Consider the following 110,340-nt stretch of genomic DNA (forward strand, 5'->3'; position numbering starts at 1 on the left):
CTGCTCGCGTGGGTGGGCACCGTCGGGTACGGATGTCTGGTGAACTGGGTCAGCATCGGCCCCGATGGTGTCCAGTTCGGCGAGACGGCGCGATGTTTCGCTACCCTGCTGATGATCAGTCTGCCGCTGTCGCTCGCCATGTTCGCCATGCTGCGCCACGGGGCGGTGCTGTCGGCGAGCACAGTCTCGCTGACGGGAAGCCTGGCCGTGGGCGCGATGAGCGCCACGGCGATGTCGATTTTTCACAGCTTGGACGCAACCGTGATGATCCTGGTCTGGAACCTGGGCACCGCGGCGCTCATCGTCGCGCTGGGCCGCTTGCTCGGCCCCGGCTGGCTGCTGCCGGACGTTGAACAGGGAGTGCCGAGGGCATTGGGGTCTGGGGAGCAACGGAACCCGGCCTGACCTCACTCCCGCGCCAGCACGTCGATGATCAGGCAGACAGTTCCGCCGTCAACGGCATCGCATTGCTGCACCAGTCCGCCCAGCAATTGCCGCATGGCGGCCAGAACAGCGATCTTCTGCTCGATCACGCCGCTTGGCGTGGGCGCGGTGGCCGCGGTGGGACAGGTCACCAGCGAGTCGAGCATCACGGCGTTCATCAAAGGCTGCGGGTTCAGGATCTGGTTGGGATGGAAGTAATCGAACGGGTGTTCATGATGCTGCTCGGCAGGTTCGAGTTCGGCATGAATTCAACGCCACGGGCCTTCCAAGGTGGCGTTGCGCAGGAAACCGGAGGGCATCTGTGACGCACCGCCAGCCTGCTGATGCGCCTCGAGCAACTGATCCAGTCGAGGATCACGCAGCATCACCTGAGGGGCGCCAGTTCCGACCGCGACCTGCGTCGGAGCGAGCGGGGACGCGGCGGACGGCTGCCGCCCACGCGATGCCGCGAGGACCGAGCCAGAACTCTGCTGGTGCGCTGCTGCTGGTTGAGCGTCGGCACCGCACCGCTGACCCAGTTCCATCCGATGGCCGCCGCTGCCGCCAGCGATGCGAAGCCTGCCACCAGTTTCCACGCAACACCGGCTCGTTCGCCACCTCGTCACGGGGTTCCGCGAGCAAAGCCTCGGGCGAAAGAACCGGCGCGCTGCACGCAGGATGGACGCCCGACCGCAGCACCTCGCCGACCAATTGATAGGTGCGCCAAGTCGCCCGCAACTCTTCGTCGCTGCAGACCGTGCCTACAGCTTGTGCAAGCTCGTCTTCTCGTAGCTGGCCGTCGTAGCTTGGCGATTGCCATCGCCGTATTCGTGTAGCCATGGGTGTCTACCGCCAGCAGCGACAGCCGGATTCGGTCCTCGGGCCATGCGAACTCGTTCGAGATGGACCTGACATCCTGCGGTACATGCGGTGCGCGGTGGGCCTCGTTGTTCTGCGTTGCCAATGGCGCAACTGGTCGGGAGCGGGTCACGGATGCCGAAGCGAAAACTCTTCTCGATCCTCCCGCAGGGCCACAGCGCAAAGCTGCGCTTCGCGATTGGATCGATCGTCATACTTGAAGTCGCAAATCGGCCGAGGCTGTGTGAAAACTCAATGCGGTCGACATCGCTCCGAAGGTCGACCTCTCAGATGGACTCAGGTTGCGTTTTTTCTGATGTGCCAAGGGGTCAAGGACCCCTGAAAACATGACTCAACGGAGTTTTCACACAGGTGCGCCGGGAGACCGGCAAGGAGTAGGTGGTGCAAGTCCACTGCGATGAAGGAGTAGCGAACCACATCGGCCCCGAGCCGTGCGCGTGCTTTCGTGAGGATGCACGTGAAGCGTCGGTAGGGGTACGTGCAGGCCAGCCATTGAGCCGCGATAGAAAACTGTTCCCGGGTGCCGACGCTGTCTGTGTAGCGGAAGGCAACATGTCCGAATGCGTCCTCGCAAGCACTCGGGCAACCCGGCGTGGTCGTAGAACCTGGCATGCACGCACGCTCTTTGCACGGGAACCGGGAGATCTCGGGTTTGACCAGCCGCGCGATGTTGGGTTGGCCCGCATCGGGAAGGCGAGGAGCCGTAGCCGATGATGAACGGACCCGAGAAGTCAGACTCCGCCATAGTAGCGATGAAGCCTGCGAACAAGGTCGGGCGACCGACTGCGGAGTGGGCGGAGCCAAGGGCGGGGACCAAGGGGAACACGGGCCAACCGCACACGCGACGGACTCAGAGCCGCGGTAGCGTGTCACAGGGGCTGGACCGTGTACGCAACGCTGCAAGGCAGCGGAAGAAGGAGAAGTTCACTGCGCTGCTGCATCACGTGGCGGTCGAACTGCTGCGGGACGCGTTCCTGGCGCTCAAGCGCCGTGCCGCACCCGGAGTGGACGGCGTCACGTGGCGGGACTACGAGGCGAACCTGGAGGGCAACCTCCAGGAACTGCATTCGAAGGTCCAGAGTGGCAGCTACCGGGCACTGCCCGTCAGGAGGCGGTTGATACCGAAGCCGGACGGCAGACAGCGCCCGCTGGGGATCGCCGCGCTGGAAGACAAGATCGTCCAGCGTGCGCTCGTCGCGGTGCTCAACGCCGTCTATGAGGAAGACTTCCTCGGGTTCTCGTACGGGTTCCGGCCCGGGCGCAGGCCGCATGACGCGTTGGACGCACTGTCGGTGGCGATCTGCGACACCCCGGTGAACTGGATTCTCGACGCCGACATTCGAGGCTTCTTCGATTCGGTCAGCCAAGACTGGCTGGTCCGATTCCTGGAGCACCGGATTGGCGACGAGCGCGTCATCCGTCTTGTGCGCAAGTGGCTCAAGGCGGGCGTCCTGGAAGACGGGAACTGGAGCGTCAGTGAGAGGGGGACACCCCAAGGGGCAGTGGCATCGCCGCTGCTGGCCAACATCTACCTGCACCACGTCTTCGATCTCTGGGCTCAGCAATGGCGGCGGCGCGAAGCCACCGGCAATGTGATCGTCGTGCGCTATGCCGACGACATCGTTGTCGGCTTCGAGCACGAAGCCGATGCGAGGCGATTCTGGGATGCGATGCGGCAGAGGCTCGAGCAGTTCGCGCTCGAGCTTCACGGGGCAAAGACCCGGCTGCTGGAGTTCGGCCGCCACGCGGCGGCGCGACGAAAGCACAGCGGGTTGGGTAAGCCGGAAACCTTCAGCTTCCTGGGGTTCACGTTCATTTGCGGCAGGTCTCGACGCGGAGCCTTCCAGCTCCAGCGCAAGAGCCGGGGCGACCGCATGCGAGCGAAGCTTCGCGAGGTCAAGGAGGAACTGCGTAGCCGCATGTACTACGCCATCCCCGAACAGGGCCGATGGCTGAGGGCAGTGGTCACGGGGTTCTTCGCATACCACGGCGGTGCCGACGAATGCCCGGGCGCTCGGCGCGTTCCGCCACTATGTCAGTGATCTCTGGCGACGAACGCTTCGGCGTCGAAGCCAAAAGGATCACATGACGTGGCAACGAATGACGAAGCTCGCTGATGCGTGGCTACCGCCGCCCCGAATCCTTCATCCGTGGCCTGACCAGCGCTTTGCCGTCACTCACCCAAGGTAGGAGCCGTATGCCTGAATCGGGCACGTACGGATCTGTGCGGGGGGCGTCCAGCAATGGGCGTCCCTACCGTAATCCTCGGCCATAAGCGGGCGTGCGACGGCACCTCAGAACCCGCGGGACCGGTGAGAGCGGCGAGCAGCGCTGCTGACAATGCAGTGCATTGCCAAGACAATGCAATTGCATTACTATCCGGGGAAGCAAAATTTTCAGGAGGCCGAAATGGCTGCCACCCTCAAAGCTGAAAGCACCCTCACCGACCGCTACCAGACCACAGTGCCCGAGCCAATTCGGCAGGCGTTGCGGTTGGGCAAGCGCGACAAGATTCACTACGAGCTGAAGGATGGTAACGTCGTGATCAGTCGTGCCGAAGCAGCCGCCGAGGCGGATCCTGTCATGGGCCAGTTCTTGAATTTCCTGGCCAAGGACATCGCTGCCCACCCGGAGCGCGTGAAGGCCGTGGACGCCGGGTTCGTGGAGCGCCTGCGTGGCCTTACCGAAGGCGTCGATGTTGACCTGGACGCTGCGCTGTCGTGTGACGACGAATGACTGAGGCCGCTGAACCGAGGCCTCTGATCATCAACGGCTGGAACATCTTCGCGCACCCGCTCTTCCTGGACCAACTCGAGGAACTCGCGCAAAAGGTGGAGGCGCTGAAGAAGCGCGACTCGAAGGGCTGGATGAAGAAGAACGCGGCCAAGCGCCTGGCTGCGGTAACGAAGGTCGCGTTTGAACTGATCCCTCAAGACCCTACGCATCCGCAGTTCCGCCAGGGCGACACCCTGGGAGACGAGTACAAGCATTGGTTCCGTGCCAAGTTCCTGCAGCAGTACCGCCTGTTCTTCCGCTACCACGCCGAGACCAAGACGATCCTGCTGGCCTGGGTGAACGACGAGGACACAAGGCGTGCCTACGAGAGTGATACAGATGCCTACAAGACCTTCCGAAAGATGCTCAAGGATGGCAACCCGCCCGACAGCTGGAATGCGCTGCTGAAGGAGGGACGGGAGCAGATCGAGCGGCTGGCCAAGGTGGCAGCGGCGACGAAGTAGGTCCCGGTGGAGGCGGACGGCGTCTCTGGGTTTGAGGCTGCCATCTCAGCCCGGCAATCGCTGGCCGAGATTGCCTCCCTGGACTGGCGAGGGCCGTGTGAAGAAACTGTCGTCGTCATGCGGGCGGCTGATATGGCTTGATCCTGTCAAGAGCGCAAGCCCATCTCTCCGGGTTCCGGATTGCAGAATTCGTTCGCGAATGCCGGATGGGGAACGCGACGGAGCCGGGTGCGTGAGCGACGGTTGATCATGCTGATATGCGTGGATTGGCTACCGACAGTTCATGTATTCGTCGCGGGGCTGCCTGCTTTCTAGGGTCTGCGGTTGGTCACTTGCGTGGCTGCGCAATAGCCGCGCCGAGGATTCCCCTGTGGCCGTGGCTGCGCCGCGTTCCCGATCCGGCCTCAAAGAGGTTGTTCGATAGGCGCCTCCTTCGCGTTGCTTGCCATGTCATCGCGGGTTCACGTCGAGGCAGGCGGCGTCACCTCGCGCGCAATGGCCCACACGAAGCCCGAGAGTTCGCGCGCGATGGCCACCACGATCTTGTTGTGCGGCATGCGCCGCGCGGCCAGCCGCTTGAAGCGCGCGCACAGCCGCAACTGCGCCGTCCAGGCGATGTCGGTCACGGCCTTGGGCAACTCCGACTGGCGCCTGGCGATGACCGCACTGACCCGCGCCGGGTAGCGGTACTGGTGCGCCACTTCCACCAGCATGCGCCGCGCCGCCGAGTTGCCGGCCTTGGTGATGGCACCCTGTCGGCGGCGCTGGCCGCTGGAACTCTCGCTGGGCACCAGGCCCAGGTAGGCCATCAACAGGCGCGGGTTGGCGAAGCGGTGGAAGTCCTGGATCTCGGCCACCAGCGTGATCGCGGCGATGAGCTGCACACCGCGCAGCGCCTGCAGCGCGGCCACCACCGGCGCCAGCGACCAGCCCGCCAGCGCATCGCGCAGCGACTGCTCCAGGCGTGCGATGCGCGCCCCCGACTCGCTCACCGCGTGCAGGTACTCCTGGAAGGCGATCTGCTGCGCGGCGTGCGGCAGCGCCATGCTGGCCAGCCAGCGCAGATGCGCCGCCGTCCAGGCGCTCTTGCCCGCGTACACCACGCCGCTGCGCAACAGCAGCGCCTTCAGGCGGTGGCGCGCGTTGCGCTGTTCCCGCACCGCGTCCTCGCGGGCGCGCACCAGATCGCGCAGCGCCTCGTCCACGGCGTCTGGCACGCGCACGGCACTGAGTTCACCTGCGCGTGCCAGGCGCGCCAGCATCAAGGCGTCGCGGCGGTCGGTCTTCACCCGATCACCCGAGCGCTTGGGGATGGACGAGGGCGCCACCACCTCGCAGTGGTAGCCCAGTGCGGCGAGGTGGCGCTGCAGCACGAAGCCGCAGGGGCCCGCTTCGTAGACGACATGTAGGCAATGGCCCCGGCTGACCAGGCGGCGCAGGGCCTTGGTGACGGCACCGACGCCGCCGGCGACCGCGCCCAAATGGCGCACTTCGCCGTCACGGCCGGCCTCGGCCAGGGCGATGTCGATACTGTCCTTGTGGACGTCTAGGCCAACGTAAACGGTGGCCGCAGTGGTGGTAGATTGACTCATGGCCCGTCTCCTTGCTCGTTGACACGCTGTCCGCCCCTCGGGGTGCAGCGTTGTGGCTCGGCGCACCCACGGTGCGCAACCCACGGTAGTCCTGGAGACGGGCCACCTCAACGGCTCAAGCCATTCTGTCTAGCCCTGCGCAGCATTCTGTCGACCATCGCACCGAACTTCCGCTTCCACAGACGTGAAGGACCGCAACGGGCCACTGTTGACATTGGCCGGTCAATATTGCCTGCCGCAAAGCAGTCGCTCACTTTGACTTAAGCGGCAGCTGCCGTAGGCATCCGCAGGAACGAGGGGATAGGCGTCACTTGAAGCGCGTGGCCCGGCAACTTTGATGCCACCTACCGCGCGACCTTGGAAGGCAAACGTTCTTACGCGGCGCTCTCGGCGTCTGCCTTCATCAGGCGTTCGAAGTTGCTCTTGAATATGATCCCCGCGTAGTAAACGTGCTCGCGCATGAGCTGCTCCGCACGGCCGCTGTCGCGCTCGAGGACCGCTTCAATGATGCGATGGTGATCGCCATGTGATCGAAGAATCACTGTGTGCTCGACATCCCAGAGCACGATCCGGTCGGACGCATAAGGAATATTGTTGGCCTGTTCCGCGAACCGACCGACCCACGGGTTCGCGGAAGCTTCCAGCAGCGTGTTGTGAAGATCGATGTTCATCTTTTGATAGGGCTCGTGGTCTTCGGGTTGCAGGGAGCCCTTTGCCAGGATGCGATCACCGATTTCGAGGCAGTCGCGCAATCGCTGCGCTTGCAAGTCGCCCAGACCGCGCTGCGCCGCGCTCTTGCAGGCCAGTCCTTCAAGTACGGCACGCACCTCATAGGCCGCCACGATGACATCGAGCTCGAACTCCCGCACCACGTAGCCGCGCTTGGGCTGATGGTCAATCAGGCCTTCGCTGGCGAGCGTCGCCAGCGCTGCGCGCACGGGGGTACGGGACACGCCCATCGCTAGCGCAGTCGGAATTTCCTCGATGCGTTCACCGGCCTTGAAGCGGCCGTGAAGGACCCAGTCGCGCAGGGCTTCGGTGACTTGGTGAGACAGTGTTTCCAACGCCGAGCCTCCAGTACTTAAGGGTTCTTGAATTGCCAAGCAAGTATACATGAAAGACCAATTTACGCCATAAATAGGGTAAACCCGCTATATCGTCACTCATCATGTATACATACTGCATTGCTCTCGAGATATGAGAAGCGCATTTTTTTCACAGGAATCGCATGGCAAACAAGGCATCGGACGGCAGGTTGGCAGTGATCACGGGTGGCGGCCGCGGCATCGGAGAAGCGATCGCCCGCCAATTGGCGGCGCAAGGGTTGCGGGTGGTGGTGGCCGACATCGACGGCGCCAACGCCACACGCGTGGCGGACAGTCTGGGCTCGCCGCATGTTGGCCGCACCGTGGATGTGGCCGACGAGCGCGCGGTTGATTCGTTGTTCGACGAGATCGAAGAGAGCGTCGGACCTGTCGCCGTGCTGGTATGCGTCGCCGGCCTGCTGATCCTTCCGGGCGGCGAGCGGCCGATGATCAAGGATATGACCCTGGATACATGGGAGCGCAGCTTCGCGGTCAACACGCGCGGCGCCTTTCTGTGCAGCCGGGCATACCTGCAACGGCGCGAGGCCGCGAATGTCGAGCATGGCCGCGTGGTCTTCTTCGGCTCGGTCGCCGCACAGCTCGGCGGCTACCGATCAAGCGCCGCATACATCGGCGCCAAGTCGGCGGTTCATGGCTACGCAAAAGCCTTCGCGCGTGAAGCCGCGCACCTGGGCATCACATCCAACGTCATCGCGCCCGGCCTGATCGATACCGAGATGCTCCGCAGCACGGTGACCAGCAGCGGTGCGCTGGCGTCGGTGGCGCAGAACATCCCGCTCGGCCGCGTCGGCACCGTGGACGACGTGGCGGCGGCCGTGTGCTACCTGGTTTCCCCCGCCGCTTCCTATATCACCGGCGACGTCATCGACGTCAACGGCGGCTACCGCATGCAGTAGCAGAAGCGTCCCCCGATTCGCTCAACCAACAGGAGACATTCATGAAACTTCTCAGATCCGTCTTTGCCCTTGCCGCTTGCAGCCTCGCGGTCGGCGCACTCCAGGCGCAGCAGGAACCCGGCTTGACCGACAAGACCATCAAGATCGGCTTGTTCGGCCCGCTGTCCGGCAATTCGATGGCATATGGCTTCGACGTGATGAACGCCGCCAAGATGTACTACGACAAGATCAACAAGGAAGGCGGCGTCAACGGCAGGAAGATCGAGCTGGTGATCGAAGACGACCGTTGCAATGCCAACGACCTGCTGGCCGCGGTCAAGAAGCTTACGGAGCAGGACAGGGTCTTTGCGCTGAACGGCGGCTCGTGTTCGAGCGCGGTGGTCGGCGCACGGGAATATGTCGAGCGCGCGCAGATTCCGTACGTCATGCTCAACGCTTCGGGCGACGGGGCGCTTTATCCGCCATCCAAGTACATCTACGGCGCTTTCTCGATCTCCCAGCGCGCCGTTGGTGGTTCGATGGTCCAGTTTGCCTCGGAGCACCTGAAGGGCAAGAAGGTCGGCTACATCAACCACGATGACGCCTATGGCGGCTGGAACCTCGAAGCCGCCGATTTCCAGGCCAAGAAGATCGGGGTGGACCTGCAGGTGCAATCCATCAATCCGAATCTCACCGACGTCACGGCGCCGATGCTCAAGATCCGCGCGGGCAATCCGGACGTGCTGCTGATCACAACCTATGCGCGGCCGGTCAGCCTGCTGGTGAAGAAGGCTCATGAGCTCGGCTTCAACAAGCCGATCGTCATCGGCGTCAACGGCACGGCCGACCTGAAGCAGCTGGTCGAGAACGTCGGCAACAAGGAAGCGTTCAAGAACGTCTACATCCAGGAAGTGTTGGCCGACGTTCCCGGCGGCCCCAAGCTCAAGTGGGTGTACGACATGTACAAGACCTACTACCCCGAACTCGCTTCCAAGCCGGGCTATCCGCAGACCTACATGCCCTACGGCATCCCGCCTGCGATGACGGTCGTCAACGCGCTCAAGGCGGCCGGCCCGAACCTGACGCGCGAGAAATTCCTGACTGCGCTGTCGCAGACCAAGTTCGACTCCGGCGTGATGGCGGGTCCGATCGAACTCACCGCGACCGACCATGCCGGCCAGAAGTCGGCCATCTACCTGAAGTTCGACGGCGAGAAACAGACGCTCGTGCCTGGCGCATACCGCAGCCAGTGGACCTACCAGCCCAGCAAGTAACCAACCAGCGAGGAGCGGCCGCGGATGCTGTGAACAGCGCCCGCAGCCGGTGAAACCATGGGTCTCAGTGATATCTGGCTGTTCCTGCAGCAGGGCGTGTTGTCAGGCCTGGTGACGGGCAGCGTCTACGCCCTGCTGGCGATCGCGATCGTCGCGGTCTTCAAGACCACCGATGTGCCCAATTTCGCGCAAGGCGAAATCTTCATGATGGCCGGCTACGTGGCGCTCATGCTGCTGCTCGTCGCGCAACTTCCGTATGCGATCGTCATTCCTTTGACGCTGGTCGTCGTGGCGGGCGGGACCGCGCTCTTCCAGCGCGTCGTGATGGAACGTGTGACGGTTTCCAAGGGCGTCGGCGTCCAGCTCGTGATCGCCACGCTCGGCTTCGCCTACGCGCTGAAGGGCATGGTGCGCCAGACCGGGTTGGGCGACACGCCGCGCTCGCTGCCGTCGCTGGTCTCGGCCGATGCAGTGGTGATCGGAGACGCGGCGCTCACGCGGCTCGACGTCGTCATCTTCATCGTGTCGATGATCGTCATGCTGCTGCTGTACTTCATGTTCAGCCGCACGCGCATCGGCAAGGCCATGCGCGCGGTCGGCATGAATCCGCGCGCCGCGCAGATCGTCGGCATCCGGCTGTCCCGCATCCGGATGCTCGTATGGGCGATGTCCGGCCTGATCTCGGCGATCGCCGCCTTGCTGATCACGCCCAAGGTGCTGATCACTCCCGACATCGCGCACATCGCCATCCTGGCCTATGCGGCGGCCATCGTCGGCGGCTTCACCAGCTTGCCCGGCGCCGTGCTGGGAGGCCTGCTGATCGGCGTGATCGAGAACCTGGTGGGCCTTTTCATCTCGACCAATGCCATCGTGGTCGCACCCTTCCTCGCCATCCTGGTCACCCTGGTGCTGCGGCCCCAGGGCCTGCTCGGCGGCAAGCCGCAGGTGAAAAAAGTATGAAAAACATGACTCCCGACCGCTGGGCGATGCTGTTCGCCGTGGTCGTCCTCCTCGCGCTGCCGTTCGCGGTTTCCGGCTACGTGCTGTACGTCGTCAACCTGTTGATGGTGTTCATCGTACTGGCGCTCGGCATGCATGTCGTCATCGGCGAGGCCGGCCAGTTCGCGCTGTCGCACACCGCCTTCTACGGCATCGGCATCTACACCGCCGGACTGATCAACACAGCCTGGCATCCACCCTTCATCGTGTCGATCCTGGCGGGCGGGCTGCTGTCGGCGGTGCTCGGCTACGTCATCGGCCTGCTGGCGCTGCGCATGCGCGACATCTACCTTGCGCTCGCCACCTTCGCCTTCGGCGAGGCGATGCAATGGGTGTTCCTCAACTGGGAAGGCGTCACGGGCGGCTCGAACGGCATGCGCATGCAGCCCGCCGAGCTGTTCGGTTACAAGCTCACCAACGACCTGCAGGCCTACCCCTTCGTGGCGGTGCTGATGGCGTTGATGCTGTGGCTCACCATCGCGCTGTCCAGGTCGCAGTACGGCTCGTCGCTGCGTGCGGTGCGCGAGAGCGACGTGGCGGCCATGGCCATGGGAATCAACGTCAAGGCGATGAAGCAGAGTGCGTTCGCGATCTCGGCGGCGTTCGCCGGCATCGCGGGGGGCATGTATACGCTCTTCACCTCCTTCATCCATCCGGAAAGTCTCGGCTTCCAGACGACCATCGTCGTGCTGACGATGGTGGTCGTGGGCGGCATCGGATCGGTGCGAGGCGCTGTCGCCGGCGCCATTGCCTTTGGGCTGATCTCCGAGTTGCTGCGGCAGGCGCTGTCGATCCAGGAGGTGATCTACGGCGTGATCCTGATGGGCTTCATGATGTTCAAGCCCAAGGGCCTGTTCGCCGACCGGGCCGGGCGCGTGGCGCGCCAGGTTCCCCAGGTTACGCAGGAGGTACGGTCGTGAGTGCCGCCCGGCCGCCCGAAGGCGCTCGCACCGCAGCCGAAGGCGAAGGTACTCCAATGAGCGCCAACCCCTTCGTCGAAGTCGAGGGCATCACGGTGCGCTTCGGCGGGTTGACGGCAGTCAACGCCCTGTCCTTCAAGGTCGAGCGCGGCACCATCCACGCGCTGATCGGGCCCAACGGCGCAGGCAAGTCGACCACCTTCAACTGCATCTCCCGGTACTACCAGCCCACGGCCGGTCGCATTCGAATCGACGGCCTGGACGTGACGCACCACCGCCCCTCGCGCATGGCGGGGCTCGGCGTCGCGCGCACGTTCCAGAACCTCGAACTGTTCGGTGATCTGAGCGTGCAGGAGAACGTGCTGCTCGGCTGCCATGCGCACAGCGCCAGCACGCTAGGCGGTCTGCTGCGCCGGCCCAACGCCGCAACCCGCGAGCTGGTCGACAGCCTGATCGAACGGGTCGGCCTGACGCACGACCGGAACACGCGTGCCAAGGAACTCGACTTCGGCCACCAGAAGCTGCTGGAGATCGCGCGCGCCCTGGCGCTCAAGCCGCGGCTGCTGCTGCTCGACGAACCGGCCGCCGGCCTGCGCAACAGCGACATCGAGAACCTCGATCGCCTGCTGACCGAACTTGCCCAGCGCGACGGCATCACCGTGCTGCTGGTGGAACACGTCATGCAGCTCGTCATGTCGATCTCCGACCGCATCACCGTCATGTCCTTCGGCGAAAAGATCTCGGAAGGCACGCCGCAGCAAATCAGCCAGGACCCAAAGGTCATCGAAGCCTATCTGGGCAAGGGAGCCGCACGTGTCTGAACCTTTTCTCGAACTGCGCGGCATCAGTGCTTCGTACGGCGCGATACAGGCCTTGTCCAAGGTGTCCCTCAAGGTACCGCAAGGCGGGATCGTCGCCTTGCTCGGCAGCAATGGCGCCGGCAAGAGCTCGACGCTGAACACCATTTCGCACCTGGTCGATCCGACCCATGGCGAGGTGATCTTCGACGGCAAGCCGATCCACCGGCTGCCGTCCGACGAGATCGTCCAGCGCGGGCTGGTGCAGGTCCCCGAGGGACGGGAAGTGTTCAAGGAAATGAGCGTCCACGAGAACCTCGAGCTCGGCGCGTTCCTGCGCCGCAACCGGCGTGAGATGGCGGAAGACTTCGACAAGGTCTATATCATGTTTCCCCGCCTCAAGGAACGTCGGGAGCAGCGCGCCTCGACCCTCTCCGGCGGCGAGCAACAGATGCTGGCGATCGGCCGCGCACTCATGTCGCGGCCGCGGATGATCATGTTCGACGAACCCTCGATGGGCCTGTCGCCCGTGCTGGTCGAACAGATCTTCGAATCCATCCAGCGACTCAACCGCGAGCAGGGCCTGACCATCCTGCTGGTGGAGCAGGACGTCCGGCTGGCGCTGACGGTGGCCAGCTATGCCTACATCCTCGAGAACGGCGAGATCAACCTGGAAGGTCCGTCGCAGCAACTGATCAACGATCCCGCCGTGCGGCGCGCGTATCTCGGCGTTTGACGCGCCGAGGCACAAGGAGAAAACAAATGGATTTGCTGAAGAACAAGCTGGCGCTCGTGACCGGTGCGGGCGGCGGTCTCGGCTCGGCCATCGCGCGCGGCTTCGTCCGGGAAGGCGCCCGCGTCATCGTGGCCGACATCCATGCAGACAACGCGGCGGCGGTGGCCAAGGCCATCACCGACGCGGGCGGCGAGGCATGGAGCGTGGTGCTCGACGTCACCGATCGCCCGGCCACGCAAGACTGCGCCGCGCACCTGACCGAGCGCTTCGGTCCGATCGACGTGCTGGTCAACAACGCCGGCATTTCCGGCAAGGCCCGCATCGACGAGCCGGAGGCCGCGGCGGTATGGGACCGGCTCATCTCGGTCAACCTGCAGGGCCTCTTCAACGTCACGCATGCCTTCGTGCCGGCGCTGAAGCAATCGCGCGGCTGCATCGTGAACCTGTCGTCGATCGTCGCTTTCGTGAGTGGCATCTCCTCGGCCGGCTACGTCGCTTCGAAGGGAGCGGTGCGATCGCTGACGCAGGTGCTGGCGCGCGACCTCGCGCCTTTCGGCGTGCGGGCCAATGCAGTGGCGCCGGGATTGATGCTGACCGACATGGTGGCGCCGCAACTGGCGGTGCCCGGCGGCACCGACTGGTACATGAAGCGAGCGCCGATGGCCCGCGGCGGCGAAGTCGACGAGATCGTGGGTCCGGTCGTCTTCCTGTGCTCGTCCATGGCCAGCTACGTCAATGGCGTGGTGCTGCCGGTGGACGGCGGCTTTCTTTCAGCATGAGAACCGGAACGACATGAACAAACCGATTGCATTGGTCACCGGCGGTGCCGGCGGCATGGGACTCGCCACGGTGGAGCGCCTCGCGCGCGACGGCTTCGCCGTGGTGATGGTCGATCGCGACGAAGCGCTCGCACAACGCGAAACGCAGCGCCTGGTCGACCTTGGACTGGACGTGCAATGCCGCGTCCTCGACTTGACGGACGAAGAGGCTGTGCGCAGCCTGGTCCGGTCGCTACCGCCAATCCAGGCGCTGGTCAACAACGCCGGCATCTTCGACGAACGCAAGTTCCTCGAAGTCTCCAACGCCGACTTCCGCCGCGCCTACGAAGTCAACCTTGTCGCAGTGGCGACGCTGACGCAGGAGGCCGCGAGGACGATGCCCGACGGCGGCCGCATCGTCAATATCGCCTCGCGTGCGTACCTCGGCGCCAAGAACCACCCGCACTACGTCGCATCCAAGGCCGCAGTGGTTGGCTACACGCGGGCCAGTGCGATGGAGCTGGCGCCGCGCGGCATCCTGGTGAACGCCATCGCGCCGGGCCTGATCGATACACCCATCCTGCGCGCGCTCACGCCCGAACGGCTGGCCCAGCAACTCGCGCTGCAGCCCACAGGGAAGGCGGGGAAGCCTGAGGACATCGCGCAGGCGGTGTCGTTCCTGGTGTCTGCGCAGACGGGGTTCATCACCGGGCAGGTGCTGTTCGTCGATGGCGGCAAATCCCTGGGCGGGTCGGGCGCATGAATGACAGCTCCTGGGATGCCGAGTACGACGTGGTCGTCATCGGCGCAGGCGCCGGTGGCATGGCAGCGGCCCTCACCGCGAAAATCGAAGGCCGCAGCGTGCTGCTGACCGAAAAGACGGACCGCGTCGGCGGATCGACCGCGGTGTCCGGCGGCGCCGTCTGGGCGCCGTTGAATGCGCAATCCGCGAAGGTCGGGCATCCCGACACCATCGAGAAGGTCTGGACGTACATGCAGAAGACGGTAGGCGATGCGGCACCGGCGGCGATGCAGCAAGCCTTCCTGCGCAACTGCGCGGGCATGGTCGACTACTTCGAAAAGAACACGCTCGTCGAGCTGGTGGCGCGCAGCAACTCGCCGGACTACTACCCCGACCGCGAAGGTGCCGCGTTCGGGGGCCGCTCGCTGGATCCCGCGATGTTCGACGGGCGGTCGCTGGGTCGGAATTTCCAGGAGCTGAGGGATCCGCTGCCCGAGTTCCAGGTGCTCGGCGGCATGATGATCAACATGACCGACGCCAAGCACCTGCTTGCGGTCACGCGGTCGTTCGAGTCGTGGCGCGAGGGCATGAAGCTGGTGCTGCGCTATTTCAGCGACCGCTTGCGCGGCTATCACCGCGGCACGCGCCTGGTGTTGGGAAACGCACTTGCGGGGCGGCTGTTCAAGAGCGTGCTCGACCGGGGGATCGAATACTGGCTGAATGCGCCGCTTGAGAAACTGCATGTGGTGGACGGTCGGGTGACCGGGGTCTCGCTGATGCGCGAGGGCAAGCGGGTCGCGGTGCGGGCTCGGCGCGGCGTGATCGTGGCGACCGGTGGATTTCCTTGGAGCGAAACGCTGCGCAGCGAACTTTATCCGCAACCGAGCGGCCCATGGTCCATGTCACCGCAGGCCAACCAGGGTGAAGGCATCACGTTGGCCAAGGAGGCCGGCGCCACGCTCGGCACCGGACACGTGAGTCCCGCGTTCTGGGCGCCGGTGTCGATCCTCAAGCGGCCCGACGGCAGCGAGGTCCGGTTTCCGCATCTGGTATGGGATCGCGCCAAGCCGGGGCTGATGGCGGTGAATCAAGCGGGGGAACGCTTCGTCAACGAGTCGACGTCGTACCACGAGTTCGTGCGCGCCATGTACCGGTCGCACGAGATGGTGCCCACGGTGCCCGCGTTCCTGGTATGCGATCACGACTTCATGGAGCGGTGGGGCCTTGGCCTGGCGCTGCCTGGTGGCCGGCCGCGGGAGCATCTTGTGCGTGCGGGCTATCTGTACAAGGCGCAGTCGCTGCGCGACCTGGCTGCGGCATTGGGCATCGACGGTGAGCGTCTCGAGGCTTCGGCCGCGCGGTTCACCCGGTTTGCCGAAAGCGGCAAGGACGACGATTTCGGCAAGGGCAGCACGGCCTACAACCGCTATCTCGGCGACCCGGATCATCAGCCGAATGCCTGCCTCGGGCCGTTGCAGCGCGGCCCCTTCTACGCGGTGAAGGTGTATGCAGGCGACATCGGAACGGCCTGCGGCATCGCGTGCAACGAGCACGCACAAGCGCTGGATGCGCAGGGCCAGCCCATTGTCGGCTTGTACATGGCCGGCAACGACATGCATTCGGTAATGGGCGGCGAGTATCCTGCGCCGGGCATTACCCTGGGCCCCGCCTTGACCTTCGGCTGGATCGCCGGACGCCATGCGGCGAGCTCTCCCGAACTCCATTCCACAGCCGGCGCGCTCTCATGAAAATATACTTCTCCCCCTTTTCGCCCTATGTGCGCAAGTGCCTGGTCGCGGGCCACGAACTCGGCCTGAACGATCGGATTCGGCTCTTGCCCTCCAATGCAGGCCCCATCCAGCGGGACAAGGAGCTCATTGCCAAGAATCCGCTCGGCAAGGTCCCCACCTTCATCACCGACGACGGCCAGGTGCTGTACGACAGCCGGGTGATCTGCGAATACCTGGACGATCTGGCCGGCGGCAACTTGTTCCCGCGCACGGGGTCCGCGCGATGGGCTGCGCTCACGTTGCAATCACTGGGCGACGGCATCCTCGACGGCGCGTTGCTGGCTCGCTATGAGGACGTGGCGCGTCCGGAGGCACTACGCTGGAGCGAGTGGCGTGCGGGGCAACTCGACAAGGCGGAAACTTCGCTTGCCCACCTGGATAGCCACCCCGAGATGCTGGAAGGCCGGGTCGACATCGGATCGTTGACCGTGGCTTGCGCGCTTTGGTACCTGGATTTACGGTTTGCGAATTTCGATTGGCGCAGCCGCCATGCCGGTGTGGCTAGCTGGTTCGCCAAGTTCAGCCAGCGGGCGTCCTTGCAGGGCACTTGGGCGCTTTGACCCGCCGTTTTGGTCAAACCGCACCAAAAGAAAATGAGTAAAACGAACGGTGTGGATCGAAAGCCGCTCGCAGCGCAATAAATTTCAGAGGAGCACCTCTCCATTCTTGGTCCAACCTTCCATGGGCAACTTGCAGACGTTGCAGTCACTCGGGATTTCGCTTCCGAGCCCGGCCTATATCCTTGGTGCCGTGTTATTCGGCCTCATCGGGTTCGTGGCGTATCGTTACGGAAAGCGCACCGGTCGCCAGCGAAGCAAATGGCTCGGTGTCGCCCTGATGCTCTATCCCTACGCGATTGCACAGACTTGGTTGCTATACGTCGTGGGCGCTGCGCTGTGCGTAGGTGTGCTCATCGACGGCGACTGAGTCTTCGACTTCCAGATTGGGGCAGGAACACGTCGGGGAACTGAACCAAGCTTCAGCGGTATCGAAAGCCATGACGATTCGTGTGGAGTGCTGCGCCGGCCATCGCGGTGAACCGGAACCGTTCGCCTTCTGGCTCGGCGAGCGCCGGCTTGCCGTGCGTGGCATCGTTGACCGCTGGTTTGCGCCAACGCAGCGCTGGTTCAAGGTCGACGCAGATGACGGGCATCTTTACGTCCTCCGATGCGACGAGAAGACCGGAGGCTGGGAACTTGCCGCCTTCACGCTTGGGCCCGGCCAAGTCCAGCAGCTACCGCCATGGCTCGAGGCGTTTCTCGTCACGGCTTGCAAGATTGAGCGGTAGCTCCGGACGTCTGCTCTTGGGCCGCATTCTGCCTTCGCGCTGGGCGCCCATCTTCAAGCGACCTGTTTCTCGCCCTTGGCGTAACGGGTAGGGCGGCGAGGTGATGATTGCGGAGATTTGATCCGTCAGTTTGCCGGCGAGCGTCTCGGTCCGGGTCCAGATGGCCACGCCCAGATCGGTGCTGAACGCGACCAGTGGCACCCCCTCGGGCGTCGGCGTGAGGTCGCCTTCCTGCTGCGCCTTGGGGGCAGGCGCCAATTGCCGCGCTGGCTAGGAACGCGCTCGAGCAGCCCGAGCTTGCGCAGCGTTTGCTGTGCCTGCCAGCGGACGTTCCGGTGCGCCAGGTTGTGGGGCTGGCGCGCACGGCCAACAGGCTTGCGCTCACCGCCGGCCAGGTCGAGCGCTCAGGAGAGAGCCTGGTTCGAGAAGCCTTCTTCGTTGATCTGGACGTTCCGATAGGCGCTCGTGTAGTGGAACCACGAAGGTGCAGAGACGGCGCCATGACGGGCGGCGAATGAGGCGGCTCAGGGGAGCGAGGCTGCGAGCCCCTTCGTACGATGACTGATGACGAACTCGCGCAGCGAGTGCAGCGCCGGGTTGCGCGAGTCCTCGCGCCATGCCAGATAGATCTCGGCGGTGACGTCCTTGCGCCAGAGCGGCCTCAGCACCACGTTCTCGAAGCCGAGATACTTCGCCGAGGCGGGGACGATGGCGATTCCGATGCCCGAGCGCACCAATGAAACGATCGTATGGGTTTGCCCGATGTGATGCACGTACTCCGGCGAGCGGTCCGTTGCGGGAAACAGATCGACGATCTTGTCGTGGAAGTATTTCCCCTCCCTTTCCGAGTACATGATCATCGGCTCGCCGGCCAGATCTTCGCGGCGCACGCGAGACTTGCTGGCCAACGGATGCCGGGCAGGCAGCGCGAGCACCATGGGCTCTTTCGCGATGCGGTGATAGCGAATGCCTGCCGCCGGCTGCGTCGGCCGCGCGAAGCCGAGGTCGATGGTCTCCGACTCGAGCGCGCGAAGCTGGTCTGACGAGACCATCTCCTTCAGCAGGATGCGGATGGCGGGCAATGCCTTGCTCACAGCCGCCAAGAGTTCCGGGATGAGCGCATAGCCGCAGACGGCCGTGTAGCCGACCACAACGCGGCCGGCCTCGCCGCGGGCAGTGCGTCGCGCCATGTCGGCAGCAAGCTCGGTGCGGCGCAGGATCGCCTCGGCTTCTTCACACAGGACTGCGCCGGCGGCTGTGAGGCGCACTCTCCGGCTCGTCCGTTCCAGCAGCTGGGCGCCCACGGCATGTTCGAGCAGCTGGATCTGGCGCGACAGCGGAGGCTGCGTCATGTGAAGCCGCGCCGCGGCGCGGCCGAAATGCAGTTCCTTGGCGACGGCGACGAAGCAGCGCAGTTGGAAGAAGTCAAGCATCGATCCAGATTGTGCATCGATCGATCCAGGATCTGGCTTGGACTTTTATCGATCCGCTTCTTAGACTCCAGTTCAAATCCTCCAGGAGACATTGCATGCGTCCACTCGTCCTGGGCATCCTTGCCGCAGCGACTGCTGCGTCCTTCGCCGCGCCGGCCACTGCCCAATCATTCCCCGCCAAACCGATTCGCATCGTGGTGCCCGCGACACCGGGCGGCGCGATCGATCTCGCCGCCCGCGTCATCGGCGACAAGCTCGCGCAGGCGTGGGGCCAGCCAGTCGTCGTCGACAACAAGCCGGGCGCCGCGGGCATCTCCGGCACGGACATCGTCGCGAAGGCGCCTGCAGACGGCTACACCTTCGCGCTCGTCGCGAGCAGCCATGCGATCAACGCCACGCTCTACGGCAAGCTGCCGTACGACACGCAGAAGGACTTCACGCCCGTCGCACTCACCCACGTGGTGCCGCTGGTGCTGGTCGTGAACAACAACCTGCCGGCGAAGAGCGTGCGCGACTTCGCGAACTACCTCAAGGCGAACCCGGGCAAGGTGAGCTATGCGTCTTCGGGCAACGGCGGTGCGCCGCACCTGTCCGCGGAGCTGTTCAAGTCGCTGACCGCAACGACGATGACGCACATACCCTACAAGGGCAGCACCGCGGCGCATACGGACCTCATCTCCGGCGAGGTGCAGGCGATGTTCGACACCGTGGTTGCGATCGGACCTCAGATCAAGGCCGGCAAGGTGCGGCCCCTGGGCGTGACCACGGCGAAGCGCTCCGCCGCATTGCCCGAGGTCCCGACGATCGCCGAGTCCGGCGTGAGCGGCTACGAAACGAGCACCTGGGGCGGGCTTATCGCGCCCGCCGGCACGCCGAAGGACATCGTGGCCAAGGTCAACGCGGAGGTGAACCGCATCCTGAAGATGCCGGATGTGCGCGAGCGGCTGCAGGCTTCGGGCGCCGAGCCGGCGAGCGGAAGCGCCGATGACTTCGAACGTTTCATCCAGTCGGAGATGCAGAAGTGGGGACAAGTGGTCAAGGCCTCCGGCGCCACGGCCACGCAGTGAAGGGGCAGCCTTGAAGAAGTCATTGATTGGGGTACTGGTCTCCATCTCGGCGGCTGGTGCCTTCGCGCAAACGTGGCCGGCGCGCGCCGTCACGCTGGTGGTTCCCTTTCCCCCGGGTGGCGGCACCGATACCGGCGCCCGCATCGTCGCGCAGCAGCTCTCGAAGAAGTGGGGCCAGCCGGTCGTGGTGGAGAACAAGGGCGGGGCGGCGGGACAGATCGGCGCCGAGTTCGTGGCCAAGGCGCGCCCCGACGGCTACACCATCCTCATGGGAAACATCGGAACACAAGCGATCAATCCCGTGCTCTATCCGAAGCTGCCGTACAACCCCGACACGGCGTTTGCGCCCATCGCTCTGGTGGCGGAATTGCCCCTCGCGATGATGGTTCATCCCGGCGTGCCGGCGAGGTCGGCGAAGGAATTCGTCGCGCTGGCCAAGGCGCAGCCCGGCAAGCTCAGCTACAGCAGTTCCGGCGCCGGCGGCGCTCCGCACCTCGCGGCCGAGATGTTCAAGGACGCGACGGGCAGCTTCATCCTTCACGTGCCCTACCGCGGTGGCGGACCTGCGATCGCCGACCTGCTGGCCGGGCACGTCCAGCTTTCCTTCATGACCGTTCTGGAAGCCAGCGGGCACATCAACGCGGGAAAGCTGCGTGCGCTGGCCGTCACCAGCGACAAGCGCGTGAGTGCGCTTCCTGCCGTGCCCACCCTCGCGGAATCGGCGGTGCCGGGATTCAACAGCATCTCGTGGATCGGGCTGTTGGCGCCGGCGCCGACCCCGCGCGATGTGGTCGAGAAGATCTCCGCCGATCTGCGCGAGGCGGTGGCGAATGACGAAGTGCGGGAGAAGCTGGTTCAGCTCGGCGCCGTCCCAGCCGCGACGACGCCCGATCAGTTTGCGCGGCTGATCGACAACGACCGCAAGCGCTATGCAGAGATCATTCGCGTGCGCAACGTCAAGATCGATTGAAGAAGATGACCGACCGTCCCGTCCTCCTCCAGACCATCGCGCTGCTGCCTTCGCTGGAGCGCGCACTCGCCGAAAGCTACATCGTGCATCGCCTGCCCGGGCGCGGACCTGAGCGCGATGCCTTTCTCGCCGAGCGCGGCGCGGAGATCACAGGGGTGGTGACATCGGCGGCCAGCGGTGCCGACGCTGGCTTGATCGGCTTGCTGCCCAACCTGCGGGTCATCTCGAGCTTTGGCGTCGGCCTCGATCGCCTGGACCTCACCGCCGCGGCGCAGCGCGGAATACCCGTCGGCTACACCCCGGATGTTCTCAACGACTGCGTCGCGGACATGGCCATGGGACTGCTGCTGTCGGTGGCGCGGCGGCTGCCGGAGGCGGACCGCTACGTACGCGCGAAAGGCTGGCAGGGTGGCGGCCACTCGCCCTTTCCCCTGGGCCGGCAGGTGAGTGGCGCGAAGCTCGGACTCGTGGGCCTCGGCCGCATCGGCCGGACGATCGCCCGGCGCGCGCTGGGATTCGACATGGAAGTTCGGTACCACACACGGCGGGCTGTGGAAGGCGTCGATTGGGCCTATGAACCTCAGTTGCTCGATCTTGCGCGCTGGGCGGACTTCCTCGTGATCATCACAGCGGGCGGTCCGGGTACCCGCCACCTCGTGGATGCCGCGGTGCTCGATGCACTGGGCGCCAAAGGCTATCTGGTGAACGTGGCCAGGGGAACGGTGGTCGACGAAGCGGCCCTTGTCGACGCATTGAAGGGAAAGCAGATCGCCGGCGCCGCCCTCGACGTTTTCGAGGACGAGCCGCGTGTGCCGGTCGACCTCCTCACGCTCGACAACGTGGTGCTCGCACCGCACATCGCGAGTTCGACGGTGCAGACCCGGGAAGCCATGGGCCGAAGGGTGCTGGACAATCTTTCGGCGTTCTTCTCGGGGCGCGCGTTGCCCAGCGCTGCTGCGAGCTGATGCTGCCTCGCCGCGGAACTTGCAAGAACTGAGAGCCTTCGGGGGCGCTTCCATCCCGCCTGTTTGTGCGCCACTGTGTTTTGAAGCATGACGTTGGGTGCTGTGTGTTGGTGCCGATAGCTTCTGGTCAACTTCGTCCGCTCTTGGGCCGGATTCTGCCGGCTATCGGTAGCTGTGCATGACAAAGTTGGGCACGGAGCCTGCTCGGACCTTTCGCTCCCAAATGTCCAACCACGCGCCACCCATCTTCCAGAAGACTCTGCACTGTTGAAAATAGCTAAGAACTGACCCGAACTCCCCGTGCTTCAGCAGCTCTTTTGCGAGCTGCATGCTTGGCCCGAACGAACCGAGTTGAGGCGACCCGCTGGTTTCGCCGGACGCTTTGAGCTCCTGTATACCAAGCAGCAGTTCGTCCTGTCGCACCGCAAGGAGGCCCAGGACGGTGTGCGCAAAATGAATGGCATTGCCGTGGTTCCAGTTCCGCTCAAAGGAAGTCGCAAGGTCAAGCAAGCTCCGGGCGAGCTGTTCTGCCAAGTCGTAGCGCTCAAGATTGAAGGCTGCGACAGCCGCACCCGGCAGCGCGTAAAAGCGGTCTTCTTCACTCGCTACGCCTTCCAACTTCTCGATTGCAACAGGTGCACGCTCAAGAGCAAGGCGCCTAAGTTGCCTCTGCATGCGTCGCGTGAACGGCTCTCGCTCGCTCTCAGCTTCGAAGCTAGTCCGTTTGCTCGTGCGCTTTGGCATCTTGTTGCGTTCCTAGCCTTCGACCGGCGGCATCGCTTCGAAGCCCGGCAGCGACCGAAGCAGCGCAGTCATCGACTTTGCAGCAAGCGCCGGTACATCCGCAATGTCCACCCACCTAAACTGGTCCACTTCGGGGGTCATCACGCCTGACGCGTGGTGAGGAAAGAAGCTCGTGCATTTGCATGCCGCGATGTCGCAGTTGCGCGTGTGCAGGACGACACGGAAAAGGTGTAGGTCCTTTCGGGAGAGGTAAAGCATGCGCCCAAGCTCCTCCATCGAATCCGCAATCAGTTCGATGCCCGTTTCTTCCCGGACTTCGCGGATGGCCGCCTCGCGCGGAGACTCGCCTTCTTCCGCGCCACCCTTTGGGATGTCCCAGTGCTTCTGCCCGGTGGCGTGCGCCAGCAGGAGCTGACCTTGCTCGTTCAGGATGAGCACCCCATAAGAAGTGGTCTTCATAGGCACCGGATTGTCGTTGGGCGCGGCACGGTTTGCGACGTCATTGCTGGCCGACTGTAGCCGGCGATCGACCGGTCCCAATCACCGCTCAACGCGAAACTGGACCGCCGTGACGTAGGTCCGCTTGGCCGAATGTAGCCAATCCCGGCCGGCCCGCCGCGCAGGAATCGAGTTTGAGGCGCGGGCGACTTTCGAGCACCAGGGCTCTCAGACGAAAGCGGCGTAGTCATGCAGGTCTTTGCATCCATACCCTCGACTAACGAGGGCGGCACGCTGCTCAGAGGTGAACTCGGGCGAGAAGACGACTCTCTCCTGCGTCCAGTTGCTCAGGTGTTTGTGCTCGCGTGCAGCCATGAATCCCGCGACATGCTGGTCGAAGACCTCGAGGGCCGCGTTGTCGTGCGCGCCAGCGGTGCGCTTACAGGAGCCGAAGCGAATACGCTTGCTGGCCTCATCCAGCGCGACAAGGTCTATCTCGATGCTACGGGCCACGTCCCGAGGCCTATTCCAGTAACCGAGCCTGAGCTCAGACAGCTCGAAGTCGCCGAGGCCTTTGCGAGACATCTCGGTATGCAGGCCGCGCACCAGCTTTTCGAAGGAGAAGCCCTCGAGAACCTCAAGCCGGCGCCAGTGCTTTGTCCAACGGTTTGAGCCGCGCGGCTTCACGAGCGGGCTTCGCCACTGCAAGCCACGCCTGCAGGAAATTGTCGGCGAGGTAGTAGCGCGCATTTCGGCTCTTGCTGTCCGAGAACACAGGATGGAGCTTGTCCACCATGCGGTAGTCGTTGACGAGCCGGCTGATGTGCGTGCCTAGTGGCGTCTTGTCGTGAGGGTCGTTCAACGCCGTGACCAGGTCTCCATTGCTGCAACCTGCGTGGTCGGCCAGGTAGTGCAATATGGAAACGGCTCGGCCGCGCAGTTCGCGCAGGAACCACGTGTCGGCCTCTTCAGACAACGGGCTGGAGCCGCGCACGAACATTCGGGTCAGCAGCTCCCGAGCGAGGTCCGCCGCGGGTGCCGCGAACAGGTCCTGCTCGAATGCATCGTGATAGAACTTTGGGACCCCTTCGAAGAAGGTCCAGAGCGTGAGCCATCGCTGCGGTTCCTCAACACCTTGGCTACGGAACACCGCCATCAGGTCCTGGAAGTCCCAGTGGTCCAGCCGGATTTGTGCCGTTGTGCGCCCATACAGGGGTGCTGCCTTGTCGTCCAGGAGGGCATTCATCTCGGACTGAAGAGAGCCCAGCACGAACAGCCCGCCGCGGCGCAGACCAGCGTTGCGCAGCCGGTCCACCTGCGCCTGAAGGAACGAATTGAACGCATGAAGCTTGGCGCGCGTGAAGTACTGGAACTCATCCAGCACGACAACCATGCCCGCATCGCAGAGCTGGCCGATGGCACCGGCCATTGACGCAAAATCCGTCACGTTTGCCGCAAGCGCCCGTGCATCGTCGCGCTCGCATTCGCCAAGGCTTCGAGCGAACGTGGTTGCGACATCGCGCTCGTCGGAATCGGGCACTTGCATGTGCACGAGGTTCGCCCCCAGGCTAGCCTCGCCCTTTGCAAGCTGACCCAGCAGCGTTGTCTTGCCTATCCGACGGCGTCCCTCGTATGGGTTTTTTGGCGGCAGAAACTATCGCCAAGACAGGCCCGCAGGCAGTGAAGCCTCTGGACAGGTTCAGCCGCCGTGCGGTGGCAGCGAATCCCGCACGACGAAGTACTTGTCGCCTGAGAAGCGCAGGTACCCCTTGGCGACAAGAGGCTCAAGGAAGCGAAGCACTTCCGAAATGATGCCGGTCATGGACTCGCCAGCGCTAGCGTCGAATCGCGCCCAGGTCCAGCTGTTCACTGCTGCTGCGGAGAAGCCGTAGTCGCGCTTTCGCGCGTCCGCAAGCGTGCCAACAATCGTTGGCCAGCTCGCCAGCTTCAAAGGGGGCTAGGGCGTGCCAGGCGCCAGCCCGGGCGACATTGCCCGAGGTCTCGCCGCAGCGCAGGCTGTCTTCGCGAAGGTGGGAGTCACCTCGATGCAAGCCGCCGAAGCATTGCTCAAGCGCGATGGCTTGGCTACGTTGGGCTTCCCGGACGGAGGCGAACCTCCGCGGACGAATTCGCTGCGGCCGATGCCTTCGACGTGGCGAAGAAGCTGCGATCCTGGCGCGCTGCGCTGACTGGGCTGATGTGCCCGAGGAAGCACATCTGCGCGTGACGCCCGACGCCTTGTGGTGATCTCGCGAGGCGACGGCCGCCCGACGGAAGTTGGACGTCACCGGCTTCGCCGGTCGGGCTGTTCCAGGTTCGCGCTGTGGCGCTCATCCCTTCGGGACGGTCCGTGGCCGCCTTGCGCATCCCTGACGCGGAGGCGGGAAAGAAGGCAGTCGGGGTGTCAGTGATCCGCGAAACCAGATGTCGGAATCGCAATCGTGAGGACAGCAAGGCCGACCCATAAGGCATGCAGCGCTGACGCAAAGTCAGCGGCGGTGCCTGCTGAACTAGGTGCTCACGAACTTCGGATCCAACTCTTGCACCGCAAACCTCCGGACATGATCGACGAAGGCGCTCACCAACATCGATGAGGTGCGCCGCGCCGGCGTCAGCACGGAGAATTCCGTGACCATGACTGGCTCGAACGGCAGGAAGGTCAGGCCCCTGCCGCGGTGCTCCAGCGCGGTGATCGGGTCGACCAGCGACACGCCGAGGCCGGCAGCCACCATGGCGCAAATGCCGGCCGACACCTGCGTCTCTACCTGTAGCTCGCGCTCGATGCCGTAGGACGCGAAGAGCGCGTCGATGTGCAGCCGCGATTCGATCGCATGCGGATGCGAGACGAAGTGCTCGCCGGCCAGGTCTGCGGGGCGGATCACCTTTTTCCTCGCGAGCCGGTGATCGCTCCGCATCACGCAGACCATCCGGGTCGCGATCAGCTGCTCGCCGTGCGTGCTGGAGTGGCTCATCGGCAGGACGACGAAGCCGACGTCGCAGCGCTCGCCCACCACCAAGTCGACCACGGTCCGTGACGAATGGTTGGCGAGCGATATGCGGATGTCGCTGTGCTCGCGCAGGAACGTCGCGATGGCGCGCGGCAGGAACGACAGCGCCAGCGCCGGGGCTGCAGCGATGCGCAGCGCGCCACGCTGCAGCGAACGTATCTCGTCGGCGGTTCGCGCGATGCGTTCCATGCCGAGCAAAGACCGCTCGACCTCCTCGTTCAGCGCCTCGGCTTCCGCCGTGGGTTGCAGGCGCCCTCGCACGCGCAGGAAGAGCGCGAACCCGACGCTTTCCTCCAGGTCCGCAATGAGCCGCGTGACGGCCGGCTGCGACACGTGCAGCGACTCGGCCGCACGTGTCACGGTTTGCCACTGCATCACGGCGCGAAAGGCTTCCAACTGACGAATCTTCATATGAGCAACTCCATACGCCAATGTTATGGGTATCCGAAAAAAAACGATTGTTCAGTTGGAGATCGAATGACTAATCTCCGAGCTGCGAGTGAAACCAACCGCAGATTCCATCCTGGTGCGCCATAAGCAAAACGCATCATGATGGGGAAAACCCCGACTTCTTGGTGCGCAACAAAGGAAATCCCATGATGCTTCGTCCCGTTTCCGCGGCCGTGAATGTGGCCGTCTCCGCAGCGCTGGCACTCGGCGCCCTGACCGCAGCGACCAGCGCGTCGGCCGATCCCACCACGCTGTATGTCGGCTCCTACGGCGGGTCGACCGAGAAGGCCTTCAAGGAGAGGCTGATCCCCGCGTTCGAAGCCAAGAACAACGCCAAGATCGTCTACGTGCCGGGCAACTCGACCGACACGCTGGCCAAGCTGCAGGCGCAAAAGGGCAAGCAGGAACTCAACGTCGTGCTGCTCGACGACGGCCCGATGTACCAGGCGGTGCAATTCGGCTTCTGCGACAAGCTGGGCAACCCGGCGGTGCTGAAGGACCTGTACCCGGTCGCGCGCATGACCGACAGCGCGGTTGGCATCGGCATCGTCGCCACCGGCATCGCCTACAACACCGAAGCCTTCAAGAAGGCGAACCTGCCCGCGCCGGATTCATGGGAAGTGCTGACCGACAAGCGCTTCAAGCAGAAGGTCGCGATCCCGCCGATCAGCAACACGTACGGCCTGCAGACGCTGCTGACCTTCGCCAAGCTGCGCAAGGGCGGCGACAAGAACATCGACCCCGGCTTCACCGCGATGACGCGCGAAGTCGGACCCAACGTGCTGGCGTGGGAGCCGTCGCCGGGCAAGATGACCGAGCTGTTCCAGAACAACGACATCATGTTGGCCGTGTGGGGCAGCGGCCGGGTGCAGGCGCTGAAGGACACGGGCTTCCCGGTGCAGTTCGTCGTTCCGAAGGAAGGCGCGCCGGCCTTGCTGACGGCCGCCTGCCCGGTGGCACAGAACAGCGCCCCGGCGCTCTCGCAGGCCTTCGTCCAGTATCTCCTGACGCCCGAGGTGCAGGCCATCCTCGCTGACACGCAGGGCTGGGGCCCGGCCAACAGCAAGGCCAAGCTCGAGCCGGCCGTCGCCGCCAAGGTGCCTTACGGCAAGGAGCAGATCGACAAGCTGCTGCCCACCGACTGGACCGTCGTCAACGAGAAGCGCGCCGAGTGGACCAACCGCTGGAACCGCACCGTCGAACGCTGAGCTTGCAACCGCGCTGCTGAACCCGGGCCCCCTTCATGACCTTCCTTCAACTCGATCAACTCGGCAAGGCTTTCGGCGACTTCCGCGCGGTGGAGAGCCTGAGCCTCGAGGTTGAGCGTGGCGAGTTCATCTCGCTGCTCGGCCCTTCGGGCTGCGGCAAGACCACCACCCTGCAGATGGTCGCGGGCTTCGTCGAGCCGACGCGCGGGCGCATCCGCCTCGACGGCGCCGACATCACGGGCATGCGGCCGGAGAGGCGCGGCATGGGCGTGGTGTTCCAGAGCTACGCGCTCTTCCCGCACATGACCGTGGCCGAGAACATCGGCTTCGGCCTTGAGATGCGCGGCATCCCGCGCGCGGAAAAGCTCAAACGCGTCGACGAGACGCTCGAGCTCGTGCGGCTGCCGGGCCTCGGCAAGCGTTACCCGAAGGAACTCTCTGGCGGGCAGCGGCAGCGGGTCGCCATCGCGCGTGCGCTGGCGGTGCGACCCGCGGTGCTGCTGCTGGACGAACCCATGTCGAACCTCGACGCGAAGCTTCGCGAGGACATGCACGTCGAGTTGCGCAGCATCCAGCGCCATCTCGGCATCACCACGATCCTGGTCACGCACGACCAGGTCGAGGCCATGACGATGAGCGATCGCATCGCCGTCATGCATGGCGGACGCATCGTGCAGCTCGCTACGCCGTACGAGGCGTACGAGCGGCCCGAATCGGCGTTCGCATCGTCCTTCCTTGGCAAGACGAATGTGCTCAAGGGCGTGGTCGAAGCGCGCAATGCGCGCTGCTGCGAGGTGCGCGTCGGCGATTCGCTGCTGCACGTGCCGCACCAGGAGAAGCCGCTCGCGCGCGAGGTCAACGTCTACGTGCGGCCCGAGAAGGTGCGGCTCGCGCCGGCCTCGGCCGCGCACGGCATCCCGGCCACGATCCGCACGCGCCTGTTCCTCGGCAACCACTGGCTGGTCGAGGTCGACAGCGCGCTCGGGCCCATGCGCGTGAGTCACCCCAACATCGGCTCGGTGCCGCCGGCCGAAGGCGAGGCGGTCGCCGTGCATTGGCTGGACGACGACCTGCGCCTGCTCGACACGGAGGTCGCGCATGGCTGAGGCCGCCACCGCTCTCGTGACTGGCGCGCCGGCCCGGGCCGCGTCGCCGTCGAAGTCGGTCGAGCCGCGCGCCGGCTCCGCGCCCTGGCTCCTGAGCGCACCCGCGCTGCTGCTGTTCCTCGGGCTGCTGGTGATTCCGCTTGCGCTCACCGCGGTGCTGTCGTTGCACTCGTTCGACGGCACGCGCGGTGTGCTGCCGGACTTCACCGCGCGCAACTACCTCGAGGTCTTCTCGGACCCGTACTACTACGAGATCTTCCTGCGCACGGCCGGCCTGGCGCTGGCGGTCACGCTGCTGTCGGTGCTGTTCGGCGTGCCGGAAACGATCATCCTGTCGCGCATGAAGGCGCCGTGGCGGGGCATCTTCCTGGTCGTCATCCTCGGCCCGCTGCTGGTATCGGTCGTGGTTCGCACGCTGGGCTGGGCCATCCTCATGGGCAACAACGGGCTCATCAACGCGGGCCTGCAGGCGCTCGGCCTGACGGACGAACCGGTGCGGCTGCTGTTCACGATGACGGGGGTGGTCATCGCGCTCACGCATGTGCTGATGCCGTTCATGGTGATCTCGGTATGGGCCTCGCTGCAGAAGCTCGATCCGCAGGTCGAGAATGCGGGGCTCTCCTTCGGTGCTGCGCCTTTCACGGTGTTCCGGCGCATCATCCTGCCGCAAATCGTGCCGGGCATCCTGTCGGGCGCGATCATCGTGTTCGCGCTCGCGGCGTCGGCCTTCGCGACGCCGGCCATCCTCGGCGGGCGCCGGCTCAAGGTGGTCGCCACCGCCGCGTACGACGAGTTCCTCAGCACCCTGAACTGGCCGCTGGGCGCGTCGATCGCGATCCTGCTGCTGATCGCCAACGTCATCGTCATCGCCGGCTTCAACCGCTGGCTCGAGCGGCGCTACGCGCAGGTCTTCGAAGGCTGAGAAGGAGCACGACATGCGCAAGAACGGACTGCTCTCTCTCGTCTATCACACGATCTTCATCGCCTTCATCCTGGCGCCGCTGGTGGTGGTGGTGCTCGTCTCGTTCACCGGCAAGGGCTACATCTCGCTGCCGACCGACGGCTTCTCGCTGCGCTGGTTCCGCGCCATCGGCGGTGCCACCGAACTGGTCAACGCGTTCTGGCTGTCGCTCTGGCTCGGCCTCGCGAGCGCGACCGTCGCCGTGGTGCTGGCGGTGCCGGCGGCGCTCGCGCTCGTGCGATACCGTTTTGCCGGGCGCGGCGCGATCGCGGCCTTCTTCATGTCGCCGCTGATGATCCCGCACGTCGTGCTGGGCGTGGCCTTCCTGCGCTTCTTCACCACCATCGGCGTGTCGGGCTCGTTCGTGTGGCTCTCGCTGACACACGTCGTCGTGGTGATGCCGTACGCGCTGCGGCTGGTGCTGGCCTCGGCCACGGGCCTCGATCGCGATGCCGAGAAGGCGGGGCTCTCGCTCGGCGCGAGCCGCATGACCGCGTTTCGTCGCATCGTGCTGCCGCTGATCCTCCCTGGCGTGGTTGGCGGCTGGATGCTCGCCTTCATCCAGAGCTTCGACGAACTCACCATGACGGTCTTCGTCGCCACGCCCGGCACCACGACGCTGCCGGTCGCCATGTACAACCAGATCGCCCAGACCATCGACCCGCTGGTTGCATCGGTGTCGACCGTGCTCATCGCCGGCACGGTGGTGCTGATGGTGCTGCTCGACCGGCTCGTCGGCCTCGACCGCGTGCTGATCGGCAAGGGCTGAGCGCGGTTTGCCCGCATCCGGGCGCTTCCTTTTTTTCTGCACTCCATGAACACAAGTGATTTGATCGTCGTCGGCGGCGGCCTGGTCGGCACCGCGCTGGCCTACGGCGCGGCACGCAACGGCATTCGCGTCACCGTCCTCGACGAGGGCGACGATGCGTTCCGCGCGTCGCGCGGCAACTTCGGACTCGTATGGGTCCAGGGCAAGGGCTTCGGCATGGCGCCGTACGCGCGCTGGACGATGACGTCCGCCGCGCAATGGCCGCAGCTCGCCCGCGCGCTGGCCGACGACGGCGGCGTCGACGTGCAGCTGCGCCAGCCCGGCGGCTTTCACTTCTGCTTTTCCGACGATGAGCTGCAAAGCCGTGAAGAGCGGCTGCGCAGCATCCGCGATGCACTCGATGGCGACTACGCCTTCGAGATGCTCGACCACGCGTCGCTCAGGACGCGGCTGCCGGGCATCGGACCTGAAGTCGCGGGCGCGAGCTACACGCCGATGGACGGTCATGCCAATCCGCTGAAGCTCTTGCGGGCGCTGCACGCGGCCTGCCGGCATCGCGGCGTGCATTTCGCGCACGGCAGCCGCGCGACGCGCATCACGCCGCGGGCGAACGGCTTCGAGCTCGAGGCGGGGGCGACCACATGGCGCGCGCCGCGCGTGGTGCTCGCGGCCGGCCTCGGCAACCGCGAGCTGGCGCCGCAGGTCGGCCTGCACGCGCCGGTGCGGCCCAACCGGGGCCAGGTGCTGGTCGGCGAGCGCGTCGCCAGGTTCCTCGACCATCCGACCACCTACGTGCGCCAGACGGACGAAGGCACGGTCCAGCTCGGCGACTCGCTGGAGGACGTCGGGCTCGACGACGGTACGACCGTCGACGTGCTCAGCACCATCGCGCGCCGCGGGGTGCGCAGTTTCCCGGCGCTGGAGAGCCTGCGCCTCGTGCGCGCATGGGGTGCGTTGCGCGTGATGACGCCCGACGGCTTCCCCATCTACCAGGCATCGACGCAATGCCCGGGCGCCTTTGTCGTGACCTGCCACAGCGGCGTGACCCTGGCTGCCAACCACGTCTTCTCGATCGCGCCATGGATCGCCGGCAGTGCCGGGCACGGCGTCCCGGTCGGCATCGAGTCCTTCGGCGGCGACCGCTTCCTCAACGGCAACGAAACCTTCCACCATGCCCATTAACGTCCGCTTTCGCCCCCTCTTTCCGATCGACGCTTCGCCGCGCGGCGAGCCCACGGTCGGCCTCTACTTCGATGGCCGCGCCATGCGGGCGCCGGTCGGCTGCAGCGTGGCGGCGGCCTTGCTTGCCAACGGCGTCTCGACCTTTCGCACCACGCCCGTGAGCGGCGCGCCGCGCGCGCCCTATTGCATGATGGGCGCGTGCTTCGATTGCCTCGTCGAGATCGACGGGCAGCCGAACCGGCAGAGCTGCCTCGTCGCGGTGACCGAGGGCATGCAGGTGAGAACGCAGGCGGGGCTGCGTTCCTTGGATTGCGGCGGGGCCGCCGTTTCCGAGGAGGCCGCGCATGTCGAGTGAGCGTTGCGATATCGCCATCGTCGGCGCCGGCCCGGCTGGCATGTCGGCTGCCATCGTCGCCGCGCGGCTCGGCGCCCATGTCGTGGTGCTCGACGAGCAACGCGCTGTGGGCGGCCAGATCTACCGCGCCATCACCGACGCGCCGGCACGCCGGGTCGACCTGCTCGGGCCGGACTACGCCGCCGGCCGCTCGCTTGCCGAGGCCTTCGCCGCGAGCGGTGCCCGGCACGTCACGAATGCAGCCGTCTGGCAGGTGACGCCCGAAGGTGCGGTGCATTACCTGCATGACGGTGCGACCGCGACACTCCAGGCCGAACGTGTCGTGCTCTGCTCCGGCGCCATGGAGCGTCCGTTCCCGATCCCGGGCTGGACGCTGCCGGGCGTGCTCACCGCAGGTGCCGCGCAGATCCTCCTGAAGAGCGCCGATGTGGTGCCGGTCGAGCCCGTCGTGCTGGCGGGCTGCGGACCGCTCCTCTACCTGCTCGGCTGCCAGTACGTGCGCGCCGGCGTGCCCATCCGCGCACTGGTCGACACGACATCGATCGAGGACTACCGCCGCGCGCTCCCGCACCTCGGCGGCGCGCTTGCCGGCTGGCGTTATCTGAAGAAGGGTCTGTCGCTCATGCGCGTGCTCAAGCGCGCCGGTGTGCCATTCCATACCGGTGCGGAGAACCTCGCTGCGCAAGGCCGGGACGGGGTCGAGGCGCTGCGCTTCACGATCGGCGGCAAGGCCCATCGCATCGAGACCTCGACGCTGCTCCTGCACCACGGCGTCGTGCCGAACACGCAGTTCACTTGGTCGCTACGGGCCAAACACAAATGGGACGATGCGCAGCTCTGCTGGCAGCCCGAGGCGGACGCCTGGGGCGCGCTGGACGTGCCCGGCATCCATGTTGCCGGCGATGGTCTTGGCATCGGCGGCGCGCTGGCAGCGGCGCTGCAGGGCGAGCTCGCGGCGCTCGGTGCGATGCATGCGCTCGGCCGAATCACGCTCGGCGAGCGCGACGGGCTCGCTGGACCGCTTCGTTCGGCGTTGCGCGACCAGCTGCGCATCCGTCCCTTTCTCGATGCCCTGTACCGGCCCAAGAAGGCCAATCGCATTCCGGCCGACGACGTGATCGTGTGCCGCTGCGAGGAAGTCGCCGCCGGCGACATCCGGCATTTCGTGGAGCTCGGCTGCCATGGACCGAACCAGGCGAAGGCCTTCGGGCGTTGCGGCATGGGCCCGTGCCAGGGGCGCCAATGCGGCCTGACCGTGACCGAGCTGATCGCGGAGGCGCGCGGGGTGACCCCGGCGGAAGTGGGCTACTACCGAATCCGACCGCCCATCAAGCCGATCTCGCTGGGCGAACTCGCCGGCGCGGATCGAAGCGTGGCATGAAGCGATCGGCGGACGCGATCGTCGTCGGCGGCGGCCTGCACGGCCTGTCGAGCGCGCTGCACCTCGCGCGGCGCGGACTCGAGGTCATCGTGCTGGAGGCCGAATTCTGCGGCCGCCATGCGTCCGGCGTGAACGCGGGCGGCGTGCGCACGCTGGGCCGCCACGTCGCCGAGATCCCGCTTGCGCTGGCGTCGCGCACGCTGTGGCACCACCTGGCAGAGCTCGTCGGCGACGACGCGGGTTTCGCGCCCAGCGGCCAGTTGAAGATTGCCGAAACCGACGATGAGCTGCAGATGCTGCGCGACACCGTCGCGCATCTCCAGTCGCTCGGCTTCGATCATGAAGAACTCGTCGACGCGCAGCAGGTCCGCGAACTCGTGCCCGCCATTGCGCCGCACGTCGTCGGAGGCATCTGGGTTCGCGACGACGGCCATGCACTGCCGTACCGCGCCGTCACCGCATTCCGCCTCGCAGCCCAGCGCGCCAGGGCCGAAGTGCACGAAGTGACGCGCGTCGAACGCATCGACCATCGTGCCGGTCGCTGGCACGTGGCGACCACGCGTGGCAGCTTCGACGCCACCCATCTGGTCAACACCGCGGGCGCCTGGGCCGGCGCGCTCGCCGCGCAGGCCGGCGATGCGGTGCCGCTCGAAGCCGGCGGGCTGATGCTCATGATCACCCATCGCGCGCCGCCCTTCGTCACGCCGGTGCTCGGCGCGACCGGCCGGCCGCTGTCCTTCAAGCAATTCGCGAACGGCACGGTGCTGATCGGCGGCGGCCTGCGCTGCACCGCCGATCTCGATGCGCGCCACGGCATCGTCGACATGCCCAAGCTGGCGAGCAGCGCGCGCACGGTGACCGCCCTGTTCCCGCACCTGAAGCCGCTTGGCGTCAACCGCGCCTGGGCCGGCGTCGAGGCCTTCATGCCCGACGGCATCCCCGTGATCGGCCCGAGCCGCGCGGCACCGAACCTCGTCCATGCCTTCGGCTTCTCCGCACACGGCTTCGAGCTCGGGCCGATCGGCGGGCAGATCGTCGCCGAGCTCGTGACGGAAGGCCGCAGCACGCTGCCCATCGAACCCTTCGCCGTCGACCGCTTCGCGCGTCGAGCGGCTGCATCGTTTCAACCACTCCAAGAAGGAAGTTCATCATGAGCGACATCCAGCGCTACGACTCCAACGCACGCCTTTCCCGCATCGTCGTGCACAACTCGGTGGTCTACGTCGCCGGGGTCACCGCGACCGATCGCAGCGGCGACGCACAGGCGCAGACCGCCGACATCCTCGCCAAGATCGACGGCTACCTCGCGAGCGTCGGCACGAACAAGTCGCGCCTGCTGTCGGTCCAAATCTGGCTGCAGGACATCGAGCGCGATTTCACCGGCCTGAACGCGGCCTGGGCGGCATGGATACCTGACGATGCGATGCCCACCCGTGCGACCTGCGAGGCCAGGCTCGCGGCGCCGGACCTGCGGGTCGAGATCATTGTGACCGCCGCGTTGTAGCCGGCTTTGGACGCGTTCGGCGTGAACGTGACGGGTGAGGGCGGAATCGCGCCATGCGCTGATGCTTGGTGCCGGTGGTGTGGCCCTCGGCACGCGCTTCTATGCCTCCGAGCGTTCGACCCTTGTTGTGTGCGCCGTAAGCGGTAAGCCGACGGCGGCGTTGCGGAGGCGAAGGATGTGTGATGGGTACGAGCGTAAGAGGCGATCGCTACGCTGGGACCGTCGCGGGCGTGTCGGTCGGGCGACTGAGAGGGACGCTCTTTCGGTGAGCTCAGCGGTTTCACTCCGTTGTTCTCGGCGCTGTCTCCGCAATGCACTCAACCAAGTTCAGCGCCGCCAGCATCATCATCTTTTCCGCCTCGGTTTCGATGCCGAGATGGCCATGCTCCCCGAACTTGCCGAAGACGTATGCGAGTAACTGCTGCTCGGGATGGTCCGCGATGGCGTCCGAAGTGGCTTGCGCTTGCTGCTGCGGCGTCAGGCCCTCGATGAAGCGCACGCGTGCGGAGATGCGCTTCAGGCAACGTTCCTGGACGACTTCGGAGATGACCGGCCAGACTCTGCCGCTGGTCTTCATCGCCTCATAGAAGACGAGTAGCAGGTTCAGAACCACCTCGATTTGCTCAAGGGTGGCGCCATAGCGCTGAAGGACGAGCACCGAGAAGAACAGGTTGGGCTGTCGGGCGTGGACTTCGTCGGCAAGTTGCTCGCGTTCCTTGAAGGTCATGCGCTCGACGCTGAGCACGGCGTCGACGAGAAGCCGACTTGAGATCGATGTCATGGGGCGATTGTCCAACGCCGCCTCTCGGTTACGCAGTGGCTTCTTGCCTATGCGATGGCTTCGTGCAAGTTCGAGCGAAGCGGCTTGTGATTCTCCGGCCAAGAGGCGGGCCCGCAACCATGAGGTTCCCATTTCCACATCGTCACCAAACTCAAGGCGCTCGATACGCTGAACGGATGCTTGATTGAGCCCGAGACGTGTTCGGGAATCGAAACGGCGCATGAGTTTGTATGCGCCTCTCGCCCTTACGGCGTCGAGCCAGTGGATGTCATCCGCGTAGTGGGCAAGTTCAGCGATGCGCCAGTCCACCTTCGTCAGAATTAAAGCCGAACTCTGAACGCGCGCCTCGTAAGTCGTTGAAACTATTAGGAATGGGCAGGGGGAGGTGGAGGTGGAGGTGGAGGGTAGGTCGATTTAACCAAGAAACCCTGACAGATTTCGTGGTCTGACCGCCAATGCCGCTCCCGCCAGCCGAGTCACTTGGCTTGGGGGAACCTGACCGAGAAAACAGGCGCTCGCGCTATTGCCAGTACGGCTAGCCACAACTGTCGGAACTTCACCGCCCAGCGGGCCGTCAAACTCATTTTGACGTGCGCCTTCTGGTCGCGCGCAAGCGCATTGGGATGCACGAAGGCGCCCGGCTCTGTCGGTTGCAAGGAGAGCGCACGCATGGAAAAGATGCTTCACCTGCTCGAGACTTTTACCGCCCGAGGAAGCGATGGCCAGACCTACCGTGTCCAGGCCTATGAACACCTCGCCCGTCTCGACGCGGTTCCCGACACGCAAGGGCTATGGGAGCCGACGGGGCTCACCGAATACAAGCTGGCGGATGGTCGGCATGTCGGCGTTGACAAGGATGGCGTGATGACGTTGGCCGGCACGGGGATGAGGCTGAATCGCGACCCTTCCCCCGCAGGACCGAGAGTTACGCCCGCGTGAGCGGGAGTTGTGGTGGATTCCTCGGGCGCTACACGGCCGTCTTGTTCGAACGCCTCGAGGCCGGAGCCGATGACAGGGCTTCTGTTCAGTCTGTTTGTGACGGCGTCGAAAGGCGCCTTGCGACCGGGGCTGTGTGCAGACGCGTTGATCGACCAAATTGAGGCAACGCGACTGAGCACGCCGACGCTGGGTAACCCCAACCCGAGGAGAGGACCATGCCTACCGAGAAAAGGCGCCCGATCGCCCAGTTCGAGCCCGGCTCCTACCGGGTGAATCCGCCAAAGAATGCGAAGGAGGTGATTGCCCTCGTGCGGGAGCACGGAATCCAGATCGTCGACCTCAAGTTCACCGATCTGCCTGGACTGTGGCAGCACTTCTCGATCGGGCTGCCGGAACTCAACGACGAGTTGTTCGATGACGGCATCGGGTTCGACGGCTCCTCGATCCGCGGTTTCCAGCAGATCCACGAGTCGGACATGCTTCTGCAGCCGGACCCGACCACCGTATTCATCGATCCGATGTGCGAGACCCCGACACTTTCGATGATCTGCAACGTGATCGACCCGGTCCTCAAGGGGCCCTACTCGCGCGATCCGCGATTCGTGGCCCGCAAGGCCGAGCGCCATCTGAAAGCCACCGGGGTCGCGCAGACCTGCTACTTCGGCCCAGAGCTCGAGTTTTTCATCTTCGACTCGATCCGGTTCGAGCAGAACACGCATTGCGGCTACTACTACGTCGATTCGGTCGAGGGCGCCTGGAACTCGGGCCGGGACGAAGGCGCGTTCGGAGGCGGGAACCTCGGTTACAAGCCGCGCTACAAGGAAGGCTATTTCCCGGTGCCCCCGCACGACACCCTTCAGGACATCCGCTCGGAGATCGTGCTCGGACTGATGAACGCGGGTGTGCAGGTCGAGATCCACCACCATGAGGTGTCGACCGCGGGCCAGAATGAGATCGACATGAAGTTCGCGCCGCTCGTGCGGATGGCCGACAACGTGATGGTCTACAAATACTTCGTCAAGAACATCGCGCGCCGGCACGGCAAGGTTGCCACGTTCATGCCGAAGCCGCTCTTCGCTGACAACGCGAGCGGCATGCACTGCCACCAGAGCCTGTGGAACGACAAGCGCAATCTTTTCTACGACGCCAAGGGTTGGGCTCTGACCTCCGAGCTGTGCCGCTGGTACATCGGCGGGCTGCTCAAGCATGCGCACGCGCTGATGGCGTTCTGTGCGCCGACCACCAACTCCTACCGCCGGCTCGTACCGGGCTACGAGGCGCCGGTGAACCTGGTAATGTCGCAGCGAAATCGCTCGGCCGCGGCGCGTATTCCGATGTATTCGGACTCGCCGAACGCGAGGCGCGTCGAGTTCCGTTGTCCGGACCCGACTGCGAATGCCTACCTCGCGTTCGCAGCAATGCTGATGGCCGGCCTCGACGGGATCGCCAACAAGACCGACCCGGGCCCGCCGCTCGACAAGAACATCTACGAGCTACCCCCTGAAGAGGCAAAGAACATCGCGAAGGTCCCTGGATCGCTCGAGGAGTCACTGCGCGCGCTGGAGAAGGATCACGACTTCTTGATGCGCGGAGACGTGTTCACCACGGACCTGATCGAAACCTGGCTCGAATACAAGTGGAAGCACGAGGTCGATCCCGTGAGGTTGCGCCCGCACCCGTGGGAGTTCTATCTCTACTTCGATGCCTGAGACCCAGCGTGAAAAATTGGCAAGGAGACAAAAAACGTCCTATCTGAGCTGGTGGCAATTGGTGAGTCCGTCCCGTCGACTGCGACGCCTCGAGTGAGCAGGACTCGTCTTGCTTCTTTGTAATTCACGTGCACGACAGCGCTTTGACAAAGCGACGGAAAGTCCGGCTCTACCGACGGCGAGAGGCTCCTGACAACGTCTTGCTGATTTCGTAGATGCATCAGCGTGCCATCGACCGAATCGACAAACTTCACCGGAACATTCTTCAGGCTCCAGAACTCGCAGAAACCCTCCCGGTCCGTCCTCAAGCATCGTGAACATCCAGCCGCCGCTTCGGAACTTCTCGCCCTGCGCTACACGTTGCTCGAAGAACCGCAGAAGCAAGGAGATGTCTTCAGCTGGCACGGCGCTATTCGAGACGCAAATCTGAAACTCAGGATGGTTGTAGCGCTTGCAGTCGGACGTTGCGTGGACCGACGAAGTCCTCGACTGCTCGGAGGGCGGTTTCCGGCCGAATGCCGAGAAGACGGAGCGCAGAGACATGTTCTTCTAAGATTTAGTGGTCAATCGTGGCCGAACGTCGGCTATCGGGCAAGTTGGGCTTGGTCAGCGAATGTCGTGTTTTGGCTGCGGATTCAACCGGTCGATGCGGCCGGGTCACCAACTCTGGCGGCGCAGCACCTGGAGCAGTACGCGCCGCGGCGCAGCGCCGGCAACTGTTCGTGGTGGTCGTGAGCGACGGCCGGTGGCGCGCGCACCGTGACGCTGCGCGGTCGGCGGCTAGACGCACTCCGCGATCGCCCGGCGATGCCGTAGGCCAGCACGCAGACGCGGTCGGACATCGCGCCCGAGCGATGCCTGGAGGCGGCCTCATCGCAGAGCCTGCCTCGCAGCAGCGATGAACGGTTCGACAAAGGGGCTGTCCAGATCGTGGCGCCGGCAGACAGCCACGTCGAAGCCTTCGCTGACGCCCTTCAGCTTCCGGAAGGCGACACCCGGAGGACGGCCAACCGCAGCGCATGCCGGAACCAGGGCATACCCCTCGCCAGCGAGCACGAGAGCCAGTGCGGCGTGCACGGTCTCCACACGTTCGACCACCTGCATCGTCACCTGGTGCCGGCGAAGCAGTGCGGCCACCAGCGACGTGTCCGCGTTCTCCTTGAGCTTGGGCAGGGCGACCAGCTTCTGGCCCTGGAGCCGTTCGATGGGGACCGAAGCGAGACGCGCGAGCGGCGCGCGTGCAGGCATGGCGAGCCGCAGCGGCTGCATGCCGACGATGGTGTTGGCCACTTCCACGCGCTGCATCGGCGGCATGCACAAGCCGACGGACACCTTGTGATCGACGATCTGGGCCTCACAAGTGGCGGCACTCATCTCGACGAATTGCAGTTCGACTTCGGGTAGGGCGCGACGTAAGAGCGGGACGAGCTTGGGCAGGACGGCGTAACCCAACGAAAACATGTAGCCCACCGCCAGCAGGCCGCGTCGTCCGGAGCCGATCGCGCGCGCGGCCTCGTAGCCGTCGTAAGCCAGGGCCAGGGCTTCGCGAGCGCGCGCGAACAGGGCGCTCCCCGCGTCGGTGAGCCGCATCCCCGTCGATTCGCGCAGGAACAGCGCAGTCCCTACCTGGGCCTCCAGGTTGCGGATCTGGACGGACAACGGTGGCTGCGCCATGTGCAGCCGCTGGGCTGCCTTGCCCACGCTGCGAGCTTCCGCCACGGCCACGAAGTAACGCAGGCTCTTGAGGTCCATGCCCATACGCTTCTGATATGAGCGGATTGTGAACGAGTATTGGACCGTGCGGCAGCCGGATGGCACCCTTCGGCGCATGCCGGCTGGATGTGCCGGTGTCTGACAGAGGAAGGTTGGATGGCCGAAGAGTTTTGCTTTTGGACAGCAGTACGCCTGCGCGAAGCGATCGCGCACCGTGAAGTCTCTCCCGTCGAAGTGACCCGGGCCGTGCTGGATCGCGCGACACGGCTGCAGCCGAAGCTCAACTGCTTCATCACGTTGTGCCCCGACGAAGCCATGCGCGATGCGAAGGCTGCGGAGCAGGCAGTCATGCGGGGCGAGCCCACCGGACTGCTCCACGGCATTCCGTACGCCTGCAAGGACCTGGTCAATACGAAGGGCGTGAAGACCACCTTCGGTTCGCTGCTGTTCGCCGACAACGTCCCGACCGAGGACGCGGCAGCCATCTCCCGGCTGCGGCAGCACGGTGCCATCCTCGTCGGAAAGACGACCACGTCGGAGTTTGGCGCCAAATGCCTGACCGATGCACCCTTGTTCGGACGCACGCGCAACGCATGGCACCCCGAGCGCACGAGCGGCGGATCGAGCGGCGGCGCAGCGGTGGCGGTGGCGACTGGACTTGCCCCGATCGGGATCGCAACGGACGGTGGAGGCTCCACCCGGATTCCGGCAGCCTGCAACGGAGTCGTCGGCCTGAAGCAGTCGATCGGGCTGGTCCCGCATTCGCAGGCGGAGGACGCCATCGGCAATCTCACCTACGTCACACCGATCTCGCGTACGGTCGCCGACACCGCCCTCATGCTGCAGGCCATGGCGGGCGAGCATCCCTGCGACCCCTGGTCTGCCGGCGCCCGGGCGGAGGACTATCTCAAGGACATGCGCTCCGTGGCTGACTTGCGGGGCAAGCGCATCCTGTTCGCGGGAATGCCGCCCGGCAGGCCTATGGCGTCCGACGTTGCTTCCTGCTTTGGATCCGCACTGCAGCTCCTGGCGGAGTTGGGCGCGGAGTTGGTCGAGATGGGGCCGTCGACAGACTTCGACGTCGAGCCACTTTGGCGCACCATCAATCACACGGTCTGGAAAGCACGGTTCGGGAAGATGGCCGAGGAGCAGCCGGATCAGCTGACCCCCTCCCTCCTTCAGCAGCTCGCGCTCGCGAAGGACTACACCGCCGTCGACTACCAGAAGGCGAACTTCGCTCGCACTCGCCTCTTCCGGCATGTGCAGGACTTGCTGCGTGACAACGACTTCATCGTGGTTCCCACGCTGGCACGGACCGCCGTTCCGATCGACCAGGACCTGTTCGGCAAGCTCGAGATCGATGGACGGCTCTTCGACGAGGTGCGGTCCAACTGGTTCCCGTGGACCATGCCGTTCAACCTGACCGGCCACCCCGCCATCACGCTGCCCTGCGGCTTCGGCAGCGACGGACTACCGATCGGCCTGCAGTTGGTGGGGCGCCTGCGCCGGGAGTCGGATCTTCTTGCCGCTGCGGCGGTATTCGAGGCTGCCAGGAATATTGTGTCCCGCTGGCCGAACGAGGAGGTGTGGTGATGAACGTGATTCGGATTTTCCTTTCCGCCGCGTGGATCGCGGCGATCGCTGCCGTTGCAGCCGGCCCTGCACAGGCGCAAGCGCCTGCGCAGGCATCGGTCGGAGGCGCCCATCCGCTGCGTCTCGTCGTCGGATTTCCGCCCGGGGGTGCGCTCGACACGCTGGCGCGGGCGCTCGCCGAGCAGCTGCGCCTTGGCGGCGAGGAACAGGTCATCGTGGACAACCGGCCCGGCGCCGCCACGCGGATCTCCATCGACTACGTGAAGCGCGCCCCGCCCGATGGCAGGACCGTGCTGCTGTCTTCCAACGCGCCGCTGGTCATCTTTCCGATGACCTACAGGCAGCTTGCCTACGACGTCGATCGCGATTTCATCCCCGTGAGCCACCTCGCCGAGGTTCCCACGGTGATTTCCGCCGGTGCGGACCGGCCGTACAAGACATTGCAGGACTACCTGAGCTGGGTGCGCGCCAACCCTTCGCAGGGGAGCGTGGGGCTCACCAACCTCGGCGGGACACTGCACTTCGCCGTCCTCGGCATGGCCAAGACCGTGGGTGTTCCGCTGACGCCCGTGGCGTACAAGGGTGGCGCACCGCTCGTGGCGGACCTGATCGGCGGGCACGTTCCCTTGAGCGCGGACGCCCTGGCCAGCCAGCTGGAACTCCATCGCGCCGGCAAGGTGCGCATCCTGGCGGTCTCCGGCACGCGCCGCAACGCATCTCTGCCCGATGTCCCGACCGCGCGCGAGGCCGGCATCGATGCCTTCGACCACGCGAACGCCTCCTACAGCGCCTTCGTTCCTGCAGGCACGCCTGCGGAGGTCGTGCAGCGCCTGGAGCGGGCCTTCGTGGCCGCGATGCAGCAACCGCAGGTCCGCAGCGCGATGGCGCGCGCAGGTCTGGAGGCGACGGGCCTGCCTGGCGCCGCGGTGAAACGCACGCTGAGCGCGGAGCGCGACTTCTGGCGTCCCGTGGTGCAAACCTCGGGATTCCGCAGCGAGGAGTGATGGCGTCACGGGCGCCCTTCAACCGAAGGAGATCAAGATGCGCAGAGCGATCAGCAAGACTTCCGCATGCACGCGCCGCCGTGCAGGCGTACGCACTCTGGCCCTGTTCCTTGCTGCATGCGTGATGCCGCTGGGACCAGCGGCTGCCGCGGGCTATCCGGAGCGTCCGGTGACGATCGTCTCGGCGTTCCCCGCCGGCGGTATCGTGGATGTCATCGCACGCCGGCTCGCGCAGCATCTCTCCGAGCGCTTCAAGCAGAGCTTCATCGTCGACAACCGCGCGGGTGCCGCCGGCAGCATCGGCTATTCGGCCGTGGCGCGTGCGGCGCCCGATGGGTACACGCTGGTCGTGGCCAGCGGCCCGACGACCATGGCGCCGCCCGGCGCGGCAGCGCCCTCCTGGCAGCCGCAAACCGCGTTCAGCGCGATCGGGATGATCGGCACGATCCCCCAGGCGATCATCGTGAGCAACGGATTGCCGGTCCGCTCACTGCCTGATCTGGTCGAGTTCGCCAAGGCGCGGCCGGGCCAGGTCAACTACGGCTCTGCCGGCGGGGGCACGACACCCTTCTTCACGATGGAGTTGCTCATGAGCCAGCAGAAGATCGAACTCACGCACGTGGCCTATCGAGGCCAGCCGGAGGTCATGACGGACCTGGTGCGGGGCGAGATCGGTGTCACCGCGATGACCGTGCCCCTGGTCGTCCAGCAGGTTCGATCGGGCAAGATCAAGGCGATCGCCGTCACTTCGAGCACCCGGGTCCCGTCGCTGCCGGACGTGCCGACGGTCGTCGAACAGGGCATGCCCGACCTGGCCATCTCCAATTGGTTCGCCCTGATGGGGCCAGCCAGGATGCCGCCGGAGGTCGTGGCCACGCTGGCCCGTGCCCTGTCGGAGGCGCTCGCGGCTCCCGATGTCCGGGCCAGCCTCGGAGACCTGGGGCTGGTCATCCAGCCCGCACCGCCGGCCGAGACACAGGCTTTCGTGCAGGCGGATCTCGCCCGCTGGATCGCGATGTCCCGATCGCTCGGCACCGAACCCACCCACAGCAAGGAGACAACGAAATGAACAACGATATCGCGCAACTTTCTTCGCATGCCAAGCCTGAAGGCATGGATGCCGCCGAGTGGCAGTTGCGCTGCGACCTCGCCGCCTGCTACCAGCTGACGGATCTCCATGGCATGTCGGACCTGGCCTCGACCCACATCTCCGTGATGCTGCCGGGGCCCGAACATCACTTTCTCGTCAATCCGCTGGGCACCCTGTTCGACGAGATGACGGCATCGGCCCTGATCAAGGTCGACCTCGACGGCCGCGTGGTGCAGGGGGACCCGTCACTGCTCAACCCCGCCGGGTTCATCATCCACAGCGCCGTCCACATGGCGCAGACGGAGTTGGTGTGCGTCATGCACAGCCACACCCGTGCGAACAACGCGATCGCGATGCAGGCCATGGGTCTGCGGCCCCTGAGCCAGAAGGCCTGCGTCATGCTGGACTTTCTCGGCTACCACGACTACGAGGGCACGGCGCTCGACGAAGACGAGCGCGAGCGCCTCGTGCGTGACCTCGGCCCCGAAGGCCGTGTGCTGGTCCTGCGCAACCACGGCGCCCTGACGGTGGGCCGTAGCGTAGCAGAGGCCTTCTGCTGGATGCTGCGCCTGGAGACGGCATGCCAGTACCAGATCGATGGACAAGCCGGCGGAGTGCCGCTCCACGAGCTGTCCGACGCCACCATCCGGCACACCCGCGCCCAAGGCCGCAAGATGCTGGGGCCCGGCGGCTTCATGGAAGTCGGCAAGCTGGAGTGGCCGGGACTGCTGCGCAAGCTGGAGCGCGAGCGCGGGGCCTCCTACCGGACTTGAGCAAGGGCGCGCGACGCCGGCGCCGGGGCGCTACAGGATGGAGAAGGAAATCGACTTCGCCACCGCGTCGCGGATGTGCCGGATGCGCTCCCGGTTGAGTCGTTCGGCACCTTTGGCGTCGCCGCGCACGATCGCGTCCAGCAACTTCTCATGCTCCTCGATGGCAGCTTCCATGCGCCCCGGCAACAGCGCGGTGCGGCTGCCCGTCAGACGCAGGCGGTTTTCGATCGCCATGACATGCTCCGACAAGGTGGCACTGCCGCAGCATTCCACGAGCGCACGCCGGAACGCCAGCGCCTGATCGAGGTACGCGCCGACGTCGCTCTTCCTGGCGCTCGCGGCCAGCTGCTGCAGTGATTTCTTCAATCGTTGCAGGTGGAAGCTGTCCATGTTTTCCGTTGCAAGCCGGGCCACCAATCCTTCGAGGACTTCACGGATGTCCAGCAGCTCGATCACCTCTTCCGGGCTGAGCTGGGCGACCGTGACGCCCACGAAAGGCGTCCGGCTGACCAGCCGCTCCACTTCCAGCTGCCGGATCGCTTCCCGGACCGGCGTGCGGCTCACTTCGAGTTCGGCCGCGAGATCCTGTTCCGTGAGCTTCGATCCCGGCTTCAGCTCACCGCTCAGGATCGCCGAGCGAATCCGCTCGCAAACCTGTTCGGCCGAGAGCGGCTGGGGACTGCGCATTCGAAGTGTGGTGGACTTCCCTGATGTCATGCAATCTTTATACAGGAGACTCCGGGCGTTTCACCCGTTGGCATATTCGGGCGCGTTCGCGGGCATCTGCAGCACCAGCAGGTGCAGTGCGCTTTCTCCGGCCGTGCAGCCGGCCGCATCTTCACCCGACGACAGGTAGCGGCTTTCCCATGCCCGCAGTCGACCCTGCGGGGTTTCGAGCGCTCCGGCCAGGACGAGCTGGAACTGACCCGAGCCGCCAGGCTCGCCAGTCTCGACCTGCGCAAAAGGCGGGAGCTGCAGCGCGTAGGCTTCGAGATCGTCCTGCGGTGCGATCAGCTGTACCCGGCGTGCCGATGCCAGGCCGCGCAGCGCGTCCATCGACAGGGGTTCATGCACCGGCCCCTGTGCATGCCGTTTCGGTCCCCGTTGCAGCCTGTCTCGTGCCGCCGGCAGGAAATTCGCGCCGGTTTCGTAGACCGCACGGATCGTGAAATAGCTCAAACCCGCGGGTCCCGCCACCAGCGGCCCATAGCCCGTGAAAGCGCCGGCGTAGTGCACGGACCCAGGACCCACCGCGTGAGGGCCCAGCGTGCCGCAGCCGTCCTTGATGACCTGGAACTGGTTCTGCATGTGGAAGTGCGGCATCAGCACGGAGTCGGGCGGCTGTTCCACGAGGAATACAGTAGGCGACAGGCCGGGGCCTGGACCGCTTTGCATCCACTCGCTTCGATGAAAGCAGAAGCCGTTGTCGAGGACTCGGTGGTGCCGGGTCTCGCCCGCGAGTGCGGCGGATCCGAGTGCGATCATTGCATCACTCCAGCCTGGCCCCGGAGCCCTTGACGATCGCGGCCCAGCGGTCGACTTCGGCGCGCACGAAGCTCTTGAATTCCGCCGCAGCGACGGATCGGGGCCGGCCCCCCAGGGCGACGATTCGTTGCGAGAAGTCCGGCGAGCGCACGATCCTGGCGAGTTCCTCGCTGACCTTGTCGACGACCGCCTTCGGCGTGCCGGCGGGTGCCAGCAGGCCGACCCACGGTACGAGATCGAAGTTGGCCAGGCCGCTCTCCGCGACCGTCGGCACCGAGGGCAGCACGGAGATGCGTTCGAGCGAACTGACTGCGATCGCGCGCACCTTTCCCCCCGAGAGGAAGGGTTGGGCGGCGCCGTACGCGTCGAACGACACCTGAACCTGGCCGGAGGCAAGGTCGGTGAGCGACTTGGCTGCGCCTTGGTAGGGAACGTGCGTCATCTCGATGCCGGCCCGCCGCATGAGCTCCGACATGGCGAGGTGCGATACGGAGCCGTTGCCCGGCGATGAGTAATTCACCTTGCCCGGGTTCGCCTTCGCGTGCGCGATCAGGTCCTTCAGCGACTGGATCGGCAAGGTGCTGTTCACCATCAGCACGAGCGGAGCGTCATAGATCAGCCCGATCGGTTCGAAGTCCTTCAGGCTGTCGTACTGCACGTTCTTGTACAGGAATGGATTTCCGGCGATGGCCGCGGATGCCGACAGCGTCATGACGCTTCCATCGGCGGGCATGCGCGAGACGGCCGCGAGAGCGACACTGCCGGAAAGGCCGGGCATGTTTTCCACGATCAGGGTCCGGCCGATCGCCGGTCCCAGGCGCTCGGCGAGGACGCGGGCGACGACATCGACGGACTGGCCTGGCGGATAGCCGACGATCAGCTTGCCGGTGTCCTTTTGCGCGAAGGCGGTCGTGCCGGTGAGCAGCAGCGCGATGATCCCGCTGTTGAAGATGCGGCGGCTGTTTGTCATGCTCGTCTCCTTGTCCGGTTCGCTCAGTTGCGCGCGGGCTGTGCAGCGCCGAGCATCTGGATGATGGAAGAAAAGTCGAGTCGCCCCTTCCCTGCGGCGCAATGCATCGCATAGACAGAGGCGGCCGCCGCGCCGAGAAGGGCAGGGGAGTGGCTCGCGACCGCGGCCTGCTCGGCGAGTCGCAAGTCCTTCAGCATCAGTTCGGATGCGAAGCCACCCTCGTAGCCGCGATTGGCAGGCGCAGCCGGCACGAGGCCGGGCTCGGGTGCATAGCTCGTGAGCGCCCAGCACTGTCCCGACGAGGTCGAAGCGATCTCGAAGAACTTCTTCGGATCGAGGCCCAGGCGCTTGGCCAGGTGCAGTGCCTCGGACACTGCGAGCATGGAAATGCCTGCCAGCATGTTGTTGCAGATCTTCGCGGCCTGTCCTGCGCCAGCCGCACCGGCGTGGATGATGTTCTTGCCCATCACACGCAGGAGCTCGAGGGCGCGCGCGAAGGCGGTCTCCGTGCCGCCCACCATGAAGGTGAGCGTCCCCGCAGCAGCGCCGCCGACGCCACCGGAGACCGGCGCGTCGAGGGTGACGAGGCCTTTCTCGCCCAGGTTGGCGTGGAAGGCAGCGCAGGACTCGACATCGATCGTCGAGCAGTCGATGACGAGTGCGCCAGGTACGAACGGCAGCGCCTTGCCATCGAGCACTTCCAGCACGTGGCGCCCGCTGGGCAGCATCGTGATCACGACTTCGGCGCCGGCGACCGCTTCCTCGACCGATGCGCGCTGCTGCAGCCCTGCGTCGTGCGCCCGCTCCATGGAGCCCGCGTTCACGTCGAAGCAGCGCACCTCGTGCCCTGCTTCCTTCAAGCGGCACGCCATGGGAAAGCCCATGTTGCCCAGCCCGATGAATCCGATTGCAGCCATACTTGTCTCCTTTTTCGAAAACCAGGACCAGGCTCAGGTCATGTTGATGAGCACGGTCTTCTTGTGGGTGAAGTGGTCCAGCATGGCTTCCAGCGAAGCCTCGCGTCCCAGGCCGGATTGCTTGACGCCGCCGTAGGACAGGCCAGGCTGGACGACGATGTTCTGGTTCACCTGCACGAACCCGGCTTGCAAGCGCCGGGTGGCATCCATGGCCGTTTTCAGGTCCCGGGTCCAGATGGTCGCTGCCAGGCCGTAGTCGCTGTCGTTCGCCAGGGTCACGGCCTCTTCGTAGCTGGAGAAGCGGATCACGCAGGTCACCGGCCCGAAGATCTCCTCGCGTGCGAGGCGGGAGGCGTTGTCGAGCCCGGTGAAGATGACCGGCCTCACGAACAGGCCCCCTCGAAGTGCGTCGTCGGTGGGCAGTTGGGCACATTCATGAGCCTTGGCCCCGGCTTCCGAGCGGCCGCTTTCGATGTACCCCAGGACCTTGTCGAGCTGGGAGCGCGAGATGATCGTGCCGATGTCCGTCGCCTCATCCAGCGGGTCGCCCATCTTCATCGCATCGACGCGCGCCTTGAGCATGGCGACGAACTCGTCGTGGATCTTCTCGTGCACGAGGATGCGGCTGGCCGCGGTGCAGCTCTGCCCCTGGCGGGTGAAGCGCATGCCGCTGACCGCTCCAGCGACTGCCTTGGGGAGGTCCGCGTCGTCCATCACGATCATCGGGCTCTTGCCGCCCAGTTCGAGGGTGACGGGAATCAGCTTCTCTCCGGCGGTGCGCGCGACGATGCGGCCGGTCTCGACGGAGCCGGTGAAGGTCACCTTCCCGACCTCCGGATGCGCGACCAGGGGCGCGCCGCAATCGGGGCCGAAGCCGGAGACGATGTTCAGGACACCCGGAGGAAGGTTCTGGTTGAGGATCTGGCACACCCGCAGGACCGCCAGCGGGGCCTCCTCGGCAGATTTCACGACGACCGTGTTGCCCGCCACCAGCGCCGGCGCGATCTTCAGCGCCATCAGCATCATGGGTGCGTTCCACGGGATGATGACTCCCACCACGCCGATCGGCTCGCGCTGGGTGAAGGTCAGCATGTCAGGGCTGAACGGGACGGTCTCGCCCTTGAGCTCCGAGCCGAGGCCGCCGTAGAACTGCAGCGCATCGGCGACGACCGAGGCCTCCACGCGGCTCTCGGTGCGCAAGGCCTTGCCGGTTTCGAGTGCGACCAGACGCCCCAGTTCTTCCACGTGCTCGGCGAGCAGGCGAGAGCACTCGGCCAGGAGGGTGCCGCGCTTGCGCGCGGCCATGGCCGCCCACGCAGGCTGGGCCCGGGCCGCGGCGGCCACGGCCTGCTCGACGTCGCTCGCGTCACTATGGGCGGCGTGGCCGATCTCGCGTCCGGTGGCGGGGTTGATGACCGGGAACGTGCGCCCCGATCGTGCGCCGACCAGTTCTCCGCCGATCAGGTTGTAGCCACTGATGGCGCGAGCGAGCCGGTGCGGATCCGTATCCGCCGTCAAGTTGTGTGGGGCCATGCTGCGTCTCCTTTCAGTTCGTCGTGCCGGCCAGCGGCGGCCAACGCTTCTTGACCTTGATCACCCGGGCGCTGCCGCGGCGCACGAAGCGGCGCGTGTCGTCGGTGCTGGCCTGGTAGTCCCAGACCGGCTGCTTCGCGTCGGGCAGCGAGTTGATGAACTTGCGCCTCGCCTGGCTGGCGAGCACCTGCCGCGTGATCGCCTCGGGATCCCAATGGGAGAGCACGCGCTCCTTGAGTTCGGCGAGGACCTGCGGCTGCTGCTGCGCGATGTCGACGAGTTCGTTCGGATCGGCCTCCATGTCGAACAGCAGGTCGGGATGGCCGTGCGTATAGACGTACTTGTACTTGCCGCGCCGCAGCATGCAGCAGGGACCGGTCACCCCTTCGGCCGTGTATTCGACGAAGGCTTCCGCGTCGCCGCTGCGATCGCCCGTGGCGATCAACGGCAGCAGGCTGTGGCCGTCGATCGGTTCGACCCAGGTCGCAGAGGTCCCCTCGGTGGCGTACTGCACAAGCGTCGGGAGCAGGTCCACGTGCGAGACCGGGTCCGCGATCCGGCGCGGCTTGCGTGCCCGGGGATCGAATACGAGCAGGGGCACCTTGGCCGACCAGTCGAAGAACACGCGCTTGAACCACATGCCGCGTTCGCCCAGCATGTCCCCATGGTCCGAGGTGAACACCACGATCGTGTTGTCCTCGAAGCCCGCGCGCTTCAGCGTTTCCAGCAGGCGCCCGACCTTGTCGTCGATGTAGCTGACCATCGCGTAGTAGGCGTGCCGCGCGCGCCTGACTTGCTCGTCGGTCGCTCCTTCCTTGTCGAGCCCGTGGGAATACTGCACCCACTGGCTCAGCTTGTCGCGCTCGTGCATCGGCATGTCGCCGACATTGGGCAGGTTGATCTCTTCCGGCTTGTACCGATCGAGGTATTCCGGCGGGACGTGGTACGGCGGGTGGGGATGCGTGAACGAGACGCACATGAAGAAGGGCTGCTCGTCATCGCGTGCGAGGTCGTACAGGCGCTGGATCGACTTGGCCTCCACTTCCTCGTCGTAGTCGAGTTGCAGGCTGCGAAAGCACGGTCCGGCTTCGTCCACCGTGCTCAGGTTGTGGCCCGGCGAGTAGAAGCTGAACTCGCCCTCGGCCCAGTCGGCCGCCCAGCCGAAGTCCGCGGGATAGATGTCGGTGGTGAGCCGCTCATCGAAGCCGTGCTTCTGGTCGGGCCCCACGAAGTGCATCTTGCCGCTGAGGATGGTCTTGTAGCCCTGCTGGGCCAGGTAGTAGGGCAGCGTCGGCGTGTCCGCCTGGAATTCGCAGGCGTTGTCGAAGGCGCCGATACGCGTCGCGAACTGGCCCGCGAGGAGCGAGAAGCGCGCCGGCGCGCAGAGCGGGAAATTGCAATAGGCGTTGTCGAAGACGGCAGACCGCTTGGCGAGCGCCTGCAGGTGCGGCGCCTTCACGACATGGTTGCCGTGGAAGGGCAGGGCGGGAGCCGACAGTTGGTCCGCCATGATGAAGAGGATGTTGGGTTTGCGCATGGGGCTCCTTAATTGCACAACGGTTGCATTACGGTTGTATGCAATATAGACTGGCTTCCGCGATGTGACAAGTGGAGAAAACGTGACCGACCCAATTTCCCTGCCCCTGTCCGGCGTGCGCGTCCTGGATCTCACCCGCGCGCTGGCCGGGCCTTTCTGCACGATGATCCTTGGCGACCTCGGCGCCGATGTGATCAAGGTCGAGCCAGCCGGCGGCGACATGATCCGCGAGTGGGGGCCATTCGACCGCGGCACCAGTGCGTACTACCTGAGCGGAAACCGCAACAAGCGCGGCATCGCCGTCAACTTCCGCGACCCTGCGGCGCTGGACCTGTTGCGAGAGCTGGCGGGAAGCTGCGATGTCGTCGTGGAGAACTTCCGGGCTGGCGCCATGGAAGCGATGGGCCTCGCCTACGAAACGCTGGCGGCCGCGAATCCGCGCCTGATCTACGCGAGCGTGACCGGCTTCGGCCGCACGGGACCGGCCAGCGGCCGTCCGGGCTTCGACCAGATCGCCCAGGGCTATTCAGGCCTGATGAGCGTCACCGGCAGCGCCGAGTCCGGTCCGGTGCGGGTGGGGGTGGCCATTGGCGACCAGACCGCCGGCATGTGGTGCGCGATCGGCGTGCTCGCCGCCATCGCGGAACGGCACACGACCGGTCGCGGCCGGCGCGTGGAAACTTCGCTGCTTGCCGGCCTGGTCGGGCTGCTGAGCGTCCAGGCGCAGCGCTACCTGAGCCTCGGCGAGGTGCCGGCGCTCGCCGGGAACACGCACCCAGTCATCGCCCCGTATGGTGTCTTCGAAACAGGCGACGGCCCCTTGAACATCGCGCCGGCGACAGCGGAGATGTGGAAGCGGCTTTGCGACGTGCTCGAACTGCAGCAACTGGTCGACGATCCTCGCTACGCAACCAACGCCGCGCGGATGGAGCGCCGCGTCGAACTCAAGGCCATCATCGAGGCGAAGTTGAAGGAGCGCAGCCGCCGGGAATGGAGCGAGCGGCTCCTCGCGGCGGACATCCCGGCCGGGCCCATCAACAACCTGGCCGACGTCTTCGGTGATGAGCAGGTGGTCCATTCGCGGCTCGTGGAGGAGATGCAGCACACGCAGCTCGGCACGATCCGGCAGGTGGGCAGCCCGGTCACGTTCGACGGCCGCCTGGGCGGATCGATCCGCCGCGCACCGCCCGTCCTGGGGGAACATACGTTCGAGGTGCTTCGCGAACACGGATATGCGCAACGTGACCTGGAAGCGCTCGCTCGCAAAGGCGTCGTCGTGCAGCATGCGCAGGGAGCGAGCGCATGAACATCGGCTCGGCACCCACGCTGGAGATCGTGGACTCGGTGGCGACCATCACGCTGCGCCGTCCCGCGCAGCACAACCGCATCGATCCGGACGACCCCGCGGTCCTCCTGCGCCATCTCGATGAAATCCGGGCCAATCCCTCCGTGCGGCTGCTTGTTCTCACCGGCGAAGGCGAGAAGACGTTCTGTTCGGGATACACGCTCGGGCAGATCGGCGCGCGCCTGGATCGATCCTTCGAGGACATGCTCGATGCGCTGGAGTCACTGGAGATTCCTACGCTGTGTGCGCTCAACGGCAGCGCCTATGGCGGGGGCACCGACCTGGCGCTCGCGTGCGACTTCCGCATCGGTGTTCGCGGTTGCAGGCTGTTCATGCCCGCCGCGAGGTTCGGATTGCACTACTACCCTGGCGGGCTGCGACGCTTCGCCGCGCGGCTTGGCTGCTCAGCCGCCAAGAAGATCTTCCTCACCGGGATGACCATGGAGAGCGAGGAGCTGCTTCGAACCGGGTTCCTGACGGAGTTGGTGGAGCGTAGTGAGCTTCAGTCGCGCGTCGACATCTACCAGGACCACATCGCGCGCTGCGATGCGCAGGCGGTCCGCTCGATGAAGCACCACATCAACGCCATTTGCGCGGGCGAATGGGACGAGGTGTCAGGCCGGACTGCTTACGAAGCGTCCCTGAGGTCGGAGGAAGCCGGCAGACGGCTGGCGGAGCTGGCGGGGAGGTAATTGCCGGGCGCCGACGAGCGCAGCCAGAAGGGAAGAAGTTTCATCAGCGGCGGCAGCTACGCACTTTCGAATCAGACCGTTCGACGGACTTCCAACTGCATGCTCTCCGAAGATTCCGAAGAACCTGCTTTGGGCGGTCCGCCCCGGAGGTCCGGTCCCGGCCGTATTCTTCCGTCGCACTGCGGCCGGAGAACTGGCAAGCCCGCTACGGTCGCTCGCATTGCAACCTATGGTCTCCCATCCACGCCCTGATGCGCGCAAGCCGCTCTTGCGTGGAGAGGTCGCCGTCAAGATTGAGCACCGGACAGCGACGAGCAGACAGCCAAGCCTGCTGCTTCGCGAGGCTTCGTCCTTCTGACGGCCCTTCATCGTACTGTGCTGCCCACTCAAGGAATGCCGGATTCGCCTTTCCGAAGCGCTGAAGCTCGCGGGCTCGCGAAGGCGCTCCAAGCGAAGCGCGGTATCGACGTAGAGAAAGACGACGAAGTCGAAGACATCCTCTATCCCAACACCCCACGCGGTGACCGAGCCCGAGCGCACAGCGATATCGCTGCGGCTGAACTCGGTTAGGAGTAAAGAGCGCCGCTCCTCGACCGGACGCCGGGCTTGAAATGGCGGGTCGGAGGGAGCCCAGAAGAAGTCGTCGGCGTCCAGAAAGGCACCTCCAAGCTCGCCGGCCAGAGCTTTCCCCAGTGTGGACGTACCCGACCCAGACGCGCCGGTGACATGGATGAGCATTCTTCGTGGGTCACTATCCGACGCCTGGACTCTACGGTGGTTCAATCGTGGCGGTGCAGCACAGAACGTCGGCTTCTTCTGGCAGGTGATGGCTGTTGGCCGATTGTTGCCGGACCAGAGGTCAGTGCACAACGCTAAGCGCTGCGCGGCGCCTGAATGATGCGGACCTCGCCCGCCCCACTCGGGGTCAGCACCGAACCATCACCAGCTTTTGCGATTTCTTGTCCCATACGGCCCGCGGCAGGTGAGTTGCCGCTCGCATCTTGCTGTGGAAAAGATAGCAGGCGTCGCACCAACATGGCGTGCTGCACTGCACTGGCCCAGCGCATACAAAAGTGCTTCTACCAATGAGGAAAGGGCATTGTGCACTGCACCAAAACACGAATGTCAAGGCCTTGTTTTCCCCTTGACCGGTGCACGACTCTGTGGATAACCCAGTGAGCATCTCGTCGGAGCCGCATTCTGCTTGGCTTTCATTGCGGTGCTCATCGAACGAGCAACCCCATTCGCAATTCAAGTTTTGTGTAGGATCCGAAGTCCCTCTTGCGGAACGGCAGGCAACAGTTTTCACGGAGGGCCTCCCCGCCAACTGAGCAGCGTGGGCACGCCGTCACTGCCTGCCTTCAGGATACGCGTGAGCTCGTGTGGGTCGAGCTCCGATGAAGCTACCCTGCTCATCACGTTTTCAAAAGGAACCTCAGTTTGAACAAGACCGAACTCATCGCCGCAATCGCCGCGGACACAAGCCTCAGCAAGGCCGATGCTGGCCGCGTACTCGACTCGACACTTGAAAACCTGACGCGGGCCCTGGCGCGCGGGGAACCCGTGCAGCTGATCGGGTTTGGCAATTTCACCGTGGCGAGCCGTGCCGAGCGCACCGGCCGCAATCCATCGACCGGCGAGCAAATGACGATCAAGGCGAGCAAGGCGCCGAAATTCACGGCAGGCAAAGCATTGAAGGACGCTGTCAACGCGTCAGCGTAGTCGCTGCCAGCTCGAACGCCGGGCGCGACGAATGCGAGGCCCAGCAATGTAGACCGAGGAGGCTCGCGCCATCAAGGGCGACAGTCGTCCAAATGCGGACGTTCCCCCCAGCTCGCCGATCGTCGCCTTCGTATTTGCGAATGATCTCCTCGATGGTTCCCTCGGCCTCATCGCCCGGCAGCATGGCGGTCAGGGTGGCGAGAGAGCGAGACGTGCTTCTCCCACCAGAGCCGCGCCGCGTTCGGTGTCTTCGAGATGACCGAGCTTGATCCGAAGACGATCTACGGGAAGCGGCAACACGCCCGGGCGGCCGTCAGTGGCGACCATATGAGGGGTCGGAGCAAGGCAGGGGGAAGGACAGGCAGAATGCGGCCGACAGCCGGAAACGGCCATGAACGGTTCCTTGGGTCGCGCCAATCGTGCGGCGGGTCAAGACCGACTCCGGTCGTTCAACGGCGCGAACCGAGCTGGCGGTTTCGGCCCTAAAGCGGCCTTAGTGCAGTTCGATCCAGGCGCCCGAATTCCGACGCTCAACGTCAGGGATCACCGGTCCACGGGCGCGGGCGATGTCCTCGCTGGCGGATCCGGTGCGCCGATCTGCCGGGCGTCACTTTGTGGGCTGTTCCGTCAGCGTGCAGCGCGAGGATGTCGGCGATCGCGCGATTCAGGGGCGTCGGCATGCCTTTGCGCTGACCAAGCTCCACAACGCCCCCGGAGAGCCAGCAGACCTCCAAGGGATTGCCTCGCTCGAGATCGTGATGCATCGAGGAGGTCATGTCATAGGCCACGTCGTCCGCAAGCTGGAGGCGCACCTCAGCGTAGTTCTCGGGCAAATCCACGCCGTGGGCCCTGCCGACCGCAACGACCTCGCGCCGTCCAGCCCCTCTTGGTTCACCAGCGCGCTCCTGCGCAAGCGCGATTGCCGCCGCACCGCGATCGCGCTATACCGGTCGGCAAAGGAGCGCGGCGATGGAAAAGGTGTACACCGCAATCATCGGGGGCGGGCAGGCCGGCTTAGCGATGAGCCGTCACCTGAGCTGCCTCGGCCGCGAGCACGTCGTGTTCGAGCGAGGGCGTATCGCCGAACGCTGGCGTTCCCAACGCTGGGATTCTTTGATGTTCCAGTTCCCAAACTGGACGATTGCGCTGCCCGGCCTGTCGTACGCGACGGACGAACCCGAGGGCTTCGCGCACAAGGACGAGGTAGTGCTTTTCATCGAGTCGTATTGCTCTTTCGTTGCCGCGCCCGTCCGACTGGGCGTTGAGGTCTCCGCGTTGCGGGCGCATTCCTCAGGCTTCGAACTGGACACGTCGGAGGGGCCGCTCCTGGCGACCAACGTCGTCGTGGCCACCGGACCGTACCAGCTCTCGCGGCTGCCTCATATCCATCGCGACTTGCCGGCGCGCTTGCTGCAACTGCATGCCTCCGAGTACCGCAGCCCCACCGCCTTGCCCGAAGGCGCCGTGTTGGTCGTCGGTTCCGGGGCATCGGGCTGCCAGATCGCCGACGAGCTGATGGAAAGCGGGCGGCGGGTCTTCCTGTCGGTCGGACATCATCGGCGTGTCCCGCGCCGCTATCGCGGCCGCGACGTGTTTTGGTGGCGACGCGAGCTCGGTGAATGGGACCAGACGGTCGACACGACGCCGCCTGAACGCCGCCGCACCACCCCGCTCTTGACGGGCGTGCGCGGCGGCTACGACGTCGACCTGCGACAGTCCGCAGCACGAGGCGTGTGCCTGCTCGGCCGGATCGCGGGAGTTGCGGGCGGGCGAATCGCCTTCGCGCCTGACCTCGAATGCCGCCTCCAGGAAGCGGACGCAGCCTACGGGGAATTCATCGCCGCGTGCGACGCGCTGGCCCGCGAGCGCGACGGGCTGGTGCCACGCGAGCCCGCGGGCGAGCGTGCGGTGCGCGCGCTGACGGGTCGCGAGGACTTGGACATCGAGGCGGACGGGATCGCCGCGGTGATCTGGGCCACGGGCTACGAACTCGATTTCGGCTGGATCGAGTTCCCCATCTTCGACGCCGGCGGCCGGCCGCTGCAGTATCGCGGGGCCACCTCCGTGCCGGGCTTGTACTTCGTGGGCCTGCACTTCATGCACAAGCTCAAGTCCTCGCTGGTATCCGGCGTCGGGGAGGACGCCGCGCACATCGCTGGCCTGATCGCCGGCAGGGCACTTTTCGCATAGTGGGCCGGCTTTCGCCGCCGGTCGGATCGCGTCCGCTTCGAACGCGTCGTGGCCGCCGCAATTGCTATGCGAACGCATCGCGCGACCAGCGGATGTTCTTCTTCGTTCGATCAAAGAATGGAGCGAAAACCGACAGAAGTGCAACACGTCCATTGTCGACAACGGGGCCATGCACCGTATCGCGAGGGATGAACATGAGGTCCCCGGCCGTGACTCTTCTGATCTCGTCGCCTACCCGGAACGCGCACTCGCCTTCCAGGACAAGCACGAGCTCGTCGTGGTCCGGCTGGATATGGATGACGTCCTTGCTTTCTTCGAGAACGTTGACGTTGCATGAGAGATGCTCACCGTCACACAAGAACGTTCGCTTGATGGGATCGGCAGCGGTTGCCGGGTCCGTCGCGATATCACGAATGGCATCCCCAAGTCGAAAGAAGTAGGGCGAGTCCATGGGTTCCTCCGTTGGCCGATGTTTCCGAGCCGGACTCAGCGTACACCTGTGGCGGCGCCGATGAAACCCGATCCCCATCTTCACTGTGACGTGCGAGCGTCTCCGAAGCGGACCCTGTTCAACAATCGCTCCTGGCCGGGATGGTGAGCTTGAGGCGCAGCGGCGAACGGCAGCTTCGCACTACATACCTGCCGTAGGTCGATCGGTGGCGACGGACGGCATCGGGCCCGAAGCGGCTGTTCGCCCTTGCTCCATTGCGGACCTACGGGTCGCGCACAAAATAAACGATCCCCGGGCAGCAAGTGACTCGGAGATCGTTGGCGTTTAGGGCTTCAGCGTCAACACTTTAAGCCAACCCCAAGCCCACCGAGGCGGGTTTGTCATATCTGAGCTTGCTTGTGCAGCGGATCGTCAAATTTTCGGCCGAACTGTGCAGTAGTTCCGATCCGGAGGGCTGCCGCGTAGCTTCCTGTGCGCGGGGGCGTTGAACGGCGCCGCCAAAGCGCCCATGATGAAATCTCTCAGTGGGAACCCTTCTCCAAGGTCGACCGCCGACCTCTTGCCCTGACCGGAAACGGCCGGGGCTTTTTCGTTGCCACCGTCAAAATCGAGGTCATGAGTGGATCGAGAGCGGACGAGGTGCGGACGTGCGATTGCAGTTGGAGCGAGACGACTCTACCTGCGCCAAGGAGACAGGGCTCATCTCAATGAGGGGGAGCCTCTTCCTGTTCGACGGGGGGGGCGTTCCGCAGCTCCGCCATGTCGCACCGTCGTTGCAGGCCGAGGAGTGAGGTCTGCGCTTCTTGCCGGAAGCGAGGCAGCGTTTGCTTGATTCATCCAGTGACGGGACGCGGCTGCGGATTCAACCGTTCGATGCAACACACTAAAAACTGCGTAGGCAGAAGGAGTGTTGCAGATGAAGCAAAGGCCTCGGATCTACTACACGGACAGCCAGAAGCAGCGTGGGCGCGTCCGGGCGACAAGCAGTCTCAAGCGTCGGTCTGCTCGGCCATTTCAACAGCCCAGCATTTCTGCCATGCGGCGTTGAAGGTCAGCAAAGTTCGCGCGCACTGCATCTGCCAACGTAGGCAACAGAGGATTCGGATCCGCCTTTCGCCTCAGCAAAACAAGCACCTCGCTGGCGGCCGGTCCCCGCAGGCTGCAAAACCTCGTGCCCACCACTCCAAGCAACGCGCACGAAGACGGCACCAATGCCACGCCGAGCCCGGCACCGACCAGGTCGAGCACGCCGTGCACCGTGCTCGCTTCGTAGCGGATGCGCGGGCTGAAGCCGGCCTTTGCGCAGAGGTAGATCGACTGGTCGAAGTACGCTGGTCCTCGGTGCCGGGTGAAGGCGACGAAATCGTGGTCCGCGAAGCTGCGCAGTTCGACCGGGTTGCCGGCACGGCGTGCTTGCTGCGGCGTCAGCGCAAGGCAAAAGGGATCGGCCATCTGCGCCGCGACCGTCAGCCGCGGATGGTGCGGCTTGCTGCGTGCGATCCCGGCATCGAGATGACCCGCGGCCACCGCCTCCGCCTGCTCGCTGCTGATCATCTCGCGCAGTTCGATATGCAGCGCCGGATGCTCCTTCTTGAGATGCCGGACGAGCTTCGGCAGCACCGTGCTGCTGGCCGAGGGCACGAAGCCAAGAGCCAAGTGGCCGCTGCTGGCGCTTCCCGTCACAGACTCCTTCATGCGCGCCGCACGGTCGAGCAGATACCGCGCTTCCGGCAGCAAGGACTCGCCTGCTGTCGTCAGGCGTACGCCTTTGGGGTGGCGCACAAAGAGCGCAGTGCCCATTTCTTCTTCGAGCTGCCGGATCTGCACGGACAGCGGTGGCTGTGCGATGAACAACTTTTCCGCGGCCCGGCTCAGGTTGCCTGTTTCGGCCACGGCCACGAAGTAGCGCAGGTGCCTCAGTTCCATGGTCATGAAAACTCCATATCCAGGAGATATCAAATCCATAGCGTATCGGTGTTTGGCGTATCGAACGTCAGCGACCAGAATTCGTCCATTCCAGGCGCAAGAGCGCCGCCCACTGAACGGAGACACACATGAAGAAAGCTCTCGCCCTGCTCGCGGGTTGCGCATTTGGCCTGGCCGCGTCGGCCCAGAGCTGGCCCACCAAGCCGGTCAAGCTGGTCGTGCCGGCGCCAGCCGGCAGCTCGCTCGACTTCATCGCCCGCACGCTGGGCGACAAGCTGCGCGAGCGCTGGAAGCAGCCGGTCGTGGTCGACAACAAGGCTGGTGCAGGCGGCATGCTGGGCATGACCGCCGTTGCCAAGGCTCCGGCCGACGGCTACATCCTGGGCGTCGGCTTCAACGGTCCGATCGCATTCGGGCCGCACATGTACAAGAAGATGGCTTACGACCCTGCCAAGGAGCTGCTGCCGATCGTGCTCACCTCGTCGCAACCCAACGTGCTGGCGGTTGCGGCCAGCAACCCCGCCAGGACCTTGCCCGAATTCGTCGCCTGGGCAAAGAAGCAGGGCGGGAAGATCAACTACGCCTCGGTCGGCGCCGGCAGTTCTTCGCACCTGACCATGGAGCTGTTCAAGAGTGCGGCGGGTTTCGAAGCCACGCATGTGCCGTTCGCCGGCTCGCCACCGGCCGGTATTTCGGTAGCGTCCGAAGAGACACAGGCTCTGTTCACCGTGGCTCCTGCGCTGCTGCCGCTGATCCAGGGCGGGCGCATTCGCCTGCTGGCAGCCACCAGCCTCCAGCGCACCGAGACCATGAAGGACCTGCCGACGGTCGCCGAGGCGGGCTATCCCGGCTTCGAAGCCTTGGCGTGGAACGGCCTGTTCAGCGCCGCCGGCATGCCGCCGGAACTGGTGCGCCGCATCAATGCCGACGTCAACGAGGTGATGAAGGACAAGGACGTGCGCGACGCCTTCGCAAAGCAGGGTTTGATCCTCGGCGGAGGCTCGCCCGACGAGTTCAAGACCTTCATCGCGGCCGAAAGCCTCAAATGGGGCGCCATCATCAAGAAGGTCGGCATCAGCATCGACTGACACCGGAATCAAGCACCATGCAAGCTTTGCGCAAGACACGCCCGGAAGCGGGCCTCGAACTGGTGGACATACCGGCTCCCGTGCTGGAAGCCGATTCCAGCGATGTGCTCGTGAAAGTCAGGGCCACCGGCATCTGCGGCAGCGACCTGCACGTAGACGACTGGACGCCCAGCTATGCCTTCATCACCCAGAGCATTCCTGTCACGATCGGGCACGAGTTCGTCGGGGTTGCGCAGACCGGCTCCTTGGCCGGCCAGCGCGTGGTCGTTCGTCCCTCCGTGACTTGTGGCGTCTGCACCGCTTGCGCCACGGGCAACCACGATGGCTGCGAGAAGCGCCGCGGCATCGGAATGACGCGCGATGGCGCCTTCGCGCCCTGGGTCCGGGTCCCGTTGCGCAACTGCGTGCCCGTGCCCGACAGCCTGAGCGACGAGCTCGCAGCGCTCACGGAGCCGCTCACCATATCGATGCAGGCGCTTCGCATCGCAGGAGACGTAGCCGGCAAGCGCGTGCTGGTGATGGGCCCGGGCACCATCGGCCAGGGGATCGCTGCGCTGGCACGCCGTGCCGGTGCCACGCAGGTAGTGGTCAGCGGCTTCGACGACGCAGCCCGATTCGACGCACTGCGCCGAATGGGCTTCGATGCCTTGGTCGATGTGGCAACTCAGCCGCTGGCCGAAGGCGCCCGGCCGCACACGGGCGGCGAGCTCTTTGATGTCATATTCGAAGCGACGGGGGTGCCCGAAACCATCACGGAAGGCCTGGCGCTGTTGCGGCGCAATGGAATCGTGGTCGTCACCGGCATCCATGCCCGCCCGCTTTTGCTCGACCTGACACCGATGGTGCGCAACCAGCAACAAATGCGTGGCTCGTTTCGTCCGCCCGAATCCGATTGGCCTCTGGCCCTCGAACTGATGGGCGAGATGGATGCTGTCATGCGCCCGATGGTCAGTCATGTCTTGCCGTTGTCGCAAGCCCGCGAGGGGTTTGCGCTGGCGCACGCGAAGGCGGCGAGCAAGGTGCTCCTGAAGCCGCAAGCACGCGATGAATGACGATATAGCCGGCACGGGCGCCGTGTTGGCACTATGGAACGACGTCACGCCCGACGTGGATGCCGAGTACAACACGTGGCATGCAAGCGAGCACGTGCCCGAGCGGTTGACGGTCCCAGGCATGCTGTGGGGCCGGCGCTATCGACGCTTGTGCAACAGCGCTGCGCCACGCTACCTCACGATCTATGGCATGCGCGAAGCGCAGGTCTTGGAAAGCGACGCCTATCGCCTTCTGCTGAGCCGGCCTACACCGATGAGCGCGCGCATGCGCCCGCATCTGTGCAACCTGTCGCGTTGGGTGTGCGATGTTCGCGAGGCGCTTGGATGCTTCGCATCAACCAACCTGGCCGTGTGGACGTTCGATGCGGAAGATGCGGCTCGCCTGCGCGCAGATGAACACGCATCCCGCACCCACGACTTGCTGCTCGCCCAGCGATCGCCCGACGCAGCGCCGCTGCCCTGGCTGACGGGCGGACAGGCGCAAGCGATCGAGGGAAGCTGGCTGTTGGCCATGGGAATGCCCGAGCGGGCGATGGCTTCACCGCAGGCAATCCCGGGCGCAATTTTGTACAGCGCCCTTCCGGTCAAGCCAGCTTTGCCCCGTCTCTGAGCAGTCGTTCGCGCAGTGCCGGCATCGACACGGCACGGACCTTCCCTTGCTGCTTCGACTGCGCCGCCATCGCAGCCGCCACGCCGGCTGCCTGGCCTACGGCCATCGAGATGGTCATCACACGGATCGCCGCGTGCGCGCTGTGCGTCGCCGAGACGCCGCGCCCGACCACCAGCGCGTTGTCGAAGCCGACCGGAATCAGGCTGCGGTACGGGATTTGGTACGCGTGGTCGTCACCGAGGCCTTCGTAGCGCAGTTCGCCGCCGGCGGCCGGATGGATGTCGATCGGATACGCGCCGGCGGCAATCGCATCGGGAAACTGTTCCGGACGCAGCAATTCCTCGCTGGTCAAGACGTGGTCGCCGACGATGCGCCGTGTTTCGCGAACACCGACCTGGGTGCCGAACGCACGCAACTGGCCTCCCTCGCAACCCGGGACGCATTGCCGCAGGTACTGGGCTGCGTTCCAAGCCTGCCGTCGGCCTTCGATCTCGGCGGCACCTAGCGCCATCGCGTCCGTGGCGTCGATGCCGAGGCGGCTGATATTGAACCAGCCGTCGTTGCTGAACGGATCACGGCTGGAATGCAAAGCGGCTCGCGCCAGCCGACCGTCGTCGTAGCCACGGCGCGCCAGGGTGGCGACTTCAGCCTTCGGCAGCGCGTCGAATCGCGCAAAGTCGATCGGTCCGAAGCGAAACATCATCGTGGCCGGCTGCAACGCCTCGCCTTCGTCGAGTTGGAGGAAGGTGGCGCCAGCGCGTTTGAGCGCATCAATATCGCCGGAAGCGTCGATCAGCACTTGCGCACGCAGCTCGACCACGCCACTCTTGGTCAGCGCGTGCACGCAGTCGATGCGCCGACCGGTCACGCCGACGTCGAGCACGCTGGCGTGCAGCAGCGGGCGCACGCCAGCCTCCTGGACCATATCGTCCAGTACCAGCTTGAGCACTTCGGGCGCGTATTCGACACGGTCCATCTTGTGGCCCGTCGACATCACGAACGTCGCGTGCTCGCCGGCGCCGCCGTACCGCCCAAGCCGCGTCACCACTTCGTCGGCCAAGCCCGCGACCACCCGGCGGCCGTTGGCGGTTTGCCAGCTGTTGAATTGCGCGACGGCGCCGGCCGTGGCATTGCCGCCGAGAAAGCCGTAGCGTTCCACCAGCACCACCGAAGCGCCGGCGCGTGCGGCCGCGACCGCCGCCATCGCTCCCGCAACGCCACCACCGCAGACAACCACATCGGCGTTCATCGTGGAGGCGATGCGATAGCCGAAGGCTTCGCTGCTCATCACGAGTCCGCCTTGATGCCGCGCGCCTTGATCACCTGCTGCCAGCGAGCACCCTCGGCTTTCAGGTACTGCGCTGTGGCATCGCGACCGCTGACGACGGGCTCGACGCTCAACGCGGCGAAACGCGTCTTCACGGTATCGGTCGCCAACGCCTGAGTCAGCAGGGTCTCGAGACGGGCAAGGCCCTCCTTGGGAATCGTGCCTTTCGGCGCGACCAGCGCGGCCCAGCCTTGCACCTCGAGGCTGGGCTGGCCCAGCGATCGCAGTGTCGGCACGCCCGAGAGTTCGGCCACCGGCGCAGGCGAAGACACAGCCAAGGCGCGCAGCCGGCCCGCGCGGATGTGCGCGATCACGCTCGGCAGGTTGAGAAAGCCGCACGACACCAGCCCGCCGATCAGGTCGGGCAGGAGTGCGCTTTCACCTTTGTAGGGAACACTGGTGATCGCGGTTTGCGTCTGGACCGCGAACAACTCAGCCGTCAAGTGCGCCAGCGTGCCGTTGCCGCTGTTGCCGGCGGTCACCGTGCCCGGCCGTGCCTTCGCCTCGGCGACCAGATCAGCAAAGCTGGTGATCTTCGACGACGCAGGCACGACCAATACGAGCGGCTGCGCCGACACCATGCCGATCGCGTCGAAATCGCGGGCCACGTCGTAGGTGATCGAGGGATTCAGCACCGGGTTGATCACCATGCTGTTGCTTCCCATGAGGAGCGTGTGGCCGTCCTTGCTCTGCGCAGCGGCCATCACGCCGATAGCGCTGCCGGCACCCGGCCGGTTCTCCACGATGACGCTTTGCCCGAGCTTCGGCGCCAGCACCTCCGCCAGCACGCGCGCCGAACTGTCGGCGCCACCGCCCGGCGCAAATGGAACGATGATGCGCACCGTCTTGCTCGGCCATGCGTCCGCGGCCCAGCCAGTTCCGTTGTGCGCGGCGGTCAGGGCGAGCGCGATGGTGGAAAGCATCGTGCGCCGGTTCATTGTCCGGAGGGTGTCGTTCATTTCGAATGTCTCCAATGTCATGGCTTCGATCGATCATAGAAAGCGCCACATCGAGAAGCCAATACCAAGATATGGACCTCCCATAACATCGGGTTATCCGGAGGCCACATGAACTTGAGACAGATCGAAGTGTTTCGCGCCGTGATGCTGGCCGGCTCCGTCACAGACGCCGCGCGCTTGCTCCACGTCTCGCAGCCCGGCATCAGCCGGATGCTGGCGCACATCGAGCTGCAACTGGGCCTGCGGCTGTTCGAGCGCACGAAGGGCCGGCTGCTGCCGACACCGGAAGCGCAGGCCCTCTACGCGGAAGTGTCCGAGGTGTATGGCGGCATCCGGCGGGTGACTGAACGCGCCGAGGAGCTCAAGTCGGGTGCGCGACTGTCGCTGCGCGTGCTCGCCAGTCCGAGCACCGCGCTGGTCGCCGTGCCACGCGCCGTGGCATCGCTGGCGAAAGAATTTCCGGCGGCCAGGATCTACCTCGAGACGCTGCCGACCCGCGAGATGTTGAGCCGCCTGACCAGCCGCGAAGCGGACGTCGCGATCTCGACCATCCCGACCGACAACGCGCTGCTGACATCGAAACCGGTAGGACAGTGGCGCCTCGTCTGCGTGTTCCCCAGGGGCCATGCGCTGTCGTCGAAACGCTTGCTGCGTCCCAGCGACGTGCTGAACGAGCGTCTGATCTCGTTCAGCCGAGACACGCCGCAGGGCCGCATCATTGCCGACTGGTGCGCCAGCAGCAAGGTGGAGGCAGCGTCATCGGTCGAGGTGCGCTCCGGGCAGATGGCCTGCGCGCTGGCGGCCTGCGGCGCCGGCGTCGCGATCGTGGACGACCTGACGGCGCGCGCCTGCCGCAGCGACGAACTGGACTTCCGGCCCATCGTCGGTAGTCCGTCGCTGGGCATCTTCGCGCTCACGCACGAGGGCTTCGCGCCTTCGATGCTCGGCAAGCGGATGGTCGAACTGGCTGCTGCCTCGTTGAAGCAGGTCGGCCGCGACTGAAGACAGCGTCAGCGCGCGGCGTGCTGGTAGCCCACTCTTTGGGTCGGCGTCAGCGCGCCGAAGCTCGGCCATGCAAGCAGCACGCCTTGCCGTTCCAGTGTGCGCTGGAAGTCGTCGAGGAGGACATCGTCGGCGCGCACAGTACGCGGCGATACCTTGCGCGCCTGAGAGAACGCAGCCAGCGTGCCCGCAGCTTCGCCAATGCTCCACTCGGTCGCGTGCTCGCGATAGGCGCCATTGGTGATGCGCGTGGTGCCGAGGTTCTTGCAGGCCGGCAGCAGATTCTCGACGCGCACCGGCAGCAGCGCCCCGAGGGGAATCTGGAACGGGAACGAATCGATGTCGACCGTGTTGCGACCGCGCGTGCTTGGATGCAGGTCGATGCGATAGGCGCCGATGCCTACGCTGTCGGCAAAGCGCTCGGCGCCCGCCTTTCCCGGCCGTGCCGCAACGCCGATATGCTGTTCCAGCACCGTGAACTCGGCCTGAATGCGCCGCCCTTCTCGGTAGTAGGCCTGCTTGGCCAGTCCGTCGGTTGTGCCGAGCACGTCGCCTCGCAGCCGCAAGCCTGCATATCCCTGGCCGCCGTCATGGCGTGGTGCGTCGGTCTGCATCCAGTAGAAGAAAGCCAGGCTGAGCTGCCGAGCCTCTTCCAGTGCAGCCGCCTGCAAGGCCGGCGCGACGCCGACGATCGGCTTCTCCCAGTAGTCCATCTGCGGCCAGTTGGCCAGCGTGATGTCGCTGGCATAGCTGCCTGGCGTGAAATGCTGGCGGTATGCGATGCGCCGTGCGTGCCACAGGTCATAGAGGGAATCTGTATCGGTCGGCCCCACGAACAGCGGACGCTCGCGCGGCTGGTGCGTCACGAAGTCGCTCAGGGTCCAGCTCAGCTGCGGGCCAGGCCAGCAGTCGAGCTGCAAGGTCTTCAGGCGCTCGTAGCCGACGGGTTTGTCGATGGTGTGGTCTTCATTCGGCAGGTAGTCCGCGGCCAGGCACCAGGTGATGGCCTGCTGGTCGAATGGGTCCGCCTCGGGCAGCGCGTGCAGCTCGTTCGTCTGCGACTGCGCCTCGGCGCCGAACACATGCTCCACGCCGGCCATCTCGAGCAGATCACCGATCTCCGTGGCGTCGATGAAGAGCGGTGCGGTCAACACACGGCCAACGTCGGCTTCCAGGTCGCGTACATGCACTGCGCAGATGCGGTCGCCATCGGTTTCCACCTTCAGCGTGCGGTGCTTGCGCAGCACCGACACACGGCCGGCGGCGATGTGCGGCGCCAGCAGCTCGTCGATCGCCTTCACCGCGACCCATGGTTCATGGCACAACGAACTGACGTTGCCTTGCCCGGGGTTCAGGCGCACGCGCGCGCGCGCTGCGTCCGTGAGGGGCATGTGATACCGGTAATACGCGCGGATCGTTTCGCGAAAAGTGGCGTAACTCTGCGACGCCGTCAGGTATTCGATCCAGGGGTACTCGTCGGGCGGCACGGCCTGGGACGTCAACTGACCGCCGAGCCAGTCGAGCTCCTCGACCAGCACGACGCTCGCGCCGAGCCGCGCGGCCGCCAGCGTCGCGGCCACCCCGCCCAGCCCGCCGCCGATGACGACGACGTCTGCTGTATGTTCAGCGCCGGTCATGCGCGGCTTACTCTGCCTTGATGCCGAGCTTGCGGATCGCGTCACCGTAGCGCTTCGTTTCGCTTTCGATCAGCTTGCCAAATTCCGCCGGACTGCCGGAAGCGGCCTCGACGCCCAGGCTCTCGAGTTTCTGCCTGGTGTCCGGATCGCTCAGTACGGCGTTGACTTCCTTGTTCAGCCGCGCAATCACCGCCGGCGGCGTGCCGGCCGGCGCCAGGATGCCGAACCAGCCAGTGACTTCGAAACCGGGCAAGCCCTGCTCGGCAACCGTTGGCACGTCGGGCAGCACGCTCGATCGCGTCCTGGTTGTCACCGCCAGGGGCCGCAGCTTGCCCGACTTGATGTGCGGCAGCGCGCTCGAAGGGATGTCGAAGCCGACATCGACCTCGCCCGACAGCAGTGCTGTGAGCGCCGGGCCAGAGCCCTTGTACGGCACCATGACCATGTCGATCTTCGTCTCGCTCTTCAGGAACTCGGCCGCGAGGCTGGTGGTGGTGGCGCCGCCGCCGCCCGCCGCATAGTTGAGCTTGCCGGGACTCTTGCGCGCCGCATCGACAACGTCTTTCATTTGCTTGTACGGCGTCGACGCCGGAGCGACGATGACGACCGGCGAGGCGCCCACCTTCGCCACAGGGTCGAAGCTCTTTTGCGTGTCATAGCTCAGCTTGGGATACAGGGCGCTGCTGCCGGCATGGCCGCTGGTCACCATCAGCAATGTGTAGCCGTCGGGTTTCGCTGCGGCAACCGCGGCGGTTGCGATCGTGGCGCCGGCACCCGGCCTGTTGTCGACAATGACGGTCTGGCCCAGCGGGCCGCCCAGCTTTTGCGCCATCAGGCGCGCCAGGATGTCGGCCGAGCCGCCGGGTGCGAAGCCGACGACCAGGGACACAGGCTTCGCGGGATAGTCTTGCGCGTGCGCGGTGCACAGGAGGAGCGTGGCGCCGGCAACGAGAAGGCCTTTCAACAAGGGGCAGATGACTTGGTTCATGTCTTGTCTCTTTCTAGGGAAGGATGGGCACGGTGGCGCCGGACTGCAGCGACGATCGCGCAAGTTCAGCGACGCTCTGCAGCTGGAAAAAATCGAGGTACGCCGGAAGCTGATGGTCGAGCATCGGTCGTCGCGGGGTGGATTGGCAGGCCTCGCTCTACCGAGCGCCTGAGGAGCTCCGTGGTGGCCGGCTCCATGATCACATCGACCACCAATGTGCCCGGGGCGAGCGAAGCCGGGTCGATCGGGAGTGCGTCGCTCACCTTCATTCCTAGAGGTGTCGCGTTGATCACGACATCGCACAACACGCCGGAGGTCGATCGCAGCGGCTCGTCTCGCAGATGGGTCGAGGGGAGCACCGCGTTCATCATCGAATGCTAAGGTTTGCGCTGAATGCGGTCGAATACCAATCTTGCCCAATGTCATAACGCCGTGTTATTCGCTCGTGTTTGCATCTTCGCCTGCTGCCGCTGCTTGGACGGCAACGACGCGCCACGCGCAGGCGCGCGCAAGGATGAGAACCGTTGGGCCGCATCTCAGGAAGGGACTACCCGGCTCGGGCACGCATCAGCGTTTCGTGGCAGCAACTGGCGGACCATCCGCTGGTCACGGTCCAACCGGGCTACGGCGTGCGCCGCAGCATCGACCAGGCAGCGGCGGCGGCCGGCGTGCAGTTGCAGTTCGCCCACGCAGTGTCCCTACTCGGTACGCGCTGGCGATGACAGCCAGCGGGCTGGGCGTCTCGGTGCTCCCTGCGTCGATCCTCGCGCGCGAAGGCTACCCAACCCTGGTGGCGCACCGCCTGACGTGCCCGACGGTCGAGCGGAACACGTCCATCATCGCGAAACAGGGCCGTTCCCTGTCGCCGGCGGCCACGCGTTTCGTGAAACTGCTGACCGGCGAGTTCGGCTCGGGCTAGCGACCTTGGTTCAATCTGCCAAGTCCTTGGTCGGTCAGGAAATTGCGACCTTGGCGGTCCGCTGCGACAAATCCGTTCGACCTTAGGCGACCCGAGACGTTGATTGAATCGGTCGGACACCGACTGTTATTGGCCTCACGGAGGGCTTGGAGTGTTTTCCACTGTTCGTCGTTGGGCTGAACCTTCTTGACCATGGCAACCTCCTTCGACGAGCCGCAGTACGACGCGCTGAGCATCGGTGCGGCTCCCCAAAAATGCTCTTGCGGGAGAGCTTGCGTTGGACTACGAATCGCTTCATCAAGCTGGCGAGAAACCGGCGGGTGGTCCGACTTTGACTGGGTGGTACGTAGTTGGAAGCACGGTCCGCTACCTTGGTCGCGGTCGGCGCGTGGGAAGCCAGCGGACCGGTCGTGCAGAGCCGACGTGCGCGCTGCCTTGGCCGAATTGGCGTGTCAGAAGGTCGCCAAGTCGTGCGTCACGCGCCGGGACCTTCGGCGATCGTCCGTTCGGGAGCCTCGGCCACCAGTTGGCCGAGCAGTGCGTCGACGCGCAGATCGTCGAGTTCGAACACGCTCACTTGATGACCGGCCCGACTCAGCTGCCACGCGAGCAGCTGACCCAGCAGGCCGGCGCCGGCGATGCCGATGGAACTCTTCATTTCATCACCAGGCCGCCATCGACGAACAGCACCTGGCCCGTCATGAAGCGGCTCCATTCGGAAGCGAGAAACAGCACCGGGCCGGCAACGTCCTCGGGCCGCGCGATTCGTCGCAGCGGGGTTGCGGCGATCAGCGACTCACGAAATTCTTCCCGGGTCGCGCTGCTGGCCTGCGTCGGGTAGACCAGGCCAGGGGCGACGCAGTTGACACGGATGCCGAGCGGCCCCAGTTCGGCGGCCAGGTTGCGGCTGAAGCCGACCAGCGCCGACTTGGCGGTCGTGTAGTCGTGGTACGGAATCACCGGCCGCTCGACCAGGTCGCTGACGATGTTGACGATGCTGCCCTGAGTGCGGTGCCTGAAGTGCGGCAGCACGGCCCTGCAGACGTTGTATGCGCCGCCGACGGCGCCATCGAACTGCGCCTGGTAATCCTGCCACGCCATGTCGCCGAACAAGGTGCGGCGCTGCGGGTCGAATGAATACGGCCGGAAGGCGTTGTTGACCACCACGTCGATGCGGCCCGCTGCATCCAGGGCCTGTTCCACCATGGCCTGCACGGCCGCGCCCGAATTGACGTCGGCCTTCACAGCCCAGGCGTCGCCACCGGCCGCCTTGCAATTTGCGACCACATCGGCGGCTGCGGCGTCGTTGCTCAGGTGGTTGACCACCACCGTCGCGCCTTCGCTTGCGAAGGCCTGCGCAATGGCGGCGCCGATGCCACGGCTCGCACCTGTGACCAGCACCACCTTGCCATCGAACTTCATGGTGTCAACCTTCATCGCGCCGGCAGCAGTTCCGTGCTGACCACGTCAGAGACCTTGATGTCGTGCCCGATCAGGCCCAGCTTGCGGTAGGCGTCCGCGGCCTTTTGCAGCGACTCCAGGTCGAAGGCACCAAGACCGTTTTTCCCGGTGGTGGCCGACACGGAGGCGGCATTGCGCAGGCGGATCACTTCCAGGTTGGTGGGGCGGTCGGTACCGTCGATGGCGTGTTTCACCGCCAGGCCAGCCGCCTCGTCGGGGTTGGCGATCATCCACGCCGCGCTCTCGCGATAGGCTTTCAGGAACCGCTTCAGCAATGGCTTCTTCTGCTGATAGACCTGTTCCCGCACCACGAACAGGTCGCTCGACACGTTCAAGTAGTTGCGCACCTCCATCACGTTGACGTCGCCCAGCCCCTTACGCTTGCCCACCAGCAAGCCGGTGTCGGTGGCAGCAGTCGCATCGACCTGGCCTTGCAGCAGCGGCGCGAAGTTCAACAGCCCGGTGACGACGATGGTGACGTCGGATTCGGACAGACCGGCCTGGTGCAGCAGCACCAACAGGTTCTGGCGGGTGCCGCTGGACAGGCTGTAGACACCGATCTTCTTGCCCTTTAGGTCGGCCGGGCTGGTGATGTTGGCGGACTTGAGCGAGACCACGTTGAAGACGTTCTGTGGGTAGATGTCGTAGATCGCCCGCAGCTTCTCGCCCTTGTCGAGGGCCGAAAAGAACGCACCCGGATCGGTGAAGGCCACGTCCGCCTGTCCCGTGAGGATGTTGCGGATCGCGTCGCCCCCGCCGGCGCCCGACACGTAGGCCAGATCGATCCCGTTGGCCTTGAAGATGCCCTTGTCGGGCTCGACCAGCAGGTGCGTGATCTCGGTGATCGGCTTGCTCCAGCCGGCCACAGTGATCTTCTCCAGCGTGTCGGCAGCGTTCGCCCCGCCTGCGGCTACCAAGGTGAAAAGCGCAGCGGTTGCCAGCAGCGCGGAACGGCGTGCGATGGGTTTGTGCATGGACGTTTCCTTCATGAGATTCGGGTGTAGGGCAGCAGCAGTCGTTTCTCGACCGCGAGCGTGACTTGGTACAGCAGCAGGCCGAGCGCGGCGATGACAACCAGCACCGCGAACATCAGCGGCGTGTCCATCATTCCCTGCGAGGCGATGATCAGCGCGCCGAGCCCCTGGCTGGCGCCGATGAACTCCCCGACGACCGCCCCGACCAGCGCGAGCACCACCGCCACCCGCAGGCCCGCCAGGATGCCGGGCAGGCCGGAAGGCAGCTTCAGGCGCAGCAGTGTCTGACGCCGCGTGGCGCCTAGCATCCGAAACAGCTCGAGCCGTTGCGGGTCGACCTGCTGCAGGCTGGTCACGGTGTTTTCCATCAGGGGGAAAAAGCAGATCAGCGCCGTGATCACCACCGTCGACGTCATGCCGAAGCCGAACCACACGATGAAGAGCGGCGCCAGCGCCAGTTTGGGGATGACCTGGCTGATCACGATGTAAGGCTTCAGCACGCGTTGCAGCAGCGCCGACTCGGCCATCGCCACGCCGCTGATGAAACCAATCAAGCAGCCGGTGAACAGCCCGAGCACCAGCTCGAGGCCGGTCGTGCGGATGTGGGGCCACAGGTAGCCGGTGGACAGGCCCATCCAGAGCGACTTCATCACCGCCGAAGGCGCCGGCAGGACCAGGGCCGAAACGCCGGAGCCGCGCGACGCCAGCTCCCATCCCGCGAGCAAAGCGAGCAGAAGCGCCCAGGAGCAGAACTGCGTGCGCGCGGAGGTCAGCTTCATACCGTCGCCATGTCCATCGCGTCGCGCACTTGCGCGCAGTGCAGGTTGAAGGCTGCGCCGTACCGCATTGCCGGCGCGCGCGGTTTGCTCACCTCGACGCGGACGTCCTGCACGATCCGGCCGCTGTCCATCACCGCGACCCGGTCGCCCAGATACACCGCCTCGGAGATGTCGTGCGTCACGAACAGGACGGTGGTGCGGCGCAGGCGACACATGTGCAGCAGGTCGTCCTGCAGCTCGCCGCGAGTGATCGCGTCCAGCGCGGCGAAGGGTTCGTCCAGCAACAGCAACGCCGGCTCCAGGATCAGTGCGCGCGCCAGGGCCGCGCGGCTTTGCTGGCCGCCCGACAACTGCCGGGGGTAGTGCTGCGCATGGGCCGACAGACCGAGCAGCGCCAGCAACTGCTGCGCCTTGTCGATCTCCCGGGCGGTTGGCTTGTGTTGCAGCGACACCGGCAGCAGGACGTTGTCGATCACGCGATGCCACTCGAGCAGGGTGGGCGACTGGAACACGAAGCCGAGCTGCGGTCCGGGCGCAACCACCTCCCTGCCCTGCAACCGGATGCTGCCCGTTTGGGGATGCAGCAGGCCCGCGGCGAGCTTGAGCAAGGTCGTCTTGCCGCAGCCGCTGCGCCCGACCAGGCAATGGAACTCGCCTTCCGCGATGCGCCAGTCGACGCTGCGCACCACCGGCGGCCAGCCGGGGTAGGTGAAGCCCACCTTGTCGATGTCGAGGAAGCTCACGAGCGCTCCTAGTCCGCGTACGGCGCCAGCTTGTCGGCCGCAAGTTCTGCCGACTGCTCGATCTCGACCATCCGCACCAGGTCCAGCAGGTTGAACCGGCCGTCGTGATGCCAGCCCGCCTCCGGCGAGGTCATCGAGCCGATGGCGGTGATGCGGGTCACGCCGGCTGCTCCCAGCAACTCCGACAGCCGGAACAGTTCAGCCGGTGCTGCCGCCACGCCCGCCGTTTGCAGGAAGGGGGGGTGCGCTTCCACTTGCGCGATCACCTGTTCCAGCGAGTCGACCGCGACGACTTGGAGACTCCGGTTCAGCGCCGTGGGGGCCAAGGCCCGTGCTTCATCGGCGTAAGCGACGCCAAAGGCCGCGCCGTCCTCGCCGATCAGCTCGCTGACAAACTCGCCGCCCGCCGACATCGACTGCAGCTCGATGGCTTGCCTCCATCCGGCCACGGCGGCTGAATCCTCCAGCGCCAGGGCCCGGCGCGGGAAACGGTTCTGCAGGTTGGCGAGCTCGCTGGCGAGGTACTGCGCGAATTCGCGCGGCGACACCTTGCCGCCGCGTTCCACGTAGAAGACATGGGGCGAATAGCAGCCCTGCTGGTCGTAGCGCATCACGTCCCAGGCGGCCAGTCGTGCCGTCGCCGGCGCGCGCAGAGTGTCGAGGGCCGCGGCGCTCACCAGGCCGAAGCCCAGCTTGTGGCCGTACGGCAGAAAGCGCGTCGTGACCGGCAGCCGACGGCGGATCTCTGCCAGCGAATCGTTGGCGCCGTAGGCGAGCACCGTGTCCGCCTCGGCGTAGAGGGCCGACGCCTGTTCCTCCTCGCCGCCTTTCCACCACACCACGGCCAGGCAATCGGCCAGCGGCGGGTGGACCTCGGCCAGCAGCCGAGCGAACAGGCCCGCGAACAGCGGCTCCGCGCTTGGCAGCTTGCCGATGTTGCCGGCCTTCACCAGCAATCCGCAGACCAGGCTCCACAGCGGCAGGGCCGGAACGTTGCCGGCCCAGCTGTGAACCAGCAGATCCGGCCCGAACGCCCTGGCCGCGCCGCCCTTGGGTCGCGGCTGGAACTCGTCCAGCAATTTGGGATTGGCGAAGTCTTCGGCGACGAAGCGGTGCAGTTGCGGCTCGCGAAAGGTCTTGAAGAAAGCCGTGAGTCCCAGGCGAACCATATCGGCGTCGTAGCCGCTGACGATCGGCAGCAGCCGGTCGGCCTGTATGCGGTAGGCGTCGGCCGGGTCGAGCAGGCGGGCGATCGCGCGATCCACCACGGCCACGATCTCCGACACGGTCATCGTCTTCAGATGGAGGCGGCTGGCCTGCTTGACCCGCAAGGCGAGCGCGGTCATCTGTTGCGGGCTCAACACGGGCACGGCGACTTCGAGCCGCGTGGCGCCCGATTCGAAGACCAGAGGCTGCCACTGCACTTCCGCCGGCGCCAGGCCAGGCAAGTAACCGGCAGCCGCGTGCAGCGTCGTCATGCCGCTGCCGCCCGGATGAATTCCTCCACCGCCAGCGAGCAGCCCTTGGCCTGCGCGCCCTCGGCGCGACCGAGCAGCAGGAACCCTCCGTCGGCTGCCAGGCCCACGTCCTCGGTCAGGATGGTGGTCACGGAATTGAAGTTGGCAAGGTCGCAATGGACCAAGATACCGCGTTCGCCACGCGCGACTTCGCGGCTCGTGAGCGGGTCGACCAGGCGGGAGCGGATCCAGTGCGGCCCCGACTTCACCGACGGCACGGTAGCATTGCCCGCGTCGTAGAATTGCGTGCTCAGCTCGGTCATGCCATACATGTTGATGCACTGCAATCGTTCGATGCCGAGCCGGGCGGACAGCTCCGCATAGAAGGCGTCGAGTGGCAATTCGCGCGACTGTCCCTTGTAGCCACCCGTGTCCAGGACCCGGCTGCCCGCCGGCAGGCGGAAAGATTTTCCACGCTGCTTGAGTTCGTCGATCAGGTGCACGAAGCTGTAGCTGGCGCCGAGCAGGGCGTAGGGCAAGCCGTGGCGTTCAGCGTCCGCCAGCGCATCGCACAGGCCGGGACTGTCCAGTCCCTGCGGGCTCACGAAGTAACGACTCTCCTCGGTGCCGAATTCACTCAGAGCGAGCGCAAGGTAGTGGGCCAGCGAGGAATTGGGCAGCACGGTTTCGGTGGGGAACAGGATCCCCAAGCGCATCCGGCCGCTGCCGTGCATGAACCGACTCGAGAAGTTGCGGATCATCGACCGGTCGTAGACCGCCAGCGTCGGATGATGATGACGGCCCTTCACCTCGCTGCGGGTCGTGCCGCTGGTCATGAAGACGCGGTCCGTTGCGGCCGGCGGCTCGCACCGTAGGTCCAGCTCCTTGAAGGCGTCGATCGGCACTGCCGGGATGTCGCTCCAGCGCTTCACATTGCGCAGGGTCGCGCCGCGCCGCTGGCAGAAGCGTCGGTACGCCTGATTGTTGCCGTACTGATGGGCGAACAGGCGTAACGCCAGCCGATCGAAGTCGTCGTCGGTGCACCCGTCCTGCTCGATGAAGGCGAGGACGTCAGCGACAATTTCGCCGGTTGCACTCGTGGCCCCGGCGGTGTTGTGTCCTGGATGGTTTGACATTCAATTCAGCGGCTGGAGCCGCATCGCTTCGGGCGCGTGCCCATGGTTCAACGGTCCGCCGGAGCTGGCGATAGACAGCACGCGCGGGTACCGGAAAGCATGGGACACAACACCCGCCGTGTGCGTGGGCCGCTCTGCAGAGGTGTTGTTCATGAGGACTCCTTCGTGACCGTCGAACGGATGCTCCGAAGGGCCACCTTGACCTAGGCAGGATTCGCCGATGGGTCAAGGTGAAAGCTCTTCTTCCGCCGGCATTAACCGGTTCAAGTTCGCGGGTTTGAATCTCAGCACTGTCGCGTGCACCCCGGAGCGCGATTGATTTTACATGTGCCCCACGCGTGCCGCTGCACGTGTCCATTGGGCGGCGCGCCGCCAGCCGCTCGCCCAGCTCCCGCACGAAGGCCGGCGTCGCACGGAACTGGCTCCTAGCTCTTCTTCCCGCCAAGCAGCAGAAGCGCGATCTCGGGGCCGTGCAACAGGGCGAGCTGCGCCGCAAGGCCACTGCCACGCTCGCCGAGGCGGCCTGGCGCTGCAACATCTTGCGCGAACGCGACAGCTGCCTGGTGCAGCAAAGCGCGCCTCCGCACGACGAGGCGACGCTCGGCGTGACGGACGCGAAGATCGTGCGCGCCGAAGGCATCGCACTCGGGCCGGAGGCCAAACAGGCCGCTGTCGCGCTTGCTCTGGTCTACCCGGTCACGGCGCGGGGGGTGATCGGGGCAGGTACTCGGCCGCGTGCTCTTGCAGACCCACCAGCCAGTAGCGTGCGTCCGTTGCATCGCCGTGATAGGCGGCAGGCAGCCATGCACCCCATCTGCCGTACTCGGCTTGAAGTTCATCAAGCGGCGGACATGTCACGTCACCGGCTCGCTCCTCGAGCGCTCGTGCCAGCACCGGCCGCCAAGTGGTGGGCAACTCGATGGTGGGCAGATAGGTCGCCGCCATCCTTGCGGCTGTGCGCGGCAGGTGCTCAGCCTCGGCGCGAAGCACACGCAGTACGGCGAACTCGTGCAGGGTTGGGGGTCTGGGCGAACTCATGGGCGTTATCCGGCAGGGTTGAGACACGAGCCCGGCCAACGATCAATGGAACTTCCGGACTGTACTCAAGGTAGAAGGTCCGCGCGTACGAACGCAGGCGAAATGGCGAACTACCCCGCATGCCTTTCACCAGAGTGGCTGTCGGCATCCAGACCCAGCCCGCTACAGCCGGGGTGACATCGAGCACGAGAAAGAGTCCGACGCAGCGTCACAGGCGCTGAGCGGCGAGATGTGGCCACCGCCCTTCTGGCCCACGGTCTTACGCCTAAAGTTCACGATCACGTGGTCGCTGCCGCGCGTGAGGTTGTCTGCCCAGGTCAGCGCGGATGGTCTGCTCGGAACGCGCATCGTCAACGACGCCAACTCTTGTGACGAGCGGCATGCGTGCGCAGCATTGCGTCAAACTGGCGCAACTGGTAGCCGAAGTCCCGAACCTGCTGCCCAAAGGGGCTGCGGCCAGCGGACCTTTCGGCCTTCCAACAAGACGGTGCGCCACGTCGGTTGTCACCCCCCGAAACTCGAGGACGCTGGCCCGAGGCTCTTGGTCCAGGCGCGCTACCAGGCGATCGGCGCCGCTCCGAAGGCCACGAGCTTCGCGTTGACCGCTGCGAACGGATTCGGCCCGTTGATGAAGCCTGGGGCCACCGGGTGCGGCAGCGCGACCTCGCCGGCCCGCGTTTCCCAGGTGCCCGCCTGGGTGGCAGCCAGCTTTACGCCTTCGTTGGCGAGCAGCTTTTGTGCAAGTTGGCCGAGGCAGAGGAAAACCACCTGTCCGCTCGTTCGCGTCGCCATCGATCGCAGCACCTGGCCGACCACTGGCCGCCAGAAGGGGATGTGGCCGCGCGTCTGCTCCGGCGCGCCGCCGGACTGGTAGCGCGTGATGGTGAGCCCGGCATTGAGGAAGAGCACGCCCTGCGTCTGCTGCAGCTTGTCGAAGAGGGCGCGCGGCGATTCGAGCGCGACGGCGGGCGTCGCGATGTGGCGAACGAAGGTGGTCCAGCTCATCTTCAGCACGGCCGGATCGGTGGTGCGCGCCGCGACCATCATGCGCAGCAGCACTCGCAGGCTGTTCGCGACCGACGCGGCGGGCAGACCCCAGGCGTCGATGTCACCCTGCTCGAAGGAGCGGCCGGTCGCGCGGCTCAGCGCGGGGTAGGGGTCCTGGCCGATCAGGACGCAGCGCACCTTCGCGGGCGTGAGGCCGTCGAAAGCGCGGAACACGTGGGCATCGGCGCGCGCGCCGGGCAGAGGCTTGTCGCGCCGCGACGGGTAGATGGGCTGCAGGTCGTCGTAGGTGAGCGCGCTGCCGACGGCAGTCGGGTTGGGGCCGGCGCCGGCGAGCACCGAGCGCCAGGCGGGCGTGAGGTCGTTGCGCCAGTTGATGGTGAAGTCGTTCAATGCGTCGCGCAGGAGGGCCATGGTGCGGCGGCGTTCACGACCAGAGGTCGCGCAGCCCCTCCTTGATCGTGTCTGGGACGTTCCTCTGCGTGTCCAGCGCGTCGAGGTAGCCGGGATCGTCGACGACGGTCAGCGCATCGATGGCGAGCGGCATGACGGCGGCCGAGAGCTTCTTCGTTTCCGCGAACACCGGCCGCATCGCCGCGGACCGCAGCGTGCGGCCGCCCGGCACGCGCACCGGCAGGTTGGCGCGCAGTTCGACGCCAGTGTCGAGGATCTCGTCGAGCGCCAGCCGCCAGGTGTTGGCGCCGGCGCGCGCCATCGCCATCGGCGAGATCGGCCGCGGGCGCTCGGCCCTGCGCGCGAGCGCGGGCAGACCACGCAGCGCGCGGGTCAGGCGATCGCCTGCGGCGGAGAGCGTGAGGTTCTGCGTCAGAGGATCTTCGGCCGGGTGCGCGAGGAACAGCATGTGGTTGGCGCCGCCGATCTTGAGCGTCTCGCCGGCAAAGCCCAGCTTGCGCATCAGCGCCGCGTCGCCGATGCGACCGACGCCGTTGATCATCACGAGCGCGAGGTCCGACTCCTTGGCGCGGATGAGTTGTTGGTAGGGGTCGCCCGCCGTGCCCTCGACCACGAGGAGATCGGCGCGCTTGCCCACCTCGATGGTGCCGACCACGCGGTCCCAGCCGAGCAGCCCGGCCGGCTCGCGCGTGACCATCGCGACCAGTTCGCGCGCCGTGAAGATCCCGCCATTGGCCTCGCTGAAAATGTGCGCGACCTTGAGCTCGTTGAGCAGGTTGCGGCTGCCCGAGGGCGCCCAGTCGCAGCCGAGCGAGATCGGCACGCCGGCCGCCTTGGCCGCGGCGATGTCGGCGGTGCGGCCGTACAGCAGCATGTTGCTGAAGGGCGACCACACCATGCTGCCGCCGTTGGCTGCGAGGACCTCGAAGTCCGGCGCCTGCAGCGCCGCCGCGTGGATGCCGCAGAGCGAGGGCGTGATCGCCCAGCTGGCGCCGCCGATCTGCAGCGACTGGAAGGCGCGGCGCGCGGTCGCGTCGGTGCCTTCGGAGAGGTGCAGCAGGTAGCAGCTCTTCTCCTTCTTCAGCCGCGTGAGAAAAGTCTGCGCGTCCTTGGCCGCCACGTCGGGCACGCGCGTCGAGGCCGCGGGCAGCGAGGCTTCGTCGTCGGTGGCCTCGACGTTGCGCACCACGCCGCGGAAGTAGCGCCGGATGCCCGACTGGTTCGCCAGCGTGATGCCCTGGCCGGTGGTGGTGCCGCCGACCAGCGCCTTGGCCTCGACGTAGCGGCAGATGGACGCCAGCAGCTCGGGCGTGGCCGCGAGCGTCTGCATCGGCGCGGAGATCTTGCTGTGATACTCGGCGTGGCGGCCCCACTGGCCGCGGTTGCTGAACTTCTTCGGCACCTGCCACAGCGGCAGCACGTTGTAGGGCATGTGGTTGTGCAGGTCGATGAAGCCGGGGTAGATCGTGCCCCCCGTGTCGCTCACCGCCGTGTTGCCGAAGCCCGCGGGCGCCGGCGCCGTCGCCTCCTGCACCGCGACGATGTCGCCGTTGTGCGTGTAGACGCGGCCGTTGGCAATCACCTTGGCGTTGCCGTTCATCGTGACGACGCGACCTTCGAGCACGACCCTCGGGCTGTCCGCCGGATCGATGGGCTTCTTGGTGGCCATCGTTCAGTCGTCCCTGCCTGCGGGCTGGATGTTGATGCCGTGCGAGCGGTCGAGCCGCAGCGGAGCCGCGCCGATGGTGGCGCGCGCGCCGCCCTGCGGGCTCGACGACGGGCCTTCGGTCTGCGCCCAGTTCGCGATGCCGTTCTGCAGCTGCAGCGAGTAGTCGAGCGCGAGCGCGTTCGAATCGAAGGGCGTGCCCGACTTGATGTTGCGGAAGTACAGGCGCAGCGTCGCCGCCGTTGCGCCGGCCGGCGGTATCGCCGCGCGCGTCGGGCGCGAGAGGTTGGTCTGCACCTGTGCCGTCGAATGGCACGACAGACAGGACGAGCGCGGGTTGTCCACCGGCCCGTTGAGCCGTTTCTCGAAGCCCAGGTGCTGCGGGATCTGCAGGTCGGCGTTGATCTTGGTCTGCTGCAGCGCCTGGCCGCTCCCCACCCGGGTTGGGTCGTTGCCCCACATGAGGCCGACGGGCACCAGCTTGTCCCAGGGCGTCGCGCCGGGCGCGTTGCCGTCGTAGACGAAGGTGCCGAAGACCCAGCCCGTGGTCGAGGCCGCACGGCTATCGCGCACCGCCACGTCGACCTGCAGCAGGCGCAGCGTGGGCCGCGGGTTGGTGTTGCGGCTACGGTTGATGTCGGCCTGCCATTCCACCGAGCCCGCGAGGTAGGGCACCTGGCTCACCGGCGCCTCGGTGAAGATCAGCTTGACGCTGACGGCGCCCACCGGGAACTTCGCGACACCCGGGTTCGGTGCGTCCGGGTCCTTCCACACGCGCCCTAGCGTGTAGCCACCGCGCGGGTTGTAGACGCTGACGGCCCAGTTCTCGAAAGTGCCCGTCTGGGTCGGGGCCAGTTCGCCGGGGCGCGAACTACGCTCGCGCGTGAGTCCGCGCACGAACTCGCGGCCGGCCGCGCCGACGTGCATCCACGGGGCGTGGTACCAGCCGCGCGTCGTGTTGTTCTGCACCACGAAGTCGACCTGCTTGTTGCCCTCCAGCGCGTAGTCGAGCACCGCCTTGATGTACTCGTTGGGCTGGGTGCGGAAGTCGAAGCTCATCCACGGGCGCGAGCCGACGGCGGGCAGCGTCTGCGGGTAGTCCTGCTTCAGCTTGAAGACCGGCCCGGCCCAGCCCGCCGGCGGCGTGTCGCGGGCGTCGGGAAACTGGGCCGACGCTGTCGCGCAGCAGAGCGACGAGACCGCGACGAGTGCGGCCCAGGAGATGCGGAAAGTCAAGAGCGTGCTCCTTGTTGTTGTGTGAGCCGTGTCAGCGGCGTGCGTCCACGCGCCGCTTCTGCAGCAGTTCCTCGCCGCCGAAGCCGAACAGTTCGACCACCTTGGTGCCGGCCGGGTACGGCACGACCACCGGCGCTCGCGCGCGCAGGGCAAGGCTGCTGCCCGGATGGCCGTCGAAGAGCACGTCCAGCCGCGTCAGCCCGGCGTGCCGCACGGTGATCTCGCGCGCGGTCTTGCTCGCCTCGACGATCAGGCTGCTTCGGCGCTGCTGCTTGAGGAGCTCGAAGCAATGGGCCAGCAGGTCCGGGTTGCCGGCAAGCAGGTCGTCGCGCGTCATCGCGTACGGCGTGCCGCCGATGCCGACGTCCTCGATCGGCAGGCCTTCCGACGGGCCCGCGCGGGTCGCGCGACGGAACGCGAAGGACATGCCGATGCCGTCGGGCAGCGTCGGCAGCTCGAAGTCGGTGCCGGCCATCAGCGGGCGCAGATCCTCGTAGTCCCAGACGTTCGCGCCGCCGGCACCGGTGGCCTCGCCGACGCAGACGAAGGGGCCGATGCCGTTGTCCACGAAGCCCGCGCTGAACAGATCGCCGGAGGAGTAGGTGGTTGAGTCAGCCACGAGAACGACCGGCCCGCCGTACTGCTGGCCGATCGCGTTGCACTCCGCGAAGCTCGTGATGGGCAGCGGCTGCGAATACAGCTCGCCGTTGCGCACCGCCGCTTCGAGCGACTCCTTCCACGGCCCGAGCTCTCCTTCCATGCCCGGCAGTGCGGCGAGCGTGCGCGTGAAGGCGGTGCACAGGATCGAGAAGCGCGTCGGCTGGATCGGCTTGGGCGTGAAGAGCTGCAGCGCCGATTCCGCCGCCAGGATGTAGCCGCCCGGGTTGCCGCGCACGTCGATGATGAGCCCGTTGTCCGGCAGCAGAGGGATGAGCCGTTGTAGCTCGGGGATGAAGTCCTCCGGCGGGACGTCGAAGCCGTAGATGCGCAAGTAGGCGATGGCTCCGTCCGGCTGGGCCAGCGACGTGGCCTTGAGCGTGCCCGTGAGCTCGGTCGCGATGACCTTGGCGGTCGGCGCCTTGCGACCGGACGACGACTTCGGTGTCGGCTGCGCACTGGCCTGCTCGCCGGTCAACGCGCCGGGCGCGAAGAGCAGCATCTTGGCGCGGCGCGCGATCGCTGCCGCCGGATCGACCGCGCGCGTGTGCCGCAGGCGCGTGGCCGCGCGGCCGGTAGGTCCGCTCGGCAGCATCTCGTCGATCTCGCCCGGGTCGACGACGCGCCAGGGTATCTTGATCTCGCGGGGCGAACCCGTCGCAGCGCCGTCGGCCGCGCTGCTGCGGTAGCCGACCACGACCCAGTATTCGTCGGGCGGCGGGCCGTACTGCAGCGAGCGCAGGGTCAGGCTCTGGACCGACCAGGCGCGCTGGCTGTCGGTGCGTCCGCCGACCTCCTCGTCAGCGTGTCGGCGCACGGCCTTGTCGATCGGCACGCCGTTCCAGAACTCCAGCACCACACCTGGCTTGAAGGCCGCGTCCAGTCCGGCGGCGACGCGGGTGACGACGTAAGTCGGAGAGGCGGCAGGGCCGAACATCTCGACCAGGAAAGGCAGGGCCGCGACCTTGGTCGACAGGCTCGCCGGGCCGGCGTAGCGCGTGTGCGCATCGCGCAGTCGCGTCACCACGTCGGCCAGCTCGATGTGGAATTCGTCGCTCGACAACTGGTCGACCTGCGTGCGCAGGATGCGCAGCCGCTGCACCGGGTCGACGCCGTAGCGCGCGCGCTTGAGCGGCAGGTGCGCGAACACACCTTCGATGACGCGCTCGACACCGTCGACGAGCTTCAGCCGCTCGGCCCTCGTCAAAGAGGACGGTGACAGAAACGGGCCGGTGAACGCGCCGGCGGCGCCCCTTGACGGCGCTCGCCCGGCCCGTGTTGGCGCCGGCGCGCCGACACGACCCACCGCCTTCGCGGCGCGCGCAACTCGTTTCCCGCTTGCTGGCGCAATGGGCGCAGTCTCGATGACCTCGGCGAGCGCGATACCCCGCTGCGCAGCGGCCAGCCGGTCTCCGACCATGATCACTCCTCCAGTTCGCAGCTTGGCGATTTCCGCCGAGGGACGCCCACGCCACCTCCAACTCCCCGACGCGCATCGTGACGTACCGCGGGCCGTGGCGCATCAGACAAAGGGGATATGTCCGAAGCCCAATCGCCTGCTGCTGCTACTGCATGGCTTCGCGATGAAGAGGTAAGCCTGGTGGAGGAACCCCGTGACTCGGGAGTCGCTCGGCATGAGTTCGCAGACCAAGTGATCGTCGAGCGATGTCTCCAAGAATCCCGAAGGGCTGCGCTGAAGGCACGGGATGCGTGACTCCACATGAGGACGAAGATGCGCGCCGCACGCAGCGCGAACTGGCGCGGCTGACACGCAGCGCACCGCACCCAGGAACCGTATCGGCTCGTTGCGGGGGCTGCACAACCTGCAATCGAGCGTGAGCATCGGCGGGAGCGATGGGGCAGGCTGGTGGTGGCGCCATTCCCGACCTCGGATCACGATCCATCACCCATGCCAGCCACTGAAATGCCGCGCGTCGATTTGTTGACCGACAACGCTTGACATACTGCGTCGACAACGCACCGGCCGACCACGCGGGGTCTGGTCGAATCCGTGACGAGGACGGCCCGAAGCCTGAGCGTTCATCCGTATGATCTCAGGCACTTCTCGCCTCCATACTGGGCGAACAAATGAAGCTGGATCCGTTCGTCTGCGTCGATGAAGTACCGTTCTCGGCCACGTGAGAACAGATCGTGAAGATGCGAGGCAATCCCGCGAGAACGCACCGAAACCAAGTCGGGCTCAATGAACTCGACTACGACTCGGTCGTCTTTCGTTTCCAGGACTGCGGCAGGCTGGAAGAGATCACCATGCAAGCTCCGGTGGTCCATATCGGCAATCTGTCCGTGCCATTCACTGCGCTTGCATCCTTCGTCCGAACCACCGATCCGTCTGCGTTCGGGAAGGCAGGCTTTCTCATTTCCCCCAGTTTGGGTTTGCCTTCGATGCAGACGAACCTTACGGGGTCACCGCACTTGCCGCTCGCTGCCTCGACGCGTGGCGCGCGATATGAAGGCGGTGACGGTCTGAGTGCCGTATCGCACCGTCCGGCGCTCGATGCCTTTTGGATCGTCCGCGCTGCAGCCGGGAGCGGATCACCGACGCGAATACTGCCAACTTCAGCAATCGGGGGCGGCCAGAAGCAGCCAGTCGCGACCGACGGCAAGAGTCGACTGAGAGTTCGACTGAGAAGTCGACTGAGAGGTAGCCAGTCACGGTTACCCCGCCAAGGCGCGCATTCGCAACCCGATGCGGTCAGCCCTTGATCAAGATCAAGGCCGAGTCGCCAAACAAGCCCAGAATGGGACGGTCCCTTTTGACGATTGTGGAGGCGACTCATGGACGACGAGATCAGACGGAAGGTCCTGGCGCTGTTGGATCAACATCGAATCATGACGGTTGCGACGCTGCGCCCGGATGGCTGGCCGCAGGCAACGACTGTCGGCTACGTGAACGAAGGCCTGACGCTGTACTTTCTCTGCGGGCTGGACAGTCAGAAGGCAAAAAACCTGGCGCGAGATGATCGACTCTCGCTGACGATCGACCACGACACGGCGGATTTGATGGCGATCACCGGCTTGTCGATGGCTGCACGTGCGCATGCGGTGGATGATCGGGCCGAAGCGGAGAAAGTCTTGCGCCTGCTACCTCTGAAATACCCTGAGGCGGGGCCTCTGCCGATGAAGATGCCGAGCCCGGACGAGGTTCGCCTGTTCCGCGTCACGCCCTCGGTCATTTCCGTGCTCGATTATTCCAAGGGCTTCGGGCATACGGATCTCATCATTTGCTGATGGCGTCAATCTCACTGCCCTGATGTCCGCCAAGACCCGGATGTTCTTCGAACCCGCATGGCCACATCCGGACATTCAGCACAGATGTGGCTCTGACCTGCCGAAGCCGGGCCAGAGGCGGGCGCTGACCGCTGTCTGGCCGATCGCACCTATGCATTGCGTCACGCCTCGGCGCGCAAGGCGCGTTTGAGCTCTTCCTCGCCAACGTCACGCGCCGCTGCGAACCCTGAGATCTGGCGGCCGTGATTGACATGAACTGCGACAAACCGGAAATCGCTCAGCTGCGTCATGGGCTCTGCCTCAGGAAAGCGCGCCAAGTATGCGGCTCGGCACAGCTCCCACTCCGGCCCGTTGCTCTCCAGCACGTCGGCGTCGCCCCCCAGAGTCGCGCGTGGAAGCGCGTGCACCGGCTCACCAGGCTGCTCGTGCTGCATGACAAGCACAGATACCTTGGGCCTGTCTCGAAGGTAGCGCGTATGGGCGGCCAAGTCGCTGACATGAATGATCAGGCATCCAAGAGATGGCTCCACCGCGAACGGGATCATGGAAACAAACGGCGCTCCGTCATCACCCACAGTGCCTAGGGCGGCCGTACGGCGCGAATGCAATAGCAGCCGCAGCTCGTCGGTCAAACTGGATTCACGAGGCATAGGTTCCCCCTCAACATTCGCGGCAAGCGCAATGATTCTGACCGAAGCTTGGCGAATCAGGCAGTGACACGGCGCGACAAGCTTGACCTGGAAGTCGCGTGGCGTGTTCAGTGCTTGTTTGCGAGGGTCGCGATCGGAAGGATGAAGGTCAGTGGGTTGCCGCTGAATGCAGTGAATCCGTGATGCTCGTAAAACGCGGCTGCAACCTCATCTTTGGCATCGACAACCAACGCGAAGACGCCCATGCCCGACTGCATTGCGCGCAGCCCTGCATCCCACAGCAGTGCTGCTCCAAGCTGCCTCCTCTGAAACGCCACACTCACTGCGAGACGGCCAATGCGTGCCACAGGAACGAGGGGATAGCGCGGCAGTTTCTTCGCCATCGCCTCGGAAAGGCCTGTGAGAGGAACGCTGCCTGCGGCCAGGGTGTAATACCCCGCGACCGCATCCGTCTGGTTGTCGATGGCGACGTAGCAGGCACTGGTGCGGCGACGTATGTCCTGCGACGCGTGCTCTCTCAAATACTTGTCGAGCGGATCGCTCCCGCAGGCAAAGCCGGCGCGGTCATGCTCCGGCGCCAGCGCCTCTATGCGGAACGGAGCTGTCACCGCGAGGAGGCGATCAGTTTCTTGTGCGCCTTGGCCGCGCGTGCCATCGCAGGAGAAAGCGCAGGGGGATCAAGCAGCAATGAGGCAAAGCGCTGCTGTTCTTCCATCGACAGGCGGATGATCTGCGTCTGCTCGATCGTACGGCGCGCGGCTTCTTGCGCGGCCCCGACGAGAAAGTCGCTGATGCTTCGTCCTTCGATCTCTGCGGCGCGTCGGACCACGGCCAGCACGTCAGGTGCAATGCGCGCTTCGACACGCTCGGTTCGGGGGGTATCGCGGGACATGGCAGACCTCTCTTTCCCCTGCACTGTACGGTATTGTACCGTACAAAGTCAAGAGGAAATGAGCGCGCTCTCGAAGACCGGCGTCTTTTTGCAGCCTACCTACACAGATAGCCACAGACAGCCGTAGAGCGCCCAGCGAACATCTATGTCGCCGGCGCGGGAGATGCGCCCCGTTCTCCTTGACCAAGGCCCGAAAGTCCCCCGCATCGGTCGATTCGTGCGCGGTGAAGATTCCCTGCCGGAGGCTTTGGGCGAACAGCCATGGCCGATGTCGTCGCGACCGCAAAGAGATGCCGCGAATCGATTGAGTTGAAGGCTGGGCGCCCACCGTGCACGCCGGTGCCGGGCTGTTCCAGGTTCGCGCGGTCGCGCTCATCCCCTTACGGGGACGTGCCTCTCGGCCCGCCTTGCGCATCCCTGGCGCGGGATTGGGAGCGGTTGCGTCCCGGGGGTTGGTGAGGGTGGGGGAGGGCTTGCCTGTGTGCCCTCAGCGTACCCCACCGTTCTCGCGTTCAAGGCCCTGCGCGCGCTTCGCGTGCTCGGCGCGTGCCGCGCGCCTGCGGCGGCCTTGAGCGCTGCGCTGCGGCGGGGTGGAGCGGGGTCACGCAGGCAATCCCGCCTGTGTCACCCACAGGAGCTCACCATGACCGCATCACTCGATCTCACCGCCGAGCAACGCCGCATCGTCGATGCCTTGCGCCCCATTCTTGGCGCAGAGGCCGAGGCGCTGTACGAAGCTCATGGCCGTTCGCTGCACAAGCTGGCCGCCTTCGCGCGCGACTCGTCGCTGCCCGGTTGCCGGCGCCTGGCGACCAGCCTGGCGCTGGCGCAGGAACTGCTGGCCGAGGAGATGGCGGCCGCGCCGGTGTTCGACTCGCCGGCGGCGGTGGGCGATTTCCTGAAGCTGCACTTTGCCGGGCAGCCGTACGAGAGCTTCGTGGTCATGTACCTCGACGCGCAGCATCGGCTGATCGCGATCGAAGATCTCTTTCGCGGCACGATCGCCCAGACCAGCGTGTACCCTCGCGAGATCGCGCGCAGGGCCCTTCATCACAACGCGGCCGCCCTGATCGTGGCGCACAACCATCCAAGCGGTGCGGCCGAGCCGTCGCGTGCGGATGAAGCGCTGACGAAGGCGCTTGAGGCCTCGCTCGCTCTGCTCGACGTTCGCGTGCTCGATCATTTGGTCATCGCCGGAACCCAGGCGAGTTCGCTCGCACAGCGCGGGTTGATGTAGCGGCAGGGGCTTCGGCCCTTTTTTCTTCTGGCTCGCCGCATGACGCGGCTTCGAGGCCTTGCACATGAGTCGCCGCTGGAGCGCGGCCACTTGCCACGCAGGCAATCTCAGTCTCTCTTCCGCGTGCCTCTGCGCCTGCGCGCAGGAGGTGCGGCCTGCTGGCCGCTCGCGCGCGCCGATGGGCTCGTGGATGCGCCGTGCCGGCGTGGTGTGCCGCGGTGCATCTGCCTTCGAAGCCGCCTCTTGACCGACGCATAGCTCGCCCGAGCCGCTGTCCAGGGCTTCGGGCTTCGCCACCGTCCTCACCCGGTCCTCGGCCAGCGCCTCGGCTGCGGCCTCCGGGCGCTCCCTGGACATCGGCCCTTGCGCTCGCTCTTCATGCGTTGAGGCGGCTCCGAAAGCAGATGTTCAACCACCGCGGCACACCCGCGAAGGCCCAGCCATGCATGCCACTCGATCCACCCGTCGGCGCCATGCGGACAACCCAACAGCCACGGGCGTTCCCCCCGTACCCCCCGAGGACTCACCCCAAGCAGGTGCTGATGAAGAGAGGAACTCGGCGGGTCGCAACGGCGCACGCATGGACGTGCGGCAAGTCATCACCGACCGCATCGTGGCCATGCTCGAGAAGGGTGGCAATGTGTTCCGGGCGCGCTGGACGCGGGCGGCCTCGCGCGGCGTGCCGCGCAACGGCAAGACCGGCGAGCCCTATCACGGCGCCAATGTGCTGCTGCTCTGGGACGCGGCGATCGAGCACGGGTATGCGTCGAATGTCTGGCTGACCTACAAGCAGGCATCGAGCATGGGCGCGCAGGTTCGCAAGGGCGAGCGCGCGGTGATGTGTGCGCACTTCGAACGCAAGGCACGCAAGGGGTCGGATGCAGATGGCGCTGCGTCGATTCAGGACGGCGAGGAAGAGGGCAGGGCGGAGCAAGCGCCGCGCGGTGGCGCGCTGCTGGCCAGGCCATTCTGGGTCTTCAACGTCGCGCAGATCGACGGGTTGCCGTCGGATGTCGTTGAGCTTTGCGTTGATCCCGTGAAATCGCCACGGGGGCCGGTGGAGGGTGCGTTGCGCCTGCTCGGCGGCTGCAATGCGACGATCCGGCACGGCTTCGAGCGCGCGATGTACCTGCCGGAGCTCGACGAGATCCGCCTGCCGTGGCCGAGCCGCTTCACCAGCTCCGAAGCGTGCTGCGCCACCTCGCTGCATGAATTGGTTCACTGGACCGGACATCCGAGCCGGCTGAATCGGCAGTTCGGGAAACGGTTCGGCGACGCGGCCTATGCGTTCGAGGAACTGGTGGCCGAACTCGGCTGCGCGTTCGTGATGGGGCACTGCGGCCTGGTCGACGCGACCATCGAAGGGCATGCCGCCTACCTGGACAGCTGGCTGCAGGTGCTGAAGAACGATCGCACGGCGATCTTTACTGCGGCACGGCATGCCGGCGCCGCCTTCGAATTCATCCTGGCCAGGGAGATGCCGTCCCTCGGCTCGACTGCGATGTCCTCGTGAGAAGAGTGAGCCGCAATCGCCGTGGGGCGGCCTGGCGAACCGCTGGGGGTTCTTCATCCTGGCGTACGGCCGCCTCCCGGGCCATCGACGATGCGTTGCCCCGCTCCTGCCGTCGGCCCCAGATCCGCGGCGGGGCCTACCTCACTCGACGGCCGGCGCTTTCGATCTCTTGAGCGACCACCCGAGATTCAGTCCCGCCGCGGCCGTCAGGATCGCGCCGGCGCCGACCCCTTGCACCAGCTCCAGTCGATGGTCGAAGGCCACCATGTCCACGCCGATCGCGACGATGGGGTAGACGAAAGACAGCGCGCCCGCCACGTGCGTCGGCAGCTTCTGTATCGCGCCGTAGAGCAGCACGAACACCAGTCCGGTGTAGACCACGCCCATGACGATATAGCTTCCCCACACCCGGCCATCGGCGGTGAGCGCCGAGAGATTGGCAAAGGGCGCGATCATCAAGATGCCCACGCACACCTGGGCGAGCGCAATCATGTGCGGCGGCGTGCCGCTGAGCTTCTTCGTGATGATGGCGGCCACCGCATAGAAGAAGGCCGCGCCGAGTGCCATGAGAACACCGGAGACATACGCGGTGCCGGTGTAGCTGGCCTCGGGTTTCGCCTGGACGACCAGAAGCACCCCGACAAAGGCAACGCCCAGCCACGTCAGTTTGGTCGCGGTCAGGCGTTCGCCAAAGAAGAGCGCGCTCAGCGCGACCAGCATGAAGGGCTGCGTGTTGTAGACCGCGGTCGCGATCGAGATCGATGCCCGTGAGAACGAAGCGAAGATCAGCAGCCAGTTGAGGACGATGGCCGCCCCTCCCAACGCTGCCCAGCAGAACAGGCGAATCGAGAGTTTGCCGCGCAGCATGCCCATGGCCGTGCAGACGACCAGCAGGGCGGCCGCGCCGAACACGCAGCGCCAGAACAGCAGATCGATGATCGGCTGTCCAGAGCGCAGAACGAACCAGCCGAGGGTTCCAGAGATCACCATGGCAGTGGTCATCTCGATCGTGCCGCGTGTGTTCTTGTTCATCTACGAGGGAGCTGCCAGCTGAAGTGCTGGCTTGAGCGCAGTGGTCGATGCGATGCCCCCGGAGGCACTGCCTGGCCATACTAGTGCCCAACCCTGACGAAGACCTGAGCTGTCCATCCAGGGGTGCTGCCCACGGACCACAAAGGCTGTAAGGATGTGAAAAACTCCCATCGAGCGTTGCCTCCTTGCATCTCGTCCCTGTGGGGCTGGCTCTGTGCGCTGCTACAAAGTTCACAGCTGGTGACGACCGAGGCCGTCACCTTCATTCGATCGGCTGATGGGCGACTACGATGAATTGAAGCGGAGGGCGCGTGCTCGCGGGCGCCCTTTCTAAACCGCTGCGCCTGAATGAAGGAGGAAACATGAACTGGCAATCAGAGCCGCTGACGTGCGGGCCTGCCGCGCGCCCCAAACATACCCAGGAATGGCAACGCGCGTTCGTCGCCGAGTGGCAACGGCTTGCAGAAGGATGCGCCGACCTGGAGCAGACCGCCGACCTTGCCCTTGAGCTGTATGCCACCCGTGGCACGCGAAATCCTGTCGACATTGCACGCGAGGCGTGGGGAGCCCCAGTTGGAGGGTGATGCGTGCGAGCCTTTACGCGATCCGGCTGAAAGCGACGCATCTCGACCAAACTGGAGGATCGTTCGAGATGTCCATGTTGGAAAGCTTGCTGGGGACTCGAGAGAAGGCGCCGCAGGGATGAGTGCGCCTTGGCGCTTGGTACGGTCGGTGATCTCTCTACCAGCAGGGTCTGTCCCATCCAAGATCAAATGCGGACGCGAGCTGCTGCGTCTCTCACCGCTTCGATCGATTCCCAGTTTCTTGCCATCGCCGGGGCATTCATCGATAGCGCCCGATGTGTTCGCCGTGCTGCTTCAGTTGCGCCGCCCGCTCGAGAGGAGGTGTGCTGGCAACGCGAGAGATCCTGAGTCTGCGCGGATGCGTCCCGCTGCGCGGCCGGGCTGAACGATAGGTTCTTGCTCCGGAGGCGCGACGATTGAAGGGCGCCTAGCGATTCGACTGGCCGGCGCTGCCCGTGACCTTGTGTGCCGCGACATCATTCATCGTGGACCCGAATCCCCAGTCGATCCAAATGGGTTCACGCGTGCTTGCGTTGCGTTTGCGGCTCAACCCAATCGGGGGTAGACGGCCCGCACTACTTCCTGAAGCTGGCGCGCGGAGGGCAGCTTTCCCTTCATCTCGGCCGGCAGCTTGCCCTGGAGGTGGTACTCGGCCACGCCGATCGGGTTCGACTTGCTCTTCAGTGCGAACTCCACTTCGAGGTTGTCCTTCTCGGCGCACAGGATGATCCCGATGGATGGCGCATCGTCCGGCGCGCGCTCCTTCTCGTTGAGGAGGTTGAGATAGAAATCCATCTTGCCGGCGAACTCCGGCTCGAAGGGCCCGATCTTCAGTTCGATCGCCACCAGCGCCTTGAGGAAGCGGTGATAGAAGAGCAGGTCGATGAAGTACTCCTTGCGCCCGAGCGAGAGTCGATACTGGCGCCCGACGAAGCAGAAGCCGTAGCCCAGCTCGAGGATAAAGTCGCGCAGCTTGTCGATCAGGTGGTCCTCCAGCTCGCGCTCTTTGATCTCGCGCCGGATGCCAAGGAATTCCAGGTTGTAGCTGCTCTTGAGCGCCTCCTCGGCCTGCTCGGCAAAATGCTCGGGTAGCGCCAGCGCGAAGTTGTGCACCTTGCCTTGGGCCAACGACCGCTCGTAGGCCTGCGCCTTGATCTGGTTGAGCAGCACGTTGCGGCTCCAGCCGAAGCGCGCGGTGGCCTTCAGGTAGAAGAGCCGCTGCGCAGCATCGTCGAGCTTGGAGAGCAGGTTGACATGGTGGCCCCAGGGCACCGCCTCCACCATTTCTCGCACCGCCTGTGCGAGTTGACGATGGTCGACGGCCGTCAGCGCCTTGGGACCTTGGATGCGTTTGGTAGCGCGCTCTCTTTCTCGCACAAGCTGTGCGAGAAACTCCGACGCGGTGTAGGTCTCGTGAAACTGGCGCATGCGCCAGAGGCTCGCCGCTGAAAAGCCAGTCGTCCCGGGGAAGGACGCCTTGAGATCGCGCGCCAGCCGATCGACCACCGCGTCGCCCCATCCCCGGCGTGCCTGCTGTTCGCGGATGGCTTGCCCGATGTCCCAGTACAGAGCCACCAGCTCGCGGTTGACGGCGCGCGCGGCCGAAAGCCGCGCACCGTCGATGCGGCGTTTCAGATCCTCGGCGAAGCGAGCGTAGTCGAACAAGGTGGGAGCGGCGGTAGACACCCGGGAAATGTAGTGCCTCGTGGTCGTCCGGTGCGCCGATGCGAGGTGCCGGGAGCTTCGGCGCCCTTGCGGGCTGCCGGCACGCGACGCACTCGCGCTGCTGCGCGAGGACGCGATGGTGGTCGCGGTGGCTGCCGGCAACCTCGGGCACGGCGTGGTGCTGAGTCATAAGGAACGGCAGCGCCTGCTGGCCTGCGCCACCAGGGTGCGGCGCATCGCCGACCAGGTGGACGCGGACGCCCGGCGCCGAGCGCGTCGAATCCTTCCTCCGGCACGCGGCCGGTCGCGGGCGCAGCCTCAAGACTGCTGGCCCGCCTCGCTTCGCCTCGTGCTGGCCCGAAGAGAGGAGAGAGAAGAGAGGGGGGTGGGTGGGGCTGGCGTTCGGCGGACTTGCTCTCCGCCCTCACATAGTTCTCGCTCTTGTACTGGTCTGCATTCATTTCCCTTTACGCGTCGCGTCGCGTTTCTTCTTGAGGTAGTTCGCATACGCCCAGCGGTTCCGGATCTTGGGCTTGCGAGCTCGCGTCGAGGCTTTCCTGGGCTTGTCGCCATTGGTCGAGCGCACACCGGGATCAGGCTGAGCATGTGCCCGATCCGTGCGCCACGATCTCGAACCGCTCTTGGGCGTCGCCGTGCATATCGGTTCGATTGGGTGAAGATTGCGCAGATGCCGCGCCCTTGCGTGTCCTGCAGCTTGCCATTGACATGCGCACCGTCGCTGCAGTCGGCCGCCAGGACCACCAACGCCGGCACACCTGCGTTTGTGAGGGGTGCCTGGTACTACTGCCGCAGCTCATCCACTTCGGCGGGCGTCCGTCGGGTCGTGGTCGAAATCAAGCCCCTGCGGGAACGAAAGATCGATGCCCCAGGCACGGTAGTACGCGGCCAGATCGTCGAGGCGGACGTGCTCCACGTCATCGGCACGGATCCTGGCGAGCGTACGGCACCAATAACGGCACATGCAGGGTCCCATCTTTTTTCTCCTCGGCCATTGCTTCTCGTTGAGCGGCTTGCGCGACCACCCCCGGACTGGTCGCGAGCGTGGTTCAACTCGCGTTGACTGGGAACCCTCCTTCTAGAGGAGGCGCTCCAGCGTCCACGTCCATCGCTTCCCTGGTCTTCCAGGATTCAAGTCGATGAATCGACTCGGCCAGCCTTGGGCGGTTCACCTTGAATTGATCGCATTCTTTCAAGACTCTAGTTCTTTCAACTTAATCTGAATTAAGTATTCGTTGATCGCGTGGAAGAGCCGCAACGTCTTCGAACTAAGTTGTTAATTCGAATGGCGTCATAGAGCCGCTATTCGATATCGCGCGGCCACGACGTGAAGTTGTGCCTGTCTTTGAGCCTTTGATTTGGCGCAAAAGAGATCGGTGAGCCGACAATAACACCAGTCCAGATATCTATTGAAACAATAGAAAGCAACACTATGAAGGCTTCTGTCGCAGCGGACTGCGGCGACGACGCGCAGCGCATGCAGCTTACCTAAGTACTCAAAAGAACCGATGACAAATCGGTTGCAGCTCTGACGATCGAATCGCAGTGGCACCGCGAAGAGGAAAGGCGACACGTGGGCGTTCTCTTGAAGAACGATAAGGCTGTCGCCGCGGTCCAGTTGGGTTCGATGTCCGGCGGCCTCAGGCCCCACACCACGTACAGGGTCGAGCACGGACAACGTGCCACATCCCTCTAGCCCACGCGGCGATCAGCCCCTCCCGTTCCAGCAGTTTCTTTACCCATTTCTTTGCGCCCTTTGGAGGCGCAGGGGACTTCTTTTTTCTCGTCCACAGGTTGACCAGGAGATTCAGTGTGAAAAAGATCAACAAAAGCGCGCTTCTGCTTTTTGTTGCAGCAGGTGCACTCGCGGGCTGCGGTGGGGGCGGAAGCGGCCCAGGCGGCAGCTTCGCTCTCCCTCAAAGCACCGATGCGTCGACGGCCTCGCCGCCTGCATCGACGGCTGCATCGGCAGTCGAGCCCGCCGCAGACAAGGAGGCAGAGCTCAGCAAGCTCGACTCAAGTTGGGTCGAGGTCGCCAACGAAGGCCAGGCGTTCAACCTGGCCTCGTTGACGGAGGTGCAATACGGCGCGAATTCGGCCTGGACGAGCAAGATGCTCGCCGGCACCGTGGTCTGCAACAACGCAACCTTCGGCCGCGACCCGCTGGAGTACGTGGCGAAGGCGTGCTATGTGCAAACCCCGCCTGCTCCGCCCCCTCCCACCGCCCCTGCCGCGGGAACCTGGCTCGCCGAGGAAGGTTCCTCATTCACCGTGCCCGCCCCCACATTGGTGAAGTACGGCGCCGACTCGCGCTGGATCACCCAGTCGGTCACTGGAACAGCAGCGTGCACGAACACGTTCTTTGGTGGCGATCCCGCGTTCATGACGGCGAAATCATGTGTGTCGGCCGGTCCTGCGCCTGCACCTGCGCCCGCTCCCGCTCCCGCTCCCGCTCCCGCTCCCGCTCCGGCCTCGGCCCCGGCCCCGGCCCCCGCGCCTGCTCCCGCGCCTTTACCCATCGCCGGCGACGTGGTGGACAGTTCCGGCGCCATCGTTGCGAATGCCTACGACAACATCGCCTACAAGTTCGGCCAGTCCGAGGGCGTGGCGTACCGATTCGGGCCGGCGGCGGCCAGGACCGGCGTCAACACGCTTCCTCTGCGGGCCGACGTGGCCGCGATCAACCACGGCCCAGGCAATGATCTTTACTACCAGCTCGGTGCGGAAAACACCTTCGCGAGCAACCTGTACGTGAGCATCCATGGCGCAGCGATCGGCACGCCCGCCAGTGGGAGCTCGTTGTCGAACTCGGTGGCGTGGTTCCAGTCGCAGGCGACCGACCGGGTGACCTTCATGCAGCGCCCGCAGTTGCTGTGGCAAGACCGGCGAATACTGCCCACGTCGATCGATGACTACTACGCCGCAGGCGTGCTGTCGCCGAACGACCCGGCAGACCTGCCCATCGTCGAAGATCGCGGCGAGAACGCCGCGGACAGCCCCTCGACGCGCCTCTCGCTGATTGCGACACAGGGCAGCCCGACGAAGCCGGCAACGATCTTCACCGTCGGCACGTTCACCGCGCAGAACCGTGCCAGCGTCAAGCTGGCCATCGGCAAGGTGCCGACCGCCATTTCCGTGACCGGGGGCGGCGAGTTCGCCTTCGTCACCGTGTGGGACACCATCGGCCACAAGGGCCAGGTCGCTGTGATCTCGCTCGGTGGCAGCTGCCAGGGCTGTACGCTCAATGGTCCCAAGTACGACTGGTGGCACGACTGGATGGACATGGTCCACCCCGGCTTCTTCAACCAGGGCAACTACATCTTCATGAAGGTGCTCGGCTACGTCGATCTGCCCGCCAACATGAAGGCCCCGACATCCATCAAGGTGACGACCGGCATGCACCCGTATGCGGCTGTCGTGTACACCGGCAACGGTGGCTTGTCGGGCATGGCAAAGGAAGCCTCGCCGATGGCCGACAACCGGGCGAAGCTGCTGCCGGGCGGCGAGTACTACGAGAAGTACGCCAAGGGCGGCGTGGCGGTGGTGGCCTCGAAGTCGGAGAAGACCCTGGCCTTTCTCGACCTCGGCCCGCTCTTCAAGTACACGAATGACATGTACCTGGGCAGCGCTGCGAGCAACCTGGAAACGCAGAACGTCGGGCTCGCCGCCAACCAGTGGCCCTACCTGCTGGCAGATCGCCCACAGGCCACGCCTACGATCGTCAAGACGATCACGCTGGCCGACAAGCCCACAAGCATCCTGACGACCTCGACCTACAGCTACTGGAGCAAGGACGACCGCGAGCGCATCTCGCCGGACAGCCCGTACTGGAAGACCGTGCCGCGCTATCCACGCGCCTGGGTCGCCACCGAGAACGGCAAGGTGCATATGTACTCGCTGGGGCAGTACGTGCAGGGCCCCAAGCCGGCGGTCGGCACGCCCGCCGAGATCGCAGAAGTCGGCGTGGTGACGGGCCTGGGCAGCAACATCTCGCACCTCGCCGCGGCCAAGGACTACCCGAGCCAGGACGATGCCATCAACACGATGCTGATCTTCACCGATCGGGCCAATCGCAAGTGGGGTTGGCTCAAGTTTGCCGACGACGGCAACAGCGGCACCATCCTGCGCACCATGGAGGACTCGCGCGTCGACCCGATCATGGTGACGATGTCCGACAACTACTCCACGCGGGGCAATATCGTCAGCGTGGCGAACTACAGCGGCCAGAGCATCGACAACTACCGGTTCGGTGACCTGATCTACCCCGACACCAACTTCTGTTCCGCGCCCGGTGTCTGCCCCACGCTGGCATCCACTGGCGAGTACGCTGGCAAGCTGGCCCTGCCGTTCAAGCCGTTCGCGGTGCACGCTTCGAACGTGCCGTGACGCGCTGAGTTCATCGCCGATCCCGAGGCGCCGGCAGCGATGCTGCCGGCTTTCTTGTTTTTGAGCTGTGCGCGTGTCGTGTTGCCGACCTGCGCTTCATCCAGGCCATGCTCGGGCACGTCGAGCTCTCCACCACGCAGATCTACACGCAGGTGGCGATCCGGAAGCTGCAGCAGGTGCATGCGATGACGCACCCGGGCGCCAAGCGGCGCCTCAGGGGCCAGCAGATGGCGCTGGACGTGGGCGAGCCTCAACCCGACCCGCACAACGCCGCCAGCGCGTTCCTGGAGGCGCTGGCGCGCGAGGCCGACGAAGAGATCGACGAGGAGCGCGAGGGCGACGCCCGAGGGCCTCGGTCCTTCGTCGCCCTGCCCTTCATCCGCGCGCAGCGCCTGACCAGAAACCTTGAGCTCGTGCCTGGCACGAGCTCGCTGGAATGGACTTGCAGGCGCGAAGGGGCGCAAGACATAACGGCGGTTGCCTTCACCCGCGAGGGCGCGAAGCCGTGCAGGCCACCAAGCGAGCCCTGCGAGCGACTGGCCGCAACGAGGGCAACAGGCCGTTATGTTGAGATGGCCAAAGGCCATTCACCCCGCAGCGCCTGCCAGGGGCGTGGCCGGCTCGATGCCGGCTGTCCTCGCTCGATTCGCTCAGGTCTTCGTGCGCGTTCTTCCTCTCGGCAATGAGGCTTCGGAGAACTTGTCCAGATGAAGGCTTGCAACTTCGTCTGCTACCAGCTCAAGGACCTTGCTCACGTCGTTGGTCGAAGGCGAATTTGCGTAGGCCAGCGTGAGCACTGTCAAGGGATGCAGACCCAACACACGAACCAGGGCATCGATCTTCGTGAGCGTCGGAACATTCACGCCTCTCTCCAAGATGCTGACATACGTCCGCGACGACACCGTGTCAAACGCCTCTTGCGAGATCCCCACAGCCACCCGCGCAGCGCGAAACGCACGAGGGAAGTTCGGAGGCGGAACAGGGGGAGCACGGCGACTTGGCACCACCCAATTCCCCCATATAGAATGGGATAGAGCTACAAAGTATATGGCGAGTTAATAAGACTGTCCGTATGGGATTCGCGAGCAGGCAACCAGTGCGGCGCGGTCCACGTTGCGTGGCACCAGCAAGATCGATAGCGCGCAGTTCGACTGCGCTCCAGGAGCGAGATTAACGTGACCCGTGCACAGATCTCATCGCCGTTCCCAACCGCCCGACCCCTGCGGCTGCCGGCATCGGTGACGCGCATCCAGCCGCTGCGCGAGGGGCCGCCCGCGCGCAGCAGGCCCGCCTCCCTGCTCGGGAGCCAGGTGCGCGCCCTGCGCATGGCCGCAGGCGCCTCGGGGGGCGAGCTCGCCGAGCGCTGCGGCATCTCGCGCTCCATGCTCTCGCGCATCGAGCGCGGGCTGGTCTCCGCTTCCGTCGAAACCCTGGACCGCATCGCCAGCGGCCTGGGCGTGCCGATCTCGCGCTTCTTCGGCGACCAGCCCAGCCGCACGGACTTCAGCCACGTGCGGGCGGGGCACGGGATCCAGGTGGACCGGGTCGGTGCCGTGGCCGACTACCGATACGAGTTGCTGGGGCATCTGCTGTCGGGCAACCTGTTCGTGGAGCCCTACCTGGTGACGCTGCTGCCGGGGGCCGAGCCTTACGTGACCTTCCAGCACCCCGGACTGAAGTTCCTGTACCTGCTCTCGGGCGAGGTGCGATACCGCTATGGGGCGAAGGTGGTGGAGCTCGGCGCGGGGGACTCGCTGCTCTTCGAAGCCTCCGCGTTGCATGGTATCGAGGCGATCGGCACGCAGCCCGTCACTTACCTGTCGGTGGTGTTCACTCTGCGCGATTAGTTTGATGACGTGCAGGAGCGCGACGACTGGGGGCGCTCATGATCGTGCGAAGCACGGCCGCAGAGGTACAGAAAGGGTACACAAAGGATGCAGTTGGGCTACACCCCTGGACGCATGCGCGTCGTGATGTGACGCTCTCGAAGCGATCGTGCCGATCGCTCGAACGGGGTGCTCGAAGGCGCGGCGCCGAATGCGTTTGCTTAATTGTTAAGCAGCCCAACCCCCATACGCCATACGCACCTACCAGGTGCCCGGCAACCCGCACGGTTGCTCGATTGTTCGGTGTTACTTGCTCGGCAAGAGGTCACACCGATCGGGCGCAAGGCCGCATGCAGCCTTGACCCTGAGGTGTTACCGGCTTCCTGGGGGCGTTCGTCGGTACTCACGGCTACAGCTGCCAGCGCGGGGACTGCGGTGCATCGTGTGCGCGCTATGGCTGCTGCGCCAGTTGCTCCATGGCCTGGCGCACGGTCAGGATGGCGATGCCCTGAAACTGCCCGAGCGTGAGCAAATGCCGATCGCCCGAGACGATGAGCCTGGAGCGTGCGGCCAAGGCGGCGGCCGGCACGACATCGTCGTCGGGGTCATCCTTGATGGTGGGCGCGATCGTGGCCGGGCGAACCAGGCTCGCCAGCGTGGCGTAGCCATGCACGAGTTGTTCCAGCGTGAGGCCGGAGGCGGCGATCTTGTTGGCGAACTTGTGGCGCGCGAGGATGCCACTGAGCTCCTGCAGCCGTCCGGTCGGCAATCGCCTGCTTCAGCAGCGCCAGCGCGGCCTCCGCGTCCAGAGACGCCTTCAGCGGATCCCAGTATCGGGGTTCGTAGGCCTGGAAAGGCAGGTCGTTGGCCGGTTCCGAGGCAGCGTCTCGATCCTGGTCGATAGCGAAATCGCCGATACGCACGGCCTTGGTTAGCATCATGCGCATGACATCCGGCAGTTCCATGCCGCGCTCAGCCGCCATCCGATGCGCTTTCTCCTCGATGTCGCGATTGATGCGGAAACGGATGAGGCGGCTGTCCATAGCGATGCAGGTTATAGCAGCCAGCGCCGATCCGCTCCCCGGGGCTTCGGCAGGAGAGCGCAGTGGCGGCTATTCACGGACGCCTTGCAACGCAGCAGCGGTCACGCGTCATTGGCTTCAGATGCGGGGCTTTGACAGGTCGCCAACGCCGGACCTTCGCGGTCGAGGGAGAAAACGCGGCCCAAGTGCTTCTCGACGAGCGGTCCTGCGACGAAGTACTTGTTCAATAAAAAGCGACAAAAAGTGCGTGCGTGTTCTCGGCGCGCGCTAGACGTCGCTCGGCGCCGTCATACTCGCCTTCCTACGACAACGAGGAAATTTATGTCAGCAGGCGGTTTTCACGTGCATGGCCCGCACGACCACGAACTCGAGCACGCTAGTGCGCATGGCCCCTCTGAATCAACTTCTACAGAAAAGCCTGGCCGCAGGAACATGACCAGCCAAATCGCCGTATGCACTGCTGTCATCGCCACAGTGGGAGCGATCTTTGCGTACATGGGAGGTCTAACTCAAGCCAACGCGGGCCTCTACAAGAACAACGCTGGCATGAAGAAGACCGAGGCTTCAAACCAATGGAACTACTTTCAGTCGAAGAGCACGAAGCAGTCGCTCGCTGAGTTCGCCAGGGACATGTCGCCCGATGACCGCAAGCAAGGCTGGCAGACGAAGGTTTCGCGGTATGAACAAGAAAAAGCTGAGATATTGCTCGTCGCGCAGAAGCTTGAGGCAGACGCAACCGATTGGGACCAAAAATCGGAGGCGCAAATGCACCAGCACCATCGTTGGGCGCAAGCGACCACTGCGCTACAGGTCTCCATCGCTTTGGCTGCCATGGCGTTGCTCACAAGGAGAAAGTGGTTGGAGTGGGGGATGCTCGCAGTTGCAGGCGTTGGCCTGGTCGTTGGCGCTCTAGGAGCAATGCACATTTGAACGTTGCGCGAGCCTCGCGATAGCCCTCTACGTGGGGCTTTGGGCCGGAAGCTCAAAGAGAACGAACTGCTGCAGTCGGGCCGACTGTGGCCGCATAGGACCCAAAGAGCTGGCTGTTCACGATTCTCGAATGATGCTGTTCGGCGGCGCACGAACCGAACAGCAACGCGGGATCGCAGCTCTGGCCGGGCGACGACGGCTGGATGCTGCCGCGCACGTCCCATTTCGCGATGATGCAGATGAAGCGCGGGTCAGTTCGCGCCCAATAAAGGATTGGTCGACCGCAGATCCGATTTCGCCTGGGCGTCAACAGGCAGGCCGGCTGCGACTTCGTCGGCCCAGACCTTGAAGCCCTCGAGCGTGTTCGGGCCGAACGTTGTGGATAGCGCGACATCGCAGGCGTCGCGCCCGCGTGCAATCAGCACGCGGCCGATACGCGGTGTGTTGTTGCGCGCGTCGAAGGTGTACCAGCGGTCGCCGAGATAAGCCTCGAACCAGCCCGCGAAGTCCATTGTCCCGTATGGTGGCTCAGTGCCAACATCGCCAAGATAGCCGGTGCAATAGCGCGCCGGTATGTTCATGCAGCGGCAGAATGCGATCGCCAGGTGAGCGTAGTCACGGCACACGCCGTGGCCTTCCTTATAGGCGTCCAAGGCGGTGCGCGTTCGGCGCGCGTGCTGGTAGCCGAACTCGATGTGTCGGTGCACGAAATCGCAGATCGCCTGCACGCGCGCCCAGCCGGTCGGGCTCGAGCCGAACCGCTGCCACGCAATCTCGGAGAGCTGGTCGGTCTCGCAATAGCGGCTGCCGATGAGGTAGACCAGCGTCGATTCCGGGAGCTGTTCGACCGGCGTCTGCGTGGCCCAAGGAGCAACAACATCAGGCGCGCCGGTGTCGTTGACCAGCGCATCAGTGCTGAGGACGAAGCGGCCTTGCGGCGCGACGATGCGACTGCACCAGTTGCCGAACAGATCGCGGTATGCGGTGATAGGCACCGAGGGACTCGTCACGAGGTAATCAGGCCGCACCAGATCGGACGCACGCGAATGGTGGACGCTCAATGCCAGGATCATCGGCGTCGGCTGTGGGAACTGATACGCCATCTCGAAACCAACGCGGATCTGCATGCTCGCTCCTGTTGCTTCTCTGTTCGCACGCAACCGACGTGCCACCATCGCTGACTATCGCCGGTTCGCCTGCCGATGCCGATGACCTGATTCTCCTCCCATGGCGGATCCGATGGCCTAGCCAATACGACAGTCTTTCCAGCGGGTGCTACGTCGGTTCACGGAAGTGATAGCGCCGATGTGTTGAGCCGGGTGCTGCACCAGTTGCGCCGGATGGAGGAGTGCGAGGCGTGGTGTAGCGCGACACGACGCGCTGCTACCTCGCGGCCGACGCGTACCTGGACGAACGTCTCGCTATGCTGGCCAGCGACGCGTGAAGGAGGTCCATATGACGCTTTGCCCGATTGCCATAGCCGTCGGCTGCAAGAAATGTCCGGCATTCTCGATCTGCCCCTTGAAAGGCGTGATCGCTCCGCCGAAAGTGCCGGTGAGCTCTTCCGAGATTGTCACACCTAAAAAGCTAGGAAGATCAACAGCTTGCGCGCAGAGGTTTCACAGTTGCGCGACCCCGTTCTTCGAAGTTAAGGCTGCGGTGCCCCCCGTCTTGAACGGCTGCTAACTGAAGATCCGAACAGGCGTTGTGGGCCCTAAATGGGCCTACATCGGACGCCGAAACCGCCGGAAACCGGCCGTTGGATCCGCAGCAGCTTTGTACCGCGCAACTTCGAAAAGGCGACAGGTGCAACTTTGAAGGCGAAGCTCGTAAGCCGTTGATTTTGTTGGGCAAGCGAGTGTGACAATCCCGGAGGGACTCTGCCGTCCGCGTCAGGATGGTCGAGAGATTCGAATTGACCGCTCAAAGGATTGTCAATCACCCGCAAGAATGGCTGTGTCAATGAGTCTCGAGTCCCTGAGTTGGCGCACTCTGCGCGCGCAGTTGCGACAGGTATTGGCCGGGGGTCATTCCGCACACGTTCTTGAAATGACGCGACAGATGACTCTGGTCGTAGAACCCTGTCTCGCCAGCCACAACGGCCGGCGCCACGCCGGCGCGCAGCAAGGCCTTGACCCGCTCGATCCTGACGTGACAGATATAGCGGTGCGGCGGCAGGCCGAACTGGCGATGAAAGACTCGGATGAATCGGCAGACGCTGAGGCAGGCGATCGAAGCCAGTTGTTCAAGGCGCAGCGGCTGGCAGGCGTTGTGCTCGATGTAGGCAAGGACCTGGGCGAGCGGCGCCGATACGGCTGTGGGCAGACCGGCGGCTGCATAGGGCAGCGATTCGCCGCTGACTTGGACGGATTGGACGCGATCCGGCAGGTCGCTGCCGTGCGATTCGAGTAGATGCATGGGAGAGCCGAACGAACTAGACGGAGATCTGGGCTTCCTTCACCATGACTTTCCACCGTTCGACTTCCTGCTTCATGAACATGTTCACCTGCGGGAGCGACATGTCCGGCATCAAGGGTGTTCCCTGTTCCTCGAACTGCTTCACCAGGGCGGCATTCTTCCGGCCCGCCGCGATTCCCTCATGCAGACGGGTCACGATGTCCGCAGGTGCGCCGGCGGGTGCCCAGAGACCGCTCCAGGTGGTTGTGTCCAGTTCCTGGTGCAGCATCTCGCTCAAGGTCGGGATCTCCGATGCGACCGAGAGGCGCTTGCTGCCGGTCGCGGCAAGGGCGCGCAGCCTGCCGGAGCGCACGAGAGGACCGACGACGGACCAGGGATCGACGGCGAAGGTGAGCCGGCCCGCCACGACCTCCGCCATGACGCCTTGCGATCCCTGTTTGAACGGTACGTGCAGGAGGTTGGGGACGCCCAGGCGGTTCGCGATCAGCTTGCATGTGATGTGGCTGTTCGCCCCCACCCCGTTGGAGCCGTAGCTGTGCCGATCCGGAGCCGCCTTGACGCGGTCGGCGAGGTCCTGGAAGGAGCGGATGTCGCTGTCGCCGCTGACCACAAGGAGAGTCGGGACGGTGGTCGTCACCGCGACGGGCAGGAAATCGCGAGTGGGCTGATAGGCGAGGTCCTGGTAGATCAAGGGCGCGATCGCCCAGGTGGTGGCCGTGCTGTAGAGAAGCGTGTACCCATCGGGCGTCGACCGTGCGACCGCCGTGGCTCCGATGTTGCCTCCCGCCCCCGCGCGGTTGTCGACGATGACCGAAGCGCCGCCTAGCTGCCTGCCGATCACTTCGCCCCAGCTCCGCGCGGCGATGTCCGTACTGCTGCCTGGGGCGAACGGGACGATCATCCTGATCGCGCGGCTGGGATAGCGATCTTGCGCCATCGCGTGTCCGGACCAAAGCGCGCTGCTTGCCGCCAGCGGCAGGCTGGCCAGGGAGCCCAGAAAAACTCTGCGCGTGGAATGCGCGGGTGTGGCGGCGACGCTCATGGAAGGCTCCGGTGAATTGTGGGGACGCGGATCAGCCGCAGAACTTGCGCATGGCGCGCAGCCAGCTGCCGCCGAGAAGCGCCTTGACGTCGCTTTCCGAATAGCCGCGGTCGAACAAACCCTGGGTGAGGTTCGGCAGCTTGCGGACCGACTCGACGCCGATCGGGTAGGACTGGCGTCCGAACGCCGACAGGGGACCGAAGATGTCCGGACGGCGGGTGCGCCAGGTCACGACGCTGGGCGGGGCGACGACGGTCGCGGACTCCTGGAACGACTCGACATAGTCCATGCCGATGCCGACGTGGTCGACCCCGACGAGCTTCACGTAGTGGTCGATGTGGTTGAGCAGGTCGTCCAGCGTCGGCGTGTCGTCGGACAGCGATTGCGGCAGCCCGCAAACGCCGACCGTGCCGCCCTTGGCGGCCATCGCCTTGACCGTGGCGTCGGTGGTGTTGCGGCCATTGGGGCGCAGCTGGTCGCTGTTCGAGTGCGTGCAGACCGGAGCCCGCGACAGCGCGGTCGCCTCGGCACGGGTGCGGTGGCCGCAGTGCGACAGGTCCAGCATCAGCGGCAGCGTGTTCGCCAGCGCGATCAGCTCTTCGCCGAGGTAGGTCAGGCCGGCGTCGCGCTTCTCGCCGCAGCCGTCTCCAAGCGCGTTCGAGGTGGTGTAGGCCAGGCCGAGGAAACGCAGCCCCAGACGAGTCATGGTTTCGAGGCGCCAGAACTGGTCCGGATCCTCGATCATGCTGGCGCCCTGGGTGCCGATCACGATGCCGAGCTTGCCCTTTTCCTTGGCGGCGACCACGTCGTCGGCGGTGGTGCACAGCGTGAGAAGGGGGTTCTTGTCGATCTTGGTCAGGTAGCGTTCGAAGTTGTGCAGGGTCTTGTCCCAGTTCTCCTCCAGCGCGAAGGTGACGTTGGCGGCGTTGACGCCGCCTTCGAGGCAGCGACGCGTGAACTTCTCATCGAGCACATAGGAGATTGCGAGGCCGTCGAAGACCAGGCTGCTCTGGTGGACGCGGCGGGCGCGCTCATCGACGACGAGGTCTTCTGCGGGGTGGGCGGTCACGGACATGGGAGGTCTCCAGGAACTGTCGGTAAGGATCAGGCGGTTGCGGACGCAGCAGCCCGGCGGGTGGATGGGGCGGTAGCGGGGGAGGCCGCGAACCGCTGGATGTGGAATGGTTCGATCGGCGTCATGGTGGCGCCGGTATCGATGAGCTCGGCCATCACGTCGCCGACCCCGGGGCCGAGCTGGAAGCCATGGCCGCAGAAACCGAAGGCGTAGAACAGGCCGCTGACCCGGCCGCTGGGGCCCATGACCGGCAGCTCGTCGCGCATGTACCCCTCGATGCCGCTCCAGGTGCGCAGAACCTGCAGCTTGCCCAGCACCGGCGCCAGGCGCCGGAGCTCGCGCAGCTGGCGCAGGATGTTCTCCGGCAGCACATAGGCGCGTCGGAGCTCCGGGTATGCCGGTCCCCGCAACCCGCCGCCGAATACGATGTTTCCGCGCTTGACCTGGCGGAAGTAGACGACCTCGTGCGCCACCTTGGTGGAGACGCCGACGACCGGGACGATGCCGTAGGGCAAGGGCTCGGTGACACCCATGCTGGGTCCGTGCGGCGTCAGCGGGACCGGCTCGCCGAACGCGGCGGACAACTTGTCACCCCACGCGCCGGCGCAGATCAGTGCGGCCGGCGCGCGGAAGCACCGGCCGTCGGCCGCCTGCACCCGGAAGTCCTCGCCGTCCTTGTCGATCGCCAGCACCTCGCAGTTCTCGATCACCTGGGCGCCTGCGCGTGCCGCGGCACGGCCGAACGCGGGTGCCGCCAGCCGGGGGTTGGCATGGCCGTCGTTCGGCGAATAGGAGCCGCAGATGACCTCGGTGCCGAAGAACGGGAAGCGGCGGCGGAACGCACTGCCCCCGATCAGCTCGAGGTCCAGGCCCCAGCCGCGCGCGTCCTTGGCGTATTTCTCCACCACCGCCGCCTGCGCCTCGTCATAGACGCCCCGCACATGGCCGGTGACGAGGAATTCGGCGTCGTCGCCCAGCAGTTCCTTCATCTGGCCCCAGATGGCCCGTGAGCGATGGGCCAGCGGCAGTTGCGGCAGGTAGCGGCCCTGCCGGCGCACGTTCCCGAAGTTGACGCCGCTGGCCTGCTGGCCGACCAGACCGCGCTCCAGCAGGATCACCGAGCGGCCGCGCTTGCGCAGGAAGAATGCGCTGGCGGCGCCCATGAGGCCGCCGCCGACGACGATGACATCGGCCTTCAGAACTTCAGACATCGACGGCCCCGGGATTCTCGAGCGCCGCCATCGGCAGCGGTTTCACGGGTCCCTGCCCGCGCAGTCGGCCGACCATTTCGATCGGCACGCCGGCGGCGTGCGCCACGACCTCGGCCGCCGCGTGGCCGCAAAAGCGGCCCTGGCAGCGGCCCATGCCGACCCGGCTGAAGGCCTTGGCCCGATTCATTTCACTGCCGCCCATCTCGTTGACCACGCGGCGCAGTTCACCGGCCGTGATCGTTTCACAGCGGCAGACGACCGCCGAATCCGGCAGGGCCGCGGCGTGCGCGTGGGGCCACGGAAACGCCTTGACCAGCCCGCGCCGAAAGCGATCCATCTTCACCAGCGTCCGTCGCAGCGCAGGCATCGGGTCCGGGGAGACGTGTTGGCCCAAATCGGACAGCACTGCCAGCGCCGCCAGGCGGCCGCTGGCTTCGGCACCATCGGCGCCCAGAATGCGGGCACCATCGCCGGCAAGGTAGACCCCGGCGGTGGTGCTGCGCCCGTCTCCGTCGATCTGCGGCAGCCATTGGCGCGACTCGGTGTCGAACCTGAATTCGCAGCGCGCCAGATCGGCAAGCTGGCTTTCCGCGCGCAGGTGGTAGCCCAACGCCACGGCGTCGCAATCGAAATGCCGTTCGCTGCCGTTTGCATCCAGCACCGTGACACCCTGGACACCGGCTGCCGCCGCACCGGTGATGCACAAGGGCGTGATGCCGCTGTGCACCGCGACACCGGCCTTGCGCAGGACGCGCTCCAGCGCCACGCCCCTGCGCAGCAAGCCTGGCCGGGCAGCAAGTGCAGGCAAGGCACGAACCCGCTGTGAAAACCGCGAGGTGTCGAGCACGGCAAGCACCGCGGCACCGGCCTGGACATACTGCGACGCGACTAGGTACAGCAGCGGTCCGGTCCCCATGAAGACGACCCGTCTTCCGATGGCGCAGGCCTGCGACTTCAGCGCGATCTGCGATGCGCCCAGGCTGTAGCAGCCGGCGAGGTTCCAGCCCTCCACCGGCATCAGCCGGTCGGTGGCGCCGCTGCAGACGACAAGCGCATCGAATGGCAGCGCGGCCGTTCGGGTGCCACCGTGCACCACGTGCAGCGTGTTGGCCGTCACGTTCCAGGCCAGCGTTTCGGGCCGGTAATCCACCTTGGAGCGAATCGCCTCGAAGCTGCGGTGCAGGTCTTCCGCCTTGGTGGCCTCGCTGCCGTAGAGCTTGGCATAGGGTCGGGTAAAGCCTTCGGGCTGGCGCCGGTAGATCTGGCCTCCGTCACGCCGGCCTTCGTCGACGACGGTCGGCGACAGGCCTGCCGCAACCAGCGTCTGTGCGCAGCGCACGCCAGCCGGGCCGGTGCCCACGACGATCACGCGTGGTTGGGCCATGTCGCCTCCGGCGGTTCGGTGGTGATGCGCAGACCTTCGCGCACCACGGTGGTACAGGCGCGCAGCCGTCCACCGTCTTCGGTCAAGACCCAGCAGTCCTGGCAGGCCCCCATCAGGCAGAAGCCGGAGCGCACGCCGTCGCCGAATTCGGAGTGCCGCAGGTGACCAACGCTGCCCAGCAGTGCGACCAGCAGGGTGTCACCTTCGAGCGCGACGAGTGGTCTTCCGTCGGCCTCGAGCCGCACCGGCGCACGCGCCGTTTCGGCCAGGCGGATGAAGCGGCCGATCGTCATTCGCTGATTCCGCCGCAGCGGTGCATGAGTGGATTCATGCCGGCAATTCTGGAGAGGAGGCTCGGCCCGCGCCAATATCAAGTGTTTGGAAATACCAAACCTTTGGTTATGCTTGCGCATGAACGCCCGTCAGCTCGAAGTGTTTCGCGCCGTCATGCGCAACCGGTCCCTGACCGCCGCCGCCGAAGCGCTGCATGTGTCCCAGCCGGCGGTGAGCAAGCTGCTGCGGCACTTCGAAACCCAGATCGGATACACCCTGTTCGAGCGCCTGGGTGGCCGGCTGGTGCCGACCGCGGAGGCCCAGCTGCTCTACCGCGACGCCGACAGGATCTTTCGCGAGATCGAGATCCTCAGGGGCTTGTCGGACCGCATCCGCGACAAGCAGCTGGGATTGCTGCGGGTCGGCGCGAGCGCGCCGCCGACCTTCGCCTTGCTCCCTTACGCCACGGAGCGCTTCCGCCAGCGCAATCCCGGGCTGCGCGTCGTGCTGCAGACGCTGTCTGCGGAGGCGATCGACGAACACATCATGCTTGGCGACATCGACCTTGGCGTGACCATGCGCTGGTCGGCCGAGGCGCAGCTACGGTGCGAGTCCCTGGGCAAGGCGGGCATCGTGGCGCTGATGCGACCCGACTCGCCGCTGGCGGGACTCAGCATCGTGACCCCCGCGGACTTGGTCGGGCAGCCCTTGATCAGCTACAGCGCGCAAACGCCTGCGGGCAAGTTGCTGGACCAGGCATTCCGGGAGGCGGGCGTGCAGCCACAGGTGCAGATCGAAGTGTCCCTGTCGATCGCCGCCCTCCCGCTGGTCCAGCATGGCCTCGGGATTGCATTGGTGGACGGGCTGGTTCCGTGGCGCGACTTCGGCGATCTGGTGGTTCGACCTTTCCAGCCGGACGTGCTCTTGGAAATCGTGCTGTCACGCAGTGCGCTGCGGCCGCAGACACGATTCGGGCGCGAGTACGCGCGAGACCTGCGCGCCGCCGTCGCGGCGTTGTCAAGACGGACTTGACCTGACCTGCCGCGGCGCAACCTCGGCAATTTCGTCCAATACCCGGACCGATCACAGCCCTTATGGTTGTCCGGACGGATGACCGTCATCCGCGCGGAGAGGCCTGTGTGCAGACCCGCAGTGCCCCACCGAGTCGTACTTCAGGAGTCATTGTCCATGTCCCGTTTCACGAAATCAGTTGCCGCCGGCGGCGCCTGCCTGCTGCTGCTGCACGGCGCCGCGGCGTTGTCGCAGACCGTCGTTTACGCCACCGACGGTGGAAAGCTGCTCGACGCGCAGAAGAAGACGATCATCTCCGCGGCGGAGGACAAGACGTCACGCTGCTGCAGCCGCACCTGCGCAACATCGGCATGGTGTTCCAGAACTACGCCTTGTTCCCCCACATGACCGTGGAAAGCAACATCGCATATCCCTTGCGCGCCCGCAACACAGGGTCTGCCGAGATCGCCCGGCGGGTGGCCGATGCGCTCTCCCTGGTCGAACTTGCAGGTTACCAAGGCCGCAAGATCGGTCAGTTGTCAGGAGGGCAGAAGCAGCGCGTGGCGCTGGCGCGGGCCCTCGTTTTCGATCCCACGCTGATCCTGCTGGACGAGCCGCTCTCGGCCCTCGACAAGCAGCTGCGCGAAACCATGCAGATCGAACTGCGGCAGCTGCATGCCAAGCTTGGGGCCACCATGATCTACGTGACGCATGACCAGCGCGAGGCGCTGACGATGAGCGATCGCATCGCGGTGATGCGAAGCGGAAGGATCGAGCAGTTGGGCACGCCCACGGAGCTGTACAACTTTCCCCGGAACGATTTCGTGGCGAGCTTCGTCGGCGAATCGACGCTGGTGCCGTTGCGGCGCTCGGAAGACGGGTCGGTGTCGCTCGGCATGTCGCGGCTGCGCACGGGGCGGCCTGTTCCGCAGGACGGTCCCGTGGCCTTGGCGGTGCATGCGGAGAAGCTGATCCTCGATGCCTCCGTCGGGGGAGAGGATTGGAACCGCTTCGACGGATCCGTCGATGACGTCATCTACCAGGGCGAGAGCGTGAAGATCTCGGTGCGCCTCGACGACGGAACGTCGGTCGGGCTGCGCCAGCATTGCCACCACCGCAACATGAGCTCGCTGCCGCGGGTCGGGGCGCGGGTGACGGTGGCGCTTCACGTCCAGGACACCATCCTCGTGCGCCGCGCCGCGCTTCCCGGCCCGCAGGCGCTTGCCGCATGAGCCCGGCCATCGACACCTTTCCACCGGTCCTCTGCCGATCCGACAACGCGGCGGACCTGGCGCGCGCCGGCCGGCGCGAGCAGTGGGGATTGTTCGCCCTGGTGCTGCCGGCCGCGGCGTTCGTGGTCGCGTTGATGGTCATCCCGCTGGCCTGGCTGTTCTGGCAGTCGGTCACCGACCAGGCCGGTGCGC

Annotated in this window: 109 protein-coding genes, 2 pseudogenes and 1 riboswitch (2 of these 112 cut by a window edge); of the genes and pseudogenes, 56 read left to right on the top strand and 55 right to left on the bottom strand. The window is 65.5% G+C overall.

Annotation, left to right across the window (positions count from 1 at the left end; genetic code table 11):
• A protein-coding gene (locus ACSQ9A_RS35765) for an NrsF family protein (protein ID WP_436307466.1) crosses the window boundary here: on the top strand, positions 1-405 show its 3' portion. 294 nt of this gene lie to the left of the window's left edge; 405 of the gene's 699 nt are visible here — the last part of the coding sequence; the start codon falls outside the window, past its left edge; it ends in the stop codon at positions 403-405.
• A 2-nt stretch (positions 406-407) separates the two neighbouring features.
• On the opposite strand, the gene ACSQ9A_RS35770 is transcribed toward ACSQ9A_RS35765, so the two are convergent.
• Together ACSQ9A_RS35770 and ACSQ9A_RS35775 are read right to left on the bottom strand one after the other, a co-directional pair.
• On the bottom strand, positions 408-602 hold the full coding sequence (locus ACSQ9A_RS35770; RefSeq protein ID WP_436307467.1) for a hypothetical protein: 195 nt from the start codon (positions 600-602) through the stop codon (positions 408-410).
• A gap of 196 nt (positions 603-798) precedes the next feature.
• Positions 799-1,263, bottom strand: coding sequence for an RseA family anti-sigma factor (locus ACSQ9A_RS35775; RefSeq protein WP_436307468.1), 465 nt, complete (start codon positions 1,261-1,263; stop codon positions 799-801).
• 749 nt (positions 1,264-2,012) lie between these two features.
• Here ACSQ9A_RS35775 and ltrA point away from each other — a divergent pair.
• The 3 genes and pseudogenes from ltrA to ACSQ9A_RS35790 all read left to right on the top strand — a co-directional run bounded on the left by ltrA (position 2,013) and on the right by ACSQ9A_RS35790 (position 4,541).
• Positions 2,013-3,492 (top strand): annotated as a pseudogene (ltrA, locus tag ACSQ9A_RS35780) (group II intron reverse transcriptase/maturase).
• Between the two features lie 219 nt (positions 3,493-3,711).
• A complete protein-coding gene (locus ACSQ9A_RS35785) occupies positions 3,712-4,038 on the top strand; it encodes a type II toxin-antitoxin system PrlF family antitoxin (RefSeq protein WP_436307469.1) in 327 nt (108 codons plus the stop codon).
• The gene (locus ACSQ9A_RS35790) at positions 4,035-4,541 is read left to right on the top strand and encodes a type II toxin-antitoxin system YhaV family toxin (protein WP_093111161.1); all 507 of its coding nucleotides are present in this window, start codon (positions 4,035-4,037) and stop codon (positions 4,539-4,541) included. Before ACSQ9A_RS35785 ends, ACSQ9A_RS35790 begins: the two co-directional genes overlap by 4 nt.
• Positions 4,542-5,002: 461 nt before the next feature.
• On the opposite strand, the gene ACSQ9A_RS35795 is transcribed toward ACSQ9A_RS35790, so the two are convergent.
• Together ACSQ9A_RS35795 and ACSQ9A_RS35800 are read right to left on the bottom strand one after the other, a co-directional pair.
• On the bottom strand, positions 5,003-6,133 hold the full coding sequence (locus ACSQ9A_RS35795; RefSeq protein ID WP_436305038.1) for an IS110 family transposase: 1,131 nt from the start codon (positions 6,131-6,133) through the stop codon (positions 5,003-5,005).
• Positions 6,134-6,507: 374 nt separating this feature from the next.
• On the bottom strand, positions 6,508-7,197 hold the full coding sequence (locus tag ACSQ9A_RS35800; RefSeq protein ID WP_436307470.1) for a GntR family transcriptional regulator: 690 nt from the start codon (positions 7,195-7,197) through the stop codon (positions 6,508-6,510).
• A gap of 164 nt (positions 7,198-7,361) precedes the next feature.
• On the opposite strand from ACSQ9A_RS35800, the gene ACSQ9A_RS35805 reads away from it, so the two are divergent.
• The 12 genes from ACSQ9A_RS35805 (at position 7,362) to ACSQ9A_RS35860 (ending at position 17,418) form a co-directional block, all read left to right on the top strand.
• Positions 7,362-8,135, top strand: a complete 774-nt coding sequence (locus ACSQ9A_RS35805) for an SDR family NAD(P)-dependent oxidoreductase (protein ID WP_436307471.1) — start codon at positions 7,362-7,364, stop codon at positions 8,133-8,135.
• A 41-nt stretch (positions 8,136-8,176) separates the two neighbouring features.
• Positions 8,177-9,388: an ABC transporter substrate-binding protein gene (locus tag ACSQ9A_RS35810; RefSeq protein WP_436307472.1), complete on the top strand. Its 1,212-nt coding sequence runs from the start codon at positions 8,177-8,179 to the stop codon at positions 9,386-9,388.
• A 57-nt stretch (positions 9,389-9,445) separates the two neighbouring features.
• Positions 9,446-10,348, top strand: a complete 903-nt coding sequence (locus tag ACSQ9A_RS35815) for a branched-chain amino acid ABC transporter permease (RefSeq protein ID WP_436307473.1) — start codon at positions 9,446-9,448, stop codon at positions 10,346-10,348.
• A gap of 5 nt (positions 10,349-10,353) precedes the next feature.
• Complete coding sequence (locus tag ACSQ9A_RS35820; protein ID WP_436307474.1) at positions 10,354-11,307, top strand: branched-chain amino acid ABC transporter permease; 954 nt, start codon at positions 10,354-10,356, stop codon at positions 11,305-11,307.
• Positions 11,308-11,363: 56 nt separating this feature from the next.
• Positions 11,364-12,128 (top strand): ABC transporter ATP-binding protein, encoded by a 765-nt coding sequence (locus ACSQ9A_RS35825; RefSeq protein WP_436307475.1) that lies wholly within the window; start codon positions 11,364-11,366, stop codon positions 12,126-12,128.
• On the top strand, positions 12,121-12,840 hold the full coding sequence (locus ACSQ9A_RS35830; protein ID WP_436307476.1) for an ABC transporter ATP-binding protein: 720 nt from the start codon (positions 12,121-12,123) through the stop codon (positions 12,838-12,840). Before ACSQ9A_RS35825 ends, ACSQ9A_RS35830 begins: the two co-directional genes overlap by 8 nt.
• A 26-nt stretch (positions 12,841-12,866) precedes the next feature.
• Entirely contained in the window at positions 12,867-13,619 is a 753-nt protein-coding gene (locus ACSQ9A_RS35835; RefSeq protein WP_436307477.1) for an SDR family NAD(P)-dependent oxidoreductase, read from the top strand.
• Positions 13,620-13,632: 13 nt separating this feature from the next.
• Positions 13,633-14,361 (top strand): SDR family NAD(P)-dependent oxidoreductase, encoded by a 729-nt coding sequence (locus ACSQ9A_RS35840; RefSeq protein WP_436307478.1) that lies wholly within the window; start codon positions 13,633-13,635, stop codon positions 14,359-14,361.
• Positions 14,358-16,088 (top strand): FAD-dependent oxidoreductase, encoded by a 1,731-nt coding sequence (locus ACSQ9A_RS35845; RefSeq protein ID WP_436307479.1) that lies wholly within the window; start codon positions 14,358-14,360, stop codon positions 16,086-16,088. The genes ACSQ9A_RS35840 and ACSQ9A_RS35845 overlap by 4 nt, the downstream gene beginning before the upstream one ends.
• Complete coding sequence (locus tag ACSQ9A_RS35850; protein ID WP_436307480.1) at positions 16,085-16,690, top strand: glutathione S-transferase family protein; 606 nt, start codon at positions 16,085-16,087, stop codon at positions 16,688-16,690. Before ACSQ9A_RS35845 ends, ACSQ9A_RS35850 begins: the two co-directional genes overlap by 4 nt.
• Positions 16,691-16,811: 121 nt before the next feature.
• The gene (locus ACSQ9A_RS35855; protein WP_436307481.1) at positions 16,812-17,057 is read left to right on the top strand and encodes a hypothetical protein; all 246 of its coding nucleotides are present in this window, start codon (positions 16,812-16,814) and stop codon (positions 17,055-17,057) included.
• A gap of 70 nt (positions 17,058-17,127) precedes the next feature.
• Positions 17,128-17,418 carry a hypothetical protein gene (locus ACSQ9A_RS35860; RefSeq protein ID WP_436307482.1) on the top strand — a complete coding sequence of 97 codons (291 nt, stop codon included), beginning with the start codon at positions 17,128-17,130 and terminating at the stop codon, positions 17,416-17,418.
• 524 nt (positions 17,419-17,942) lie between these two features.
• Here the strand turns inward: ACSQ9A_RS35860 and ACSQ9A_RS35865 are convergent.
• Positions 17,943-18,851 carry a LysR family transcriptional regulator gene (locus tag ACSQ9A_RS35865; protein WP_436307483.1) on the bottom strand — a complete coding sequence of 303 codons (909 nt, stop codon included), beginning with the start codon at positions 18,849-18,851 and terminating at the stop codon, positions 17,943-17,945.
• A 95-nt stretch (positions 18,852-18,946) separates the two neighbouring features.
• Here ACSQ9A_RS35865 and ACSQ9A_RS35870 point away from each other — a divergent pair, with 95 nt between their 5' ends.
• Genes ACSQ9A_RS35870 through ACSQ9A_RS35880 form a run of 3 tightly spaced genes read left to right on the top strand, consistent with a single transcriptional unit; the run spans position 18,947 to position 21,853 of the window.
• Positions 18,947-19,918: a tripartite tricarboxylate transporter substrate binding protein gene (locus tag ACSQ9A_RS35870; RefSeq protein WP_436307484.1), complete on the top strand. Its 972-nt coding sequence runs from the start codon at positions 18,947-18,949 to the stop codon at positions 19,916-19,918.
• A 10-nt stretch (positions 19,919-19,928) separates the two neighbouring features.
• Positions 19,929-20,888, top strand: coding sequence for a Bug family tripartite tricarboxylate transporter substrate binding protein (locus tag ACSQ9A_RS35875; protein WP_436307485.1), 960 nt, complete (start codon positions 19,929-19,931; stop codon positions 20,886-20,888).
• A 5-nt stretch (positions 20,889-20,893) separates the two neighbouring features.
• Complete coding sequence (locus tag ACSQ9A_RS35880; RefSeq protein WP_436307767.1) at positions 20,894-21,853, top strand: 2-hydroxyacid dehydrogenase; 960 nt, start codon at positions 20,894-20,896, stop codon at positions 21,851-21,853.
• Positions 21,854-22,015: 162 nt separating this feature from the next.
• Here the strand turns inward: ACSQ9A_RS35880 and ACSQ9A_RS35885 are convergent, their stop codons facing one another.
• The 6 genes from ACSQ9A_RS35885 to ACSQ9A_RS35910 all read right to left on the bottom strand — a co-directional run bounded on the left by ACSQ9A_RS35885 (position 22,016) and on the right by ACSQ9A_RS35910 (position 26,454).
• Entirely contained in the window at positions 22,016-22,597 is a 582-nt protein-coding gene (locus ACSQ9A_RS35885; RefSeq protein ID WP_436307486.1) for a hypothetical protein, read from the bottom strand.
• Between the two features lie 12 nt (positions 22,598-22,609).
• Complete coding sequence (locus ACSQ9A_RS35890; RefSeq protein ID WP_436307487.1) at positions 22,610-23,056, bottom strand: NUDIX hydrolase; 447 nt, start codon at positions 23,054-23,056, stop codon at positions 22,610-22,612.
• A 207-nt stretch (positions 23,057-23,263) separates the two neighbouring features.
• The gene (locus ACSQ9A_RS35895; RefSeq protein WP_436307488.1) at positions 23,264-23,722 is read right to left on the bottom strand and encodes a DUF234 domain-containing protein; all 459 of its coding nucleotides are present in this window, start codon (positions 23,720-23,722) and stop codon (positions 23,264-23,266) included.
• Positions 23,673-24,581, bottom strand: coding sequence for an AAA family ATPase (locus tag ACSQ9A_RS35900; protein ID WP_436307489.1), 909 nt, complete (start codon positions 24,579-24,581; stop codon positions 23,673-23,675). Before ACSQ9A_RS35900 ends, ACSQ9A_RS35895 begins: the two co-directional genes overlap by 50 nt.
• Before the next feature lie 153 nt (positions 24,582-24,734).
• Positions 24,735-24,857: a hypothetical protein gene (locus tag ACSQ9A_RS35905; RefSeq protein WP_436307490.1), complete on the bottom strand. Its 123-nt coding sequence runs from the start codon at positions 24,855-24,857 to the stop codon at positions 24,735-24,737.
• Positions 24,858-25,545: 688 nt separating this feature from the next.
• On the bottom strand, positions 25,546-26,454 hold the full coding sequence (locus ACSQ9A_RS35910) for a LysR substrate-binding domain-containing protein (RefSeq protein ID WP_093110688.1): 909 nt from the start codon (positions 26,452-26,454) through the stop codon (positions 25,546-25,548).
• 185 nt (positions 26,455-26,639) lie between these two features.
• On the opposite strand from ACSQ9A_RS35910, the gene ACSQ9A_RS35915 reads away from it, so the two are divergent.
• From ACSQ9A_RS35915 to ACSQ9A_RS35955, 9 genes are read left to right on the top strand one after another with little or no spacing between them, the layout of a single operon-like run.
• Complete coding sequence (locus ACSQ9A_RS35915) at positions 26,640-27,701, top strand: ABC transporter substrate-binding protein (RefSeq protein ID WP_436307491.1); 1,062 nt, start codon at positions 26,640-26,642, stop codon at positions 27,699-27,701.
• 35 nt (positions 27,702-27,736) lie between these two features.
• Positions 27,737-28,807, top strand: coding sequence for an ABC transporter ATP-binding protein (locus ACSQ9A_RS35920; protein ID WP_436307492.1), 1,071 nt, complete (start codon positions 27,737-27,739; stop codon positions 28,805-28,807).
• On the top strand, positions 28,800-29,729 hold the full coding sequence (locus tag ACSQ9A_RS35925; protein WP_436307493.1) for an ABC transporter permease: 930 nt from the start codon (positions 28,800-28,802) through the stop codon (positions 29,727-29,729). The genes ACSQ9A_RS35920 and ACSQ9A_RS35925 overlap by 8 nt, the downstream gene beginning before the upstream one ends.
• Before the next feature lie 13 nt (positions 29,730-29,742).
• Positions 29,743-30,537 carry an ABC transporter permease gene (locus ACSQ9A_RS35930; protein ID WP_436307494.1) on the top strand — a complete coding sequence of 265 codons (795 nt, stop codon included), beginning with the start codon at positions 29,743-29,745 and terminating at the stop codon, positions 30,535-30,537.
• A 45-nt stretch (positions 30,538-30,582) separates the two neighbouring features.
• Entirely contained in the window at positions 30,583-31,719 is a 1,137-nt protein-coding gene (locus ACSQ9A_RS35935) for an NAD(P)/FAD-dependent oxidoreductase (RefSeq protein ID WP_436307495.1), read from the top strand.
• Positions 31,709-32,074 (top strand): (2Fe-2S)-binding protein, encoded by a 366-nt coding sequence (locus ACSQ9A_RS35940; protein WP_093110676.1) that lies wholly within the window; start codon positions 31,709-31,711, stop codon positions 32,072-32,074. Before ACSQ9A_RS35935 ends, ACSQ9A_RS35940 begins: the two co-directional genes overlap by 11 nt.
• Entirely contained in the window at positions 32,064-33,455 is a 1,392-nt protein-coding gene (locus tag ACSQ9A_RS35945) for an FAD-dependent oxidoreductase (protein WP_436307496.1), read from the top strand. Before ACSQ9A_RS35940 ends, ACSQ9A_RS35945 begins: the two co-directional genes overlap by 11 nt.
• Positions 33,452-34,609, top strand: a complete 1,158-nt coding sequence (locus ACSQ9A_RS35950; RefSeq protein ID WP_436307497.1) for an NAD(P)/FAD-dependent oxidoreductase — start codon at positions 33,452-33,454, stop codon at positions 34,607-34,609. Before ACSQ9A_RS35945 ends, ACSQ9A_RS35950 begins: the two co-directional genes overlap by 4 nt.
• A complete protein-coding gene (locus ACSQ9A_RS35955) occupies positions 34,606-34,959 on the top strand; it encodes a RidA family protein (protein ID WP_436307498.1) in 354 nt (117 codons plus the stop codon). The genes ACSQ9A_RS35950 and ACSQ9A_RS35955 overlap by 4 nt, the downstream gene beginning before the upstream one ends.
• 280 nt (positions 34,960-35,239) lie before the next feature.
• Here ACSQ9A_RS35955 and ACSQ9A_RS35960 read toward each other — a convergent pair whose 3' ends face one another.
• Positions 35,240-36,049, bottom strand: a complete 810-nt coding sequence (locus ACSQ9A_RS35960; protein ID WP_436307499.1) for a hypothetical protein — start codon at positions 36,047-36,049, stop codon at positions 35,240-35,242.
• A gap of 360 nt (positions 36,050-36,409) precedes the next feature.
• On the opposite strand from ACSQ9A_RS35960, the gene ACSQ9A_RS35965 reads away from it, so the two are divergent.
• Positions 36,410-36,679, top strand: coding sequence for a hypothetical protein (locus ACSQ9A_RS35965; protein WP_436307500.1), 270 nt, complete (start codon positions 36,410-36,412; stop codon positions 36,677-36,679).
• Positions 36,680-36,894: 215 nt separating this feature from the next.
• Positions 36,895-38,388: a type I glutamate--ammonia ligase gene (gene glnA, locus ACSQ9A_RS35970; RefSeq protein ID WP_436307501.1), complete on the top strand. Its 1,494-nt coding sequence runs from the start codon at positions 36,895-36,897 to the stop codon at positions 38,386-38,388.
• 870 nt (positions 38,389-39,258) lie between these two features.
• Here glnA and ACSQ9A_RS35975 read toward each other — a convergent pair.
• Positions 39,259-40,140, bottom strand: a complete 882-nt coding sequence (locus ACSQ9A_RS35975) for a LysR family transcriptional regulator (protein WP_436307502.1) — start codon at positions 40,138-40,140, stop codon at positions 39,259-39,261.
• A gap of 117 nt (positions 40,141-40,257) precedes the next feature.
• On the opposite strand from ACSQ9A_RS35975, the gene ACSQ9A_RS35980 reads away from it, so the two are divergent.
• Genes ACSQ9A_RS35980 through ACSQ9A_RS35995 form a run of 4 tightly spaced genes read left to right on the top strand, consistent with a single transcriptional unit; the run spans position 40,258 to position 44,561 of the window.
• Positions 40,258-41,694, top strand: a complete 1,437-nt coding sequence (locus ACSQ9A_RS35980) for an amidase (protein ID WP_436307503.1) — start codon at positions 40,258-40,260, stop codon at positions 41,692-41,694.
• Positions 41,694-42,698: a tripartite tricarboxylate transporter substrate-binding protein gene (locus ACSQ9A_RS35985; RefSeq protein ID WP_436307504.1), complete on the top strand. Its 1,005-nt coding sequence runs from the start codon at positions 41,694-41,696 to the stop codon at positions 42,696-42,698. The genes ACSQ9A_RS35980 and ACSQ9A_RS35985 overlap by 1 nt, the downstream gene beginning before the upstream one ends.
• 37 nt (positions 42,699-42,735) lie before the next feature.
• Entirely contained in the window at positions 42,736-43,767 is a 1,032-nt protein-coding gene (locus ACSQ9A_RS35990; protein WP_436307505.1) for a Bug family tripartite tricarboxylate transporter substrate binding protein, read from the top strand.
• Positions 43,764-44,561: a class II aldolase/adducin family protein gene (locus tag ACSQ9A_RS35995; protein WP_436293046.1), complete on the top strand. Its 798-nt coding sequence runs from the start codon at positions 43,764-43,766 to the stop codon at positions 44,559-44,561. Before ACSQ9A_RS35990 ends, ACSQ9A_RS35995 begins: the two co-directional genes overlap by 4 nt.
• Positions 44,562-44,591: 30 nt before the next feature.
• Here the strand turns inward: ACSQ9A_RS35995 and ACSQ9A_RS36000 are convergent, their stop codons facing one another.
• The 6 genes and pseudogenes from ACSQ9A_RS36000 to betC all read right to left on the bottom strand — a co-directional run bounded on the left by ACSQ9A_RS36000 (position 44,592) and on the right by betC (position 51,003).
• Positions 44,592-45,248 (bottom strand): GntR family transcriptional regulator, encoded by a 657-nt coding sequence (locus ACSQ9A_RS36000; RefSeq protein WP_436307506.1) that lies wholly within the window; start codon positions 45,246-45,248, stop codon positions 44,592-44,594.
• 60 nt (positions 45,249-45,308) lie between these two features.
• Positions 45,309-46,046, bottom strand: a complete 738-nt coding sequence (locus tag ACSQ9A_RS36005; protein WP_436307507.1) for a hypothetical protein — start codon at positions 46,044-46,046, stop codon at positions 45,309-45,311.
• A gap of 4 nt (positions 46,047-46,050) precedes the next feature.
• Positions 46,051-47,118 carry a Bug family tripartite tricarboxylate transporter substrate binding protein gene (locus ACSQ9A_RS36010; RefSeq protein WP_436307508.1) on the bottom strand — a complete coding sequence of 356 codons (1,068 nt, stop codon included), beginning with the start codon at positions 47,116-47,118 and terminating at the stop codon, positions 46,051-46,053.
• Positions 47,040-47,945 (bottom strand): annotated as a pseudogene (gene mmsB / locus ACSQ9A_RS36015) (3-hydroxyisobutyrate dehydrogenase); the annotation flags it as partial. The gene ACSQ9A_RS36010 and the pseudogene mmsB, both read right to left, overlap by 79 nt.
• 21 nt (positions 47,946-47,966) lie before the next feature.
• Positions 47,967-49,466, bottom strand: coding sequence for an aldehyde dehydrogenase family protein (locus tag ACSQ9A_RS36020; RefSeq protein WP_436307509.1), 1,500 nt, complete (start codon positions 49,464-49,466; stop codon positions 47,967-47,969).
• A 13-nt stretch (positions 49,467-49,479) separates the two neighbouring features.
• Positions 49,480-51,003, bottom strand: a complete 1,524-nt coding sequence (betC, locus tag ACSQ9A_RS36025) for a choline-sulfatase (protein WP_436307510.1) — start codon at positions 51,001-51,003, stop codon at positions 49,480-49,482.
• Between the two features lie 82 nt (positions 51,004-51,085).
• Between betC and ACSQ9A_RS36030 the strand changes: the two genes are divergently transcribed.
• From ACSQ9A_RS36030 to ACSQ9A_RS36040, 3 genes are all read left to right on the top strand, one after another.
• Positions 51,086-52,309 (top strand): CaiB/BaiF CoA transferase family protein, encoded by a 1,224-nt coding sequence (locus ACSQ9A_RS36030; protein ID WP_436307511.1) that lies wholly within the window; start codon positions 51,086-51,088, stop codon positions 52,307-52,309.
• Positions 52,306-53,040 carry an enoyl-CoA hydratase/isomerase family protein gene (locus ACSQ9A_RS36035; protein ID WP_093110635.1) on the top strand — a complete coding sequence of 245 codons (735 nt, stop codon included), beginning with the start codon at positions 52,306-52,308 and terminating at the stop codon, positions 53,038-53,040. Before ACSQ9A_RS36030 ends, ACSQ9A_RS36035 begins: the two co-directional genes overlap by 4 nt.
• Positions 53,041-54,480: 1,440 nt before the next feature.
• Positions 54,481-54,762 (top strand): HU family DNA-binding protein, encoded by a 282-nt coding sequence (locus ACSQ9A_RS36040; protein WP_436307512.1) that lies wholly within the window; start codon positions 54,481-54,483, stop codon positions 54,760-54,762.
• Positions 54,763-55,298: 536 nt separating this feature from the next.
• Here ACSQ9A_RS36040 and ACSQ9A_RS36045 read toward each other — a convergent pair.
• Complete coding sequence (locus ACSQ9A_RS36045) at positions 55,299-55,682, bottom strand: ketopantoate reductase family protein (RefSeq protein WP_436307768.1); 384 nt, start codon at positions 55,680-55,682, stop codon at positions 55,299-55,301.
• Between the two features lie 49 nt (positions 55,683-55,731).
• Here ACSQ9A_RS36045 and ACSQ9A_RS36050 point away from each other — a divergent pair, with 49 nt between their 5' ends.
• Entirely contained in the window at positions 55,732-56,952 is a 1,221-nt protein-coding gene (locus ACSQ9A_RS36050; protein WP_436307513.1) for an NAD(P)-binding domain-containing protein, read from the top strand.
• A gap of 64 nt (positions 56,953-57,016) precedes the next feature.
• On the opposite strand, the gene ACSQ9A_RS36055 is transcribed toward ACSQ9A_RS36050, so the two are convergent.
• Together ACSQ9A_RS36055 and ACSQ9A_RS36060 are read right to left on the bottom strand one after the other, a co-directional pair.
• Complete coding sequence (locus tag ACSQ9A_RS36055) at positions 57,017-57,403, bottom strand: cupin domain-containing protein (RefSeq protein ID WP_436307514.1); 387 nt, start codon at positions 57,401-57,403, stop codon at positions 57,017-57,019.
• 1,014 nt (positions 57,404-58,417) lie between these two features.
• On the bottom strand, positions 58,418-59,494 hold the full coding sequence (locus ACSQ9A_RS36060; RefSeq protein ID WP_436307515.1) for a LysR family transcriptional regulator: 1,077 nt from the start codon (positions 59,492-59,494) through the stop codon (positions 58,418-58,420).
• Between ACSQ9A_RS36060 and ACSQ9A_RS36065 the strand changes: the two genes are divergently transcribed.
• From ACSQ9A_RS36065 to ACSQ9A_RS36075, 3 genes are read left to right on the top strand one after another with little or no spacing between them, the layout of a single operon-like run.
• The gene (locus ACSQ9A_RS36065; protein ID WP_436307516.1) at positions 59,458-60,417 is read left to right on the top strand and encodes a Bug family tripartite tricarboxylate transporter substrate binding protein; all 960 of its coding nucleotides are present in this window, start codon (positions 59,458-59,460) and stop codon (positions 60,415-60,417) included. The genes ACSQ9A_RS36060 and ACSQ9A_RS36065 overlap by 37 nt on opposite strands.
• Before the next feature lie 17 nt (positions 60,418-60,434).
• A complete protein-coding gene (locus ACSQ9A_RS36070) occupies positions 60,435-61,469 on the top strand; it encodes a zinc-dependent alcohol dehydrogenase (protein ID WP_436307517.1) in 1,035 nt (344 codons plus the stop codon).
• Positions 61,470-61,491: 22 nt separating this feature from the next.
• On the top strand, positions 61,492-62,079 hold the full coding sequence (locus ACSQ9A_RS36075) for a hypothetical protein (RefSeq protein WP_436307518.1): 588 nt from the start codon (positions 61,492-61,494) through the stop codon (positions 62,077-62,079).
• Here the strand turns inward: ACSQ9A_RS36075 and ACSQ9A_RS36080 are convergent.
• On the bottom strand, positions 62,054-63,367 hold the full coding sequence (locus ACSQ9A_RS36080; RefSeq protein WP_436307519.1) for an FAD-dependent oxidoreductase: 1,314 nt from the start codon (positions 63,365-63,367) through the stop codon (positions 62,054-62,056). The two genes, ACSQ9A_RS36075 and ACSQ9A_RS36080, sit on opposite strands and share 26 nt — an antisense overlap.
• Positions 63,367-64,365 carry a Bug family tripartite tricarboxylate transporter substrate binding protein gene (locus ACSQ9A_RS36085; RefSeq protein ID WP_436307520.1) on the bottom strand — a complete coding sequence of 333 codons (999 nt, stop codon included), beginning with the start codon at positions 64,363-64,365 and terminating at the stop codon, positions 63,367-63,369. The genes ACSQ9A_RS36080 and ACSQ9A_RS36085 overlap by 1 nt, the downstream gene beginning before the upstream one ends.
• A gap of 108 nt (positions 64,366-64,473) precedes the next feature.
• Here ACSQ9A_RS36085 and ACSQ9A_RS36090 point away from each other — a divergent pair, with 108 nt between their 5' ends.
• Positions 64,474-65,367: a LysR family transcriptional regulator gene (locus ACSQ9A_RS36090; RefSeq protein ID WP_436307521.1), complete on the top strand. Its 894-nt coding sequence runs from the start codon at positions 64,474-64,476 to the stop codon at positions 65,365-65,367.
• 8 nt (positions 65,368-65,375) lie between these two features.
• Here ACSQ9A_RS36090 and ACSQ9A_RS36095 read toward each other — a convergent pair whose 3' ends face one another.
• Positions 65,376-67,004: an FAD-dependent oxidoreductase gene (locus ACSQ9A_RS36095; protein ID WP_436307522.1), complete on the bottom strand. Its 1,629-nt coding sequence runs from the start codon at positions 67,002-67,004 to the stop codon at positions 65,376-65,378.
• Between the two features lie 7 nt (positions 67,005-67,011).
• Positions 67,012-67,992: a Bug family tripartite tricarboxylate transporter substrate binding protein gene (locus tag ACSQ9A_RS36100; protein WP_436307523.1), complete on the bottom strand. Its 981-nt coding sequence runs from the start codon at positions 67,990-67,992 to the stop codon at positions 67,012-67,014.
• Between the two features lie 524 nt (positions 67,993-68,516).
• Here ACSQ9A_RS36100 and ACSQ9A_RS36105 point away from each other — a divergent pair.
• Together ACSQ9A_RS36105 and ACSQ9A_RS36110 are read left to right on the top strand one after the other, a co-directional pair.
• On the top strand, positions 68,517-68,714 hold the full coding sequence (locus tag ACSQ9A_RS36105; protein WP_436307524.1) for a LysR substrate-binding domain-containing protein: 198 nt from the start codon (positions 68,517-68,519) through the stop codon (positions 68,712-68,714).
• The gene (locus ACSQ9A_RS36110) at positions 68,711-68,911 is read left to right on the top strand and encodes a LysR substrate-binding domain-containing protein (protein ID WP_436307526.1); all 201 of its coding nucleotides are present in this window, start codon (positions 68,711-68,713) and stop codon (positions 68,909-68,911) included. The genes ACSQ9A_RS36105 and ACSQ9A_RS36110 overlap by 4 nt, the downstream gene beginning before the upstream one ends.
• Positions 68,912-69,386: 475 nt before the next feature.
• Here the strand turns inward: ACSQ9A_RS36110 and ACSQ9A_RS36115 are convergent, their stop codons facing one another.
• The 14 genes from ACSQ9A_RS36115 to ACSQ9A_RS36180 form a co-directional block, all read right to left on the bottom strand.
• Entirely contained in the window at positions 69,387-69,569 is a 183-nt protein-coding gene (locus ACSQ9A_RS36115) for an NAD(P)-binding domain-containing protein (protein ID WP_436307527.1), read from the bottom strand.
• Positions 69,566-70,333: an SDR family oxidoreductase gene (locus tag ACSQ9A_RS36120; RefSeq protein ID WP_436294275.1), complete on the bottom strand. Its 768-nt coding sequence runs from the start codon at positions 70,331-70,333 to the stop codon at positions 69,566-69,568. The genes ACSQ9A_RS36115 and ACSQ9A_RS36120 overlap by 4 nt, the downstream gene beginning before the upstream one ends.
• Before the next feature lie 11 nt (positions 70,334-70,344).
• A complete protein-coding gene (locus ACSQ9A_RS36125; protein WP_436307528.1) occupies positions 70,345-71,346 on the bottom strand; it encodes an ABC transporter substrate-binding protein in 1,002 nt (333 codons plus the stop codon).
• Positions 71,347-71,357: 11 nt separating this feature from the next.
• On the bottom strand, positions 71,358-72,125 hold the full coding sequence (locus tag ACSQ9A_RS36130) for an ABC transporter permease (protein WP_093110601.1): 768 nt from the start codon (positions 72,123-72,125) through the stop codon (positions 71,358-71,360).
• Positions 72,122-72,868 (bottom strand): ABC transporter ATP-binding protein, encoded by a 747-nt coding sequence (locus ACSQ9A_RS36135; RefSeq protein WP_093110599.1) that lies wholly within the window; start codon positions 72,866-72,868, stop codon positions 72,122-72,124. Before ACSQ9A_RS36135 ends, ACSQ9A_RS36130 begins: the two co-directional genes overlap by 4 nt.
• Before the next feature lie 8 nt (positions 72,869-72,876).
• Positions 72,877-74,346 (bottom strand): acyl-CoA reductase, encoded by a 1,470-nt coding sequence (locus ACSQ9A_RS36140; RefSeq protein WP_436307529.1) that lies wholly within the window; start codon positions 74,344-74,346, stop codon positions 72,877-72,879.
• On the bottom strand, positions 74,343-75,461 hold the full coding sequence (locus ACSQ9A_RS36145; RefSeq protein ID WP_436307530.1) for a long-chain fatty acid--CoA ligase: 1,119 nt from the start codon (positions 75,459-75,461) through the stop codon (positions 74,343-74,345). Before ACSQ9A_RS36145 ends, ACSQ9A_RS36140 begins: the two co-directional genes overlap by 4 nt.
• Positions 75,462-75,614 carry a hypothetical protein gene (locus ACSQ9A_RS36150; RefSeq protein WP_436294280.1) on the bottom strand — a complete coding sequence of 51 codons (153 nt, stop codon included), beginning with the start codon at positions 75,612-75,614 and terminating at the stop codon, positions 75,462-75,464.
• Positions 75,615-75,684: 70 nt separating this feature from the next.
• Positions 75,685-75,778, bottom strand: a riboswitch (TPP riboswitch).
• A gap of 379 nt (positions 75,779-76,157) precedes the next feature.
• Entirely contained in the window at positions 76,158-76,499 is a 342-nt protein-coding gene (locus ACSQ9A_RS36155) for a hypothetical protein (RefSeq protein WP_436307531.1), read from the bottom strand.
• Between the two features lie 162 nt (positions 76,500-76,661).
• A complete protein-coding gene (locus ACSQ9A_RS36160) occupies positions 76,662-76,847 on the bottom strand; it encodes a phytochelatin synthase family protein (RefSeq protein ID WP_436307769.1) in 186 nt (61 codons plus the stop codon).
• A gap of 207 nt (positions 76,848-77,054) precedes the next feature.
• Positions 77,055-77,918, bottom strand: coding sequence for a hypothetical protein (locus ACSQ9A_RS36165; protein WP_436307532.1), 864 nt, complete (start codon positions 77,916-77,918; stop codon positions 77,055-77,057).
• A gap of 13 nt (positions 77,919-77,931) precedes the next feature.
• The gene (locus ACSQ9A_RS36170; RefSeq protein ID WP_436307533.1) at positions 77,932-79,587 is read right to left on the bottom strand and encodes an amidohydrolase family protein; all 1,656 of its coding nucleotides are present in this window, start codon (positions 79,585-79,587) and stop codon (positions 77,932-77,934) included.
• A gap of 3 nt (positions 79,588-79,590) precedes the next feature.
• Complete coding sequence (locus tag ACSQ9A_RS36175) at positions 79,591-80,820, bottom strand: hypothetical protein (RefSeq protein ID WP_436307534.1); 1,230 nt, start codon at positions 80,818-80,820, stop codon at positions 79,591-79,593.
• A gap of 31 nt (positions 80,821-80,851) precedes the next feature.
• On the bottom strand, positions 80,852-82,897 hold the full coding sequence (locus ACSQ9A_RS36180; protein ID WP_436307535.1) for a S41 family peptidase: 2,046 nt from the start codon (positions 82,895-82,897) through the stop codon (positions 80,852-80,854).
• Between the two features lie 1,376 nt (positions 82,898-84,273).
• On the opposite strand from ACSQ9A_RS36180, the gene ACSQ9A_RS36185 reads away from it, so the two are divergent.
• Complete coding sequence (locus ACSQ9A_RS36185; RefSeq protein ID WP_436307536.1) at positions 84,274-84,726, top strand: pyridoxamine 5'-phosphate oxidase family protein; 453 nt, start codon at positions 84,274-84,276, stop codon at positions 84,724-84,726.
• Between the two features lie 161 nt (positions 84,727-84,887).
• On the opposite strand, the gene ACSQ9A_RS36190 is transcribed toward ACSQ9A_RS36185, so the two are convergent.
• The 3 genes from ACSQ9A_RS36190 to ACSQ9A_RS36200 all read right to left on the bottom strand — a co-directional run bounded on the left by ACSQ9A_RS36190 (position 84,888) and on the right by ACSQ9A_RS36200 (position 86,268).
• Positions 84,888-85,376: a HugZ family protein gene (locus ACSQ9A_RS36190; RefSeq protein ID WP_436307537.1), complete on the bottom strand. Its 489-nt coding sequence runs from the start codon at positions 85,374-85,376 to the stop codon at positions 84,888-84,890.
• Positions 85,377-85,483: 107 nt separating this feature from the next.
• Positions 85,484-85,984, bottom strand: coding sequence for a GNAT family N-acetyltransferase (locus tag ACSQ9A_RS36195; RefSeq protein WP_436307538.1), 501 nt, complete (start codon positions 85,982-85,984; stop codon positions 85,484-85,486).
• Positions 85,981-86,268: a DUF1778 domain-containing protein gene (locus ACSQ9A_RS36200; RefSeq protein ID WP_093110575.1), complete on the bottom strand. Its 288-nt coding sequence runs from the start codon at positions 86,266-86,268 to the stop codon at positions 85,981-85,983. Before ACSQ9A_RS36200 ends, ACSQ9A_RS36195 begins: the two co-directional genes overlap by 4 nt.
• A 643-nt stretch (positions 86,269-86,911) precedes the next feature.
• On the opposite strand from ACSQ9A_RS36200, the gene ACSQ9A_RS36205 reads away from it, so the two are divergent.
• Together ACSQ9A_RS36205 and ACSQ9A_RS36210 are read left to right on the top strand one after the other, a co-directional pair.
• Positions 86,912-87,505 (top strand): JAB domain-containing protein, encoded by a 594-nt coding sequence (locus ACSQ9A_RS36205; RefSeq protein ID WP_436307539.1) that lies wholly within the window; start codon positions 86,912-86,914, stop codon positions 87,503-87,505.
• Positions 87,506-88,085: 580 nt separating this feature from the next.
• Positions 88,086-89,018: an ArdC family protein gene (locus ACSQ9A_RS36210; protein WP_436307540.1), complete on the top strand. Its 933-nt coding sequence runs from the start codon at positions 88,086-88,088 to the stop codon at positions 89,016-89,018.
• Between the two features lie 141 nt (positions 89,019-89,159).
• Here the strand turns inward: ACSQ9A_RS36210 and ACSQ9A_RS36215 are convergent, their stop codons facing one another.
• A complete protein-coding gene (locus ACSQ9A_RS36215) occupies positions 89,160-90,050 on the bottom strand; it encodes a DMT family transporter (RefSeq protein WP_436307541.1) in 891 nt (296 codons plus the stop codon).
• Positions 90,051-90,412: 362 nt separating this feature from the next.
• On the opposite strand from ACSQ9A_RS36215, the gene ACSQ9A_RS36220 reads away from it, so the two are divergent.
• On the top strand, positions 90,413-90,634 hold the full coding sequence (locus ACSQ9A_RS36220) for a hypothetical protein (RefSeq protein WP_436294294.1): 222 nt from the start codon (positions 90,413-90,415) through the stop codon (positions 90,632-90,634).
• Positions 90,635-91,180: 546 nt separating this feature from the next.
• Here ACSQ9A_RS36220 and ACSQ9A_RS36225 read toward each other — a convergent pair.
• A complete protein-coding gene (locus ACSQ9A_RS36225; protein WP_436307542.1) occupies positions 91,181-92,299 on the bottom strand; it encodes a PDDEXK nuclease domain-containing protein in 1,119 nt (372 codons plus the stop codon).
• Positions 92,300-93,113: 814 nt separating this feature from the next.
• Positions 93,114-93,293, bottom strand: a complete 180-nt coding sequence (locus ACSQ9A_RS36230) for a hypothetical protein (protein WP_436307543.1) — start codon at positions 93,291-93,293, stop codon at positions 93,114-93,116.
• Between the two features lie 836 nt (positions 93,294-94,129).
• Between ACSQ9A_RS36230 and ACSQ9A_RS36235 the strand changes: the two genes are divergently transcribed.
• On the top strand, positions 94,130-96,703 hold the full coding sequence (locus ACSQ9A_RS36235) for a hypothetical protein (RefSeq protein ID WP_436307544.1): 2,574 nt from the start codon (positions 94,130-94,132) through the stop codon (positions 96,701-96,703).
• Between the two features lie 107 nt (positions 96,704-96,810).
• The gene (locus ACSQ9A_RS36240) at positions 96,811-97,389 is read left to right on the top strand and encodes a hypothetical protein (RefSeq protein ID WP_436307545.1); all 579 of its coding nucleotides are present in this window, start codon (positions 96,811-96,813) and stop codon (positions 97,387-97,389) included.
• Here ACSQ9A_RS36240 and ACSQ9A_RS36245 read toward each other — a convergent pair.
• On the bottom strand, positions 97,354-97,710 hold the full coding sequence (locus ACSQ9A_RS36245; protein ID WP_436307546.1) for a helix-turn-helix domain-containing protein: 357 nt from the start codon (positions 97,708-97,710) through the stop codon (positions 97,354-97,356). The genes ACSQ9A_RS36240 and ACSQ9A_RS36245 overlap by 36 nt on opposite strands.
• 303 nt (positions 97,711-98,013) lie before the next feature.
• On the opposite strand from ACSQ9A_RS36245, the gene ACSQ9A_RS36250 reads away from it, so the two are divergent.
• Positions 98,014-98,550 carry a helix-turn-helix domain-containing protein gene (locus ACSQ9A_RS36250; RefSeq protein ID WP_436307770.1) on the top strand — a complete coding sequence of 179 codons (537 nt, stop codon included), beginning with the start codon at positions 98,014-98,016 and terminating at the stop codon, positions 98,548-98,550.
• A gap of 430 nt (positions 98,551-98,980) precedes the next feature.
• Here the strand turns inward: ACSQ9A_RS36250 and ACSQ9A_RS36255 are convergent, their stop codons facing one another.
• On the bottom strand, positions 98,981-99,298 hold the full coding sequence (locus ACSQ9A_RS36255; protein ID WP_436307547.1) for a hypothetical protein: 318 nt from the start codon (positions 99,296-99,298) through the stop codon (positions 98,981-98,983).
• 595 nt (positions 99,299-99,893) lie between these two features.
• Here ACSQ9A_RS36255 and ACSQ9A_RS36260 point away from each other — a divergent pair.
• Entirely contained in the window at positions 99,894-100,502 is a 609-nt protein-coding gene (locus ACSQ9A_RS36260; protein ID WP_436307548.1) for a DUF4337 domain-containing protein, read from the top strand.
• Between the two features lie 251 nt (positions 100,503-100,753).
• Here ACSQ9A_RS36260 and ACSQ9A_RS36265 read toward each other — a convergent pair whose 3' ends face one another.
• From ACSQ9A_RS36265 to ACSQ9A_RS36295, 7 genes are all read right to left on the bottom strand, one after another.
• On the bottom strand, positions 100,754-101,629 hold the full coding sequence (locus ACSQ9A_RS36265) for a transglutaminase-like domain-containing protein (protein ID WP_436307549.1): 876 nt from the start codon (positions 101,627-101,629) through the stop codon (positions 100,754-100,756).
• A gap of 832 nt (positions 101,630-102,461) precedes the next feature.
• Positions 102,462-102,920 carry a helix-turn-helix domain-containing protein gene (locus tag ACSQ9A_RS36270; RefSeq protein ID WP_436307550.1) on the bottom strand — a complete coding sequence of 153 codons (459 nt, stop codon included), beginning with the start codon at positions 102,918-102,920 and terminating at the stop codon, positions 102,462-102,464.
• 16 nt (positions 102,921-102,936) lie between these two features.
• Positions 102,937-103,962, bottom strand: a complete 1,026-nt coding sequence (locus ACSQ9A_RS36275) for a Bug family tripartite tricarboxylate transporter substrate binding protein (protein WP_436307551.1) — start codon at positions 103,960-103,962, stop codon at positions 102,937-102,939.
• Positions 103,963-103,993: 31 nt separating this feature from the next.
• Positions 103,994-105,037, bottom strand: coding sequence for a membrane dipeptidase (locus tag ACSQ9A_RS36280; RefSeq protein WP_436307552.1), 1,044 nt, complete (start codon positions 105,035-105,037; stop codon positions 103,994-103,996).
• 29 nt (positions 105,038-105,066) lie between these two features.
• On the bottom strand, positions 105,067-106,248 hold the full coding sequence (locus tag ACSQ9A_RS36285) for an NAD(P)/FAD-dependent oxidoreductase (RefSeq protein ID WP_436307553.1): 1,182 nt from the start codon (positions 106,246-106,248) through the stop codon (positions 105,067-105,069).
• Complete coding sequence (locus ACSQ9A_RS36290; RefSeq protein ID WP_436307554.1) at positions 106,241-107,632, bottom strand: FAD-dependent oxidoreductase; 1,392 nt, start codon at positions 107,630-107,632, stop codon at positions 106,241-106,243. Before ACSQ9A_RS36290 ends, ACSQ9A_RS36285 begins: the two co-directional genes overlap by 8 nt.
• Positions 107,614-107,925, bottom strand: a complete 312-nt coding sequence (locus ACSQ9A_RS36295; protein ID WP_436307555.1) for a (2Fe-2S)-binding protein — start codon at positions 107,923-107,925, stop codon at positions 107,614-107,616. Before ACSQ9A_RS36295 ends, ACSQ9A_RS36290 begins: the two co-directional genes overlap by 19 nt.
• 118 nt (positions 107,926-108,043) lie before the next feature.
• Between ACSQ9A_RS36295 and ACSQ9A_RS36300 the strand changes: the two genes are divergently transcribed.
• The 4 genes from ACSQ9A_RS36300 to ACSQ9A_RS36315 all read left to right on the top strand — a co-directional run.
• A complete protein-coding gene (locus tag ACSQ9A_RS36300) occupies positions 108,044-108,937 on the top strand; it encodes a LysR family transcriptional regulator (RefSeq protein ID WP_436307771.1) in 894 nt (297 codons plus the stop codon).
• 156 nt (positions 108,938-109,093) lie between these two features.
• Positions 109,094-109,324, top strand: coding sequence for a hypothetical protein (locus ACSQ9A_RS36305; protein WP_436307787.1), 231 nt, complete (start codon positions 109,094-109,096; stop codon positions 109,322-109,324).
• Positions 109,288-110,148 carry an ABC transporter ATP-binding protein gene (locus ACSQ9A_RS36310; RefSeq protein ID WP_436307772.1) on the top strand — a complete coding sequence of 287 codons (861 nt, stop codon included), beginning with the start codon at positions 109,288-109,290 and terminating at the stop codon, positions 110,146-110,148. Before ACSQ9A_RS36305 ends, ACSQ9A_RS36310 begins: the two co-directional genes overlap by 37 nt.
• Positions 110,145-110,340, top strand: the 5' portion of a protein-coding gene (locus ACSQ9A_RS36315) for an ABC transporter permease (RefSeq protein WP_436307556.1). Its footprint extends 716 nt past the window's final position; 196 of the gene's 912 nt are visible here — the first part of the coding sequence; it begins with the start codon at positions 110,145-110,147; its stop codon lies beyond the right edge, outside the window. Before ACSQ9A_RS36310 ends, ACSQ9A_RS36315 begins: the two co-directional genes overlap by 4 nt.

The sequence above is a fragment of the Variovorax sp. LjRoot290 genome (assembly GCF_964253985.1).
Classification (GTDB): domain Bacteria; phylum Pseudomonadota; class Gammaproteobacteria; order Burkholderiales; family Burkholderiaceae_C; genus Variovorax.

What these genes read in the sequence shown, in the direction of transcription:
- ACSQ9A_RS35900 (WP_436307489.1), bottom strand. Translation starts at nt 24,581, where the DNA reads ATGCAAGTGCCCGATTCCGACGAGCGCGATGTCGCAACCACGTTCGCT.
- ACSQ9A_RS36180 (WP_436307535.1), bottom strand. Translation starts at nt 82,897, where the DNA reads ATGGTCGGAGACCGGCTGGCCGCTGCGCAGCGGGGTATCGCGCTCGCC.
- ACSQ9A_RS35805 (WP_436307471.1), top strand. Translation starts at nt 7,362, where the DNA reads ATGGCAAACAAGGCATCGGACGGCAGGTTGGCAGTGATCACGGGTGGC.
- ACSQ9A_RS35790 (WP_093111161.1), top strand. Translation starts at nt 4,035, where the DNA reads ATGACTGAGGCCGCTGAACCGAGGCCTCTGATCATCAACGGCTGGAAC.
- ACSQ9A_RS35795 (WP_436305038.1), bottom strand. Translation starts at nt 6,133, where the DNA reads ATGAGTCAATCTACCACCACTGCGGCCACCGTTTACGTTGGCCTAGAC.
- ACSQ9A_RS35910 (WP_093110688.1), bottom strand. Translation starts at nt 26,454, where the DNA reads ATGAAGATTCGTCAGTTGGAAGCCTTTCGCGCCGTGATGCAGTGGCAA.
- ACSQ9A_RS36060 (WP_436307515.1), bottom strand. Translation starts at nt 59,494, where the DNA reads ATGCGCAACCCGCGAGCAGGGCGAGAGCTTTCTTCATGTGTGTCTCCG.
- ACSQ9A_RS35950 (WP_436307497.1), top strand. Translation starts at nt 33,452, where the DNA reads ATGAAGCGATCGGCGGACGCGATCGTCGTCGGCGGCGGCCTGCACGGC.
- ACSQ9A_RS35905 (WP_436307490.1), bottom strand. Translation starts at nt 24,857, where the DNA reads ATGACCGGCATCATTTCGGAAGTGCTTCGCTTCCTTGAGCCTCTTGTC.
- ACSQ9A_RS35820 (WP_436307474.1), top strand. Translation starts at nt 10,354, where the DNA reads ATGACTCCCGACCGCTGGGCGATGCTGTTCGCCGTGGTCGTCCTCCTC.
- ACSQ9A_RS36160 (WP_436307769.1), bottom strand. Translation starts at nt 76,847, where the DNA reads ATGCGCGTTCCGAGCAGACCATCCGCGCTGACCTGGGCAGACAACCTC.
- ACSQ9A_RS35845 (WP_436307479.1), top strand. Translation starts at nt 14,358, where the DNA reads ATGAATGACAGCTCCTGGGATGCCGAGTACGACGTGGTCGTCATCGGC.
- ACSQ9A_RS36260 (WP_436307548.1), top strand. Translation starts at nt 99,894, where the DNA reads ATGTCAGCAGGCGGTTTTCACGTGCATGGCCCGCACGACCACGAACTC.
- ACSQ9A_RS35920 (WP_436307492.1), top strand. Translation starts at nt 27,737, where the DNA reads ATGACCTTCCTTCAACTCGATCAACTCGGCAAGGCTTTCGGCGACTTC.
- ACSQ9A_RS35965 (WP_436307500.1), top strand. Translation starts at nt 36,410, where the DNA reads ATGGAAAAGATGCTTCACCTGCTCGAGACTTTTACCGCCCGAGGAAGC.
- ACSQ9A_RS35855 (WP_436307481.1), top strand. Translation starts at nt 16,812, where the DNA reads ATGGGCAACTTGCAGACGTTGCAGTCACTCGGGATTTCGCTTCCGAGC.
- ACSQ9A_RS35945 (WP_436307496.1), top strand. Translation starts at nt 32,064, where the DNA reads ATGTCGAGTGAGCGTTGCGATATCGCCATCGTCGGCGCCGGCCCGGCT.
- ACSQ9A_RS36085 (WP_436307520.1), bottom strand. Translation starts at nt 64,365, where the DNA reads ATGAACGACACCCTCCGGACAATGAACCGGCGCACGATGCTTTCCACC.
- ACSQ9A_RS36125 (WP_436307528.1), bottom strand. Translation starts at nt 71,346, where the DNA reads ATGCACAAACCCATCGCACGCCGTTCCGCGCTGCTGGCAACCGCTGCG.
- ACSQ9A_RS36170 (WP_436307533.1), bottom strand. Translation starts at nt 79,587, where the DNA reads ATGGCCACCAAGAAGCCCATCGATCCGGCGGACAGCCCGAGGGTCGTG.
- ACSQ9A_RS36205 (WP_436307539.1), top strand. Translation starts at nt 86,912, where the DNA reads ATGACCGCATCACTCGATCTCACCGCCGAGCAACGCCGCATCGTCGAT.
- ACSQ9A_RS35850 (WP_436307480.1), top strand. Translation starts at nt 16,085, where the DNA reads ATGAAAATATACTTCTCCCCCTTTTCGCCCTATGTGCGCAAGTGCCTG.
- ACSQ9A_RS35835 (WP_436307477.1), top strand. Translation starts at nt 12,867, where the DNA reads ATGGATTTGCTGAAGAACAAGCTGGCGCTCGTGACCGGTGCGGGCGGC.
- ACSQ9A_RS36020 (WP_436307509.1), bottom strand. Translation starts at nt 49,466, where the DNA reads ATGGCCCCACACAACTTGACGGCGGATACGGATCCGCACCGGCTCGCT.
- ACSQ9A_RS36065 (WP_436307516.1), top strand. Translation starts at nt 59,458, where the DNA reads ATGAAGAAAGCTCTCGCCCTGCTCGCGGGTTGCGCATTTGGCCTGGCC.
- ACSQ9A_RS36285 (WP_436307553.1), bottom strand. Translation starts at nt 106,248, where the DNA reads ATGTCTGAAGTTCTGAAGGCCGATGTCATCGTCGTCGGCGGCGGCCTC.
- ACSQ9A_RS36095 (WP_436307522.1), bottom strand. Translation starts at nt 67,004, where the DNA reads ATGACCGGCGCTGAACATACAGCAGACGTCGTCGTCATCGGCGGCGGG.
- ACSQ9A_RS35890 (WP_436307487.1), bottom strand. Translation starts at nt 23,056, where the DNA reads ATGAAGACCACTTCTTATGGGGTGCTCATCCTGAACGAGCAAGGTCAG.
- ACSQ9A_RS36100 (WP_436307523.1), bottom strand. Translation starts at nt 67,992, where the DNA reads ATGAACCAAGTCATCTGCCCCTTGTTGAAAGGCCTTCTCGTTGCCGGC.
- ACSQ9A_RS36265 (WP_436307549.1), bottom strand. Translation starts at nt 101,629, where the DNA reads ATGCAGATCCGCGTTGGTTTCGAGATGGCGTATCAGTTCCCACAGCCG.
- ACSQ9A_RS36005 (WP_436307507.1), bottom strand. Translation starts at nt 46,046, where the DNA reads ATGATCGCACTCGGATCCGCCGCACTCGCGGGCGAGACCCGGCACCAC.
- ACSQ9A_RS36275 (WP_436307551.1), bottom strand. Translation starts at nt 103,962, where the DNA reads ATGAGCGTCGCCGCCACACCCGCGCATTCCACGCGCAGAGTTTTTCTG.
- ACSQ9A_RS35870 (WP_436307484.1), top strand. Translation starts at nt 18,947, where the DNA reads ATGCGTCCACTCGTCCTGGGCATCCTTGCCGCAGCGACTGCTGCGTCC.
- glnA (WP_436307501.1), top strand. Translation starts at nt 36,895, where the DNA reads ATGCCTACCGAGAAAAGGCGCCCGATCGCCCAGTTCGAGCCCGGCTCC.
- ACSQ9A_RS35815 (WP_436307473.1), top strand. Translation starts at nt 9,446, where the DNA reads ATGGGTCTCAGTGATATCTGGCTGTTCCTGCAGCAGGGCGTGTTGTCA.
- ACSQ9A_RS36165 (WP_436307532.1), bottom strand. Translation starts at nt 77,918, where the DNA reads ATGGCCCTCCTGCGCGACGCATTGAACGACTTCACCATCAACTGGCGC.
- ACSQ9A_RS36240 (WP_436307545.1), top strand. Translation starts at nt 96,811, where the DNA reads ATGCTCGGGCACGTCGAGCTCTCCACCACGCAGATCTACACGCAGGTG.
- ACSQ9A_RS36130 (WP_093110601.1), bottom strand. Translation starts at nt 72,125, where the DNA reads ATGAAGCTGACCTCCGCGCGCACGCAGTTCTGCTCCTGGGCGCTTCTG.
- ACSQ9A_RS35770 (WP_436307467.1), bottom strand. Translation starts at nt 602, where the DNA reads ATGAACGCCGTGATGCTCGACTCGCTGGTGACCTGTCCCACCGCGGCC.
- ACSQ9A_RS36000 (WP_436307506.1), bottom strand. Translation starts at nt 45,248, where the DNA reads ATGCGCAGTCCCCAGCCGCTCTCGGCCGAACAGGTTTGCGAGCGGATT.
- ACSQ9A_RS36080 (WP_436307519.1), bottom strand. Translation starts at nt 63,367, where the DNA reads ATGAGCAGCGAAGCCTTCGGCTATCGCATCGCCTCCACGATGAACGCC.
- ACSQ9A_RS36280 (WP_436307552.1), bottom strand. Translation starts at nt 105,037, where the DNA reads ATGTCCGTGACCGCCCACCCCGCAGAAGACCTCGTCGTCGATGAGCGC.
- ACSQ9A_RS36110 (WP_436307526.1), top strand. Translation starts at nt 68,711, where the DNA reads ATGACAGCCAGCGGGCTGGGCGTCTCGGTGCTCCCTGCGTCGATCCTC.
- ACSQ9A_RS35860 (WP_436307482.1), top strand. Translation starts at nt 17,128, where the DNA reads ATGACGATTCGTGTGGAGTGCTGCGCCGGCCATCGCGGTGAACCGGAA.
- ACSQ9A_RS35840 (WP_436307478.1), top strand. Translation starts at nt 13,633, where the DNA reads ATGAACAAACCGATTGCATTGGTCACCGGCGGTGCCGGCGGCATGGGA.
- ACSQ9A_RS36200 (WP_093110575.1), bottom strand. Translation starts at nt 86,268, where the DNA reads ATGTCCCGCGATACCCCCCGAACCGAGCGTGTCGAAGCGCGCATTGCA.
- ACSQ9A_RS36185 (WP_436307536.1), top strand. Translation starts at nt 84,274, where the DNA reads ATGGACGACGAGATCAGACGGAAGGTCCTGGCGCTGTTGGATCAACAT.
- ACSQ9A_RS35935 (WP_436307495.1), top strand. Translation starts at nt 30,583, where the DNA reads ATGAACACAAGTGATTTGATCGTCGTCGGCGGCGGCCTGGTCGGCACC.
- ACSQ9A_RS36230 (WP_436307543.1), bottom strand. Translation starts at nt 93,293, where the DNA reads ATGGGACCCTGCATGTGCCGTTATTGGTGCCGTACGCTCGCCAGGATC.
- ACSQ9A_RS35880 (WP_436307767.1), top strand. Translation starts at nt 20,894, where the DNA reads ATGACCGACCGTCCCGTCCTCCTCCAGACCATCGCGCTGCTGCCTTCG.
- ACSQ9A_RS36305 (WP_436307787.1), top strand. Translation starts at nt 109,094, where the DNA reads ATGTCCCGTTTCACGAAATCAGTTGCCGCCGGCGGCGCCTGCCTGCTG.
- ACSQ9A_RS36300 (WP_436307771.1), top strand. Translation starts at nt 108,044, where the DNA reads ATGAACGCCCGTCAGCTCGAAGTGTTTCGCGCCGTCATGCGCAACCGG.
- ACSQ9A_RS35785 (WP_436307469.1), top strand. Translation starts at nt 3,712, where the DNA reads ATGGCTGCCACCCTCAAAGCTGAAAGCACCCTCACCGACCGCTACCAG.
- ACSQ9A_RS36150 (WP_436294280.1), bottom strand. Translation starts at nt 75,614, where the DNA reads ATGAACAACACCTCTGCAGAGCGGCCCACGCACACGGCGGGTGTTGTG.
- ACSQ9A_RS36070 (WP_436307517.1), top strand. Translation starts at nt 60,435, where the DNA reads ATGCAAGCTTTGCGCAAGACACGCCCGGAAGCGGGCCTCGAACTGGTG.
- ACSQ9A_RS35990 (WP_436307505.1), top strand. Translation starts at nt 42,736, where the DNA reads ATGCGCAGAGCGATCAGCAAGACTTCCGCATGCACGCGCCGCCGTGCA.
- ACSQ9A_RS36220 (WP_436294294.1), top strand. Translation starts at nt 90,413, where the DNA reads ATGAACTGGCAATCAGAGCCGCTGACGTGCGGGCCTGCCGCGCGCCCC.
- ACSQ9A_RS36090 (WP_436307521.1), top strand. Translation starts at nt 64,474, where the DNA reads ATGAACTTGAGACAGATCGAAGTGTTTCGCGCCGTGATGCTGGCCGGC.
- ACSQ9A_RS35810 (WP_436307472.1), top strand. Translation starts at nt 8,177, where the DNA reads ATGAAACTTCTCAGATCCGTCTTTGCCCTTGCCGCTTGCAGCCTCGCG.
- ACSQ9A_RS35980 (WP_436307503.1), top strand. Translation starts at nt 40,258, where the DNA reads ATGGCCGAAGAGTTTTGCTTTTGGACAGCAGTACGCCTGCGCGAAGCG.
- ACSQ9A_RS36145 (WP_436307530.1), bottom strand. Translation starts at nt 75,461, where the DNA reads ATGTCAAACCATCCAGGACACAACACCGCCGGGGCCACGAGTGCAACC.
- ACSQ9A_RS36050 (WP_436307513.1), top strand. Translation starts at nt 55,732, where the DNA reads ATGGAAAAGGTGTACACCGCAATCATCGGGGGCGGGCAGGCCGGCTTA.
- betC (WP_436307510.1), bottom strand. Translation starts at nt 51,003, where the DNA reads ATGCGCAAACCCAACATCCTCTTCATCATGGCGGACCAACTGTCGGCT.
- ACSQ9A_RS35975 (WP_436307502.1), bottom strand. Translation starts at nt 40,140, where the DNA reads ATGGACCTCAAGAGCCTGCGTTACTTCGTGGCCGTGGCGGAAGCTCGC.
- ACSQ9A_RS35955 (WP_436307498.1), top strand. Translation starts at nt 34,606, where the DNA reads ATGAGCGACATCCAGCGCTACGACTCCAACGCACGCCTTTCCCGCATC.
- ACSQ9A_RS36295 (WP_436307555.1), bottom strand. Translation starts at nt 107,925, where the DNA reads ATGACGATCGGCCGCTTCATCCGCCTGGCCGAAACGGCGCGTGCGCCG.
- ACSQ9A_RS36155 (WP_436307531.1), bottom strand. Translation starts at nt 76,499, where the DNA reads ATGAGTTCGCCCAGACCCCCAACCCTGCACGAGTTCGCCGTACTGCGT.
- ACSQ9A_RS36190 (WP_436307537.1), bottom strand. Translation starts at nt 85,376, where the DNA reads ATGCCTCGTGAATCCAGTTTGACCGACGAGCTGCGGCTGCTATTGCAT.
- ACSQ9A_RS35915 (WP_436307491.1), top strand. Translation starts at nt 26,640, where the DNA reads ATGATGCTTCGTCCCGTTTCCGCGGCCGTGAATGTGGCCGTCTCCGCA.
- ACSQ9A_RS36290 (WP_436307554.1), bottom strand. Translation starts at nt 107,632, where the DNA reads ATGGCCCAACCACGCGTGATCGTCGTGGGCACCGGCCCGGCTGGCGTG.
- ACSQ9A_RS36055 (WP_436307514.1), bottom strand. Translation starts at nt 57,403, where the DNA reads ATGGACTCGCCCTACTTCTTTCGACTTGGGGATGCCATTCGTGATATC.
- ACSQ9A_RS36215 (WP_436307541.1), bottom strand. Translation starts at nt 90,050, where the DNA reads ATGAACAAGAACACACGCGGCACGATCGAGATGACCACTGCCATGGTG.
- ACSQ9A_RS35930 (WP_436307494.1), top strand. Translation starts at nt 29,743, where the DNA reads ATGCGCAAGAACGGACTGCTCTCTCTCGTCTATCACACGATCTTCATC.
- ACSQ9A_RS35865 (WP_436307483.1), bottom strand. Translation starts at nt 18,851, where the DNA reads ATGCTTGACTTCTTCCAACTGCGCTGCTTCGTCGCCGTCGCCAAGGAA.
- ACSQ9A_RS36310 (WP_436307772.1), top strand. Translation starts at nt 109,288, where the DNA reads ATGGTGTTCCAGAACTACGCCTTGTTCCCCCACATGACCGTGGAAAGC.
- ACSQ9A_RS36120 (WP_436294275.1), bottom strand. Translation starts at nt 70,333, where the DNA reads ATGAAGTTCGATGGCAAGGTGGTGCTGGTCACAGGTGCGAGCCGTGGC.
- ACSQ9A_RS36115 (WP_436307527.1), bottom strand. Translation starts at nt 69,569, where the DNA reads ATGAAGAGTTCCATCGGCATCGCCGGCGCCGGCCTGCTGGGTCAGCTG.
- ACSQ9A_RS35825 (WP_436307475.1), top strand. Translation starts at nt 11,364, where the DNA reads ATGAGCGCCAACCCCTTCGTCGAAGTCGAGGGCATCACGGTGCGCTTC.
- ACSQ9A_RS35885 (WP_436307486.1), bottom strand. Translation starts at nt 22,597, where the DNA reads ATGCCAAAGCGCACGAGCAAACGGACTAGCTTCGAAGCTGAGAGCGAG.
- ACSQ9A_RS35925 (WP_436307493.1), top strand. Translation starts at nt 28,800, where the DNA reads ATGGCTGAGGCCGCCACCGCTCTCGTGACTGGCGCGCCGGCCCGGGCC.
- ACSQ9A_RS36210 (WP_436307540.1), top strand. Translation starts at nt 88,086, where the DNA reads ATGGACGTGCGGCAAGTCATCACCGACCGCATCGTGGCCATGCTCGAG.
- ACSQ9A_RS36035 (WP_093110635.1), top strand. Translation starts at nt 52,306, where the DNA reads ATGAACATCGGCTCGGCACCCACGCTGGAGATCGTGGACTCGGTGGCG.
- ACSQ9A_RS35775 (WP_436307468.1), bottom strand. Translation starts at nt 1,263, where the DNA reads ATGGCTACACGAATACGGCGATGGCAATCGCCAAGCTACGACGGCCAG.
- ACSQ9A_RS36270 (WP_436307550.1), bottom strand. Translation starts at nt 102,920, where the DNA reads ATGCATCTACTCGAATCGCACGGCAGCGACCTGCCGGATCGCGTCCAA.
- ACSQ9A_RS35985 (WP_436307504.1), top strand. Translation starts at nt 41,694, where the DNA reads ATGAACGTGATTCGGATTTTCCTTTCCGCCGCGTGGATCGCGGCGATC.
- ACSQ9A_RS35995 (WP_436293046.1), top strand. Translation starts at nt 43,764, where the DNA reads ATGAACAACGATATCGCGCAACTTTCTTCGCATGCCAAGCCTGAAGGC.
- ACSQ9A_RS36140 (WP_436307529.1), bottom strand. Translation starts at nt 74,346, where the DNA reads ATGACGACGCTGCACGCGGCTGCCGGTTACTTGCCTGGCCTGGCGCCG.
- ACSQ9A_RS35940 (WP_093110676.1), top strand. Translation starts at nt 31,709, where the DNA reads ATGCCCATTAACGTCCGCTTTCGCCCCCTCTTTCCGATCGACGCTTCG.